Source organism: Sphingomonas sp. GW821-FHT09E03, from assembly GCF_059416225.1.
The window spans coordinates 1-115,343 of sequence record NZ_JBWKOS010000009.1; the positions used below are offsets into that span (position 1 = coordinate 1).

At 68.0% G+C, this 115,343-nt stretch carries 96 protein-coding genes and 2 tRNA genes (1 of these 98 running past the window's edge); 45 read left to right on the top strand and 53 right to left on the bottom strand.

Translation table 11 applies throughout. The features are described 5' to 3' along the window. Positions 1–33: 33 nt before the first annotated feature. The 3 genes from AC07M8_RS15715 to AC07M8_RS15725 form a co-directional block, all read right to left on the bottom strand. Entirely contained in the window at positions 34–426 is a 393-nt protein-coding gene (locus AC07M8_RS15715; RefSeq protein ID WP_495175263.1) for a hypothetical protein, read from the bottom strand. Between the two features lie 108 nt (positions 427–534). Next, a complete protein-coding gene (locus AC07M8_RS15720) occupies positions 535–1,152 on the bottom strand; it encodes an oxidoreductase (RefSeq protein WP_495175264.1) in 618 nt (205 codons plus the stop codon). Positions 1,153–1,186: 34 nt separating this feature from the next. After that, positions 1,187–1,840, bottom strand: a complete 654-nt coding sequence (locus tag AC07M8_RS15725) for a DsbA family oxidoreductase (RefSeq protein WP_495175265.1) — start codon at positions 1,838–1,840, stop codon at positions 1,187–1,189. A 155-nt stretch (positions 1,841–1,995) separates the two neighbouring features. Between AC07M8_RS15725 and AC07M8_RS15730 the strand changes: the two genes are divergently transcribed. Continuing rightward, positions 1,996–2,292 (top strand): DUF1330 domain-containing protein, encoded by a 297-nt coding sequence (locus tag AC07M8_RS15730; protein WP_495175266.1) that lies wholly within the window; start codon positions 1,996–1,998, stop codon positions 2,290–2,292. 15 nt (positions 2,293–2,307) lie between these two features. Here AC07M8_RS15730 and AC07M8_RS15735 read toward each other — a convergent pair whose 3' ends face one another. From AC07M8_RS15735 to AC07M8_RS15750, 4 genes are all read right to left on the bottom strand, one after another. Further along, positions 2,308–3,615 carry a chloride channel protein gene (locus AC07M8_RS15735; RefSeq protein ID WP_495175267.1) on the bottom strand — a complete coding sequence of 436 codons (1,308 nt, stop codon included), beginning with the start codon at positions 3,613–3,615 and terminating at the stop codon, positions 2,308–2,310. A gap of 144 nt (positions 3,616–3,759) precedes the next feature. Further along, positions 3,760–5,286 carry a DHA2 family efflux MFS transporter permease subunit gene (locus tag AC07M8_RS15740; protein ID WP_495175268.1) on the bottom strand — a complete coding sequence of 509 codons (1,527 nt, stop codon included), beginning with the start codon at positions 5,284–5,286 and terminating at the stop codon, positions 3,760–3,762. A 13-nt stretch (positions 5,287–5,299) separates the two neighbouring features. Continuing rightward, positions 5,300–6,415, bottom strand: coding sequence for an HlyD family secretion protein (locus AC07M8_RS15745; protein ID WP_495175360.1), 1,116 nt, complete (start codon positions 6,413–6,415; stop codon positions 5,300–5,302). Positions 6,416–6,446: 31 nt separating this feature from the next. Next, entirely contained in the window at positions 6,447–7,922 is a 1,476-nt protein-coding gene (locus AC07M8_RS15750) for an efflux transporter outer membrane subunit (RefSeq protein ID WP_495175269.1), read from the bottom strand. 88 nt (positions 7,923–8,010) lie between these two features. Between AC07M8_RS15750 and AC07M8_RS15755 the strand changes: the two genes are divergently transcribed. Next, positions 8,011–8,661: a TetR/AcrR family transcriptional regulator gene (locus AC07M8_RS15755; RefSeq protein WP_495175270.1), complete on the top strand. Its 651-nt coding sequence runs from the start codon at positions 8,011–8,013 to the stop codon at positions 8,659–8,661. A gap of 10 nt (positions 8,662–8,671) precedes the next feature. Here AC07M8_RS15755 and AC07M8_RS15760 read toward each other — a convergent pair whose 3' ends face one another. Further along, complete coding sequence (locus AC07M8_RS15760; RefSeq protein ID WP_495175271.1) at positions 8,672–9,349, bottom strand: arylesterase; 678 nt, start codon at positions 9,347–9,349, stop codon at positions 8,672–8,674. Between AC07M8_RS15760 and AC07M8_RS15765 the strand changes: the two genes are divergently transcribed. Together AC07M8_RS15765 and AC07M8_RS15770 are read left to right on the top strand one after the other, a co-directional pair. Next, complete coding sequence (locus AC07M8_RS15765) at positions 9,337–10,041, top strand: ABC transporter ATP-binding protein (protein WP_495175361.1); 705 nt, start codon at positions 9,337–9,339, stop codon at positions 10,039–10,041. The two genes, AC07M8_RS15760 and AC07M8_RS15765, sit on opposite strands and share 13 nt — an antisense overlap. Next, on the top strand, positions 10,038–12,536 hold the full coding sequence (locus AC07M8_RS15770) for an ABC transporter permease (protein WP_495175272.1): 2,499 nt from the start codon (positions 10,038–10,040) through the stop codon (positions 12,534–12,536). Before AC07M8_RS15765 ends, AC07M8_RS15770 begins: the two co-directional genes overlap by 4 nt. Before the next feature lie 34 nt (positions 12,537–12,570). Here AC07M8_RS15770 and AC07M8_RS15775 read toward each other — a convergent pair whose 3' ends face one another. The 6 genes from AC07M8_RS15775 to AC07M8_RS15800 form a co-directional block, all read right to left on the bottom strand. Then, positions 12,571–14,064 (bottom strand): S10 family peptidase, encoded by a 1,494-nt coding sequence (locus AC07M8_RS15775; protein ID WP_495175273.1) that lies wholly within the window; start codon positions 14,062–14,064, stop codon positions 12,571–12,573. A gap of 240 nt (positions 14,065–14,304) precedes the next feature. After that, positions 14,305–15,159 carry an HpcH/HpaI aldolase/citrate lyase family protein gene (locus AC07M8_RS15780; RefSeq protein WP_495175274.1) on the bottom strand — a complete coding sequence of 285 codons (855 nt, stop codon included), beginning with the start codon at positions 15,157–15,159 and terminating at the stop codon, positions 14,305–14,307. Next, positions 15,156–15,608 (bottom strand): MaoC family dehydratase, encoded by a 453-nt coding sequence (locus AC07M8_RS15785; RefSeq protein ID WP_495175275.1) that lies wholly within the window; start codon positions 15,606–15,608, stop codon positions 15,156–15,158. The genes AC07M8_RS15780 and AC07M8_RS15785 overlap by 4 nt, the downstream gene beginning before the upstream one ends. Then, positions 15,608–17,461 (bottom strand): acetyl/propionyl/methylcrotonyl-CoA carboxylase subunit alpha, encoded by a 1,854-nt coding sequence (locus AC07M8_RS15790; RefSeq protein WP_495175276.1) that lies wholly within the window; start codon positions 17,459–17,461, stop codon positions 15,608–15,610. The genes AC07M8_RS15785 and AC07M8_RS15790 overlap by 1 nt, the downstream gene beginning before the upstream one ends. Positions 17,462–17,465: 4 nt before the next feature. Beyond that, complete coding sequence (locus AC07M8_RS15795) at positions 17,466–19,061, bottom strand: carboxyl transferase domain-containing protein (RefSeq protein ID WP_495175362.1); 1,596 nt, start codon at positions 19,059–19,061, stop codon at positions 17,466–17,468. A gap of 10 nt (positions 19,062–19,071) precedes the next feature. Continuing rightward, positions 19,072–20,241 carry an isovaleryl-CoA dehydrogenase gene (locus AC07M8_RS15800; protein WP_495175277.1) on the bottom strand — a complete coding sequence of 390 codons (1,170 nt, stop codon included), beginning with the start codon at positions 20,239–20,241 and terminating at the stop codon, positions 19,072–19,074. A gap of 90 nt (positions 20,242–20,331) precedes the next feature. Between AC07M8_RS15800 and AC07M8_RS15805 the strand changes: the two genes are divergently transcribed. Further along, positions 20,332–21,207, top strand: a complete 876-nt coding sequence (locus AC07M8_RS15805) for a LysR family transcriptional regulator (protein ID WP_495175278.1) — start codon at positions 20,332–20,334, stop codon at positions 21,205–21,207. Here the strand turns inward: AC07M8_RS15805 and AC07M8_RS15810 are convergent. The 3 genes from AC07M8_RS15810 to AC07M8_RS15820 are packed head-to-tail and all read right to left on the bottom strand — an operon-like array spanning position 21,200 to position 25,252. Further along, a complete protein-coding gene (locus AC07M8_RS15810; protein ID WP_495175279.1) occupies positions 21,200–22,180 on the bottom strand; it encodes a hypothetical protein in 981 nt (326 codons plus the stop codon). The two genes, AC07M8_RS15805 and AC07M8_RS15810, sit on opposite strands and share 8 nt — an antisense overlap. Then, the gene (locus AC07M8_RS15815; RefSeq protein ID WP_495175280.1) at positions 22,177–23,685 is read right to left on the bottom strand and encodes an AarF/ABC1/UbiB kinase family protein; all 1,509 of its coding nucleotides are present in this window, start codon (positions 23,683–23,685) and stop codon (positions 22,177–22,179) included. Before AC07M8_RS15815 ends, AC07M8_RS15810 begins: the two co-directional genes overlap by 4 nt. Further along, positions 23,675–25,252 (bottom strand): ABC1 kinase family protein, encoded by a 1,578-nt coding sequence (locus AC07M8_RS15820; protein ID WP_495175281.1) that lies wholly within the window; start codon positions 25,250–25,252, stop codon positions 23,675–23,677. Before AC07M8_RS15820 ends, AC07M8_RS15815 begins: the two co-directional genes overlap by 11 nt. Positions 25,253–25,464: 212 nt before the next feature. On the opposite strand from AC07M8_RS15820, the gene AC07M8_RS15825 reads away from it, so the two are divergent. The 11 genes from AC07M8_RS15825 (at position 25,465) to AC07M8_RS15875 (ending at position 40,578) form a co-directional block, all read left to right on the top strand. Beyond that, on the top strand, positions 25,465–26,229 hold the full coding sequence (locus AC07M8_RS15825; protein WP_495175282.1) for a hypothetical protein: 765 nt from the start codon (positions 25,465–25,467) through the stop codon (positions 26,227–26,229). 129 nt (positions 26,230–26,358) lie between these two features. Next, complete coding sequence (locus AC07M8_RS15830; RefSeq protein ID WP_495175283.1) at positions 26,359–28,461, top strand: GMC family oxidoreductase N-terminal domain-containing protein; 2,103 nt, start codon at positions 26,359–26,361, stop codon at positions 28,459–28,461. Positions 28,462–28,539: 78 nt separating this feature from the next. Beyond that, positions 28,540–29,577: an NAD-dependent epimerase/dehydratase family protein gene (locus AC07M8_RS15835; protein ID WP_495175284.1), complete on the top strand. Its 1,038-nt coding sequence runs from the start codon at positions 28,540–28,542 to the stop codon at positions 29,575–29,577. Further along, positions 29,574–34,190 carry an aminotransferase class III-fold pyridoxal phosphate-dependent enzyme gene (locus tag AC07M8_RS15840; RefSeq protein ID WP_495175285.1) on the top strand — a complete coding sequence of 1,539 codons (4,617 nt, stop codon included), beginning with the start codon at positions 29,574–29,576 and terminating at the stop codon, positions 34,188–34,190. The genes AC07M8_RS15835 and AC07M8_RS15840 overlap by 4 nt, the downstream gene beginning before the upstream one ends. Continuing rightward, positions 34,174–35,424 carry an acyl-CoA dehydrogenase family protein gene (locus AC07M8_RS15845; protein WP_495175286.1) on the top strand — a complete coding sequence of 417 codons (1,251 nt, stop codon included), beginning with the start codon at positions 34,174–34,176 and terminating at the stop codon, positions 35,422–35,424. The genes AC07M8_RS15840 and AC07M8_RS15845 overlap by 17 nt, the downstream gene beginning before the upstream one ends. A 29-nt stretch (positions 35,425–35,453) precedes the next feature. Beyond that, positions 35,454–35,840 carry a hypothetical protein gene (locus tag AC07M8_RS15850; RefSeq protein ID WP_495175287.1) on the top strand — a complete coding sequence of 129 codons (387 nt, stop codon included), beginning with the start codon at positions 35,454–35,456 and terminating at the stop codon, positions 35,838–35,840. 1 nt (position 35,841) lies between these two features. Next, positions 35,842–37,185: an APC family permease gene (locus AC07M8_RS15855; protein WP_495175288.1), complete on the top strand. Its 1,344-nt coding sequence runs from the start codon at positions 35,842–35,844 to the stop codon at positions 37,183–37,185. Then, complete coding sequence (locus AC07M8_RS15860; protein ID WP_495175289.1) at positions 37,182–37,841, top strand: 4'-phosphopantetheinyl transferase family protein; 660 nt, start codon at positions 37,182–37,184, stop codon at positions 37,839–37,841. Before AC07M8_RS15855 ends, AC07M8_RS15860 begins: the two co-directional genes overlap by 4 nt. Beyond that, the gene (locus AC07M8_RS15865) at positions 37,838–38,551 is read left to right on the top strand and encodes a TylF/MycF/NovP-related O-methyltransferase (protein WP_495175290.1); all 714 of its coding nucleotides are present in this window, start codon (positions 37,838–37,840) and stop codon (positions 38,549–38,551) included. The genes AC07M8_RS15860 and AC07M8_RS15865 overlap by 4 nt, the downstream gene beginning before the upstream one ends. Continuing rightward, positions 38,548–39,561, top strand: coding sequence for an alpha/beta hydrolase (locus tag AC07M8_RS15870; protein ID WP_495175291.1), 1,014 nt, complete (start codon positions 38,548–38,550; stop codon positions 39,559–39,561). Before AC07M8_RS15865 ends, AC07M8_RS15870 begins: the two co-directional genes overlap by 4 nt. A gap of 42 nt (positions 39,562–39,603) precedes the next feature. Beyond that, positions 39,604–40,578 (top strand): hypothetical protein, encoded by a 975-nt coding sequence (locus tag AC07M8_RS15875; protein ID WP_495175292.1) that lies wholly within the window; start codon positions 39,604–39,606, stop codon positions 40,576–40,578. 11 nt (positions 40,579–40,589) lie between these two features. Here AC07M8_RS15875 and AC07M8_RS15880 read toward each other — a convergent pair whose 3' ends face one another. From AC07M8_RS15880 to AC07M8_RS15910, 7 genes are all read right to left on the bottom strand, one after another. Next, positions 40,590–41,570 carry an aldo/keto reductase gene (locus tag AC07M8_RS15880; RefSeq protein WP_495175293.1) on the bottom strand — a complete coding sequence of 327 codons (981 nt, stop codon included), beginning with the start codon at positions 41,568–41,570 and terminating at the stop codon, positions 40,590–40,592. A 109-nt stretch (positions 41,571–41,679) separates the two neighbouring features. Beyond that, on the bottom strand, positions 41,680–42,849 hold the full coding sequence (locus tag AC07M8_RS15885) for a DUF885 family protein (protein ID WP_495175294.1): 1,170 nt from the start codon (positions 42,847–42,849) through the stop codon (positions 41,680–41,682). Then, positions 42,846–46,664, bottom strand: a complete 3,819-nt coding sequence (locus AC07M8_RS15890; RefSeq protein WP_495175295.1) for a LamG-like jellyroll fold domain-containing protein — start codon at positions 46,662–46,664, stop codon at positions 42,846–42,848. Before AC07M8_RS15890 ends, AC07M8_RS15885 begins: the two co-directional genes overlap by 4 nt. Positions 46,665–46,752: 88 nt before the next feature. Next, positions 46,753–48,060 carry an MFS transporter gene (locus AC07M8_RS15895; RefSeq protein WP_495175296.1) on the bottom strand — a complete coding sequence of 436 codons (1,308 nt, stop codon included), beginning with the start codon at positions 48,058–48,060 and terminating at the stop codon, positions 46,753–46,755. A gap of 20 nt (positions 48,061–48,080) precedes the next feature. Continuing rightward, the gene (locus AC07M8_RS15900) at positions 48,081–48,875 is read right to left on the bottom strand and encodes a 2-keto-4-pentenoate hydratase (RefSeq protein ID WP_495175297.1); all 795 of its coding nucleotides are present in this window, start codon (positions 48,873–48,875) and stop codon (positions 48,081–48,083) included. A 51-nt stretch (positions 48,876–48,926) separates the two neighbouring features. Next, the gene (locus tag AC07M8_RS15905; protein WP_495175298.1) at positions 48,927–50,372 is read right to left on the bottom strand and encodes a mannitol dehydrogenase family protein; all 1,446 of its coding nucleotides are present in this window, start codon (positions 50,370–50,372) and stop codon (positions 48,927–48,929) included. Then, on the bottom strand, positions 50,369–51,838 hold the full coding sequence (locus AC07M8_RS15910) for a UxaA family hydrolase (protein ID WP_495175299.1): 1,470 nt from the start codon (positions 51,836–51,838) through the stop codon (positions 50,369–50,371). The genes AC07M8_RS15905 and AC07M8_RS15910 overlap by 4 nt, the downstream gene beginning before the upstream one ends. Before the next feature lie 117 nt (positions 51,839–51,955). Between AC07M8_RS15910 and AC07M8_RS15915 the strand changes: the two genes are divergently transcribed. The 6 genes from AC07M8_RS15915 to AC07M8_RS15940 all read left to right on the top strand — a co-directional run bounded on the left by AC07M8_RS15915 (position 51,956) and on the right by AC07M8_RS15940 (position 58,952). Further along, a complete protein-coding gene (locus AC07M8_RS15915; protein WP_495175300.1) occupies positions 51,956–52,981 on the top strand; it encodes a LacI family DNA-binding transcriptional regulator in 1,026 nt (341 codons plus the stop codon). A gap of 83 nt (positions 52,982–53,064) precedes the next feature. Continuing rightward, positions 53,065–54,507 carry a glucuronate isomerase gene (gene uxaC / locus AC07M8_RS15920; protein WP_495175301.1) on the top strand — a complete coding sequence of 481 codons (1,443 nt, stop codon included), beginning with the start codon at positions 53,065–53,067 and terminating at the stop codon, positions 54,505–54,507. Between the two features lie 23 nt (positions 54,508–54,530). Then, positions 54,531–55,373 (top strand): 5-dehydro-4-deoxy-D-glucuronate isomerase, encoded by an 843-nt coding sequence (gene kduI / locus AC07M8_RS15925; protein ID WP_495175302.1) that lies wholly within the window; start codon positions 54,531–54,533, stop codon positions 55,371–55,373. Between the two features lie 97 nt (positions 55,374–55,470). Continuing rightward, positions 55,471–56,241: a 2-dehydro-3-deoxy-D-gluconate 5-dehydrogenase KduD gene (gene kduD, locus AC07M8_RS15930; protein ID WP_495175303.1), complete on the top strand. Its 771-nt coding sequence runs from the start codon at positions 55,471–55,473 to the stop codon at positions 56,239–56,241. A 66-nt stretch (positions 56,242–56,307) separates the two neighbouring features. Continuing rightward, a complete protein-coding gene (locus AC07M8_RS15935) occupies positions 56,308–57,315 on the top strand; it encodes a sugar kinase (RefSeq protein ID WP_495175304.1) in 1,008 nt (335 codons plus the stop codon). Between the two features lie 47 nt (positions 57,316–57,362). Beyond that, entirely contained in the window at positions 57,363–58,952 is a 1,590-nt protein-coding gene (locus tag AC07M8_RS15940; RefSeq protein WP_495175305.1) for a carboxylesterase/lipase family protein, read from the top strand. A 5-nt stretch (positions 58,953–58,957) separates the two neighbouring features. Here the strand turns inward: AC07M8_RS15940 and AC07M8_RS15945 are convergent, their stop codons facing one another. Next, entirely contained in the window at positions 58,958–59,380 is a 423-nt protein-coding gene (locus tag AC07M8_RS15945; RefSeq protein ID WP_495175306.1) for a cupin domain-containing protein, read from the bottom strand. A 369-nt stretch (positions 59,381–59,749) separates the two neighbouring features. Here AC07M8_RS15945 and AC07M8_RS15950 point away from each other — a divergent pair, with 369 nt between their 5' ends. Both AC07M8_RS15950 and AC07M8_RS15955 read left to right on the top strand, forming a co-directional pair. Continuing rightward, a complete protein-coding gene (locus tag AC07M8_RS15950) occupies positions 59,750–62,659 on the top strand; it encodes a TonB-dependent receptor (protein ID WP_495175363.1) in 2,910 nt (969 codons plus the stop codon). Positions 62,660–62,734: 75 nt separating this feature from the next. Then, entirely contained in the window at positions 62,735–63,727 is a 993-nt protein-coding gene (locus AC07M8_RS15955; protein WP_495175307.1) for an alpha/beta hydrolase, read from the top strand. 16 nt (positions 63,728–63,743) lie between these two features. Here AC07M8_RS15955 and AC07M8_RS15960 read toward each other — a convergent pair whose 3' ends face one another. The 3 genes from AC07M8_RS15960 to AC07M8_RS15970 are packed head-to-tail and all read right to left on the bottom strand — an operon-like array spanning position 63,744 to position 69,514. Continuing rightward, on the bottom strand, positions 63,744–65,150 hold the full coding sequence (locus AC07M8_RS15960) for an efflux transporter outer membrane subunit (RefSeq protein ID WP_495175308.1): 1,407 nt from the start codon (positions 65,148–65,150) through the stop codon (positions 63,744–63,746). Beyond that, complete coding sequence (locus tag AC07M8_RS15965) at positions 65,137–66,318, bottom strand: efflux RND transporter periplasmic adaptor subunit (RefSeq protein WP_495175309.1); 1,182 nt, start codon at positions 66,316–66,318, stop codon at positions 65,137–65,139. Before AC07M8_RS15965 ends, AC07M8_RS15960 begins: the two co-directional genes overlap by 14 nt. Beyond that, positions 66,311–69,514, bottom strand: coding sequence for an efflux RND transporter permease subunit (locus AC07M8_RS15970; RefSeq protein WP_495175310.1), 3,204 nt, complete (start codon positions 69,512–69,514; stop codon positions 66,311–66,313). The genes AC07M8_RS15965 and AC07M8_RS15970 overlap by 8 nt, the downstream gene beginning before the upstream one ends. A 192-nt stretch (positions 69,515–69,706) precedes the next feature. Here AC07M8_RS15970 and AC07M8_RS15975 point away from each other — a divergent pair, with 192 nt between their 5' ends. Continuing rightward, positions 69,707–70,594, top strand: coding sequence for a LysR substrate-binding domain-containing protein (locus AC07M8_RS15975; RefSeq protein ID WP_495175311.1), 888 nt, complete (start codon positions 69,707–69,709; stop codon positions 70,592–70,594). Positions 70,595–70,645: 51 nt separating this feature from the next. Here the strand turns inward: AC07M8_RS15975 and paoC are convergent, their stop codons facing one another. The 4 genes from paoC to AC07M8_RS15995 form a co-directional block, all read right to left on the bottom strand. Further along, complete coding sequence (paoC, locus tag AC07M8_RS15980; protein WP_495175312.1) at positions 70,646–72,877, bottom strand: aldehyde oxidoreductase molybdenum-binding subunit PaoC; 2,232 nt, start codon at positions 72,875–72,877, stop codon at positions 70,646–70,648. After that, positions 72,874–73,824 carry an FAD binding domain-containing protein gene (locus tag AC07M8_RS15985; protein ID WP_495175313.1) on the bottom strand — a complete coding sequence of 317 codons (951 nt, stop codon included), beginning with the start codon at positions 73,822–73,824 and terminating at the stop codon, positions 72,874–72,876. Before AC07M8_RS15985 ends, paoC begins: the two co-directional genes overlap by 4 nt. After that, positions 73,821–74,456 (bottom strand): aldehyde dehydrogenase iron-sulfur subunit PaoA, encoded by a 636-nt coding sequence (gene paoA / locus AC07M8_RS15990; RefSeq protein ID WP_267395628.1) that lies wholly within the window; start codon positions 74,454–74,456, stop codon positions 73,821–73,823. The genes AC07M8_RS15985 and paoA overlap by 4 nt, the downstream gene beginning before the upstream one ends. 380 nt (positions 74,457–74,836) lie before the next feature. Next, complete coding sequence (locus tag AC07M8_RS15995) at positions 74,837–75,898, bottom strand: SDR family oxidoreductase (protein WP_495175314.1); 1,062 nt, start codon at positions 75,896–75,898, stop codon at positions 74,837–74,839. Positions 75,899–76,002: 104 nt separating this feature from the next. Here AC07M8_RS15995 and AC07M8_RS16000 point away from each other — a divergent pair, with 104 nt between their 5' ends. Continuing rightward, positions 76,003–76,404 carry a winged helix-turn-helix transcriptional regulator gene (locus AC07M8_RS16000; protein WP_495175315.1) on the top strand — a complete coding sequence of 134 codons (402 nt, stop codon included), beginning with the start codon at positions 76,003–76,005 and terminating at the stop codon, positions 76,402–76,404. Positions 76,405–76,413: 9 nt separating this feature from the next. On the opposite strand, the gene AC07M8_RS16005 is transcribed toward AC07M8_RS16000, so the two are convergent. After that, entirely contained in the window at positions 76,414–77,286 is an 873-nt protein-coding gene (locus AC07M8_RS16005; RefSeq protein ID WP_495175316.1) for a type 1 glutamine amidotransferase, read from the bottom strand. A 33-nt stretch (positions 77,287–77,319) separates the two neighbouring features. After that, positions 77,320–77,667 (bottom strand): hypothetical protein, encoded by a 348-nt coding sequence (locus tag AC07M8_RS16010; RefSeq protein ID WP_495175317.1) that lies wholly within the window; start codon positions 77,665–77,667, stop codon positions 77,320–77,322. Positions 77,668–77,899: 232 nt separating this feature from the next. On the opposite strand from AC07M8_RS16010, the gene AC07M8_RS16015 reads away from it, so the two are divergent. Beyond that, complete coding sequence (locus AC07M8_RS16015) at positions 77,900–78,415, top strand: Ros/MucR family transcriptional regulator (protein ID WP_495175318.1); 516 nt, start codon at positions 77,900–77,902, stop codon at positions 78,413–78,415. Positions 78,416–78,482: 67 nt separating this feature from the next. On the opposite strand, the gene AC07M8_RS16020 is transcribed toward AC07M8_RS16015, so the two are convergent. After that, on the bottom strand, positions 78,483–79,232 hold the full coding sequence (locus AC07M8_RS16020; protein WP_495175319.1) for a dienelactone hydrolase family protein: 750 nt from the start codon (positions 79,230–79,232) through the stop codon (positions 78,483–78,485). On the opposite strand from AC07M8_RS16020, the gene AC07M8_RS16025 reads away from it, so the two are divergent. After that, positions 79,221–79,349, top strand: a complete 129-nt coding sequence (locus AC07M8_RS16025) for a hypothetical protein (RefSeq protein ID WP_495175320.1) — start codon at positions 79,221–79,223, stop codon at positions 79,347–79,349. The two genes, AC07M8_RS16020 and AC07M8_RS16025, sit on opposite strands and share 12 nt — an antisense overlap. A 42-nt stretch (positions 79,350–79,391) precedes the next feature. On the opposite strand, the gene AC07M8_RS16030 is transcribed toward AC07M8_RS16025, so the two are convergent. The 3 genes from AC07M8_RS16030 to epsC are packed head-to-tail and all read right to left on the bottom strand — an operon-like array spanning position 79,392 to position 81,371. Continuing rightward, positions 79,392–79,634 carry a hypothetical protein gene (locus tag AC07M8_RS16030; protein ID WP_495175366.1) on the bottom strand — a complete coding sequence of 81 codons (243 nt, stop codon included), beginning with the start codon at positions 79,632–79,634 and terminating at the stop codon, positions 79,392–79,394. Further along, complete coding sequence (locus tag AC07M8_RS16035) at positions 79,537–80,397, bottom strand: gamma-glutamyl-gamma-aminobutyrate hydrolase family protein (protein ID WP_495175321.1); 861 nt, start codon at positions 80,395–80,397, stop codon at positions 79,537–79,539. The genes AC07M8_RS16030 and AC07M8_RS16035 overlap by 98 nt, the downstream gene beginning before the upstream one ends. Then, on the bottom strand, positions 80,397–81,371 hold the full coding sequence (gene epsC, locus AC07M8_RS16040) for a serine O-acetyltransferase EpsC (protein ID WP_495175322.1): 975 nt from the start codon (positions 81,369–81,371) through the stop codon (positions 80,397–80,399). The genes AC07M8_RS16035 and epsC overlap by 1 nt, the downstream gene beginning before the upstream one ends. Before the next feature lie 171 nt (positions 81,372–81,542). Between epsC and AC07M8_RS16045 the strand changes: the two genes are divergently transcribed. From AC07M8_RS16045 to AC07M8_RS16080, 8 genes are all read left to right on the top strand, one after another. After that, complete coding sequence (locus AC07M8_RS16045) at positions 81,543–82,124, top strand: alpha/beta hydrolase (protein WP_495175323.1); 582 nt, start codon at positions 81,543–81,545, stop codon at positions 82,122–82,124. Between the two features lie 76 nt (positions 82,125–82,200). Further along, the gene (locus tag AC07M8_RS16050) at positions 82,201–84,582 is read left to right on the top strand and encodes a PAS domain-containing hybrid sensor histidine kinase/response regulator family protein (RefSeq protein WP_495175324.1); all 2,382 of its coding nucleotides are present in this window, start codon (positions 82,201–82,203) and stop codon (positions 84,580–84,582) included. 153 nt (positions 84,583–84,735) lie between these two features. Continuing rightward, on the top strand, positions 84,736–87,591 hold the full coding sequence (locus AC07M8_RS16055) for a TonB-dependent receptor domain-containing protein (protein ID WP_495175325.1): 2,856 nt from the start codon (positions 84,736–84,738) through the stop codon (positions 87,589–87,591). A gap of 76 nt (positions 87,592–87,667) precedes the next feature. Next, on the top strand, positions 87,668–88,438 hold the full coding sequence (locus AC07M8_RS16060) for a ThuA domain-containing protein (protein WP_495175326.1): 771 nt from the start codon (positions 87,668–87,670) through the stop codon (positions 88,436–88,438). A 190-nt stretch (positions 88,439–88,628) separates the two neighbouring features. Then, complete coding sequence (locus AC07M8_RS16065) at positions 88,629–91,979, top strand: TonB-dependent receptor (RefSeq protein ID WP_495175327.1); 3,351 nt, start codon at positions 88,629–88,631, stop codon at positions 91,977–91,979. Positions 91,980–92,041: 62 nt separating this feature from the next. Continuing rightward, a complete protein-coding gene (locus AC07M8_RS16070) occupies positions 92,042–92,749 on the top strand; it encodes a SapC family protein (RefSeq protein WP_495175328.1) in 708 nt (235 codons plus the stop codon). Then, the gene (locus AC07M8_RS16075; RefSeq protein WP_495175329.1) at positions 92,733–93,776 is read left to right on the top strand and encodes a cupin-like domain-containing protein; all 1,044 of its coding nucleotides are present in this window, start codon (positions 92,733–92,735) and stop codon (positions 93,774–93,776) included. Before AC07M8_RS16070 ends, AC07M8_RS16075 begins: the two co-directional genes overlap by 17 nt. Continuing rightward, positions 93,773–95,260 carry a tryptophan halogenase family protein gene (locus tag AC07M8_RS16080; protein ID WP_495175330.1) on the top strand — a complete coding sequence of 496 codons (1,488 nt, stop codon included), beginning with the start codon at positions 93,773–93,775 and terminating at the stop codon, positions 95,258–95,260. The genes AC07M8_RS16075 and AC07M8_RS16080 overlap by 4 nt, the downstream gene beginning before the upstream one ends. On the opposite strand, the gene AC07M8_RS16085 is transcribed toward AC07M8_RS16080, so the two are convergent. After that, positions 95,257–95,616 (bottom strand): VOC family protein, encoded by a 360-nt coding sequence (locus AC07M8_RS16085; protein ID WP_495175331.1) that lies wholly within the window; start codon positions 95,614–95,616, stop codon positions 95,257–95,259. The genes AC07M8_RS16080 and AC07M8_RS16085 overlap by 4 nt on opposite strands. Positions 95,617–95,780: 164 nt before the next feature. Between AC07M8_RS16085 and AC07M8_RS16090 the strand changes: the two genes are divergently transcribed. Further along, positions 95,781–96,278, top strand: a complete 498-nt coding sequence (locus tag AC07M8_RS16090) for a GAF domain-containing protein (protein ID WP_495175332.1) — start codon at positions 95,781–95,783, stop codon at positions 96,276–96,278. Here AC07M8_RS16090 and AC07M8_RS16095 read toward each other — a convergent pair. After that, positions 96,240–96,680: a response regulator gene (locus AC07M8_RS16095; RefSeq protein WP_495175333.1), complete on the bottom strand. Its 441-nt coding sequence runs from the start codon at positions 96,678–96,680 to the stop codon at positions 96,240–96,242. The two genes, AC07M8_RS16090 and AC07M8_RS16095, sit on opposite strands and share 39 nt — an antisense overlap. Before the next feature lie 8 nt (positions 96,681–96,688). Beyond that, positions 96,689–97,057 (bottom strand): response regulator transcription factor, encoded by a 369-nt coding sequence (locus tag AC07M8_RS16100; RefSeq protein WP_495175334.1) that lies wholly within the window; start codon positions 97,055–97,057, stop codon positions 96,689–96,691. Positions 97,058–97,233: 176 nt separating this feature from the next. On the opposite strand from AC07M8_RS16100, the gene AC07M8_RS16105 reads away from it, so the two are divergent. Further along, positions 97,234–99,759 carry an ATP-binding protein gene (locus AC07M8_RS16105; RefSeq protein WP_495175335.1) on the top strand — a complete coding sequence of 842 codons (2,526 nt, stop codon included), beginning with the start codon at positions 97,234–97,236 and terminating at the stop codon, positions 99,757–99,759. 148 nt (positions 99,760–99,907) lie between these two features. Then, entirely contained in the window at positions 99,908–100,384 is a 477-nt protein-coding gene (locus AC07M8_RS16110) for a hypothetical protein (RefSeq protein ID WP_495175336.1), read from the top strand. A gap of 95 nt (positions 100,385–100,479) precedes the next feature. On the opposite strand, the gene AC07M8_RS16115 is transcribed toward AC07M8_RS16110, so the two are convergent. From AC07M8_RS16115 to AC07M8_RS16145, 7 genes are all read right to left on the bottom strand, one after another. Beyond that, positions 100,480–100,821, bottom strand: coding sequence for a DUF6481 family protein (locus AC07M8_RS16115; RefSeq protein ID WP_495175337.1), 342 nt, complete (start codon positions 100,819–100,821; stop codon positions 100,480–100,482). Positions 100,822–100,922: 101 nt separating this feature from the next. Further along, positions 100,923–100,998, bottom strand: a tRNA-Lys gene (locus tag AC07M8_RS16120). A gap of 94 nt (positions 100,999–101,092) precedes the next feature. Further along, positions 101,093–102,199, bottom strand: coding sequence for a rod shape-determining protein RodA (gene rodA, locus AC07M8_RS16125; RefSeq protein ID WP_495175338.1), 1,107 nt, complete (start codon positions 102,197–102,199; stop codon positions 101,093–101,095). A 10-nt stretch (positions 102,200–102,209) separates the two neighbouring features. Further along, a complete protein-coding gene (gene mrdA, locus AC07M8_RS16130) occupies positions 102,210–104,249 on the bottom strand; it encodes a penicillin-binding protein 2 (RefSeq protein WP_495175364.1) in 2,040 nt (679 codons plus the stop codon). Between the two features lie 29 nt (positions 104,250–104,278). Further along, entirely contained in the window at positions 104,279–104,812 is a 534-nt protein-coding gene (locus tag AC07M8_RS16135) for a rod shape-determining protein MreD (RefSeq protein WP_495175339.1), read from the bottom strand. Further along, entirely contained in the window at positions 104,809–105,708 is a 900-nt protein-coding gene (locus AC07M8_RS16140) for a rod shape-determining protein MreC (RefSeq protein WP_495175340.1), read from the bottom strand. Before AC07M8_RS16140 ends, AC07M8_RS16135 begins: the two co-directional genes overlap by 4 nt. Positions 105,709–105,729: 21 nt before the next feature. Beyond that, complete coding sequence (locus AC07M8_RS16145; RefSeq protein ID WP_267395519.1) at positions 105,730–106,770, bottom strand: rod shape-determining protein; 1,041 nt, start codon at positions 106,768–106,770, stop codon at positions 105,730–105,732. 133 nt (positions 106,771–106,903) lie between these two features. Here AC07M8_RS16145 and mutL point away from each other — a divergent pair, with 133 nt between their 5' ends. Both mutL and AC07M8_RS16155 read left to right on the top strand, forming a co-directional pair. Next, positions 106,904–108,706 (top strand): DNA mismatch repair endonuclease MutL, encoded by a 1,803-nt coding sequence (mutL, locus tag AC07M8_RS16150; RefSeq protein ID WP_495175341.1) that lies wholly within the window; start codon positions 106,904–106,906, stop codon positions 108,704–108,706. Between the two features lie 81 nt (positions 108,707–108,787). After that, positions 108,788–109,948: a CDP-glycerol glycerophosphotransferase family protein gene (locus AC07M8_RS16155; RefSeq protein WP_495175342.1), complete on the top strand. Its 1,161-nt coding sequence runs from the start codon at positions 108,788–108,790 to the stop codon at positions 109,946–109,948. 238 nt (positions 109,949–110,186) lie between these two features. On the opposite strand, the gene rplI is transcribed toward AC07M8_RS16155, so the two are convergent. The 5 genes from rplI to AC07M8_RS16180 form a co-directional block, all read right to left on the bottom strand. Then, positions 110,187–110,780 carry a 50S ribosomal protein L9 gene (rplI, locus tag AC07M8_RS16160; protein WP_267395516.1) on the bottom strand — a complete coding sequence of 198 codons (594 nt, stop codon included), beginning with the start codon at positions 110,778–110,780 and terminating at the stop codon, positions 110,187–110,189. 12 nt (positions 110,781–110,792) lie between these two features. After that, positions 110,793–111,017 carry a 30S ribosomal protein S18 gene (gene rpsR, locus AC07M8_RS16165; protein WP_007403456.1) on the bottom strand — a complete coding sequence of 75 codons (225 nt, stop codon included), beginning with the start codon at positions 111,015–111,017 and terminating at the stop codon, positions 110,793–110,795. Next, positions 111,017–111,448, bottom strand: a complete 432-nt coding sequence (rpsF, locus tag AC07M8_RS16170; RefSeq protein WP_267395515.1) for a 30S ribosomal protein S6 — start codon at positions 111,446–111,448, stop codon at positions 111,017–111,019. The genes rpsR and rpsF overlap by 1 nt, the downstream gene beginning before the upstream one ends. Positions 111,449–111,627: 179 nt before the next feature. Continuing rightward, on the bottom strand, positions 111,628–111,999 hold the full coding sequence (locus AC07M8_RS16175) for an RcnB family protein (RefSeq protein WP_495175343.1): 372 nt from the start codon (positions 111,997–111,999) through the stop codon (positions 111,628–111,630). Between the two features lie 155 nt (positions 112,000–112,154). Further along, a complete protein-coding gene (locus AC07M8_RS16180; RefSeq protein WP_495175344.1) occupies positions 112,155–112,643 on the bottom strand; it encodes a MarR family transcriptional regulator in 489 nt (162 codons plus the stop codon). Between the two features lie 59 nt (positions 112,644–112,702). On the opposite strand from AC07M8_RS16180, the gene AC07M8_RS16185 reads away from it, so the two are divergent. The 4 genes from AC07M8_RS16185 to AC07M8_RS16200 all read left to right on the top strand — a co-directional run. After that, positions 112,703–113,815, top strand: a complete 1,113-nt coding sequence (locus AC07M8_RS16185) for a branched-chain amino acid aminotransferase (protein WP_495175345.1) — start codon at positions 112,703–112,705, stop codon at positions 113,813–113,815. An 80-nt stretch (positions 113,816–113,895) separates the two neighbouring features. Beyond that, positions 113,896–113,970 (top strand) — tRNA-Gln (locus AC07M8_RS16190). 294 nt (positions 113,971–114,264) lie between these two features. Beyond that, complete coding sequence (locus tag AC07M8_RS16195) at positions 114,265–115,272, top strand: glycosyltransferase family 2 protein (protein WP_495175346.1); 1,008 nt, start codon at positions 114,265–114,267, stop codon at positions 115,270–115,272. A 2-nt stretch (positions 115,273–115,274) separates the two neighbouring features. Then, a protein-coding gene (locus tag AC07M8_RS16200; protein WP_495175347.1) for an oligosaccharide flippase family protein crosses the window boundary here: on the top strand, positions 115,275–115,343 show its 5' end (the start). 1,383 nt of this gene lie beyond the right edge of the window; 69 of the gene's 1,452 nt are visible here — the first part of the coding sequence; its start codon is at positions 115,275–115,277; the stop codon falls past the right edge of the window.

Sequence of the window (115,343 nt, forward strand, 5' to 3'; positions counted from 1 at the left end):
GCACAAGACCAGACTTGGGTGACACCAACTCTGCTACAGTGACCGCTGCCAATAAGGCGGGTCACCGAACGCCGCTCTCAGGCTGGCAACGAGGCGATAGTCGCTATAGCGATCTGCGCCGCCACCGTAGAGCGTGTCCTTGTCGATTTCGGCGAGTGGAGCGCCTTGCTTTAGACGCTCGACCAGATCGGGGTTGGCGATGAACGCCTGGCCGGAGGCGATCAGATCGGCGTCGCCTGCATTCGCTGCCTGCCTGGACACATCGAGCGTGTAGCCGTTGTTGGCCAAATAGGCCTGGGCAAAGCGCCGGCGGAGCGAGCCATAATCGAACGGCGGTATGTCGCGCGGCCCACCGGTCGCGCCTTCGATGACGTAACGATAGACGAGATCGAGAGCGCTGAGCCGATCGACGATATGGTCGAACAAGGGCTGGGATTGCTGTCCGCAATGCCGTTGGGGGCGTGACCGGCGAGATGCGGATGCCGGTGCGCGCGGCGCCGACTTCGTCGACCACCGCCTTCGTGACCTCGAGCATCAGCCTGGCGCGGTCCTCGGTCGACCCCTACAGCGGTCGTCGCGATGGTTGGCGCCATCCCTGGCGACCTGGTCGAGCAGATAGCCCTTGGCGCCATGAACCTCGACCCCGTCGAAGCCGGCACGGATCGCATTGGCCGCGCCACGGCGGAACGCCTCGCCGATGCAGGGGATCTCGTCGAGCGCGAGCGCCCGGGGCTGCGAACAATCGACGAAGCTGCTGCCGACATAGACCTTGCTGTCGGCGCGGATCGCCGAGGGTGCGACGGGTGCTCCACCGCCGGGCTGAAGGTCGGCACACGAGCCGCGGCCGACATGCCAGAGCTGGAGGAAGATCTTGCCGCCGGCGGCGTGAACCGCATCGGTGACGGTGCGCCAGCCCTCGACCTGCGCGTCGGTGTAGATACCCGGCGTGTCCTGATAGCCCTGGCCCTGCTGCGAGACTTGGGTCGCTTTGGCGATCAGCAAGCCGGCGGACGCGCGCTGGGCATAATAGTGAGCCGCGAACGGGCCCGGCACCATGCCGGCGGGGGCGCAGTTGCGGGTGAGGGGCGCCATCACGATGCGATGGGCGAGCGGGATGGTACCAAGCGTGAAGGAATCGAACAGGGTTGCCATGGGCATCATTCATCGAAGATGGTGAAGCAGGAGATCAGGCCGCCGCTGCAATTTTGCGCAGCGCGTTTTCAAAGGCTTCGGGGGGCTGGCCGCCTGAAATCAGGTAGCGATCGTTGATGACCGCCGCCGGCACCGCGCTGATCCCGCGCGACTGCCAGCGCTGCTCGGCTGCCCGCACGTCCTGCGCATAATCGTCTGATCCAAGGATCTGGTCGGCCCGCACCGGATCGAGCCCGACCTTGGCGGCCGCGGCAGCCAGCACTGCGTGATCGGACGGATCCTGACCCTCGGTGAAATAGGCGTCGAATAGCGCATGCTTGAGTGCCGCCTGCTTGCCCTCGCCATGTGCCCAATGCAGCAGCCGATGTGCGTCGAAGGTATTGTAGATGCGGCTGGCATCCGACATCTGCATGCTGAAGCCGAGCGCGGCGGCGCGGTCGCGGATCATTGCGCGGTTCGCAGCAGATTGCTCGGGCGTCGAGCCATATTTCTGCGCGATATGCTCGCCGATATTCTGGCCGTCCTTGCCCATCTGCGGGTTGAGCTCGAACGGCTGGAAGGTGATGTCAGCCGCCACCACATCGGCGGTGCGGACGAGCGCCTCCTCCAGCCCACGCAGGCCGATGATGCACCAGGGACAGGAAACGTCGGAAACGAAGTCGATCTTGATGGGCTTGAGCTTGGGCATGCGGCACCGTGCGGCTGAAAGGGAGCCCGAAATGAGGGAGACGAGCGGCTCAATGCATGGGGGCGGAACTCGTTGCCTGTCCTGGCATTGGGTCGGGGAACCCGCGTTCATCGGCGATCACGCCCGCTGGCGCTCGCCGCTACAGAGGAACCATCATGACCGCTTATGTCGTCTTTACCCGCGAACGGACCACCGACGCCGCCGAACTGAAGCTGTATGGCGAGCAGGCCCCCGCCGCGCGGGCCGGGCATGACATGACCCCGCTAGCGTTCTACGGCCCGCTGGAAATGCTCGAAGGCGCGCCGGTAGAGGGTTGCGTGATCCTCGCCTTCCCGAGCGTTGCCGAGGCGCACGGCTGGTATGACAGCCCGATCTACCAGGCGGCGCGGGAGCATCGGCTAAAGGGGGCCGACTATCGCGTGTTCATCGTCGACGGAGTCGACGCCGGCTGATGGCCGGGCCGTCGATCACGCCGTTGCGGTGGCCGGTGCCGCCTGCAAGAACGGCTTGGCGAGGCCGTGATACAGGCGCTCCTTGCACACCATCGCGCTGACCAGATCGGCGATCAGCGCAGTGGCGAACAAGGGAATGATCAGGCCCCGGCTGGCGGTGGTTTCGCTGATGATGATCACCGCGGTCAGCGGCGCACGGACGACGCCCACGAAATAGGCGATCATCCCGAGCAGCACCACGGCGCCTGCCGGATCGTCCGGAAAGGCGGCCGTCAGTAGATTGCCGACACCGGCGCCGACCGCGAGCGATGGCGCGAAGACGCCCCCTGGTGCGCCGCTGAGCGTCGCCATCAGAGCCGATACGAATTTGGCAGGGCCGAACCACAAGGGCTCGCCCTGACCCTCGACCAGGTGACGGGTCGCCGCATAGCCGGTGCCCCAGGTCGCGCCGTGGGTGACCACTCCCAGCACTGCCACGACTACCCCACACATGATTGCGATTGAGACAGGGCGACGTTTGGCGCGGATCAGCCAACCGCGGGTCGGCGCAGCGACGGCCAGCACGATCCGCGTGAACAGGCCGCCTGCCAGACCGCCGACGACCCCGGCCACGGGCGCGACGATGAGGACGGAGCCAAGCGCGAGCGTCTGCCGCATCGTGCCAAAATAAACATAGTCGCCGGCGATGCCGAGGCTGACCATGCCGGCGATCATCACCGCCACCATCACCAGCACCGCGACCTTCTGTTCGTAGGCCGAGGCGAGTTCCTCGATCGCGAAGGCGACCCCGGCAAGCGGCGTGTTGAACGCCGCGGCGACGCCGGCCGCGCCGCCGGCGATCAGCACACCGGCCGTCACCGGCACCCGCAGCAGCCGGTGGCAGGCGACCATGATCGCGGCGCTGAGCTGCACCGTTGGTCCTTCGCGCCCCACCGCACCGCCGGCACCGAGCATTGCCAGCGTCAGGCCGATCTTGGCGGCGCCGGTGCGCAGCGACACCAGCGGGCCCGTGCCTTTGCCGGCAGCATCCCGCGACGCCGCGATCACCTGGGGAATGCCGGAGCCACGCGCCTCAGGCGCCCAGCGCCGCGTGGCATAAGCCACCAGCCCGAACACGCTCGGCGTGATCAGTAACGGTGCGTAGGGCCAGGTCGCGATAAGGCGGGCAAAGGCTGCTTGCGCAACATCGCCGAGCCTAGCGAACGCGAGTGCCGCAAGCCCCAGCACGACCGCGCCAATGCCGGTCGCCAATCGTCGATTGACCACGGCAACGGCGCCATGGGCCTTCTGCCGCCGTCCTTCGAGCAGATGATGCAGCTGCATCAGATATCGCGGGAGGACGGCCATGGATCCTTTCGAGCGGCATCAGGGGACACGATCATCACACGCCGTACCGCCCGCAGCCGACGATGCCAATGTGTGCATCTCCTGCGACAACGGCCCTGGGGGGGGGCAACAGCGGCTGCCTCAGTGCGCGGCGCCGGCGCCCACCGGCCGGCGCGGGCGTGGCGACAACCAGATCACCATGGCGGCGATCGCGAAGATGATCGCCGACAACAGGAAGATGTGGTTGATCGCCACCGCGGCAGCCTCCTGCTCCACTGTCCGCTCGATCATCCCGCGCACCTGATCGAGCGAAAAGCCGCTAGCCTGAAGCTGCTGGCTGGTATCGCCTGCATTGAGGCTGCCGACGATCTCGCTGCGCGACGCGATCGTGCTGTTGGCAAATATGGTGGTGGAGACCGAGGTGCCGATCGCACCCGCCATCGTCCGCAGGAAGCTCATCACCCCGGCCGCCGAGGCGGTCTCGTGCGGCTCGACGGCGCCAAGCGCGATGGTCGTGAGCGGGATGAAGAAGAACGGCATCCCGAAGCCCTGCAGCATCTGCGGGACTGCCAGCGACCAGTAATCGGCGCCGCTGGTCCAATGGGTCCGCAGCAGCGAGATCAGCCCGAGCCAGAGTATGCCGAAGCAGACGAGTGCACGCGGGTCTACCTTGCCCGAAATCTTGGCAACGATCGGCGACATAATCACCGCCGCGACGCCGGAGAAGGCGGTGACGTAGCCGGCGTAGGTGGAGGTGTAGCCGAGGCTCGCCTGCAGCCATTGCGGAATCAGCACCGCAGAGGCGAAAAAGGTGGCAAAAGCGAAGGCGAGGCTCGCCACCGCGACGCTGAAGCCGCGATGACGGAATACCTTGAGATCGACGATCGGCCGCTCCTCGGTGAACTCCCAGGCGAGGAAGACGAGGAAGCCGACCCCCGCGATCACCGCCAGCGCGACGATCAGGCTGTCGCCGAACCAGTCGCGCTCGCGCCCGAGATCGAGCATGATCTGCAGCGCGCCGATCCACAGCACCATCAGCGCCAGCCCGATCTTGTCGACGCCCAGCCGCTCGGTGCGGGTCTCGGCCGGCGTCAGCAGCCGATAGGCGCCATAGGCGCAGAGCGCGGCAACGGGGATGTTGATGAAGAAGATCCAGTGCCACGACCAGCTGTCGCTGATCGTGCCGCCGAGGATCGGCCCGAGGATCGGCGCAACCACCGTGGTCATCGCCCACAGCCCCATCGCCTGGCCGTGCTGCTGCTTGGGGAAGACGCGCAGCAGCAGGGTCTGGCTGAGCGGCATCAGCGGCCCGCCGCACAGGCCCTGACCGATCCGGCAGGCGACGATCATCGGCAGGCTGCCCGAAAGGCCGCACAGGATCGAGAACAGGCCGAAGCCGATCATCCCGACGATGAAGGTCCTGACCGCACCGAACCGGCCGGCGAGCCAGCCGGTAAGCGGGACGCAGATCGCCTCCGCCACCGCATAGGAGGTGATGATCCACGTCCCCTGCGACGACGAGATGCCCATCGAGCCGGCGATATGCGCGACCGAGACGTTGGCGATGGTGGTATCAAGCACCACCATGAAGTTGGTCAGCGCCAGAACCATGCCGGCGAGCAGCAGGGTGGGCCCGGCGAGGGGCTTGAACGTATCGGTACCGGCCATCGCCGCTGTCCTCCTAGCGGGCCGAGGTATCGATCTCGGCCGTCATCGACAGGCCGACGCGCAGCGGGTGCGCAGCGAGTTCGCGAGGGTCGAGCGTGACGCGGACCGGCAGACGCTGGACCACCTTGATCCAGTTGCCGGTGGCATTCTGGGCCGGGATCAGCGCGAACGCCGAGCCGGTGCCGCCGGAGAAGCCGGCGACCCGGCCGTGATAATCGACGCTGCCGCCATAAAGGTCCGAGGTCAGCGTCACCGGCTGGCCGGGCTTTACCTTCTCGAGCTGGCCTTCCTTGAAGTTGGCGTCGACATAGACCTGGCCGACCGGGACGATGCGCATGATCGTGGCGCCGGGCGCGATGCGCTGGCCGATCTGGATCGTGCGGTTGGCGACCACGCCGTCGATCGGTGCGCGGATAACGGTACGATCGAGATCGAGCCGCGCCTGCCGCACCCTGGCTTCGGCCATCAGCACATCGGGGGCACTGGCGATGTTGGTGCCCTGGATCAGCGCCTGGTTCGCGGCGAGGTTGCCCGCCGCGGCGCCACGCTGCGAGCTTGCCTGGGCGACGGCGGCGCGCGCCTGCTCCAGGCTCGCCCGCGCCGCGGCCAGCGCGTTGGTCGCGGAGGTCAGTTCGTCGCCCGAGACCGCGCCATTGGGGGCGAGCTTCTGGCGACGGTTGAAATCGACCTCGGCCTTGGCGAAGCTCGCCTGGGCGGCGATCAGCTGCGCGCGGGCGCTGAGGATATCGGCGCCGCGCGCCTGCACCTGAGCCGACAGGGCATTGCTGGTCGCCGAGGTCTGGCCGAACATGCGCCGCGCTTTCGCAAGATCCGCCTCGGCGGTGGCCAGCGTGATCCGCGCGTCGCTGTCGTCGAGACGAACGAGGACGTCGCCCCTCCTTACCGCCTGGGTATCCGAAACGCGGACGTCGAGCGCCTGGCCAGCGACCATCGGCGTCACCTGCGCGGTATCCGCGCCGACATAGGCGTTGTCGGTCTCGACGTAATGGCTGCCGACCAGCGCATACCAGCCGCCATAGCCGACACCGGCGACCAGCACGGCGCCAGCGATCCCGGCGAGCAGCGTGCGGCGGCGGCCGTTGCGGGGCGGCGGCGCCTGGACGGACATGGCATCGGCCTGGGGAAATTGGGGATCGGCATCAGCCACGGCTGCTATCCTTGCTGGTCTGGTGGTCGGTCGGGAGGGGAGCGGCGGCGAACCCGCCGCCGAGCGCGCGGACGAGCGCGACATCGAGGGTAAAGGCACGCGCCTGAAGATCGGCGACGCTGCGCTGCGCCTGAAGCGCGCGGTCCTGCGCCGTCAGCACATCGAGGAAGCGCGACAGACCGCCTTCGTAGCGCTGGCGGGCGACGTCATAGGCGCCTTGCGCCTGGACCAGTGCCTCGCGCGCTTCGACCAGCTGGCTGGCAAGCGAACGTCGGCTGGTCACTGCATCGCCGACCTGGCGATAGGCGTCGGTGACGGTGCGATCGTAATTGGCGACGGCCTCGTCATAGATCGCGCGCGCGTTGCGGTAGCGGCCCTGCAGCTCGCCGCCTCGGAAGATCGGCAGGCTGACCGCCGGCCCGGCATCGCCATAGGTCGAGCCGGTCTTGATCAGATTGCCGAGGCCCAGCGCCTGCAGGCCAAAGGCGGCGCTGAGGTTGATCGCGGGATAGAAATCGGCGCGGGCGACCTTGATCCGGCTGGCCTCCGCTTCGACCCGGCTGCGCGCGGCGACCACATCGGGACGGCGCCCGACCAGATCGGTGGTGACGTCCTGTGGAATGCCACGCGACGGCACGATCGCCGCCGGCGCCTGGATCGAGAGCCCGCGGTCGGGACCCTTGCCGAGCAAGGAGGCAAGGCGGTTGCGGGTGAGGGCGATCTGTTCGTCGGTGGCGATCAGGTCGGCGCGCGCGGTCGGCACCGCGGCGCGCGCCTGCTTGAGTTCGGCCTGGGTGTCGAGGCCGGACGCGACCCGATCGACCGTCAGCGATTCGGTCTGCTGGCGAATGGCGAGCGCGCTTTGCTGCACCTCACGCTCGGCGAACAGCCGGGCGAGATCGGCATAGGCATCGGCGATGTTGGTCGACAGCATCAGCGAGGATTGCGCAAAATCCAGCTGTGCCGCCTCGGCCTCCGAGCGCGCCGCGGCATAAGCGGCGCGGTTGCGCCCCCACAGGTCGAGATCGAAGCCGAGGTTCGCCGCCAGCTGCCCGGTGCCGTTCCACCCCTTGGGGACGAAGGCTGCCGGGATGCCGTTGTTGTAGCTCTGCTTGGCGGCGCCGACGCTGCCGGTCGCGTCCAGCGTCGGCAGCCGCGTCGCATTGGCCTGCTCGGCATAGGCATCCGCCTGGCGCACGCGCGCCGCGGCGGCGGCGAGGTCCGAGGAGCCGGCAAGCGCCTCGGCGATCAGCGCGTCGAGCTGGGTGTCGCCATAGCCGGTCCACCAGTCCGCCGCGGGCCAGTTCGTCACCGTGGCAGCGCCAGCAAGCGTCTGGCGGGAATCGAACTGCGCCGGCGTGGCGATCTGCGGTGCCGCGCCCAATTTGGGCAGGGCGGCGCAGGCGGAGAGGAGTGCCAGCGGCAACAGCGCCGCAGCAGGCAAAGCAGCAAAGGGAGGCGAGGGCATGTCAAGAAACCGTACTAGTGGGTACGGTTGGCCAGATGAGGATCGGCGACATGCTTGTCAATGAGAAAGCGTACCCTATAGTACGATTATGTCTGCCGAGATCCCCGAACCCGCCTTGTCGCGGCGCGCTGCGCGTAAATTCGATCGCCGCCAGGCGATCATCGAGGCGGCGCGGCACTCGTTCCTCGAGCATGGCTATGCGGGGACGTCGATGTCGGCACTGGTGAAGACGCTGGGCGGCTCGAAGGGAACGCTGTGGAGCTATTTCCCATCCAAGGAAGAGCTGTTCGGCGCCGTCATCGAGCAGGTCAGTGCCGCCTTCCGTGCCGAGCTGGCGAACGTGCTGGCGACCCGCGGCGAGCTCGAGACGGTGCTGGCGGCCTTCTGCCGCACCTTCATGCGCAAGATCAGCGCACCCGAATCGCTGGAGACGTGGCGGCTGGTGGTCGCCGAGAGCGGCCGGTTTCCCGTGGTCGGCCAGATCTTCTACCAGCAAGCGGCGCGGCATACCCGCGAGGCGCTGACGCGTTTCCTCGAGCCGTACATCGCCGAGGGGCGGCTACGCCAGGCGCGGCCCGATCATATGGCGGAGCGGCTGATCGACCTGTGCGTCGGGCCGCAGACGCGCCGATTGTGGGGGGTCGAGGCGCATCTGGCATCATCGGCCGCGGAGGATGCCGACGAGATCGTCCAGCTGTTCCTGCGCGCCTATGCACCCGAGCCGAGCGCCGCCCGATAGCGCCTCGGCGTCAATCCTGTCGCTGGCGGAGCGCGGCGGTGACCGCCGGCAGCATCCGGCCGACGATGATGCTGACGCCGCGCCGGTTGGGATGAAGCCCGTCCGCCTGCAGCAGCGTGCGAGTGGCGGCGACCCCGTCAAGGAAGAAGGGGTAGAGCGGCATCCGGTGGGCGCGGGCGAGCGCGGGGTACAGGCCGTCAAACGCGCGGCCATAGTCGCTGCCGAGGTTGGGCGCGGCGCGCATGCCGGCGATCAGAACGGGAATGTGCCGGCGCTGCAGCTCGGTGAGCACCGCATCCAGGTTGGCGCGGGCCTGGGCCACCGGCAGGCCGCGCAGCATGTCGTTGGCGCCGAGCTCGACGATCACCAGATCGGGCGCGACGCCAAGCCCGCGCAACCCCCAGCGCAGCCGTGCCCGTGCCTGCGCGGCGGTGTCGCCGGCGACGCCGCCATTGCGCACCGTCGCGGCGATCCCGGCGCGGCGCAGCGCGGCCTGGAGCTGGCTCGGGAACCCGTCCGCGGGCGGCAGGCCATAGCCGGCCGACAGGCTGTCGCCGAATGCCCAGACCAGCGGCGCCCGCGGCGCGGCGAGGGCTGCGGGCGGGGCGACCAGCCCGGCGACGAGCAACGCGAGATGGACAAGCAGGCCATGCCCTCCGTATCGCTGGCGGCGTGATATCTTCTCCATCTCCCCGCGATAGCGCGCTGATCGTCGCGCGCAACGTCCGCCTGTCGCTGGGCCGCCCGCCCAGCCGGGTCGACATCCTCCATGGCATCGATCTCAGCGTCGCGGCGGGGGAGAGCGTGGCGCTGCTCGGCGCCTCGGGATCGGGCAAATCTTCGCTGATGGCGATCCTGGCCGGGCTCGAGCGGCCGACCGGCGGCGAGGTGACGGTGAGCGGGCTCGATTTCACTACGCTCGACGAGGACGGCCTGGCGATCGCGCGCCGCGGCCGGATCGGGATCGTGCTCCAGGCCTTCCACCTGCTGCCAACGATGACCGCGCTCGAGAATGTCGCGGTGCCGCTCGAGCTGGCAGGAGCAAGTGACGCGTTCGCGCGGGCGCAGGTGGAACTGGCGGCGGTCGGCCTCGCCGATCGCACCGGGCACTATCCGGCGCAATTGTCGGGCGGCGAGCAACAGCGGGTGGCGATCGCCCGCGCGCTGGTGGGCCAGCCCGGGCTGCTGTTCGCCGACGAGCCGACCGGCAACCTCGACACCGCCACCGGCGCGGCGATCATGGACATGCTGTTCGCCCGCCATGCCGCGAGCGGCGCGACCCTGTTCGTGATCACCCATGATGCCGCGCTCGCGGCGCGGTGCGCGCGGGTGATCGAGCTCGCCGATGGCCGTATCGTCGCCGATCGTCGCGGCGCATGAGCATCGCCTGGCGGCTGGCGCTGCGCGACCTCCGGCGCGGCGGGCGCGGGCTGCTGCTGCTCGCCTTGTGCCTGTTCCTGGGTACCGCGGCGCTCGCCGGGATCGGCAGTCTGTCGGCCAGCCTGCTTGCCGCATTGGATCAACAGGGGCGGCAGATGCTCGGCGGCGACCTCGAGCTCACCGTGTCGCAGCGCCGCGCCACCGTCGAGGAGGCGGCGGCGTTCGCCGGCGCCGGCCGGGTTGCGGAGACGGTGTCGCTGCGCGCGATGGCGAGCGTCCGCGGCGGCGCACCGGTCCTGCTCGACCTGCGCGGGGTCGACGCTGGCTGGCCGCTGGTCGGCGACGCGCGCCTCGCGGCAGGCGCGCTGGCGCCGCGACCGCGCGGCGACGGCATTGCGCTTGCCCCGGTGGCGGCGGCGCGGCTCGGCGTTCGCGTCGGCGACCGGATCAAGGTCGGCGCCGCCGAGCTCCGCCTGGTCGGGCTGATCGCGCAGGAGCCCGATCGGCTCGGTGCCGGTTTCGCGCTCGGCGCGCCGGCGCTGGTCGACATGGCCGGGCTCGACGCCACCCGGCTGCTGCAGCCCGGCAGCCTTTATGAAAGCCATTACCGTCTCGTCCTGCCCCGCGCCGATCCGGCCCGGGCGGAGGCGACCGGCGACCGGCTGGTGCGGCGCTTCGCCGGCGCCGGCTGGTCGGCCCGGACCAGCGCGCAGGCCGCGGGCGGGCTCAAGCGCGGCATCGCCCAGCTCGGCCAGTTCCTGCTGCTAGTCGGCCTGTCGGCACTGGCGATCGCCGGGGTCGGGGTGGGGAGCGGGGTCGCGGCCTATCTCGCCGGCAAGACGCGGATCATCGCCACGCTCAAGGTGCTCGGCGCGCGCTCGGGGACGATCGCGGCGATCTTCCTGTTCCAGCTCGGGCTGGTCGCCGCTGGGGCGATCCTCGCCGGGGTAGCGCTCGGCGCGCTGGTGCCCTGGATCGTCGCGGGCGTGGCGGGATCGGCGCTGCCGGTCGCGCCGCGGCTCGCGCTCTATCCGGTGCCGCTGGCGACCGCGGCGCTGCTCGGGCTGTTTGCCGGATTGCTGTTTGCGCTGCCGGCGCTGGCGCGCGCGCGCGCGGTGCCGGCGGCAACGTTGCTGCGCGATGCGCTCGCGACGCGGCGGCTGCCCGGCGCGGCGGTGCTCGGCGGCATGGCGGCGCTGCTCGCGGCGCTGATCGGGCTGGCCGTGCTCACCGCGACCGATCGGCTGCTTGCGCTGCAGTTCGTCGCCGCGGTGACGGTGCTGGTGGTGCTGCTGTGGCTGGTCGGGATGGCGCTGCGCTGGCTGCTCGCGCGGCTGCCGCGGCCGCGCGCGCCGCTGTTGCGGCTGGCGCTTGCCAACCTCCACCGCCCCGGCGCGCAGACCGACCGGCTGGTGGTCGCGCTCGGGCTCGGCTTCTCGCTGTTCGTCGCGCTGGCGGTGATCGACACCAGCCTGTCGGCCGAGCTCGCCGGCGCCGCGCCCGCCAAGGCGCCGCGCTTCTTCACGATCGATCTCCAGCCCGAGGATGCGGGTCGGTTCCGCGCCGCGGTGATGGAGGCCGCACCGGGCGCACGGATCGAGGCGGTGCCGTCGCTGCGCGGGTCGATCGTCGCGTTGAAGGGCCAGCGGGTCGCCGAGATGAAGACGCTGCCGGCGGGCGCCTGGGTGCTGCGTGGCGACCGCACGCTGACCTGGTCCGCCGGCGTGCCGCCGCGCACCACGGTGGTCGCCGGGCACTGGTGGCCGGCCGGTTATCGCGGGCCCCCGCTGGTGTCGCTCGAGGACCGCGCCGCCGAGGCGCTCGGGCTGCGGATCGGCGACAGCATTGTGGTCTCGGTGCTCGGCGTCGACGTGCCGGCGCGGATCGCGGCGCTGCGCCACATCGACTGGAGCGGGCTCGGGCTCAACTTCGCGATCGTGTTCTCACCGGGCTATATCGAGGAGGCGCCGCACAGCCTGCTCGCAAGCGTCTATGCGCCGCCGGGCCGCGATGCCGCGGTCGCGCGGCGGGTGGCGGACGCCTTGCCGTCGGTGACGATGATCCGCGTCGGCGACGTGATCGGCCAGATCGGCGCGGTGCTCGGCCAGGTCGCGGTGGCGATCCGCGCGGCGGCGGCGGTGACGATCGCGGCGGGGATCGTGGTGCTGATCGGCGCAGTCGCCGCCGCCGAGCGCACCCGGCGCTACGATGCGGTGATCCTCAAGCTGCTCGGCGGCACCGCGCGCCAGGTGCTGGCGGCGCAAGCGATCGAATATGCGCTGCTGTCGCTGGTGCTGGCGACGGTGGCGCTGCTGGTCGGCGGTGGCGGCGGCTGGTTCGTCGTCGTCCATGTGTTCGCGCTGCCCTGGGCACCGGACTGGTCGGTGGTCGCGCTGACGTTGCTGGCCGCGACCGCGATGACGCTCGGCATCGGCGTGATCGGCAGCCTGCCGGCGCTGCGTGCCAAGCCGGCGACGACGCTGCGCGAGCTGTGAACCGGCGCGGAGTCAGACTCCGCGCCGGCCCAGCCTATCGGTAGAGCCGCTCGGCATCCGCCTTGAACTGCGCGCCGCTGTCGCTGCGGCTGTAGAACATGTGGCCGCCGGCATAGACCCGCAGCTGGACGCGCTCGGCGACGCCGAACGCCGGCATCTGGTCGACGATCAGCCGCGAGGCCATGAACGGGCAGGACAGGTCGTCCCAGCCATGGACGATCAGCACCCGCATCTTGGGATCGTTGGCGATCGCCTTGCGCAGGTCGGTCACCGGCGTGTCGTCCGGCTTGCCGCGATCCCAGGCCTTGTTCACCGCATAGGACAAAGCATTGTAGCGCGCGTCGGTCTTCCAGCCGACCTCGCGGGTGACGAAATCGACCATCGCGCTGGTGGTGGGGGCGATCAGCGCGTCGAGGATCGGATCGTTCGACTGCTGCTGCGCCGACCAGGGGAAGGGATCGAAGGCGGTGACGTTCGAATCGTAGACGCTGCCGATGGTGTTGTCGGCACGATGGATCTCGCGCAGGTACGTGCCGCTGTCGACCCGGCCGCCGAGCCGGCGGACCAAGGCGGGGTCGAGGCCCGTAAGCTCGGTGACGCGGATGACGACGCGCCCGGTCGCCTCCGGATCCGAGCGGCCGCGCAGCAGATCGCGGGCGAAGTCGCCGCGAGTATAGGCCTCGACCTCGGCCATCGCGGTCGGGGTGAGGCGGCCCTGGCGCTCGAGGTTGGCGGCGGCCATCGATGGCAGGTCGATCATCCACGGCAGCGGCGACAACGCGGTCGCGCCGTCGCCCGAGGCGGGATCGAGATACGGCGAGACCATGATCAGGCCGTTGACGCCGACGCCGATCTGCGACTGGAGCTCATAGGCGATGCGCGGCGCGCGATAGCCGCCGTAGCTTTCGCCCATGACATATTTGGGGCTGCGCAGCCGGCCTTCCTTGACCAGCCAGTCATAGACCACCTTGGACAGATAATGGATGTCGGGATCGTTGGCGTAGAAGGCCTTCTTGGTCTCGGCCTCGTCGACCAGGCTGCGGCTGAAGCCGGTGCCGACCGGATCGATGAACACGAGATCGGTGAAATCGAGCCAGCTGTTGGCGTTGTCGCGCGCAATCGGGGCATCGGACGGCGCATTGCCCTGCGCGCCGAACTGGACGCGCTTGGGGCCGACCGCGCCGAGGTTTAGGTATACCGAGGCCGCGCCGGGGCCGCCGTTGAACGCGAACGTGACCGGACGGGCGGGATCGCGGCCCGGAACGGTATAGGCGGTGTAGACGACCTGGCCGATCTCCTTGCCCTTGTCGTCACGCACGGTGATGGTGCCGACGGTCGCCTTGTAGCTGATCGTGCGGCCCCCGATCTGCGCGGTCTGGGTGATCGTCTTGTCCGCCGGGAGCGGCGGCAGCTTCGGCGTATCCTCGCTCTTCTTTTCGACGGTGGTGGTGGTCTTATCGGCCTGGGCATGGGCGGCGCTGCCGACGGCGAGCAGCAGCGTGGCGGCGAGAAGGCGGGGAATCGTCAAGGAAGGCACCTCGTTGGATGTCGGTGTCGGCGGGCGTGCCCCGCTGGCGGGGCGATCATGAACGATCGTCGCTGCCTGCAACAGCCATTTCGCCGGCGTCGTGTTGCGGTTCCGTGGTGTCCGCCAACCGGGCGCGTGAGATTGAATTGATGCCGTCCCGTTCGCGCCGATCTTGTCGAAGGGCGGTGAGTCTCACGGTGCTTCGACAGGCTCAGCAAGAACGGGTGGATTAATTTGGCGCTAGATCGTCGCGCCCGCACGATCGAGCAGCGCGCACGCCTGTTTGAGGTGCGGCGCATCGACCATCCGGCCATCGACCTGCAGCGCACCGGCATGCGGCGCGGCGGCGAAGGCCGCGACGATACGGCGTGCGGCGGCGACCTGCTCGGCATTTGGCGTAAAGGCGGCATTGATGACCGCAACCTGGTCAGGATGGATGGCCATCATCCCGATGAAGCCATCGCGAGCGGCGCGGCGGGCATAACGATCGAGGCCGTCGCGGTCACGGAAGGCAGGATAGACCGTGTCGATCGCCGCGACCCCGGCGGCGTGGGCGGCAAACAGGGTCAGCGAGCGGGCCAGCTCGTAAGGCGCCGTAAAGCGGCCATCGGGCTCGCTGCTGGTCGCCGCGCCGATCGCGGCGGGCAGGTCCTCCGCCCCCCAGGTGAGGCCGGTCAACGGCACGCCGGCGGCGGCATAGCTGCCGAGCGCGAAGATCGCCGCGGGTGTTTCGGTGGCGATCGGCAGGATCGGGGCGTGGATTCGCGCCGCGGCAAGCCTGGCGGCGAGCGCCTGGACGCTGGCGGCACCCTCGGCCTTGGGCAGCACGACGGCGTCCGGCGCGAGGCCGGCGAGCGCCGCCAGATCGTCGGCGCAGGCCGGCGTATCGAGTGGGTTGATGCGGACGAACAGGCGGACGCCGCCGCGCGATGCGCCGCCCAGCCGCGTCGCCACCGCGGCACGGGCCGCGGGCTTGGCAGCGGTTGCCACCGCATCCTCCATATCAAGGATCAGCGCATCGGCGCCGCTCGCCGCCGCCTTGTCGAACCGGTCCGGCCGATCGCCAGGCACGAACAGCAGCGAGCGCAGCATCATGCCGCGGCGCGCCTGATCAGCGCGGTGCGCAGGCACTGGCAGACGATCTCGTCGCGCTGGTTGAGCATGCGATGGGCGAAGGTGACGATGCCGGCGTCGGGACGCGAGCGGCTGTCCTTGAGCGCGTGGACCTCGGTTTCGGCGCGCAGCGTGTCGCCGAGGAATACCGGCTTGGGCATGACAAGCTGATCATAGCCCAGATTGGCGACCAACGTGCCGAGCGTGGTGTCGCCGACCGACAGGCCGACCATCAGCGCGAAGGTGAAGGTGCCGTTGACGAGGATCTGCCCGAACTCACTGGCGCGCGCGGCCTCGGCATCGAGGTGCAGCGGCTGCGGGTTGTGGGTCATCGTCGAGAACAATAGATTGTCGGTCTCGGTAACGGTGCGGCGGATGTCGTGGACCAGCCGGTCGCCGACCTGCCAATCCTCGTAACAACGCCCGGCCATCACTCCGCCTCCCGTTCGATCCGCGCCAGCACCACGCCCTCGGCGACCTGCGCGCCTTCGCTGACGCCCAGCGTGGCAACGGTGCCGGCGAAGGGGGCGAGCAGCGCCTGTTCCATCTTCATCGCTTCCAATACCAGCATCCGTTCGCCCTTGGCGACCGTCTGGCCGGCGGAGACCAGCACCGCGATGACGCGGCCCGGCATCGGCGCGACGATCGCCCCATCGCCGTCGCCGCTGCCATCGAGATGACCGGCGCGGCGCGGCGCATAAGGCCATGCCTCGCCGTCGATGAACAGCACGCCATCGGCCAGAGTGGCGGCGGGTGGCGTCTCGCGCTCGACCAGATAGGGCTTGCCGGCGATCTCGACCGCGACCTGCAGGTCGGATGGCGCGTTGACCCGGAAGCCCGGCAGGCTGGTCCACGGATCGCCGGTGGCGGCCGGCACGATCGCCGCCGCGGCTGCCTGGCGGACGCGGTCGGATGGCTCGGTGGGGGGGATCAGGCGATCGGCGTGGCGCTCGATGAAGCCGGTATCCACCTCGCCGGCCGCAAACGCCGGGTCGGCGGCGGCGCGGGCGAGGAAGGCGGCGTTGGTGCGCACCGGCCACACTTCGGTGCCGCGTGCCGCGGCCGCCAGCTTCGCCGCCGCCTCGCCACGGCTGCGGCCATGGACGATCAGCTTGGCGACCATCGGATCGTAGAAGGGCGTGACCTCGCCGCCTTCCTCCACCCCGCTGTCGACGCGCACCCCGGCGGGGAAGCGCAGCCGTTCGAGCGGGCCGGTCGAGGGCAGGAAGCCGCTGGCGGGGTTCTCGGCGTAAAGCCGGGCCTCCATCGCCCAGCCGGTGATCGACAGCTGGTCCTGGCGCCGCGGCAACGGCTCGCCGACGGCGACGCGGAGCTGCCACTCGACCAGATCCTGGCCGGTGATCGCCTCCGTCACCGGATGCTCGACCTGCAGCCGCGTGTTCATCTCCATGAACCAGATGCGGTCGGCACGCAGGCCCTCGGAGGCGTCGGCGATAAACTCGATGGTCCCCGCGCCGACATAATCGACCGCCCGGGCGGCGCGCACCGCGGCGTCGCAGACCGCGGCGCGCGTCGCCGGGTCCATGCCGGGGGCCGGGGCCTCCTCGATCACCTTCTGGTGGCGTCGCTGGAGCGAGCAATCGCGCTCGAACAGATGGACGACCTCGCCATGGCGATCGCCGAACACCTGCACCTCGATATGGCGGGGCGACAGGATGTATTTCTCGAGGAGCACGCGCGCATCGCCAAACGACGCGGCGGCCTCGCGCTGGCAGCTTTCAAGCATCGCCGCGAAGTCGCCGGCGGCGTCCACCTTGCGCATGCCCTTGCCGCCGCCGCCGGCGACCGCCTTGATCAGCACGGGATAGCCGATCGCGTCCGCTTCGGCCTGGAGCCGCGCCGGCGACTGGTCGGCACCGAGATAGCCCGGTGTCACCGGCACGCCGGCCGCGATCATCCGCTGCTTGGCGGCATCCTTCAGCCCCATCGCGCGGATGCTTGCCGGCGAGGCGCCGACCCAGATCAGCCCGGCGGCGATCACCGCCTCGGCGAAATCGGCATTTTCCGAGAGGAAGCCATAGCCCGGGTGGATCGCCTCGGCGCCGGTGGAGCGTGCGGCCTCGAGCAGCCGGTCCTGCCGCAGATAGCTGTCAGCGGCGGCGGCGGTGCCGATGCACACGGCCTCGTCTGCCTCGCGGACGAAGGGCATTGCGGCATCGACATCGGAATGGACCGCGATCGTGCGGATGCCGAGCGCGCGCGCGGTGCGGATGATGCGGCGGGCGATCTCGCCGCGGTTGGCGATCAGCAGGCTCTCGATCATGCCGTCACATCCGGAACAGGCCGAACTGCGCGCGATCCGGGATCGGGGCGTTCAGCGTGGTGGAGAGGGCGAGGCCGAGCACGTCGCGGGTTTGCGCGGGATCGATGATGCCATCGTCCCACAGCCGTGCCGTGGCGTAATAGGGATTGCCCTCGTCCTCATAAGTCTGGCGTATCGGCGCCTTGAACGCCTCGATCTGGTCGGGCGTCCAGCTCTCGGCGTCGCGGTGGACGGTCGCGAGCACGCTCGCCGCCTGCTCGCCGCCCATCACCGAAATGCGGGCGTTGGGCCAGGTGAACAGGAAGCGCGGCGAATAGGCGCGGCCGCACATGCCGTAATTGCCGGCGCCGAAGCTGCCGCCGATCAGCACGGTGAGCTTGGGCACCGAGGCGGTGGCGACCGCGGTCACCAGCTTGGCGCCATGCTTGGCGATCCCCTCCGCCTCATATTTGCCGCCGACCATGAACCCCGAGATGTTCTGCAGGAACAGCAACGGCACCCGGCGCTGGCAGGCGAGCTCGATGAAATGCGCGCCCTTCAACGCGCTCTCGGAAAACAGCACGCCGTTGTTGGCGAGGATCGCGACCGGCATGCCCCAGATCCGCGCGAAGCCGCACACCAAAGTGGCGCCGTACAGCGGCTTGAACTCGTGCAGCTCGGAGCCATCGACGATCCGCGCGATCACCTCATGGACGTCATAGGGTGCGCGGACGTCCTGGGGGACGATGCCGTAGAGCTCCTGCGGATCGTGACGGGGCGGGCGCGGTGCGGTGATCTCGATGTCGATCGCCTTGGGTCGATTGAGCGTCGCGACGATGTCGCGGACGATCAGCAGCGCCTGCTCGTCATCCTCGGCGACATGATCGACCACGCCCGACTTGCGGGCATGGGTGTCGGCGCCACCGAGTTCCTCGGCCGAAATCACCTCGCCCGTCGCCGCTTTCACCAGCGGCGGCCCGGCGAGGAAGATCGTGCCCTGGCCGCGCACGATCACCGTCTCGTCCGACATCGCCGGCACATAGGCGCCGCCGGCGGTGCAGCTGCCCATCACGCAGGCGATCTGGGGGATGCCCTTGGCGGACATCTGCGCCTGGTTGAAGAAGATCCGGCCGAAATGCTCGCGATCGGGGAAGACCTCGGCCTGGTGCGGCAGGTTGGCGCCACCTGAATCGACCAGGTAGATGCACGGCAGGGCATTCTCCTGCGCGATCTCCTGCGCGCGCAGGTGCTTCTTGACCGTCATCGGGAAATAGGCGCCGCCCTTCACCGTGGGGTCGTTGGCGAGGATCATGCACTCGCGGCCCATCACGCGGCCGACGCCGGCGATCATCCCGGCGCCGGGCGCGCTGTCGCCGTACAGGCCGTTGGCCGCAAGCGCGCCGACCTCGAGGAACGGCGCGCCGGGATCGAGCAGGCGGGCGACGCGATCGCGCGGCAGCAGCTTGCCGCGGGCAACGTGGCGGGCGCGATGCTGTTCGGAGCCGCCCAATGCGCTCGCCGCGGTGGCGGTGCGGAGGGCCTCGACCAACGCCACATTGTGCGCGGCATTGGCCGCGAACTCGGCCGAGCCGGTGTCGATCATCGTGCCGAGCGTGGTCATCGCCGCGGCCTCACTGCGCCCGCGGCGCGTCATGGCCGATCAGCTCGCGGCCGATCAGCATCCGGCGCACCTCGTTGGTGCCCGCGCCGATGTCGAGCAGCTTGGCGTCGCGCCAGTAGCGTTCCACCGGCCAGTCCTTGGTGTAGCCGGCGCCGCCCAGCGCCTGGATCGCCTCGCCCGCAACCTTCACCGCATTCTCGGAAGCAAGCAGGATGCAGCCGGCGGCGTCGAACCGCGTGGTCTGCCCGGCGTCGCAGGCCCGGGCGACCGCATAGACATAGGCCCGCGACGAGTTGAGCGCGACGTGCATGTCGGCGATCTTGGCCTGCATCAGCTGGAACTCGCCGATCGGCCGGCCGAACTGGCGCCGCTCGCGCACATAGGGCAGCACCACGTCGAGGCAGGCCTGCATGATCCCGAGTTGGATCCCGGAGAGCACGACCCGCTCGTAATCGAGCCCCGACATCAGCACCTTGGCGCCGCCGTCGAGCGGCCCCATCACCTGGGCGTCGGCGACGAAGCAATCGTCGAACACCAGTTCCGCGGTCGGCGAGCCGCGCATGCCGAGCTTGTCGATCTTCTGGCCGATCGAAAAGCCAGCAAAGCCCTTCTCGATGATGAAGGCGGTGATGCCCTTGGAGCCCGCGTCGGGGCTGGTCTTGGCATAGACCACCAGCGTGTCCGCATAAGCGGCGTTGGTGATCCAGAATTTGGTGCCGTTGAGCTTCCAGCCGCCATCTACCTTGTCGGCGCGCAGCTTCATCGAGACGACGTCGGATCCGGCGCCAACCTCGGACATGGCGAGGCTGCCGACATGCTCGCCCGAGACGAGCTTGGGGAGGTAGGCGGCCTTTTGCGCAGGGCTGCCCCAGCGGCGGATCTGGTTGACGCAAAGGTTGGAATGCGCGCCATAGCTGAGCCCGACCGAGGCCGAAGCGCGGCTGATTTCCTCGCAAGCGATGACATGCTCGAGATAGCCGAGCCCGAGCCCGCCATATTCCTCCTCGACGGTGATGCCGTGCAGCCCGAGCGCGCCCATCGCCGGCCAGAGCTCGCGGGGGAAGGCGTCGTCGGCATCGATCCGCGCGGCGATCGGCGCGATGCGGTCTGCGGCGAAGCGCCGCGTCGTCTCGCGGATCGCGTCCGCCATCTCGCCCGCGGCGAAATCGAGTTCGCTCATCCAGCCTCTCCTTGTTGTTGCACCGGCCATAGCCGGCGCACCGGCGTGCGCAAAATTGAAACCGCGGGCGCCACATCATAGAAGCTGTCTATGATCGATCGTTATTTGCTCCGCTATTTTCTCGCCGTGGTCGACCATGGCAACTTCTCGCGCGCCGCGGCGGCATGCAACGTGTCGCAGCCGAGCTTGTCGGTGGGGATCGCCAAGCTCGAGACGACGCTTGGCCATCCATTGTTCCTGCGCACCAACCGGCGTGTCGAGCTGACCGACGCCGGCGCGCGCCTTGCCGGTCACGCCCGATCCATCGAAGCCGGGTTTGCGGCGGCGGAGCGCGATGTCGCCGGCGCCGCCGAGCGCCGCAGCCTGCGGCTCGGCGTGCTGTCGACGGTGCCGCGTCGCTGGATCGAGGCATGTCTCGAGGCATATCACGCTGCAGGGGCGCGAGAGCGCGTCGAGATCGTCGAGGGCAGGGACAGCGATCTGCGCGAACGGCTCGCGCGCGGCCGGCTCGACGCCGCGCTGATGATCCTGCGCGGTCAAGACGATCGCGATCTGCCGCTGCTCACCGAAGGCTATACGCTGGCGCTGCCCTCTACCCATCCACTGGCGGGAGAGGCGACGATCCGCGCCGAGGATCTGGTCAACGATCCGATGATCGTGCGCCGCCATTGCGAGCTGCTGTCGGAGACCAGCCGCTTCTTCACCGCGCGCGGCGTGCGCCCCTTCTTCCCGGCGCGCACCAGCAGCGACGATCGCGCGATGGGCTATGTCGCCGCGGGACTGGCGGTGACGGTGATGCCCGATTGCTTCCGCCACCCCGGCATGATCCGTTGGCCGCTCGACGGCTTCGGCTTCAGCCGCACGATCGGCCTTGCCTATGCTCGCCACGTCGACGCGGCTGCCTTGCGCGACCGCCCGGCGATCGCCGGGCTGATCGCTGCGGTCGAGGCGGACGGGCTCAGCTGAACAGCCCGCGCCGGTTGAACAAGGCGACCGTGGCATCGATGCCGATCGTGACGACCGTTTCAATGATCCGGTCGAGCAGCGGCGACTGGCCGACAATGCCCTGCTGCTGGAGCACGATCATGACCAGCTCACGCACGTAGGCCTGCTTTTCCGGGCCGCTGAGCCCGATCAACGCTTCCGCCTGGCGGGTGGCGATTCCGAGCAGCGCGGCGGCGCCGGTGACGAAGCGCGGATTGGCCTCGAGAAAGGCCCGCAGCGACACCAAGGCGGCGATCGCGGTGGCATCCGAAGCGACGGCGCGGTCTACAGCCGCGCTCGCGGCCGGGGAAAGCTGGTTGGCGGCGAGGATCAGCGACCAGGCGAGCCCGGCCAGCAGTTCCGATGCCCGCAGGAAGACGGTGCGGATCGCGAGCAGCAGCGGCGCCATGACACGCGACCACAGGCCGATTGGCGTGCGCGTCAATCCGGGCTGCCACAATTGCTGGGCGTTGATGTGCGCGACGGTGAAATCGATCAGCAGGTCGGCGCCGATCGAGAAGATCACCGGCTCAAGGAAGGACAACACCAGCGGGATGGTATAGCCGCCGCGCCGCACCGCGTAGAGCAGCGCCGCCTTGACCTGCTGGCGCTTGTAGGCGCCACGGCCGGTGCGGGTGCCGCCGCGTCGTTCGGCCTTGTCGGCAAGCAGATCGACCAGCGCCGCGATCGCAAGGATCCGGTCGCTGCCGCCACGGGCGAGCACGGCGACCGCATGGAGCGCCCCGCTCAGCCCCTTGGCCTCCGCCAGCGTGTCGTAGAGCGCGCGCGCCTCGGCGGCGTCGCGCTGCAGCCGCGCCCGCAGGGCGGGGGGCAGCGACCCGTCTTCGGACGAGCCGGCGCCGGCCAGCGCGAGCGAGGCGGCGCGGAACAGCGCGGCGGCCGTGCCGCTCGTCAGTCGCTCCGTGACCCGGATGGTGTCGCCCAGGCGCGTCATGTAGTCCGCCTCCACAATGCCAGAAACAGCCCGGCGGCCACCGCCGCGCCAGCCCAGAGCAGCCCGGTCAGGCCGGTGCGCAGCGGGCCGGAGGGCAGGCCGGCAGCGACGAGCAGCAGCAACGCGATGCCCGTCCAGCCTATAGCGACCGCCATCAACCGCGCCTGGGCGAGGCGCAGCTGTCGATCGACCGCGGCGCGATGCTGTTCGACCGGCAGCCGATAGGTGCCGCTCGCCGCATCGGCGACCAGGCGATCCAGCCGCCCCGGCAGCGTCTCGAGCGGCGCGACCACCGCGAGCACCCGCTGCGCGGCTTCAAGGCTGTCGGGCAGCGCGACCGCCTCCTCCAGTTCCCGCCGGAGCATGAAGCGGCGCGCGACATCGCCGATGTCGACCGTGGGATCGATCGTCGCTGCTGCCGTGGCCATTGCCGCTAGCCAGCGACCGAGCGCGAGCAGGTCTGCGCCAACGGCAAAGCCGCTCGCCCGCACCGCGGCCAGGCCGTCGTCAAGCAGACGCGCGGGACCCGCCCGAACATCATCGTCGTCGTCGAGCCGCTGGATGATCCCTTCGAGCCGCGTCGTCAGCGCTGCATGATCCGCAGCATCGCACGGCGTGAGCAGCGCTGCGAGCCGGGCCGCGACCAGCCCGGCGTCGCGGGCGATCGCCGCGCGCGCGACTCCGGTAATTGCCCTGCCGAGCTCCTTCGACAGCGCTTCGACGCCGCCGACGTCGATCCTGGCTATCCGATCACCGGCGAGAACGCCGAGATGATCGAGCCGCGGCTCGATCGGCACCGATCCGAACACCATGACCTGCTCGAGGGCGGCCTCAACCAGGCGCCGTGCGGTGGCGGCGGCATCGATGTCGTGCGCGTCGAGCGTCGCCTCGTTGCCGCCGGCCGCCAGCGCCACGACCTGCGGCAGCGGCAAGGCCGGAAGTCGGGCGATCCCGATGAGGTGCGGCGCCGCCCAGTCGTCGAGCGGTCGCGCGACGATCGTACCGGTGCGGGCCAGCGCCTGGCGGCGCCAGCGCGCGAGGCGGACATGCTGCGCGGGAGCGTCGAGTTCGGCGGCCAGCCAGCGGGTGAGGTCGTCGTGGAGCGAGCGGCGCGCGGCCTCGCGATCGGGGGTGGCGATCAGCGGCAGCGCCAGCCGGATCGCGGCGGCGAGGACAGCGGCATCGGGCGCGGCCGTTGGCAGCGTAACGCGGACCCGGACCTCGCGGTGCGCTTCGAAGCCACGGGTGGTCCAGGCGAGCGGGCTCGGTTCGATGACCGGCAGCCAGCTGCCGACCACCGCCGCGCGGGCCTTGCCGCCTTCGCGTGCCATGATCGAGACTGCCTCGGCGGGCGGTGCCAATCGGTTGGGCGGCAGCAGCGCCAGCGCGTCGGCGACGGGAGGCGCGAACAGGTCTCGGCGCAACGCCATCAGTTGCGCGGGACGGATCGCGCCGTCGCCCAGCCGCGCCAGCGCCGCCATGGCGTCGCCCGGGTCAGGCGGCACGCCGGTTTCCCGCAGCGCCGGTCGCGAGCGCGATCACGGCGAGCGTAGCGGCTACCGGCCACAGCATCGTCAGCGGCGCGAGCGCGGCAGCGTGCAGCGCGAGCGCGAGGCTCGCCGGGATCAGCGAGATCGTCCGTACGATCCTGGCATCCTCACGCCGGTCTGCGGATGAAATTGCGTCGGCGGTCCGGATCGGCTCGCGGCCGAACGTGGCGACGGCATCGAACGCTTCCGGCAGCAGCCATCGTGCATGGACGATCGCATCGGCGCCGGCGCGCACGGCGCGGGTGGTGAGCGGGGGCCGATGCGCGGCAAAGAAATGGCGAATGGCGGCGAGCAGGTTGAAATCGCCCGGCAGGCGATGAGCCGTGGAGTCGAGCATGCCCAACGCGCGCCAGAACAGCAGATGCTGGGTTCCCATCCGCACCCCATGCTCGCGCATCACCGCGAACATGATGCCCTGGTAGCGCGCAGTCAGTTGCAGCTCCACCGGGGTCGACGGATCGGTGGCGGCAGCATGCCAAGCGGCGAGCACCTTGACCGCGTCATGCCGGAACGCCGTGGGATCGGTGCGCGGCCCAAGGTGTACCAGGCGCCGGTAGCAGTCGAACGCGGCGTCAAAGCGACCCAGCGCGAGATGCTCGACATAGCCGGTCATCAAGGCGCGGTCGGCGGGGCCGAGTTCGCCAAAGATTCCAAAATCGATCAGGGCGATCCCGCCGTCGCGCCGGATCAGCACGTTGGCGGGGTGCGGGTCGCCATGAAAAAGGCCGGTGACGAACAATTGCCGCAGGAATGCGCGGGCCAGCGCGGCGACGATGGTGGCAGGGGCGACGCCCGGCGCGATCGCCGCAAACGCCCGGTCGTCGCCGGCCTCGGCGAGCGCCACCGCGCGCGCGAGCGGCACCGCCTCGATGAACTCCATCACCAATAGCCGCTGGGTGCTGAGCGGCCAGACGATGGCGGGGACGTGAACGCCGCTTTCAGGATCGGCCGCGATGCGCTCGGCCGTCCGGCCCTCGGCACGGAAATCGACCTCGCGGCGCGTGAAAGTGGCGATCTCGGCAACGAGCTCGGCGGCCCTGATCCTACCGAACAGCTCGAGGCCATCACCGATGCGCGCGAGCAGGTGCAACAGCGCGAAGTCGGCGGCGAGGCGCGCCTCCAGACCGGGACGCTGCACCTTCACCGCCACCATGTCACCCGTCCGGGTGCGCGCCCGATGAACCTGCGCGATCGAGGCGGCGCCGATCGGCGTCCAGTCGACATAGGCGAAGAAGCGCTCGATCGGCCCGGCGAGTTCGCGTTCGATGAGCCGACGCACCGTCGCGGGCGGCATCGGCGGCACGGCGTCGAACAGGCGGGCGAGTTCGGCGCACATTTCGGCGGAAAAGAGATCGCGCCGGATCGCGAGATACTGGCCGATCTTGACGGTGGTGACGCCGCCGCGTTCCAGCAGCCTGCGGATCGCACCGCGGGTGCGGGCGGGGGATCGCACCCGCGCGAGCAGCCCGATCAAGCATAGCGCCGCCAGCAGCAGCCCCATTCGCATCACCGTCAAGGACATGCGCGCCGCGCCCAAGATCTCCGCCTCCCGATCAGGCGACAGGCATAGCAGCAATTGCGCTGTAGCGACGGAGCCGAAGCATCCGATCTGGAGGTCGTCCTATCCGTTTCGGGCCAGACAACAGGATGACAAACAACGTCGAGGCTTTTGCTACGGATCATTATCATTCATCTTGGCGACGTCGATGATTCTCCAGACGAGAAGGACGGGACATGGTCGATAACACCGATTACGCCGGCACCGACGACACCGATCTGCGGGATCGCCAGGAGCGGGACCGGCTGCTTCGCCGGGCACGCGATAGCGATCGCCGCGAGCCGCGTCGGCGGATCCGCGACCGCGGCGGCAGGCTCAGCGACAACGTCCAATCGGCCGACCGCGTCGCCGATCGCGTTGCCAATGATGTCAATGCCCTGGTCCGCGCGTGGAGCGCGTCTAACGCCGAGGCGTTCAAAGGCATCGTCACCATCATCGGCAACATCGCGCTCGATCTGGTCGGCGATGCGCGGCCGCGGCGCTTCGGCGTTTATGATGACGATTACCGCGACGAGGACGACGATCGCGGTACGCGCGTGCGCAGCTATGCGGACGACGACGATGATGACGACGACGACTATCGCCGGACAGCCCGGCAGGGCCGGCGGCGCGACGCGGTGGGCGATGTCGGCGGCGACGTCGCCGACGTCACCCATTCCTTGTCCGACGCCTTTGCGGAGGCGGCGAGCGTCACCGCGCGCTCCAGCCGGCGGTTCCAGGATGAGTTCGATGCCGCGCTCGACGAGAGCGCCGAGCTCGACGACAGCGTCGGCCGCCGTGACACCAACCCGCGGCAGGCGAAGCGAGGTCGCGGTCGCCGAGATCGGCAGCCGGACAGGTCCCGCGACCAAGCCGATCAGCGCGACGCCGAGGACACGATCGGCGAAGCCGGTGCCAGGGTCGGCGCGGCGGTAGACGACCTGGCCGGGCGCCAACGATAGGCGCCACGCCGCCGCCCGTCCGCTCCAACACCACCAACGCAGCTACGCGCGGGCGAAGGACCCGCGCGAAGGGGGATCCTATGCTCACCACAGCGACGGGAGGCAGCGTGGCCGGGCGCGGCTCGGTCGATGGCTGAGTGGCTGATCGGCAAGCTGTTGTGGCTCTACTGGCGCGCCAATCGGCCGTTCCTGGTGCGGTTCGCGCCGGCGCTGATCGGCCCCAATCCCGGCAACCCCGACCTCGATCCCGATGGTCGCGCGGTGATCCGCGAGCTCGATCGGCTGCTCGGGTTGATGACCAATGCGGTGTTCATCCAGGCGGCGCTGAGCGTCCTCGCGCTTCCCTTGTGGGTGCCGCGGCGACTGCCTTACTCGCCTTTCTGGCGGACCTTGCTGTTCCTGCTGGTGCCGGTGTGGAGCCAGGTGGCGCGGATCGGCTTCTGCTTCAGCAGCCGCGCCCGGCGCACGAGGGTGGTGGACCGGATGTTCACGCGGCTCGGCGAGCAGGCCGCGGCGGAGGAGGATCTGCCGATCAAGAGCATCATCGTCGTCGGCGTGGTGAAGACGCTGATCACGGGAGCCTATCTCGACCTCGACGAAACCTGGCGCGGGCTGGACTATGAGCGCTACCAGCAACGCAGCTGGACCCAGCCGAGCGGCCCGGATCTCGCGCAGCCGGCACGATCGGCGGCGTCCACGCTGCTTGTGGAGCGCCGGGCTCGGCTTGCCGATGTCGCCGCCAAGCCGGCGGGGGTGGTCACCTACCTGGTGATCGGATCGGGCGCGGGCGGCTCGACCGCGGCCTATTTCATCCAGCAGGCGGACCCGTCGGCGCGGATCGTAATCGTCGAATCGGGTCCGCTGGTGGCCAATGACGAGCTGCCCGATCACCTGATGCAGGCGGCATCGACGATCTACATGAATGGCGGCTTCACCCTGTCTGCCGACCAATGCTCCACCTTCGTCCAGGCGCGCACCGTCGGCGGCGGCACGCTGGTCAACAATGCAGTGGCGTGGAAGCCCGAGGGTTTTTGGTGGAACGAGGTGGTGGTCAAGCGCTGGGAGCGGTTCGGCGTCTCGCTCGATTGGCCGCGCCTCCATCGCAGCTACGATGCGATGCTCGCGCTGATCCATGCCGCCCCGACCAGGCCGGTGGTGATGGCACCGATGGCCGAGACGCTGCGCGATGGGTTCGCGCGCACCGGACATCAGGCAGTGGACGTCACCATCAACACGCTCAACTGCATTGGCTGCGGGCGCTGCAACTCGGGCTGCCGCTATGCGGCCAAGCAATCGATGAACGAGACCACGCTGCCGGCGGTGGTGAAGGCGGGCGGGCTGCTGGTGCCCGACGCGCATGTACTCAAGCTCGAGCTCGACGGGCCGCCAGGCGCGCAGCGTTGCCGGGGTGCGCATGTCGTCGATGGCGACGGCACCCGGCGGTTGGTAGAAGCCGACAAGATCGTGCTCGCCGCCGGTGCGTTCGCCTCCACCAAGATCCTGCGCCGCAGCGGCTTTTCCGGCGCGCTGCCCGGGGTGCGCACCGTCGGCAAGCGCTTTTCGGGCAACATGGGCACGCCGGTGTTCGGCGAATTCCCGACCGACCAATATGGCGCCCGCGGCATCCAGGTGGGCTATGCGATCGAGATGCCGCGCGAGCGGATGGTGATCGAGACCGCCTTCGGGCCGCCGGCGACGATCGGCATGGAAGCGGCGCAATGGGGCAGCGCCTTCATGGGCCTGCTCAACAACTACAACCGGATCGCGGTGGCGGTGCCGGTGATCGGTGCCAATGCCTATGGCAGCATCAACGCCGATTGGTCGGCGAGCGGCTACACCATCTCCTACAAGCTCGACGACGACGACTGGTATCGGCTGACGCTGGGCATGAAAGCGGCGGGCAAGGCGATGTTCGCGGCGGGCGCCACCCGGGTCGGCTCGAGCCGGTTCGATGCAAGCTGGGCGACCTGCGCGGACGATCTGGACGCCTATTTCGGCGCGGTCGGCCCGCTGCAATATCTCAAGATCACCACCGCGCACCTGCAGGGCGGCAACGTCCTCCACGCCAGCCCGGCCCAAGGCGTGGTCGACATGGAGATGCGGGTCCACGGCATCGACCGGCTGTGGATTACCGATGCCAGCATCATCCCGTCGCCGATCACGGTGAACTTGCAGATGACGGTGATGGCGCTCGCTCATTACGCGGCGCCGGGCATCGTCGCGAGCCCATAGCGGACCAGTCAGCAGCCAGCAGCCAGCGAGAACGCCGACGCGGATCGGGCGCCGGGTAACAAGGATCGGGGACACGTCATGAAGATACTCGTCACCGGCAGTACGGGATTGATCGGCTCGCGCACCGTGCGCAAGCTGCTCGCGGCCGGCCATGAGGTGCGCTGCCTGATCCGTTCGGATCGTCGCCGCGCGCGGCTCGATGGCCTGCCGGTCGAGCAGGTGCGCGGCGAGCTTCGCGATCCCGCCAGCCTGGCGCGCGCCGCCGCCGGGTGCGAGGCGTGCGTCCATCTCGCCGGGGTGAGCGGCTGGGACCATATCGCCGATCCAGCGATCCACGACACCATCCATGCCGGCACCGTGCGGTTGCTCGATGCGGTGCAGGCGGCCGGGCTGCGCCGGTTCGTCTATGTGTCGTCGGCGGCGGCGATCGACGGCACGGTACGACCGGTGATGCTCGACGAGACCAGCCGGTTCACACTGGAGCGATCGGGGCTGGTCTACGCGCTCGCCAAACACGCTGCCGAGCAGGCGGTGATCGCCCGCAACGGCCAGGGCTTCGAGACGCTGATCGTCAACCCGGCCGAAACCTATGGCGCCGAGGACGACGACTGGATCACCGCGGGCAGCGTGCGCGACATCCTGCGCGGCTGGCCAGCGCTGGCGACGGTGGGCGGCACCTCAGTGGTCCATGTTGACGATGTCGCCGACGGCATCGCCCGCGCGATCGACCGCGGCCTGCCCGGCGAGCGCTACATCCTCGGCGGCGACAATCTTACCATCGCGCAGCTCGTGCGCTTGACCCTTGATGTCGCCGGGATCAGGCGACCCGTGGTAATCGTACCCTTCGCGGCGTTGCGTGCGGCGGTGGCGGTGTGCCGGCTGCTCCGAATCACGCCGCCCGTCGAACCCGGCGTGCTCGGCTATCTGCGCCGCTATTGGTTTGTCGATTCAGGCAAGGCGCGGGCGGCGCTTGGCTATCGACCGCGCGGCGCGCGCGACACGATGGCGCCGGTGGTGCGCTGGGTACGCGATCAGATGGCGATCACTGCCGCTTCCGTCCGTACCACTGCGCTGGCGCCACGCGTCGATCCTATCGTCAGCGGCATTGTCCGGTGAGGCCGGGTCCTGCCGCCGAGATCGCCGACGGCATGACGCTCGCCGACCTGCTCGGCGCCCGTGCCGCGCGCCCGGGCCGGGGCGGCTTCCGCTATCTGGCCGATCGTGGCGGCGACGATCGGCTGCTGGATCTTGTCACGCTTGACCGCCGCGCGCGTCATCTGGCGCTACACCTACTCGCCCATGCCGATCGTGGCGACCGGGTGTTGCTCTGCTATCCGCCGGGGCTCGACTTCATCATCGGCTTCTTCGCGGCGGCGATTGCCGGCCTGATCGGCGTGCCGGTCGCGTGCCCACGAACGTTGCCAATCCGGCCCGAGGAATTCGTCGGTGCAGCGGCGGCGATCGGCGACTGCACGCCCCGGCTAGCGTTGACCACCGCGGCGGTGCTCGCCGCGCTTCCTGCTAGCGCCCTCGACGCCGGCCCGCGCTGGATCGCGACCGACCTGATCGGCGAGGGTGCCACCGAGCCGCTACCGGCGCCCGCGCCCGATGATCTCGCCTATCTCCAATACACCTCGGGTTCGACCAGCGCCCCCAAGGGCGTGATGATCAGCCATCGAAACGTGATGGCGAACCTGGCGGCGAGCAAGGCGATGCTGCCGCCAGAGACGGACGCCGGCTCCGTCGGACTGAGCTGGCTGCCGCATTACCACGACATGGGGCTGGTCGGGGGGCTGCTCACGGGGATCTATGGCGACCTTCCCGTCGTCCTCATGTCGCCCTTCGCGTTCCTCGGCCGGCCGATCCGCTGGCTGCGCGCCATCACCAAGCATCGCGCGACCTGGAGCGGCGGCCCCAATTTCGCCTATGAACTCTGCTGCCGGCAGATCCGGCCTCAGGAGATCGCCGGGCTTGATCTCAGCCGCTGGGCGCTTGCGGTCAACGGTGCCGAGCCGGTGCGGCGATCCACCATCGACCGATTCTGCGATACCTTCGCGCCTGCCGGCTTCCGCCGCGAGGCGATGTCTCCCTTCTACGGGTTGGCGGAGCATGTGGTGTTCGCAAGCGGCGCTGTCCCCGCCGCGCCACCGACCTTGGTGCGCGGGCCTGCCGGCAACGGTGGCCGCGAGCCCGGCTGGTATGCCGGCTGTGGTGCGCCCGCTGCCGGTCATGCGATCGCGATCGTCGACCCGGACACACGGATGCGTGCCGCCGGATCGGCGGCGGGCGAAATATGGCTGTCGGGGCCGAGCGTAGCCCAAGGCTATTGGGGGCGGGCCGACGACAGCGCCCAGGTGTTCCGTGCGACGCTGGCGACCGACGGCGCCACGACCTGGCTGCGCACCGGCGACGCCGGGTTCATCGCCGACGGTGAACTGGTGGTGACCGGGCGGATCAAGGACATGGTGATCATCGCCGGCACCAATCACGCGCCGCAGGATATCGAAGCCATCGCGGAGGCCGCACATCCGGCGATCCGTACCGGCCATGTCGTTGCTTTCGCGGTCGACGACGTCACGGACCGGCTGGTGATCGCCGCGGAGATCTTCGGCGAGCGCGCGGGCGGCCGAACCGACGAGGTGATCGCCGCCATCAGGGCAGCGGTGGCCGGCGCTCAGGGCATCACCGTCGGTGCGGTGATGCTGCTGCGTGGGCGGTCGCTCCCCAAGACCTCGAGCGGCAAGATCAAGCGGGGTGCGGTGCGCGACGCCTGGATCGCGCAGCGCAGCGAGGGCGTCGTCGGCGAATGGCCGGTTCGGACGCCGCCGCCGATCGTCGCCGAGGTCATGGCGACACCAGACCCCGGCGAGCTGGTCGCCTGCGTCGTGCGCGAGATCCGGCTGCTGCTCGACGATCCCGATCTCGTCGTCGACCTGGAAGCGCCGGTGCATCGCCTGGGGCTCGGCTCGCTCGAATTGGCCGATCTCAAGGGCCGGATCGAGGAGGAGCTGGGCCTCGACGTCCCGCTCGTCCGATTGCTCCAGGGCTGCAGTATCGCCGACATGGTCGCCGACCTCGATGGGCCGGCGGTTCGCCGGCCGCGCGGCGGCGGTGATCGTCATCCTTGGGAGCGCTACGTCAATCCGGTGGTCGGCGGGCTGTTGCGCCGTTTTCGCCTCGACGAGCCGTTCGTGCGCGGCGAGGGGCATTGGCTGGTGCGTGCCGATGGCAGCAGGATATTGGATGGCATCGCGGGCTATGGCGCGCTGCCGTTCGGGCATAACCCGCCGGCGATCTGGGCAGCGCTGGACCGCGTGCGCGCCGACGCCGAGCCGAGCCTGATCCAGCCGGCGATGAACGATGCGGCGGGTGAACTGGCACAGGCGCTGCTCGCGGTCGCGCCGCCCGGTTTGCGCCACGTCACCTTCGTCAACAGCGGTGCCGAAGCGACCGAGGTTGCGCTGAAGCTGGCGCGGGCCGCCACCGGCCGCCGCGCGTTCCTGTCGACGGCCAACGGCTTCCACGGCAAGACGCTCGGCGCGCTGTCGGTAACCGGGAGGCCGGCGTTCCAGGCGCCGTTCGGCGCGCCGGTGCTCGACGTCGGCTATGTGGCCTATGGCGATATCGGGTCGTTGCGGGCGGCACTGATCGATCACCCGGATCGTTATGCCGGGCTGCTGGTCGAGCCGATCCAGGGCGAGGGCGGAATCGTCGAGCCGCCGGCCGGTTACCTTGCCGCAGCCGCCGAGCTGTGCCGCGCGCATGGCGTCAAGCTGATCGTCGACGAGGTGCAGACCGGGCTTGGCCGCACCGGTGCGCTGTTTGCCTGCACGGCCGACGGCGTCCGTCCGGACATCCTGCTGGTCGCCAAGGCGCTCGGCGGTGGATTGGTGCCGATCGGCGCGGTGCTGTGCACGGCAGACAGCTACACCGACGATTTCGCCCGCCATCACAGCTCCACCTTCGCAGGCAATACGCTGGCCTGCCGGGTCGGGCTGGCGTCGCTGGCGCTGCTTACCGCCGACCATGGGCAGTTGGTTGAAGACGTGGCGCTGCGCGGCGCGCGACTACGTGAGCAATTGGCGCTCGTCGTCGATCGCTATCCCGCCGTGCTGCGCGCGGTGCGCGGGCGTGGGCTGCTGCTCGGGATCCAATTGACTCGGGATCGTGCCGGGTTCGGGCACCATTCGCTGCTGGGCGTGCTTGCCGAGCAGCAGGCGCTCGCCCCTCTGGTCGCGAGCTACCTGCTCAACGTTGCGCAGCTTCGCGTCGCGCCGACGTTGCTCGGCAGCGACGTGCTCCGCATCGAGCCGCCGCTGACGCTCGCGGAGGCCGAGATCCCGCTGATCGTCGGCGCGATCGAGCAGGCGGCGCGCCATCTCGCGGACGATAACACCGCAGCGCTGGTCAATCATCTTGTTAGATCGCCGCGGACCGTGATCCCGTCGCCGCCGCCGCAGGCCGCGCCTGCGATCCGTCGCGCCGTGACCGCTGGTCCGCGCTGGGGATTCCTCGCGCATCCGATGACCGCCGCGAGCTACGCCGATCTGGACGCTTCGCTGGCCTGCTTCTCCGTGGGAGAGCTTGGCGAACTGGCAGAGCGGATCGGCGGCGCGGTCGATCCATTCGTCGCGGGCGAGGTCGAGATCGTCGGTGCCGGCGTCTCGGCACCGGGCCAGTTCGTCGTCGTGCCGTGGACGGCGGCGGCGCTGCACGGCCATCGCAACGCCGGGCTGCGCGCGATCCGCGCCGGGGCGGCGCTGGCGCGGGCGAACGGCGCGCAGGTGATCGGCCTCGGCGGCTATGTGTCGATCGCCAGCAACGGCGGCCTCGATCTCGCCGACGGCGGCGTGCCGCTGACCACCGGCAACAGCTATACCGCCATCGCCGCGGTCGAGGCCGTGGAGGCGGCCTGCGATCGGCTCGATCTGGCGGTGGGCGAGGCCGAGGCGGCGATCGTCGGCGGTGGCGGATCGGTCGGGCTTGGCCTTACCTATCTGATGGCGGAGCGCGCGGGGCGGCTGGTGCTGGTCGGGAATCCCGCCCATGCCGAGGCGAGCCTCCGCGGCCTGCGCCGATCGCTGGAGGCGGCGGTTGCCGCGATCATTGCCGAGCGCCACCAAGGTGGTGGCGAACTCGCCCGCCGGGCAATGGCGTTTCACGATCGGACCGGCAGCGACCCCTCGACGGTTGCGGCGTGGTTGATCGCGCAGGGCGATTGCGTGCTGTCGGTGAGCATGGCGCGCGCGCTCGCCGCCAGCCAATTGGTGCTCACCGCCACCTCCAGCCCCGACCTGCTGATCGATCCCGAAGCATTCCGGGCTGGCGCGATCGTCTGCGACGTGTCGCAGCCGCGTAATCTCGCCGGCAGCATCGCGGCCGAGCGAGGCGACGTGCTGGTGCTCGACGGCGGGCTGGTGGCCGTGCCGGGACGCGTCGACCTCGGCTGGCGCTTCGGTCTGCCGCCGGGCGTTGCCTTTGCCTGCATGTGCGAGCCGATGATCCTGGCGCTCGAGGCCCGGTTCGATGCCGCGCCGCGGGGGCTTGGGGTGCCGCTTGATTACCTTCGGGCGCTGCGCGGCTGGGGGCTGCGCCACGGCTTCCGTCTCGCCGAGCTGCGCAGCTTCGGCCGCGTGCTGGGCGATGGCGATTGGCGGCGGATGCGCGCCGCTGTCGCCCCCATCATCTCACCGACCAGCGACAGGGGACAGCATGCCGAACGCCCTTAATCTCGACGGAATTGCCCTGACCCGTGATCAGGGGCGCTGGCGGCGCGTCGCAGAGAAGCTCGCCGCCGAGGTGCTGCGCCCCAAGGCCGCCGAAACAGATCGCAGCGGGGTGTTTCCTGCGGCCAATATCGAGGCGCTGAAGCAATCGGGCCTGCTCGGGCTGCTGATCCCCACCTCGCTCGGCGGCGGCGGCGGCGATGTCGCTACAGCAATGCTGGTCACCGAGGCGCTCGCCAAGGGCTGCATCTCCACCGCGATGATCTACACCATGCACCAGTCGACGCTGATGCTGATGGTCGCGCTTGCGACGCCGGAACAGGCCGAGCGGTTCCTCGCGCCGATCGCGCGCGGCGAGTTGTTCGGTGCCTTTGCCATGAGCGAACCGGGATCGGGTAACCGGATCTGGCATATGGACAGTCACGCGGTCGCGGACGGCGACGCCTTCGTGATCGACTCGTTCAAGTCGTTCTGCACCTCGGCGGGCCATGCCGATTTCTACCTGGTGCCGACCCGCGGCAGCGCCGACGGCGGTGCTACCGATCTCAGCCTGTTCTGGATCGACGGCGACGAGCCGGGGATCGAGCCCAAGGGCGAGTGGGACGGCATGGGGCTGCGCGGCAACGGCAGCCGACCGCTGCATTTCAACAAATGCCGGGTGCCCGCGGAAAACCGCTTTGGCGACGAGACCGCCGGCTTCTCGTTCATGATGGCCTATTCGCTGCCGGTCTATCTGGTCGGACTCGCGACCTGCTATCTCGGTCTCGCCCAGGCAGCGTTCGATGCCGCGATCGCCCATGTGAAGGGGCGGGTGCATTCCGACACCAACCGCAGCCTTGCGACGGTGGAAACGGTCCAGCGCTACGTCGCCGAGATGAAATGCCGGATCGATGCGGTGCGCGCCGCGATCCTGCGCGTCGCCCAGATGTCCGACAATGCGACGGTGCTGTTCGACGAGTTCAACAACGCCGGGCTGCTCGACGAGATCATCCGCGACAATCCCGACGATCCCTATTTCGTCGAGCTCGCGCAGCTGAAGATCATCGCCAGCGAGATGGCGGTGCAGGTGTCGCACACCGCGCTGCAGATCTGCGGCGGCCAAGGCTACAAGCGCGGCCATGCGGTCGAGCGCTGCTATCGCGATGCCCGCGCCGGCTCGCTGATGGGGCCATCCGACGACACGCTCAAGGTGATCATGGGCAACCAGCTGCTCGGTACGCCGCAGCCATGGGCATGATCGCCGCGCCACCACCATCGGGAGGAAGTATGACGATCACGGCACAGACGATCATCGATCGCAGTCTTGCCTATTGGCTGTACGACTTCCAGGCTCGGTTCAACGACAACCCGCGTGTCGCCAAGCTGACCGCGGGTTGGGACCGGCGTCTGGTGGTCGAGCCTACCGACGGCGGGTCGACGCATACGCTCACCGTCGCCAATGCGCGGCTGATCGACGTCCGCGAGGGCGGTATCGAGCCAGGCGGCGACGAGCGGCTGGTGACGATGAGTGCCGACGAACGGACGCTGATCGAGATCTTCTCAGGCATGACCAATCCTTCCACCGCGCTGATCGACGGCCAGCTCGAGGTCTATTCCGATCCGCGCGACAAGGTGAAGCTCGAGGCGCTCGCCCTCGTGATCTGGGGTCTGTAGCATGACCGGCCGGCCAGCAAGGGTCAGCGAGTGGCTGTTCTATGTCGCCGTCGGCGCGGGGATGGCGATCAGCAACGCCGCGTTCGCGATGGTCTCGGGCCTGTTCGCGCTGGTGCCCGGCGGGCTTGCGTTGCTGGCGCTGGCGCTTGCCGCCGCGATCTGCGTGATCATCGCCCTGTCGATCGGCGAACTCGCGAGCATGTGGCCCTCGGCGCCCGCCGTGCTGACCTATTTCCGCGCCGCCTTCGGTCATCGCACCGCGCTGGTGCTGATCCACCTCTATCTCTTGTTCGTGGTGTTGGTCGCGGGGGTGGAAAGCTACAGCTTTGCGGTCGCGGTGCACGCCATGGTGCCGCAGGTGCCGACGGCGATGACGATCCTGCTGCTGTTGTCGGCGGTGGTGCTGGTCAATCTGCGCGGACTGGCGCTGTCTAGACGAGCGCAGATCGTCACCGCCTTTGCCGCCATGGCGCTGCTGTTCGGCTTTGGGGCGGCTGGCGTGGGGCAGGGGGAGACGGCGCTGCTGGCGGCGCCGTCCGGCACGGCGTGGAGCCGGTTCCCGGGGGCGGTGGCGCTGGCGGTGTTCATCTACACCGGATTCGAATGGGTCACGCCCGTTGGCCTGTCACGCGACGCCTATGCGCGGCGCGTGCCCGTGTCGATGCTCCTGGCGTTGGGCGCGCTGTTCGTGACGTATGGCCTATTCGTCGCCGGACTTGGCGCGACAATCCCTGCGCCGACGATCGCCGCGTCGGCGACGCCGCAGGTGCTGCTGTTCGCCACCCTTGGCGGGAACATCGGCCTGGTCTTTGCCTTGCTGCTCGCCTTCGGAGCGATCTTTTCCACCTTCAACGCGGGGATCCTCGGCGGCGCGCAGCTCCTCCAGGCGATGGCCCGCGAGCGGACCCTGCCACATTGGGTAGGTCGAACGGACCTCGCCACCGGCGCGCCGGTCGGCGCGGTGCTGCTGCTGGGCGGACTGGCAACGATCTCGTCGTTGGCGCTGGCCGCGTTCGATCTCTACCTGATCGTCGGGCTGATCGCCTCGGCGATCATCTGCCTGATCTACGCCTGCTATCTTGGCGCGGTGGAGCAGCTCCGGCGGGTACGGCCCGATTACCCGCGCCCCTTCCGTTCGGGTGTGCCGACCCCGCTGCGCCGCGCGGCCATGGTGCTGATGCCGCTGATCGGCATCGCCTCGCTCGTCTCGATGCCTGATCTGGCGCGACCCATAGCGATCGGGGTGAGCGGGGTCGCGTTGCTGGTGGCGGTGCTGACCGGCTATTCCGAGCGACTACGTGACGAACCACGCGGGCGCGGCGGTTCGCGACGAGAAACGGCATGATGGGGTTCGCGCTCCTTACCCGGCCTGCGCCGCTATGGCGCACGCGCCTGCTGCTCGGCGAGGACAGGCTGCTCGACGGCGAGGCAGCGGTTGATCACAGGCGCCCGACACCAGACGCCATCGAGCTCTGGTTGTTCGCGCTCGATGAACCCGGCTCCTCGACCACGGGCATGCCGCCCCGCCAGGAGGAGGCGCAGCGACGGCTGCGCGAGGTGCTGGGCAGCATGCTGAACTGCCCCGCACGTTCGGTCGAGCTGATCATCGGCGCGCGTGGCAAGCCCGCGCTGCGCGCGTCCGGCACCCCGCCATTGTTCTTCACCATGAGCCGATCTGACCGCTTCGTCCTGATCGCGGTGGGGGGAACGGAACTGGGCGTCGACATCGAGTGTGTCGCGCCACGGGTGCTGCATCGTGACGGGCTGGGTGACGACCGCGATCCGATCGAGCGGCTGCGGCGCTGGACGCGGCGGGAGGCGGTCGCCAAGGCGATCGGGATTGGGCTGACCGCGCGCTTTCGGCTGCCGCTTCGCCAGTCCACCGGGACGGTGCAATATGGCGGAACGCTGTGGACATGGCGCGACCTTGCGCTGCCGTCCGCCTGCCGGGCCGTTGCGGCGCTCGCCATCCGCCAAGCGGAGCCGCTACAATGTGGATGAAGCAGCCGATCGTCCAACGCATCGTTGGCCGCAATCGCCTGCTGCGGCGTTCCGCGATCGGGCTGCTCTCGGCGATCGAGACCGCGGCGATGCGCGGTCACAAGCGGGGTGAGGTGATGGCGTTGATCCGCGGCAGCCGCCGTGGGCGAGAGTCGCTGCTCACCGCCAACGAGCATTTCACGCTGTTCGGCATCGCCCGCGCGCAGGCGGCGCTCGCCGGCGAGATGGCGGAACTCGGCGTGTTCGAGGGCAGCTCGGCAACGATCATCGCCACCGCGGCGCCGCATCGTACGCTCCATCTGTTCGATACCTTTGCGGGGCTGCCGGAACCCGGCGCCGGCGAGCAGGCGGTGTTTCGCAGGGGGCAGTTCGGCACCAGCCTTCATCGGGTCCGCCAACGGCTGGCCGGCCATGACAATCTCGCCTTCCACGTCGGCACCTTCCCCGGTTCTGCCGCTAGGCTGGATCACCTTCGCTTCAGCTTCGTCCATCTCGATGTCGATCTGTACGACAGCACGCTGGCGGGGCTGACCTATTTCTATCCGCGGATGGTGCCCGGCGGGATCATCGTCAGCCATGATTTCTCGATCCTGCCCGGCGTGGAGCGCGCGTTTGCCGATTTCCTCGCCGATCGGACCGAGCGGGCAATCGAGCTGCCGAGCACTCAGGCGATGATCGTCTGCCGCGGCGGATTGGAGGAAGCGACATGACGCTGGTGCTGATCATCCTCGGCCTGGCGGTCGCCGCCCTGCTGGCATGGCTGGCGCTCAGCCAATGGTATATGGCGCAACGACGCGATTACGAGTGCGCGCTGACCGCCTATCTCGCCAAGATCTACGCCCGGTTCGGGATTGCCGCGGATCCGGCAGGGTTCGAGCGCGACTGGTTGGATGTCGGCGGGGGGATCTGCCTGGCGCTGTACATCCTGCGCGGCAAACCCGACGCGCCCGTCTACGTCTTCATGCCCGGAACCGCCGTCTACGCGCAGCTCTACGCGCAATTGCTCGTCGATCTTCACGGCCATGGCTATACGATCGTCGCCTACGATCCGCGCGGGCATGGCCGCAGCGGCGGCAGGCGCGGTCTGTTCACCATTCCGCAGATGATCGCCGACGGCCGCAAGGTGGCGGCCTACGCGCATCGACGCTTTGGCAAGAAGGTCGTCTTCTCCGGCAGCAGCCAGGGCGGCGTGGTCTCGATGTACGTCGCGGCGACCGGAGATCCTCATATCGCCACCGTGGTGTGCCACAACATCGCCTGGCTGGACGGCAACACCATCCGGCAGATCGCGATCCTCAAGCCGCCGTTGTTCCTGGTGCCCTTGCTGTGCTGGCTGTTCACCGCGATGCGCGCCTGGTCGCTGCCAGTGAACTGGTATCTGCCGTTCAACAAGCTCAAGCTGCCGGGTGGTGGCGGTGGTGCGCTGGCGCTGATGGCGAAGGATCCGCTCGCCACCCTGGCCTACAGCCTCGGTGCGATCTCGACGCTCGCCAAATGTCCGCCAGCCGATCCCTTCGCGCAAATCGCCATGCCGCTGATGCTGATCTCGTCGACCGGCGACGAGGTGTTTCCCCCGGCCTATGAGCAGCATTTGTTCGACAGGCTGACGTGCCCGAAGCATTTTCTGCTGCTCGGTGATCTGCCTCACCTGATGATCCTCAAGCCGCCCCCCGAGCTGATCGACGGCATTCTCGCCTGGGTCAAGGTCCATGCCCCTTGATCGAGCGAGCAACCCTTCCTCCGGCCACAACGGATGTCAGCCATGAGCCTTCGCTACTCCGCCATCGCCATCATCGCCGATATCGCGGTGTTGCTCGCGTTCGTATTGTCCAAGTCTTTGCTCGTCGGGCAATTCTGGTTTCACGGCATCGAGCATTGGCAGGTCCTGTTCCGGCCGTTTCCCGAATGGGGCAGCGGGCCGGCGCAATATGGCGCGCTGCTGCCCTCCAAATGGCTCGGCACCCGCTCGCTTGGCGCCGCGATCGGGATGTTCGCGGCGCTGATCACCGGCTTCAGCGTGCGCGCCTATCGTCTCGCCGCGCTGGTCGCCTGCGAAGCGGCGACGATTGAACTGCTCGATGCGCTGTGGCTGACAATCGGGGAGCAGCAGCGCTGGATCACCGCAGCGACGCACCAGGCGATCGTCACCGATCTGTGCTGGGTCGTGCTGCTGCTGGCGGCGGCCTGGCTGTTGTGGGGCAAGAACGAACCCGCACCGCTCTCGCGCCCCGCCAAGACCACGTTGCCCTTCTCGTCGCTGGCGCGGTTCCTCGACCGCTACTTCATCTATCTCTGCTACGCGGTGGCGCTGGTCTATGCGGGCATGAAACTGTTGTTCGCTTATTGGTGGTGGTTCGACAGTATCGGCTTCTGGCTCGCCGCATTCCGGCCGTTTCCCAACTGGGGGACGGGCGCCGATCTGTTCGGCGCGTTGTTGCCGGCGCGGATGATCGGCAACCGCAACCTGGCGTTCGGCCTCTTCATCCTGTTTGCGCTCTGGTATGCAGTGCGCCGCCACGATCACCGGCTGCTCGCCATCCTGCTGCTGCAGGGCGCGGTGATCGAGCTGTTCGACGGCTTCTGGCTTGCCAATGGCAAGTACAACATGCTGTGGGTAGGCCAGAATACCGATTTCTTCATGAACGGCGGCTTCATCTGGGTGGCCGACCTGATGCTGGCCGGAGTCTATATCCTCAGCCGCGACCGGCCCCATCAACCCGCCGAGCTGGTGATCTAGGCTGTCGTTGATCAGGAGAAGCCGACCACCGCGTGCGGCACGTACGGCGCTTCCAGTGTCGCGATCTCGTCGTCGCTGAGCACCAGATCGAGTGCGGCGATGGCATCGTCGAGGTGTCCGGGCTTTGATGCGCCGACGATCGGCGCGCTGATCTCGGGCTTGGCGAGCACCCAGGCGAGCGCAACCTGCGCCCGCGGAACGCCGCGACCCTCGGCGACCTTGGCGACCGCCTCGACCACCTGGCGGTCGGCATCGGCGGTATGCGCGTAGAGGGTCTGGCCGAACTGGTCGCTCTGCGATCGCTCGGTGGCTTCGTCCCACGACCGCGTTAGGCGGCCGCGCGCGAGCGGGCTCCACGGGATCACGCCGATCCCCTCGGCATCGCACAGCGGCAGCATCTCGCGCTCCTCCTCGCGGTAAAGCAAATTGACGTAATCCTGCATGGTCGCAAACCGCGTCCAGCCGTTAGCCTCGGCGACATGGAGCATGGTCGCGAACTGCCAAGCGAACATCGAGGACGCGCCGATGTAGCGGGCCTTGCCTGCCTTGACGACGTCATGGAGCGCTTCCAGCGTCTCCTCCATCGCCACCTCGGGGTCGAAGCGGTGGATCTGGTAGAGATCGACATAATCGGTGCCGAGCCGGCGCAGCGAATGGTCGATCTCCTGCAGGATCGCCTTGCGGCTGAGCCCGGCGCCATTGGGCCCGGGATGCATGCGGCCGTGGACCTTGGTCGCGATCACCACCTCGTCGCGCCGGGTGAACTCCTTGAGTGCGCGGCCGACGATCTCTTCCGACGTGCCGTCCGAATAGACGTTGGCGGTGTCGAAGAAGTTGATCCCGGCCTCGACCGCCTGGCGGATCAGCGGGCGGCTGCGCTCCTCGTCGAGCGTCCAGGGATGCGGTCCCCGCTCGGGCACGCCATAGGTCATGCAGCCGAGGCACAGGCGCGAGACGTCGAGGCCGGTGCGGCCGAGCTTCACATAGTCCATCGATCGTCTCCTGGTCCGGCGCGTGGCGGAGGGTTGTGCGTTCGCGATCCATTACTGCCGTTCGATGACATGGTTCCCGATCCGGAGATGCTCTGACCGGGTGACGGGTTCAGCCGTGCGGCAGCCCCTCAAGCCGCTTGCGGCCATGTGCGAGCACGGCGCGGTGATAGGCGCTGCGGGCATGGGGCGATGCCGGGGCGCGGTCGGCGATCCCTAGCCACGCCAGCGCCTCCGCCGCGCGCGACCCCGGCTCGCGCGCGATCCGGGAAAGCTCTGTGTCGAACGGCGCGAAATAGGCGGACTCGCCTTGCCAGTCGACCAACGCCGCATGAGCCTGGTCGATTGACCATCCGCGGCGATGGATGCGCAGGTCGACCAGCGCGCGGCCGACGCGGAACAGCAGCCAGTGACAATGGCCGAGCATCGTCTCGGCGGTAGTGAACAGGCCCCAGCTGGCCGCCAGCTGTTCGGCATAGATGCCCCAGCCTTCGACGAACGCCGCCGCATAAGTGAGGCGCAGCGGGTGTGGCGGTTCGAGCGCTTCGATGCCGAGCTGGATCATGTGCCCGGGCAGCAGTTCATGGGCGACGACGCTGTCGAGCGTCCAACTGGGTCGGCGGCGGACCTGCTTGAGATCGACGATATAGGCGCCGGGCCGAGCACGAGCCGGCACCTCGCGGTAGCCGCCCTTGCCGGCCGCGATCTCGGCCGCGCCGAGGCTGCGCACGGCGACGTCGAAGCAGAAGGCAGGTGCTTCGGGAAACGCCCGCAGCGACGCGGTGCGGGCACGCGCGAGCGTGGCGGTCATCTCGGCCAAGGCGGCAGTGCGACCGGCGTCGCTGTCCGGGTAGAGCCAGCGTCCGTCCTGCCAGAGCTGGCTGAAGCGGCTGCCGATGCTGCCGCTTGGCAAACCAAGTGGCGCGAACAGGCCTGTTGCCTTGGCCGAGAGCCGATCGAGTTCGCGCACGAGCCGGCGCTCGGCTCGGTCGGGGTCGACACCGGTGCCGAACGAGCGCTGCAGCCGCAACGTGTAATCGTCAGGCGCTCGCGCCAGCGCGGCATCGATCGCGAGCCCGGCGCTTGCGCTGGCGACGTCGAGCCGCAGCCCCGGCGGAAGCCGCGCCAGATCGAGCCGCTCAAGCATCTGCAACCCTGCGGCAGGCGGGGCGGCGGCGGCGGCGTCGAGCAGACTGCGCGCGTCGGCTGCGCCGGCCGCCTCCGCCGGCAGGCACAGCGCCGCGCCAAGGCCGGTCAGCAGCGCCCGGCGGTCCAGCGTCACGGCAGCGGCACCCGGTTGTTGAGCAGGGTAACTTCCGGGGCGGCAGCCGGAAGGGCGACCTGTACCGCCAGCTGCCGGCGGTCGGCGCCGGCGGGGATGGTGAGCCGTACGTTGGTCGTCTTCGCCAGCAGATCGAGCGGCGCGGCCAGCGATGGCAGCGGCGCGCTGGCGATCACCCTGGTGCCCTCCACCAACTGCACGATGCCACCGCCGGTGGGCTTGGCACCGAGGCTGTGGACGGTGACTGCGACGCGGCGGCCGGCCACCGTCACGTCGTCGCGTCCGACGCCGAGATCGGCACGCTGGTCGACCGGCGCGGTTGCCTGGACCAGCGCGAGATCGATCACGGTGGTGGTGTGCGGCGCAAAACTCACCGGCAGCCCGACGCTGCGCTCGAGCGACGCGGTGACAGGATTGCCCTGCGGCTGCAGCGTCTTGCCCTCGTCGATGCTGGTCGCGGTGGAGACCCGCCACTGCCCCGCGGTGACGTTCCAGGTCGAGAGGATCGCCGGCTGCGGACTATCGCCGACGTTGTAGGCGATCACGCGGATCTTGTCGGTCGTCGCGCCGGGAACCAGGATCGCGACCTGCTCGGCGCCGCCCGGCTCGGCGAACCGCCAGCTGACAGCGTTGGCGGGCCAATGCTGGTTGCGGCGCAGCGCGATCGCACCGAGCCGCTCGCGCTGGAGTATCTCGTTGGGCTGGTCGACGCGATCCGACCACCACTGGCCGTCGGTGTACATATATTCGTGCGCGGCCTTGTCGGCGATCGCGGCGCCATGGAGCTCGGCAAGCGGCGCCGTGTCGCCGCTGCCCGCCCAGGCGGCGTAGCGAGCGAAGGCGTCGTCATTGCCGCCCTTGCCAAGCGCCACGCGCCACTGTCGGCCTTCGGGCAGCAGATCGAACACATTGTCGTCGATCTCCGCCAGCGCGGCCGGTCCCGCCTTGGCGACCCGCGCCTCAAGCGGGCGCAGATATTTGCCGTCGCCGGTGAAATGCCAGGCGCTCCAGGCAACCTGGATCGGCGTGGTCGCGCCGCCACCATCGCCGGCCCGCTCGGCATCGGTCCGCCAGTTGATCTCATTGGGGAAGCTCCACGCGCCTTTGGCGTCCTGCTTGCCATGCGCCAACCAGCCGTCGACCACGCCGGTGACCAGCCGGCGCGCGATCGGATTGCCGTTGTAGAGGCCGACCAGCGTCGGGCCGTGAAGGACAGTGAAGGCATAAGGCTTTTGCCAGCTCCACGGATCGTCACGATAGATCTTGCGGCCGCCGTACCAGCTCGAGGCGAAGTGGAGATGGCCTGCCGGGTTGGGCAGGATGACGCGGGTAAGCGCCCGCGTGTTGTCCATCAGCCGCTCGACCGCGCGCGGTTCGCCCCAGTTGAGGTAGAGCCGCTCGGCGTTGACGTTGAGGCCTTCCTCATAGGCGTGAAGCTCGTCGGTGGTGACGTAGCCGAGCCCGTCGACGATCATCCCGTTCTTGTAGACCGCGTCGGACAGCGCCCGCAGCGAGGCGTTGATCTTGTCGGGTTCGACGCCCATCAACGCGAGACCCGGCCATTGCTGGGTGAGATCGACATCGTCGGAGATGCCGCCGCCGAAATCGCCGAACGTCACCTGGCGATGGTCGATCCACCAGTCGACGAACCGCCGCGTGAGCTTAAGATCCTCGAGCTGGCGGAACGCCCATAGTGGCACGCCGGGTGGCGGCGTCGGCTGGGGCACGGCCGGCAAATTCTCGGGCCGGTAGTTGATGTCGGCCCAATAGGCGCGACCCTGGACGTGATCGGGATCGACGCGGAGCAGATCGGTCGCGTCGGCGTACAGGCGCGCATAGAGCGCCGCCCGCTTTGAGGCGGTGTGCTCCTCGACGAGGAATCCCCAATTGTCGCGGACCTGGTTGAAGCGGTCGGCGACATGCTCCTTCGCGGCCTCTGCACGCGGCTTGAAGACGAGGCGGATGCGGGCGCCATCGAGGCTGCGGGCGTCGAAGTCGGGGGCTGCCGAGGCGACCGTCAGATACAGGCTATCCTGCGAGAGGATGCGGTCGCGCAGGTCGAGCCACAGCGTCCGCCCCTCGCCGAGGCGGACCGAGACCGAGATGTCGATCATGTCGCGGCCCGGCCAGATCGGATCCTTGACCCGGATGTTGAGCGGGATCAGCCCGCGGGCGTCGGGTTTCACCGTCAGCGCGGGCAGGTCGATGGCGATGCCATCGAGGCCGTCGTGAATGTTCTGCCAGCCATAATCCCAGGCACGGGCGACCGGTTGGTCCGGCGCGGCATCGCCGAAGCTTGCGGGGATCAGGACGTGGACGATCGGCGCGGCATGATCGGCGCGCGCCACCTTGCCGGTGGCGCCGGCTGCCGCCGCGCCGACCGCGGCCTTGAGCCCGGCCGATGGCAGCGCGACGACGGTGCTGCGCTCTTCGGGCGGGTGACGGCCGGCGATGAAGGCGTTGAGCGGGCCAAGTGCGGCCTGGCTCGGCGCGACACTGGCGCGCACGGTGTAATCGAGCTTGACGCTGCCCGCCGGCTCGGTACCGGCGGCGACATCATAGGCCCAGATCTCCTGGATCGGCTGTTCCTGCATGACGTTGGTGAAGCTCAGCGTCCCGCCGGTGCGCGCAGCGAACTGATCGACGCTGCGCACGACACCGCGGGGCCGGCTCGCGAGCGTGACCGGCCTGGTGCCATCGGACCAAGCCAGCGTGCCGTAGGCCGCGCCGCGGAGCTCGACGCGGTTGACGCGTTCGCCCGGCGGAATAGTCAGGTCGTAGCGCTTGCCGCCCTCGACATAGGTGTTCCAGTCGGGCAGCTCGAAATAGTCGTCGCGGCCCGGCAGCCGCGAGCGGTTGTAGACGCCCGGCCAGGTCGTCTCAGCGATGCCGTCGACGCCCTTCCACATCCATTCCTTGAGATCCTTGGCGTCGGCGAACTCGACCTTGCGGATGCGGGTGACGGGCGCATCGAGCAGCGGCGGGTCGGCGCGATCCCAGCCGTAGCGATGCAGCCAAGCGGCGCGGCGGCCAGCCTCTTCGGCAGGCAACTCGGCAGCAGGTACAGCGGCAGGCTCGCGCTTGTCGGCCAGCGCCGCCATGTCCGTGGGGGCGAGCAGGCGATCGTAGACGCGGATCTCGTCAAGGTCGGAGCCACGCATGAAATTGTAGCGGCTCTGCACCTGATGCGGCGAGAGCACGCGGCCGGCCATGCCGAACTGATCGAGCCCGCTGTCGAGGTCGGCCCGCTGGTCGCGACGGGCGACTTCGCGGCCATCCACGAACAGTTGCACGCCACGGGTCTCGTCCCAGCCGAAGGCGATGTGATGCCAGGCGCGGGGATCGGGCAAATCGGGCATCCGCCACGACACCCGCAGCCGCGACAGATTGGCGTCTGTGACAAAGGCATCGAAGCCGTGGCCGTTCCAGTCGATGCGCAGGAACGCCATGTCCCAGCTCGAATGATCGGCGAAACCGGCGCGAAAGATCACGAAGGGCGCCTCGCCGACCGGCTGGCGCGCGCGCCAGAAGAAGGCGAGGGTGCCGCGTTGGCTGAGCATGTTGCCTGGTGCCTTCCAGGCGACATAGCCGTCGTCCTCCCAGCGCGCCGCGCCGCCGATCGCGCCGTCCGGCACCACCGAAACGTTGCTGCGGAAATTGGGCACCGGATCGCCGCCCGCGACATCGGCTGTGAGGCTCTTGTCGGCGGAGGCGCGGAACAACAGACCGTCATGGGCGGCGGCGGGGTCCGCCTGGGCGGGGCCGGGCGCGGTGAGTGCGAGGGCGGTGGCGAGCGCGAGGAGTGAGTAGGTCAAGCAGGCTCTTCCTGAAGCTCCCCCGGCCTTCGGCGACGTCGCCGCGGCACAGGAAGGAGGACGACGGTTGGGGCGTGATGGTCGAGTGTCAGGCGGCATCCACCCGGGTCAGCCGCGGGCTGAGCAGGTGGATGATGATCACCGCGATCAGATAGGTGCTGCCCGCCACCGCAAAGATCGGCGCGTAGCTGCCTGTGGTCTCGAGAATGTAGCCGGTGAACTTGGCCATCATCATGCCGCCGATTGCGCCGACGGTGCCGCCGATGCCGATCACCGATCCCACTGCCGCGCGCGGGAACATGTCCGACGGCAAGGTGTAGAGGTTGGCCGAGAACGCCTGGTGCGCCGCGGTCGCGAGCCCGACCACGGCCACGGCAAGCCACAGGCTGCTGATATATTGCGCGGTGAAGATCGGCATCACCAAGATTGCGCAGACCAGCATGGTGATCTTGCGCGCGGCGTTGGCGGACAGCCCGCGCCGCATCAGCCGCGACGACGACCAGCCGCCCGCGACGCTGCCGAGATCAGAGATCACGTAGATCACCACCAGCGGCGGCCCGAAGCTCTTGAGATCGAGGTGGTAGGTCTTGGCAAGAAAATCGGGCGTCCAGAACAGGAACAGCCACCAGATGGGATCGATCAGGAACTTGCCGAGCGCATAGGCCCAGGTCTCGCGATAGCGGATCAGCCGGCCCCAGCTGATCGGCTCGACCGGATCGGCCGGGTCGCTCTCGATATGGGCAAGCTCGGCGGGGGACACCCGGTCGCTCTCGCGCGGGCGGCGGTAGACGGCGATCCAGGCAACCAGCCACAGCAGGCTGACCGCCCCGGTGACGATGAACGCCATCCGCCAGCCGAACGCGATGGTGAGGGCGGGCACGATCAGCGGCGTCACCACCGCGCCGATGTTGGCACCGGCGTTGAACACGCCGGTCGCGAGCGCGCGTTCTTTCGCGGGGAACCACTCGGTCACCGCTTTGATCCCGGCGGGGAAATTGCCGCTCTCGCCGATGCCGAGGATAAACCGCGCGACCGAGAACTGGAAGGCCGAGCCGACGAAGCCGCACAGCGTGTGGCCGAGCGTCCAGATCACGAAGGCGATGGTGTAGCCGATCCGCGCGCCGACCAGATCGACGATCCGCCCGAAGCTCAGATAGCCGATCGCATAGGCCGCCTGAAACCAGAAGATGACATCGGCGTAGGTCGTTTCCGACCAGCCGAGTTCGGCGGAGATGGTCGGCTTGAGCACGCCGATCATCTGCCGATCGACATAGTTGATCGCGGTCGCGGCAAACAGCAGGCTGCAGATCACCCAGCGATAGCGACCGATCCGTGGCGGGGGCGCGGCCGCCTGCGGCTGTGCGGCGAGGGCGTCCCTTAATTCCTGTGTGGCCATGTGTTCCTCTCCCTCGGCCTCTAGCGGGCCTTGATCGTGCACCTGACGGTGAGCCGGCCATCGAAGGTCGCTTCCACCGCGTCCCCGACGGCTACCTTATGGACCCCAGTGACCGCGCCGGTCGATATCCACTGCCCCACTGTCAAGGCGATGCCGCGCCCCGCCATATGCTCGAACAAATAGCGCGCGGCGCCGAACGGTCCGTCGAGCATCGCCGCCGCGGTGGCATTACCGACGCTCTCGCCATTGATGGTCAGCGTCACCGGCCATTGGTTGATGTCGCCCTCACGCCAGCCATTCGCCTCGGCGCCGACGATCAGACCGTTGTTGTTGCCGAAATCGGCGACGGTGACGCCCGGGCCGTGGCTGTTGATGCCGGGGAATGGCGAGCTCGCAATCTCGATGCCGACATGCACGGAGTCAATCAGCGCGCGCGCCTGGTCGAGCGTGAAGCTGGTCTGCGCAGGATCGGGCGCGGTGCCGATGCGGAGCAAGAACTCAGCCTCGGCTGCGCCGAAGCCCTCGGCGAAGATCGGCATGGCGACGACATTGTCGTCCGCCGAGACCACTTGGTCGGCGAAGATCGGACCGGTCAGCCGGTCGGCGCCGTCTTCGGGCGGGTTGATCCGGCCGACCTTCCAGCCGGCGACGGTGCCGCCAGCAATCGCCAGTGCCGCATCCTGGACCTGATAGCCATCGGCGAGGTTGGCGGGCATCGCGCCGGGGAAATCCGGTAGCGCGCTGCCGGTGCGCCGCGCCTCGACGAAGGCATGCGCGATACGCTCTGCCGACCTGCTGGATTCGCTGTGCTGCACCCGCCCCTCATCATCTTATGATCGTTGATTCCGGCGTATGGGAAACCGGTGTCATTGGCAAGCCGACAGCAGCCGAGCCCAGTCGGTAGCGAGCGCCATCGCCGCGGCCTGCTCGACTGCGGCGAGCAATGGTGCGTCATCGAGCAGGCTCGTCGGCAGCACGACGTTGCGCTCGGCCAGCCGCCGGATCACGGTCGCCGGCGTGCCGTCCGCCGCGGCGGTGTGGAGCACCGCTGCGGCGGGGTCGATCACCGGCTCGCCGGCGCGGACGCGGGTGATCACAAAGGCGAGCCAGCTGCCGAGCGCGGCGACGACATGGCGCGGCATCCGCCCGGCCCGTCGGTTTGCCGCCAGCGTGTCGCCGAGCCGATAGGGCAGTTTTTGCGAGCCATCCTGGCCGATCTGCTCGAGCCTGTGGAGGATTGCGGGATTGCGGAAGCGCTCGAGCACCGTCGCGCGATAGGCGTGGAGGTCGAGCCCGGCGACCGGGGACAGCATCGGAATAATGTCGCGGCTGATCATGTCGTCGACGAAGGCGACCAGCGGCGCGTCTGCCATCGCCGCAGCGACGCTGGCGTGGCCACGGAGCAGGCCAATATAGGCGAGCGACGAATGCGCGCCGTTGAGGATGCGCAGCTTGGCCTGTTCATAGCCGCTGACATTCGAAGTGAGGATCGCGCCGGCGCCCGCCAGATCGGGACCGAGCGGCACGCCGCAGTCCTCGATCACCCACTGGCTGAACGCCTCGCGCTGGACCGCGGCGCGGTCGTCCAGCCCCAGCGCGGCAGCGACATCGCCGTAGAACGGCTCGTCGGACGCCGGCGTGATCGAATCGACCATGGTCGAGGGCACCCGCACCTCGCCCGCGATCCATGCCGCAAGCTCAGGGTCGCGCATTCGGGCGAACGCCACCAGTGCCGCATGGAGCTTGGCGCCGTTGTCGGCAAGATTGTCGCACGGCAGCGGCACGAATGGTGCCACGCGGCCGGCGCGGCGCGCTGCGAGGCCGTCGACCAGCCAGCCGATCACGCTCGTCGGCGCGCCGGTGCCGGTAAGTTCCGCGGCGATGTCTTCGTGGTCGAGGTCGAGCGTGCCATCGGCCCGGAGGCAATAGCCCTTCTCGGTGACGGTGGTGGTGACCAGACGAACCGCTGGATCGGCCAGCAGCGTGGCGGTGCGCGCGGCATCATCCGGGCCGAGGAAGGCGCGATGCGCGTCGATCACCCGCCAGGATGGTTCGGCGTCGCGGATCGCCAGGGTATAGAGCCCGTCCTGCTCGGCGAGCGTTGCGACGGTGCCGCGGCTGCGCAGCGAGACGGCGGCGATACCCCAGCGCGGATCGTGATCCAGCGCCGTGTCGATATAGCTCGCCTGATGGGCTCGGTGGAACGCACCGGGGCCAAAATGGACTACGCCGACGCCGGGCGCGACGCGGCGGCGGGGAACATGGATGCCCGCCGGCACCTGGCCGAGCGTGCTGCGCGACAGGCGGCTCACAGCGTTACCCCGCGCTTCCAGATCGCGATCTCGCGTTCGCCGTTGCGCTCGGCCGCGGTGCTGGCGCCGGACGCCGTGGCGGCGACCAGCCCCAGCAGCCGCTCCTCGGCAGGCGCAAAGCCGCCGTCGAGCACCTGCCCGGCATCGAAGTCGATCCACCCGGGCTTGCGCTCGGCGAGCGCGGTGTTGGAGGCGATCTTGATCGTCGGCACCGGGAAGCCCATCGGCGTGCCGCGGCCGGTGGTGAACAGGATCGCGGTGGCGCCCGCCGCAGCGAGAGCGGTGCACGACACCGCGTCGTTGCCCGGCGCCTCGAGCAAGCTCAACCCGCTGGCCGCGACTCGCTCGCCATAGCCGAGAACCGCGGTAACGGTCGCGCGGCCGCCTTTCTGCACCGCACCCAGCGATTTCTCCTCGAGCGTGGTGATGCCGCCGGCGACGTTGCCCGGTGAGGGGTTCTCCGACACCGGTTCGCCATGGTCGACGAAATATTGCTTGAAGCCGTTCACCAGCGCGACGATCTCGCCGAACACCCGCTCGTCCGCGGCGCGATCCATCAGCAGCTGTTCGGCGCCGAACATCTCGGGGATTTCGGTGAGGATCACCTGGCCGCCGGCCGCATCGATTGCGTTGCTGATCCGGCCGACAAGCGGGTTGGCGGTGAGCCCGGACAGGCCGTCCGAGCCGCCGCATTTTACGCCGAGCACGAGCCGGTCGAGCCCCACCCGCTGGCGCGGCGTCGCCGCCTGCGCTGCGAGTTCGGCGACCTTGGCGATACCGTCCTCCACCTCATCGGCGCTGGCCTGGGCCGTCACCGTGCGGATCGCCGGATGGCGCCACGACGGAATCGCCGCCATCAAGGCATCGAGCTGATTTTCCTCACACCCCAGCCCGACCAGCAGCACGCCGCCGGCATTGGGATGGCAGGCGAGGCTCGCCAGGATGGAGCGGGTGCCGGCGAGATCCTGGCCGAGCTGCGAGCAACCGTGCGGGTGGTTGAAGGCGTGGACGCCATCCACCTGGTTGCCGAGCATCGCCGCGGCCCTGGTGGCGATCCGCTCGGCGGTGCGGCCGACGCAGCCGACGGTGGGCAGGATCCAGATCTCGTTGCGGGTGCCGACCCTGCCGTCGGCGCGGACGTAGCCGTCGAAACTCGGCAGCGCCGCCGGCGAAGGTAGCTCGTTGGCAGGTGCCGGGTGGTAGGCGTAGGCGCCGGCACCACCTAGCGCGGTCGCGAGATTGTGGCTGTGGACGTGCTCGCCCGCGGCGACGTCACGCGTGGCATGACCGATCGGGAAGCCGAACTTGATCACCGGCTCACCCGCCGCGATTGCGCGCAGGGCAACCTTCTGTCCGCGCGCGATCGGCTCGCGAAGGACGACCTCCTCCACCCGCTCGCCCGCCGTAGCATCCACCAGCAACGTGGCCACGGAATCGCCCGGGACGATCGTCAAGCCTGTACGCATCGCATCCTCTTCGTCCGGTGCCTCGCCAGCTATGCCGGTAACCGGTGTCAGCATAGCGGCTGGCGACGCCCATGTGCAAGGCTAGTGCTGCCGCTGCCATCCGGCTATGCCTGATCGATGCGCAAGACCGGACAGCCGACGATCAACGATGTGGCACGGATCGCCGGGGTCTCCAAGAAGACGGTAAGCCGGGTAATCAACCGCTCGCCGCTGCTCAACGACGACACCCGCAAGCGGGTGGAGGAGGTGATCGGCGGGCTCGGCTATGTACCCAACCCACAGGCGCGCGCGCTGGCGCTGCGGCGCAACTTCCTGATCGGGCTGGTCCACGACAATCCCAATGCACAAACGGTGATGAATGTTCAGCAGGGCATGCTCGAGGCGCTGCACGACACCGAGTTCGAGATGGTGGTGCGCCCGGTCGATCGCGGCTCGGCGACGATGCTGGAGGATCTGCGGCACTTTTTGGAGCGCCAGCGCTTGTTCGGCGTGTTGCTGATGCCGCCGATCAGCGAGAATGAGATGGTTGCCAAATTGTGCGAGGATGCCGGCTGTCGCTATGTGCGGATGGGCTCGGTGGTACTCGACGATGCCGAGCATATGGTCGCCTCCAACGATCGCGAGGCGGTGCGCAGCGCCACAGATTATCTGATCGCGCAGGGGCATCGGCGAATTGGTCTGGTCGGTGGCCCGCATGGCTTCCGTTCGGCGCGGGAACGGCGAGCGGGGTTCGAGGAGGCGCTGGCAGAAGCAGGCATCGCGCTCCCGCGGAGCATGGTCGCCGAGGGCAATTACACGTTCGAATCGGGGATGGTTGCCGCCGAACGGCTGCTCGACCTGACGCCGCGGCCGACTGCGATCTTCTCGTGCAACGACGAGATGGCGGCGGGCGTGATCCACGCCGCCTCGCAGCGCGGGCTGGCGGTGCCGCGCGACCTGTCGATCATCGGGTTCGATGACACGCCGATCGCCGCCCATGTCTGGCCGCCGCTGACCACGGTGCGCTGGCCGATCGCCTCGATGGCGCGCTCGGCGGCACTCAAGCTGATCGCCGACGAGGGCGAGGCGGAAGTCGAGGAACCGTCGCTGTTCCTGTCGACACTGATCCGCCGCGGTTCGGTGGCCGCGCCGCCGCACGAGTGACCAACACAGTGGTTGCGCGGCGTGCTGACACCGGTTACCAACGGCGCGGCGCTCAACAGAAGCGATGACGGAGGAGGATGGCGATGGCGGTGCGACTTGAACTCCATCCCGATCGCCTGTTCCCCGCCGATCCGATCACGCGCGACATCGCGCGCGCCCTCTATGCGCAAGTGGCGACGCTGCCGATCGTCAGCCCGCACGGCCACACCGATCCTGCCTGGTTCGCCGACAACCGGCCCTGGACCGACGCGACGACGCTGCTGCTCGCGCCCGACCATTATCTCTACCGGATGCTGTACAGCCAGGGCATCGAGCTCGACGCGCTGGCCATTCCCCGTCGCGACGGCACGCCGGCGACCGACCGTCGCGCCGCGTGGCGGCTGTTCGCCGGTCACTATCATCTGTTCCGCGGCACGCCGTCGCGGCTGTGGCTCGACCATGTCTTTGCCGACCTGTTCGGGCTCGACGTGACGCTCGATGCGACCACGGCGGATCATTATTTCGATGCGATCGCCGAGCATCTCGCCACCGATGCCTTCCGCCCGCGGGCGTTGTTCGATCGCTTCCGGATCGATTTCCTCGCCACCACCGAGGGCGCGCACGACGATCTTGCCGCGCATGCGGCAATCCAGCGCTCCGGCTGGCGCGGCCGGGTGGTGACCACCTACCGCCCCGACGGCGTGATCGATGTCGAGCATGAGACATTCGCGCCGGCGATGGCACTGTTCGCCACGTTGACCGGTGAGGACGTATACAGCTGGCGGGGCTATTTGGCCGCCCACCGCCGCCGACGCGCCGACTTTCGCGCCGCCGGCGCCACCGCGACCGATCATGGCCATCCTACCGCCGCCACCGCCAGTCTTTCGACCATGGAGGCCGAGGCGCTGTTCGCGCGGATCGTCGGCGGCCGTTGGTCGGCGGCGGATGCGGAACTGTTCCGCGCGCAGATGCTCACCGAAATGGCGGCGATGTCCGCCGACGACGGCATGGTGATGCAGATCCATCCTGGGGCCTATCGCAACCACAACGCCGGCCTGTTCGCGAGCCACGGCCGCGACAAGGGTGCCGACATCCCGACGCGCACCGATTATGTCGGTGCGCTCAAGCCGCTGCTCGACCGGTTTGGCACCGACACACGACTGTCGATCATCCTCTTCACGCTCGACGAGAGCGCCTATGCCCGCGAGCTGGCGCCGCTCGCCGGCCATTACCCGTGCCTCAAGCTCGGGCCGGCGTGGTGGTTTCACGACAGCCCGGAGGGCATGCGCCGCTTCCGCGAGATGACCACCGAAACAGCGGGCTTCTACAATACCGTCGGCTTCAACGACGATACCCGCGCCTTCCTGTCGATCCCGGCGCGGCATGATGTCGCGCGGCGCGTCGATTGCGGCTTTCTCGCGCGGCTGGTTGCCGAGCACCGGCTTGCCGACTGGGAGGCGGCCGAACTCGCGCACGAGCTGACCGACGGCTTGGTGCGCCGCGCCTATCGCATCGACGATCTTCCCTCGGCTGCCGCCGCAGCCTGATCCAGCCCCGAACGGAGCCTGCCATGTTCGACCGTACCTATTATGCCACTCACCCCGACATGATGGAGTGCGTGTCCAACGAGGAATTGCGCGATCGCTATCTGATCGGCGACCTATTCCGCAGCGGCGAGTGCGTGCTCAACTATACTCATGCCGATCGGTTCGTGATCGGCGGCGTAGCGGTGGCGAGCGGCGCGGTGAAGCTGCCTGACCAGACCGAGCCGGCAGCGGCGGCGGGCCATCCGTTTCTCGAGCGGCGCGAGCTCGCGGTGGTCAACGTCGGTCGGGTCGACGGCACCGTCACCGTTGATGGCGAGAGCTTCACGCTTGGCAACAAGGATTGCCTCTACGTCACCATGGGCGCGAAGGACGTCCAGTTCGCCGGCGACGGTGCGCGCTTCTATCTCGCCTCCTGCCCGGCGCACCAGGGGTTCGTCACCCGCAAGCTGTCGATCGCCGATGCCAATGCGCTCGATCGCGGCAGCCTGGAGGAATCCAACGAGCGGACGATTTACCAGCTCGTGATTCCCGGTGTGTGCGACAGCGCGCAGCTGGTGATGGGCCTGACGGTGCTGAAGCCCGGCAGCGTCTGGAACACCATGCCGCCGCACATCCACGAGCGGCGCAGCGAGATCTATTTCTACTTCGAGCTCGACGATCTCGACAAGGATCGGGTGATGCACTTCATGGGTGAGGGCGAGGCTACCCGTCACATCGTCCTGCAGAACGAGGAAGCGGTGATCAGCCCGCCCTGGTCGATCCACATGGGCGCCGGGACCAAGTCATACGCCTTCATCTGGGCGATGGCCGGTGAGAACCAGGATTATACCGACATGAAGGTGCTGGATATCTGCCAGCTGGCATGACGGCTTTGCCCTCCCGTCGCCGGGAGGGCGCGGGGGAGGGCCTGTCTCCGCGCGACGCTCAGTCGATCAGGCCTGCCCTGGGACAATGGGAACCATCATGATCTCTCCCTTCGATCTGACCGGCAAGGTTGCCGTGGTCACCGGCGCCAACACCGGCATCGGTCAGGCGATCGCGCTGGCACTGGCCGCGGCAGGCGCCGATATCGCTTGTGTCGGCCGTACCCGGGCCGACGACACGCTGGCGCAGGTTCAGGCACTCGGCCGCCAGGCAGCGATCATCACCGCCGATCTGTCGACGATCGAGCCGGTACAGCGGGTCGTCGACGAGACGGTGGCGGCGCTGGGTGGCCTCGACATTCTGGTCAACAACGCCGGCATCATCCGCCGTGCCGATGCGGTCGATTTCAGCGAAGCGGATTGGGACGCGGTGATCGACACCAATCTCAAGAGCGTCTTCTTCCTGTGCCAGGCTGCAGGGCGGCACATGATCGCGGCGCACCAGCAGCGACACGGTGGCGGCAAGATCATCAACATTGCCTCGATGCTGACCTTCCAGGGCGGCATCCGCGTGCCGAGCTACACCGCCGCAAAGTCGGGGATCGGTGGCCTCACCAAGCTGCTCGCCAACGAATGGGCGGGCAAGGGCATCAACGTCAACGCGATCGCCCCGGGCTACATCGCCACCAACAATACCACCGCTCTCCAGGCGGACGAGACGCGCAACCGCGCGATCCTCGACCGCATCCCGGCAGCGCGCTGGGGCGACCCGGCCGATCTCGGCGGCGCGGCGGTATTCCTCGCCAGCCGGGCGGCGGACTATGTGCAGGGGCACATCCTGGCAGTGGATGGCGGTTGGCTGGCACGCTAGGCGGTATCATCCCGAGCCGTCGCCTGGCGCGGCAGGTGTGACGGGTGACGAGGGGGAAGAAGCGCAATGGCCAAGTTCCTGGCATTTGGTGAGATCATGCTGCGGCTGTCGCCGCCGGGGCGCGAGCTGTTGCTGCAGACTCCCAAGCTCGACGTGTGGGTGGCAGGCGCCGAGGCGAACGTCGCGACCGCGCTGGCGAGGCTTGGCCACACGACCGGGATCGCCAGCCGGGTGCCGGACAACGACCTCGGCCGCGGGGCGATCACCACCTTGCGTGGCCACGGCGTCGACACCGGCGGGATCGGCCTCGGCGGCGAGCGGATGGGCCTATATCTGGTGACGTCTGGCGCCGGCATGCGCGCCACCGAGGTGATCTACGATCGCGCCGGCTCGTCCTTTGCCGAAGCGCCCACCGGGGCATGGGATTGGGATGCGTTGCTGGAGGGCGTCGATCGCCTGCATTTGTCGGGAATCACCCCGGCGCTGGGCCCGGTGCCGGCGGCGAGCGCGATTGCGGCGGCCGAGGCGGCCGTCGCCCGCGGCATCGCGGTGTCGTTCGACGGCAATTGGCGCGGTAAGCTGTGGGAGCGCTGGGACAGCGATCCGCGGGCCATTCTCACCCAGTTGGTGGCGCATGCCGACCTGATGTTCGGCAACCATCGCGATATCGCGCTGCTGCTCGGGCGCGAGTTCGATGAGAGCGGCGGCGAGCGGCGCCGGGCGGCCGCCGAGGCGGCGTTTGCCGCTTTCCCCCGGCTCCAGCTGATCGCGTCCACCGCGCGGCATGTCGAGCATGTCGATCTCCACCGTCTGTCGGCGCGGATCGATGCGCGCGACGGCCATGTCGAGACCGACGAGGTGGTGCTGGCAGGGATCGTCGACCGGATCGGCGGCGGCGACGCCTTTGCCGCCGGCGTGCTGCACGCGCTGCGCTCGGACGCCGACATCGGCGAGGCGGCACGCACCGGTCTCGCGCTGGCGGCGCTGAAACACTCGCTGCCGGGAGACGCCAGCCTGTTTCGCCAGGCCGATATCGACGCGTACCTTGCCGGAGGGCTCGACGTCCGGCGCTGATGACCATGGCCGAGGCGGAACACCGCCCGGCCGACGAGGAGAGAGGGATGAGCCTGAACACCGATCGCCGCAGCGTTCTCGTCGGCGGCGCCGCCGCGATGATGCCGTTGTTGCTGCCCGCCGCGGCGCGCGGGCAAGGCGGCGAGCCGATCGCGCATTGTAGCGCGGGCACCTTCATCGGCGCGCGTGACCGCGTCGGCGTCCTCAGCTTCAAGGGGATCCGCTATGGTCGTGCGCAGCGGTTCATGGCGCCGACCCGCGAGCCCGCCGCCACCACGCCGGTGCGCGCGCTCGCCTTCGGTCTGTCGAGCCCGCAGCGCGGTGCCGCCGGGCGCGACGACGAGGGGCTGCATTATGGCGAGGACTGCCTAGTCCTCAACGTGTGGAGCAGCGACCTCCACCCGGGCGCGAACAAGCCGGTGATGGTCTATATCCACGGTGGCGCCTATTCGTCGGGCAGCGCCAATCTGGCGCGGCAGGACGGTCGTCACCTTGCCGCGCGCGGCGACGTGGTGGTGGTCTCGGTCAATCATCGGCTTAACGCGCTCGGCTATCTGTACCTGGCGCGGCTCGATCCGCGCTTCGCCGACAGCGGCAACGCGGGGCAGCTCGACCTGATCCTGGCGTTGCAATGGATGCGCGACAATATCGCCGGCTTCGGCGGCGATCCCACCCGGGTGATGGTGTTTGGCCAATCCGGCGGCGGCGCCAAGATCGCGACGATGATGGGGATGCCGGCCGCCGCCGGCTTGTTCCACCGCGCGGCGACGATGAGCGGCCAGCAGGTGACGGCCTCGGGCCCGCTCAACGCTACCGCACGGGCACGCGCCTATCTCGGTAAGCTCGACGTCGCCGACAACGACCTGTCGCCGCTGACGACGATGCCGGTGGAGCGGTTGATGGCGGCGCTGGATGCGGTCGATCCGGTGATCGGCGGCGGCGTCTACATGGGGCCGGTGCTCGACATGAAATGGCTGGCCCGCCACCCGTTCTGGCCCGACGCCAATCCGCAGTCGCTCGGCATTCCGATGATGATGGGCAACACTGCCGGCGAGACCCGCGCCTTCATCGCGCCCGATTCGGCCAAGGTGCAGGGGATCGACTGGGGCAATCTCGCCGCCCGGTTGGCGCCCGAGCTGCGGATCGACATCCTGCCCGAATGGGTGGTGGACGAATATCGCCTGCGCTTTCCCGATTGGTCGCCGACCGACGTATTCTACGACGCCACCACCACCGGCCGCAGCTGGCGTGGGCAGGTGATCGAGGCGGAGGAGCGCGCGAGGGCGGGGGCGCCCGCCTATGTTTATCAGGTCGACTATCGCGCGCGGACCGAGCCGCGCCGGGGTGCGTTCCACTCGATCGACATCGGCCTGGTGTTCGGCACGCTCGACACCGCCGATGCGCTGACCGGCACCGGCGCCGAGGCGCAGGCGGCGAGCCGGGCGATGCAGGAGAGCTTCGTCGCCTTTGCACGCACCGGTGACCCCAACAATCCGGCGATCCCGCACTGGCCGCGCTACGAGCTGGCTGCACGCTCTACCATGGTGTTCGACGCGCACACGCGCGTCGAGGATGATCCGCGGGCCTGGCAACGTGCGCTGTTTGCGCGCGTACCCTACATCCAGCCGGGCACGTAGCGGCGCTAGCGCGGCGACGGCACCGGATAGGCGATGATCAGCGCCAGCGGCGCGGTGCCGGTCTGGCGGATGCCGACGGTGGCGCCGTTGTACAGATAGGCGGCCATGCCGGTGCGCAGCGCGCGGGCGTCTGCACCCGAGGTGACGATGCCCTCGCCGGCGAGCACGTAATAGACCTCGTCATGCGCGATGGGGTGTGCGCCGATGGCCGCGCCCGGGTGCAGCACGCGCTTGCGGAATTCCAGGGTGCGTGCCGGGACGGCATCGCTGATGCGATAGGCAGTGCTCATGCCGATCGCGCCGTGCGGCGGTGCTTCCTCTGCTCTTACCGTGGATTCGTCGACCACGATCATCGTCCGCGGCGCCGACGCGCCGGGCAGCGCCAGGATCATTGGCAGGGCCGCGGCGGACATCATGTTGAGCTTCATTTCGACTCTCCTCGGATCACCATATTGACAGCCGGCAGGGGCCGCGACATGTTGCTGACACCGGTTACCTACCGCAACGGGGTAAGCGGAGCGAGACCATGAGACATGGCCGCTGCGGGGAGGATAGCTGATCGCGCCGGTGGCGCAGCGGCGCAACATCATCACCCCGTCGACAACGTCCATGGCACCGTCGGGCCCACACAGCTCGGATACCGGTGTCATGCGGGCACAACAAGGGCCGCAAAGGCCATGTGTGGGGAGTGGATGACGATGGAATGCAACACCAAGGCGGCTCTGCGCCGGCGCGCGCGGCTCGGCGGGATCTCGGTCGGCGCGCTGACGCTGGCGATGCTGCTGCCCGCCGCGGCGATGGCGCAGGCGGCGCAGATCCCCGATACCACCACGCCGGGGACCCCGGCGCAGACCGATCCTGCCCCGGCGCAGACCGGTATCGCGCCGGCGGCCGCGCCTGACAGCGGCGCGTCGGTGACGCAGCGTGCCGGCGATGCCCAGGTCGACACGTCGACACAGATGGCCAGCCCCGAGCCTGACATCATCGTCACCGGCTTCCGCCGCTCGCTCGATGCGGCGCTCAACGTCAAGCGCGAGTCGGTCGCCTCGGTGGATGCGATCGTCGCCGAGGATATCGCCAAATTCCCCGATCAGAACCTGGCCGAATCGCTGCAGCGCATTCCCGGTATCTCGATCCAGCGTGACGCCGGCGAGGGCCGCGCGATCACGGTGCGCGGCCTCGGCGCGCAATTCACCCGGGTGCGGGTGAACGGGCTGGAGACGGTGGCGACATCCACCGACGGCGCTTCGTCGAACCGCGACCGTGCCTTCGATTTCAACGTGTTCGCCTCCGAGCTGTTCAACTCGATCGTGGTCCACAAGACCGCCGAAGCCTCGCTCGACGAAGGCTCGCTCGGGGCGGTGGTGGATCTCAACACCGGCAATCCGCTGGGCGGCAAGGAGGGCTTCACCTTTGTCGCCTCGGGGCAGGCGAGCTTCAACGACCTGTCGAAGAACTGGGGGCCGCGACTGGCCGGGCTGCTGTCGTGGAAGAACGCCGACGGCACCTTCGGGGTCGCCGTGTCGGCCGCCTATCAGTCGACCAACAATTTCGAGCTCGGCAACAACACCACCCGCTTCGCCCAGGCGCGGTTCGACTCGGTCAACGGCACGCGCTGCTTCACCACCCAGAATGCCGGCGGCGCCTATATTCCGGGCGCGGCCTGCGACCAGGCGGCGCTCGCCTTTCACCCGCGCATTCCCCGCTATGGCTCGGTCCGTCATGATCGTGACCGGCTGGGGATCACCGCCAGTATCCAATGGGCGCCGACCGATGCCACCAAGGTGTCGATCGACGGGCTTTATTCGAAGTTCAAGGAAACCCGCGAGGAGAAGTGGGGCGAGGTGCTGCTGCGCTCGAACGAGCGCTCGATCGACCTCGTCAACCCGACCTATGACGCCAACAACAATCTCGTCTCGGGCACGCTCAACGATGCCTGGGTCCGCACCGAACATTATCTGCGCCAGTCGAAGACCGAATTCTACCAGCTCGGCGGCAGCTGGGACCAGGACGTAACGGACAAGTTCCGCTTCACCCTGCTCGGCGGCTTCTCCAAGTCCGACGCGACCATTCCGATCGAGACCACCTTCGTGTTCGATGATCGCGACGCACAGGGCTACAGCTTCGACTACACCAACTCGCGCAGCCCGGTGCTGAGCTTCGGCACCAGCGTCACCGATCCGGCCACCTTCCAGCTAGCCGAGATCCGCGACCGGCCGTCCGAGACGGTGAACACCTTCCGCACCGGGCAGCTACGCACCGAGTGGGACGTCACCGACGGCTTCCAGATCAAGGCAGGCGGGCTCTATCGGCGGTTCGAGTTCGACACCCAGGGCTATACCCGCGACGCGGTGGTCTGCCCGACCGCGACGGCAGCGGCGCGCGACGCGGTACTCGGCCAGATCACCTGTACGCCGTCATCGGTGTTCGGCGCCAACGCGGTCTACGGCTTCCCGGCCGGCACGCTGGGCGAGACCTTCAACCTCGGCAACGCCGGCCAGCCTTCCGGCACCACCACCAGTTTCCTGATCCCCAATATCGATGCGTCGGCAGCCTACACCGGGCTGTACGGTCGCGCGTTGGCGCCCGATGCCGGCAACATCCGCAACGTCGTCGAGGAAGTCTCGGGCGGCTATGCCGAATTCGACGTCAAGGGTGACCTGCTCGGGCTGAAATATGCCGCCAATGCGGGCATGCGCTACGTTCATACCCACCAGACCTCGACCGGCCTCAACAATGGCGCGGCGGTGACGGTGGAGCGCAGCTACGACGACTGGCTGCCCGCGATGAACGTCGCCTTCTTTCCCACCAACGACGTGATCTTGCGCGCCGCCGTGGCCAAGGTGATCACCCGGCCGTCGCTGGGCAATCTCACGCCCGGTGGATCGGTCGACGGCTTCAATTATCGGATCAGCTTCGGCAACCCGCAGCTCGATCCGTTCCGCGCCACCTCCTACGATCTGTCGGCCGAGTGGTATTTCGCGCCACAGTCGATCCTGTCGGTCGCGGTGTTCAAGAAGGACGTCGAGAGCTTCCCGGTGTCGGTGACCACCACGGGCACCTACGCCTCCACCGGACTGCCGACGTCGATCATCCCGCCGAGCTCGCCGGCCGCCTCCAATCCCGAGGGCCAGCTGTGGACGATCAACTCGATCACCAATGGAACCGGCGCATCGCTGAAGGGGCTGGAGGTCGCCTTCCAGACCTCGTTCCGCTTCCTGCCGGGCTTCCTCAAGAACTTCGGCATCATCACCAACGCGACCTTCATTGATTCGACCGCGAGCTACAGCGTCAGTGGGCCGACCGTGGCCGCCTGCGTCCGCGCCACGCCAACCGCCGCCTGCACCTTCGGCCCCAACGTTCCCACGACGCGCACCGCGACGTTGTTCGGTCTGTCCAAGCGCGCCTACAACGGCACACTTTACTACGAGGACAGCAAGTTCAGCGCGCGCGGCTCGATCAGCTATCGCGGGCCGTACATCGACGCCAACAGCGGCACCGGCAATGTGTTCGAGGGCTACAACTCGACGATCAACGTCGATGCCTCGCTGCGCTACAAGCTGACGCCGTCGGTGGAGATCTCGCTGGAGGGCACCAACCTCACCGATGAATATCGCGATCGCTACACCGATTTCGATGCCAACCGGAATTACGAGAATAATCACTTCGGCCGCACCTTCCTGATGGGCGCGCGCTTCAAGATGTGATCCGGCCTGCCGGTTTCCTCTCCTCCCTGGGCGCGTTCCGTCGGAGCGCGCCCATCTTGTCGGAGCGACCCCGTGATGATCGATCGTCGCCATGCCATCCTCGGCAGCTTGGCCGCCGGCCTCTCTGTTGGAGTAACGGCGCAGACCAGGCCGCCGGCTACGGGGGGCCCGCGAACGCCGGGACTGGCCGATCCTAGCGAGACGATCGACCTGTGGCCTGCCGACGCGCCGGGCATGCCCGCGACGGCGCTGATCGAGACGGTGGACGAGCGCAGCAAAGATCCGCAGCTCACCGACCGCGCCGTCCACGGTATCAGCCGGCCGCGGCTGGTGGTGTTCCGCCCTGCCATTCCCAACGGGTCGGCGGTGCTGGTCACGCCGGGCGGCGGCTATCGCTGGGTGGTGATCGACAAGGAAGGCTATGAGATCGGCCGCTGGCTGGCCGCACGTGGCTGGACGGTGTTCGTGCTCTTCTATCGGTTGCCGGGCGACGGCTGGGCGGCCGGCCCTGATGTCGCGCTGGCGGATGCCCAGCGAGCGATGCGGCTGATCCGGTCGCGCGCATGCGATTACGGCGTGCTCCCGGAGCGGGTAGCGGCCATGGGCTTTTCGGCCGGCGGGCATGTCTGCGGCGATCTAGCCACGCGTTTTGCGGCGCCCACCTATGCACCGGTCGATGCGGCGGACAGGCTCAGCGCCCGGCCGGACATTGCGGCGCCAATCTATGCGGTGCAATCGATGAGCCTGCCGCTGGCACATTCCGGATCGCGCGAGTTGTTGATCGGCAAGGCTGCCCTGCCGGCACTGGAGCGGCGGCACAGCACCGCCGCCAACGTGTCATCGGCGACGCCGCCCTGCTTCCTGGTTCATGCCGAAGACGATCCAACCGTGCCGGTCGACAACACGCTGGAATTTCGCTCGGCGCTGAAGAGAGCCGGTGTCGCGGTCGAGACGCATCTGTTCACCCATGGCGGCCATGGCTTCGGCATCCGCCGCGCCGCGGGCAAGCCCGCCGAGGCGTGGCCGGCGCTGTACGCCGCCTGGGCGCAAAGCCAGGGGCTGGGATGACGGCGGATGGGGGCCGTTAGTACTGCCCGCCAAGCGCACGGATGGTATCGGTGGCGGTCTGCAGCTGCTGGCTGCGGACCGTGAGCAGCGCCCGTTCGGCATCCAGCGCCGCAGTCTGCGCGGTGACGACCTCGAGATAATCGGCGGCGCCATCGCGATAGCGGATCAGCGCGAGCTCGCGGGTGCGCTCGGCGGCGGCCGCGGCCACGCTCTGATCGCGCTCCTGGCTGGCCAGCAGGCGCTGGCTGGCCAGATCGTCCTCGACTTCGCGGAAGGCGGTGAGCACGGTCTGGCGGTAGGAAGCGGCAGCCTCGTCATATTCGGCGCGCGCGATGCGCACTCCGGCCCGGCGTCGTCCACCGTCGAAGATCGATACCGCGGCGGCGAGCGGGCCCAACGCCCAAAAGCCGTTGGATGCCGTCAGCAACGCTCCGCTGGCGGCCTCGAATCCACCCGAGCCACCCAGCGTGACGCTTGGAAACAGCGCGGCGCGGGCTACGCCGATCCGTGCATTGGCGGCAGCGACCCGGCGCTCTGCCGCGGCGATATCGGGGCGACGCTCGAGCAGGGTCGAGGGCAGGCCCGCGGGGATGGTGGGTGGCGCGAACTGCGAGTCGACCACGGCGATCGAGAAACCGGCAGGCGCCTCGCCGAGCAGCACGGCGATGGCATGTTCATCGCGTTGGCGATCGATCGCCACCGCCGACAGCTCGGCGCGCGCGCTCGACAGCTGGTTCTGCGAGCGGCTGACGTCGATCCCCGAGGCAATGCCGCCGGTGTGGCGGGTGTCGGTGAGGGTGAAGGCGCGGTTGTAGGCATCCACCGTCTGGCGAAGCAGGACGATGCGCGCGTCGAGCCCGCGCATGTCGAAATAGACGCTCGCCAGCTGCGCCTGCAGGCCGAGGCGGACTCCCGCGAGATCCGCGGCGCTGGCGGAGACATCGGCGCGGCTGGCGCGGATCGAGTTGCGCACCCGGCCGAACAGATCGATCTCGTACGACAGCGACGGCCCGACGGTGGCGACCGTGTAAGTGGACGCCGTTCCCGGCGACAGCGGCCGGCCGGCGGATACGCGGTCACGCGACACGTCGGCGCCAAGGCCGATCTGGGGTGAACGATCGGCACGTGCCTGGCGGAGCAGGCCCTGGGCCTGATCATAGCGCGCTATCGCCGCGGCGAGGTCGGCATTGCCGGCTTCGATCCGCTCCTCCATCGCGCTCAGCGTCGGATCGGCGAACGCCTGCCACCATTTGCCTGCGGGTGGCACGCTGGTGCCCGCCGTCTGCCAGCCCTTGGCCTCCTTATAGGCTTCGGGCGTCGGCACCGCGGGGCGGACATAATCGGGGGCGGTGGAGCAGGCTGCGGTCGTCGCCAGCCAGCCCAGGACGGCCGCACGCAGCAGCGGCGACTTAATGCGCGGCATCGGTCGTCGCCGCGGCGCGCGCGATCTGCACGGCATCGCCATCCGCCAAGGAATCCGGTGGATTGTCGACGACGCGATCGCTCGTCGCGATCCCAGCGCTGATCTCGACGGTTGCGCCACGATCTTGGGCAATCTTGATCGTCTTGAGGTGCGCCTTGCCGTCGCGACCGACGGTGGCAACCTGCGTGCCGCGCTCGCCGATGATCAGCGCGCTGGCCGGCAGCGACACGGCGCCGCTGCTACCGGCAACCGGGAAGCTCGCCTGCGCATAGGCGCCGGGCTTGAGCGCACGATCGCCGTTGGCAGCCTGCAGCTCGACGAGCACGGTGCCCGAATTCTGCTCGACCGCACCGGCGGTGCGGGTCAGCGTCGCGTCGAACGAGCGGCCGGCATATTCGGGCAGGGTGAGCGCGACGTGCATGCCGGGATGGATCTGCGCCGAATAGGATTGCGGCACGCGGACATAGGCGCGCATCCGGCCAACGTCCGAGACGGTGAACAGCGGCGTCGATGCGACGGTGCCGGCGGTGACGAGCGCGCCGATATCGGTCGAGCGGCTGGTAACGACGCCGCTGAACGGCGCGACCAGGCGGGTGAACCCTTGCGTATAGGTGAGCCGCGAAACGTTGGCGCGCGCGGCGTTGGTGACCGCCGTCTTGGCGGCGAGGTCGCCGACCTTCTCGTCGGTCTCCTGCTTCGACACCGCATCCTTGGCGAGCATGTTCCGCCAGCGCGTCGCGGTGGAAGCGGCGAGCTGCTGGTTTGCGCGCGCAGTCTCGAGATCGGCGCGGGCGCCGGCGAGCTGCTGCTCCACCTCGGGCGCGTCGAGCACCGCGAGTGTCTGCCCGGCGCGGACATTGTCGCCGATGTCGACGTACCATTTGCGCACATAGCCGCTGGTCCGCGCGAAGATCGGCGCGCTGTTGAGCGCCTGCAACGTTGCGGGAAGCGTCAGCGCGGCGGTGGAAGCCGCCGGTTTTGGCTGGATCACCGTCACCGTCGGTGTCGCCTGCGCCGCCGTCCAACCAGCCAGCTGGCGGTCAGAATGCGATCGCGTCGCGATTCCTGCGCCGACCACACCGACGGCAACCACCGCCGCGATGATGCCGACCGTCTTCATTGACCGGCCTGCGCTGTTGTCGGGAGAGACCTGGTGGCCCTCAGACATGAACTTCCTCCAGATGGGTGGCCTCGGGCGTGGTGCTTGCCGCGCCGTGGCGGCGATGCACGAGGCTGAAGATAACGGGCACGAACATCAGCGTGGCAAAGGTCGCAACCAGCAGACCGCCAATTACCGCGCGGCCGAGCGGGGCGTTCTGCTCGCCGCCTTCGCCCAAGCCCAATGCCATCGGCAGCATACCGATGATCATCGCCAGCGCGGTCATCAGCACTGGGCGGAATCGGGTCATACCGGCCTCCAGTGCGGCAAGGGTGGCGTCGCCCACCTCGGCGAGCCGCTCACGCGCGAAGCTGACGACGAGGATGGCGTTGGCGGTGGCGACGCCCATGCACATGATCGCGCCGGTGAGCGCCGGCACCGACAGCGTGGTGCCGGTGGTGAACAGCATCCAGATGATGCCGGCAAGCGCCCCGGGCAGCGCGGTGATGATCACGAACGGATCGAGCCAGCTCTGGAAGTTGACCACGATCAGCAGATAGATCAGCACGATCGCGCCGATCAGCCCGAAGCCGAGGCCGGAGAACGCGCCGTTCATCGTCGCATATTGCCCGCGCAGCGTGACGGTTGCGCCCTTCGGCGTCTCTGCCTTGAGATCGGCCAGCACCTTCTTGATGTCGCCCGCTACCGCGCCGAGATCGCGCCCGGCTGGCGTCGCGTAGATGTCCGTCACCGGTGCGATGTTGTAGTGCGAGACCACCGCTGCCGAGTTGGACCGGACGATGGTGCCAAGCCCGCCGAGCACCTGCGAGCGGCCGTCGGCGCCGGTAACGGGAATGCTCGACAAGTCGCTCATCGAGCCGACGCGATACTCGGGTGCCTGCGCGACCACGGGGTAGGACACGCCGTTGTCCGGGTTGAGGAAGAACACTGGCGCGGTTTGCGAGGTGCCGGCGAGCGAACTTGCCAGGCTGGTGGTGACGTCGCGCTCGGTGAGGCCATATTGACCAATGCGGCTGCGATCGACTGCAACGTTGAGCTGCGGATAGCGATCGCTCTGCTGGATGCGCGCGTCGGTAACGCCGGCGATCTTGGTCATCCGCCGCATAATCTTGTGGGCATAAGCGGCGTTGGCCGCGGCATCCTTGCCGGCGATCTGGATGTCGATCGGCGCGGGGGCGCCGAAATTGAGGATCTGGCTGGTGATATCGGCGGGCAGGAAGGAGAAAGTCGAGCCCGAGAAGTTGCGCGGCAGCTGCTCGCGCAACGTGCGGACGTAATCGGCGGTCGGCTTGTGCTCCTTGGCGAGCTGGATCAGGATGTCGCCATCCTGCGGGCCGACCGTGCCGGAGTTGTTGTAGGTGGTGTTGATCGAGCTCACCGGCAGGCCGATGTTGTCGACCACCGAGACCAGTTCGCTTGCCGGAATGATCTCGCGGATGCGGCGCTCGATGCGATCGAACTCGGCCGAGGTCTCCTCGATCCGGCTGCCGACCGGCGCGCGGACATGGAGCGCCATCTGCCCGGCGTCCACGGCGGGGAAGAAGTTCTGGCCAAGGAACGGCACCAGCCCGAACGACAGCAGCACGACGATCAGGAAGCCAATCACGAAGCCCTTCGGCGCGGCGAGTACTCGCTCGAGCATGCCACCGTAACTTGTCCTGATCCGCTCGAAGCGGCTCTCGAATCCGCGCTGAAAACGCACCAACGGGTTGCGCGAGGCGGGGTTGCCGGCGCTGTGCTGGTCGTGATCGTCGCCATGCCCGTGCGGCTTGAGCAGGTACATCGCCATCGTCGGCACCAACGTGCGCGACAGGATGAACGAGGCGATCATCGCGAACACCACCGCAAGCGCGAGCGGGACGAACAGGAAGCCGGCGACGCCGGGCAGGAAAAACATCGGCACGAACACGATACAGATGCACAGCAGCGACACGAACGCCGGGGTGACGATCTGCGCGGCGCCGTCGAGGATCGCCTGGTTGACCGGCTTGCCCTGTTCGAGATGCCAATTGATGTTCTCGATTGTCACCGTCGCGTCGTCGACGAGAATGCCGACCGCGAGGCTGAGGCCGCCGAGCGTCATGGTGTTGAGCGTGTTGCCGGTGATCGACAGGCCGATGATCGCGGCGAGGATCGCGAGCGGGATCGAGATCGCGATGATCACCGTCGAGCGCCACGAGCCGAGGAACAGCAGGATCATCAGGCTGGTCAGCGCCGCCGCGATCGCCCCTTCCTTGATCACGCCCTCGACCGCCGCCTTCACGAACAGCGACTGGTCCCCGATCGGCACGATCTTGAGCGCGGCGGGCAGCGTCTCCTGGATCTTGGGCAGCGCGTCCTTGATGCCCTGGACGATCGACAGGGTGGAGGTGGCGCCGTTCTTGAGCACCGTCATCGTCACCGAGCGCGCGCCGTCGACATGGACGACGTTGGTCTGCGGCGCCGAGCCGTCGCGAACGTGGGCGACGTCGCGCATGTAGATGGTGGCACCGCCGACCACCTTGATCGGGATGGCGTTGAGTTCTTCGACCGTGCCGGGTGCGTTGTTGAGGCGGACGGCATATTGGAAGCCGCCGATCTTGGCGAAGCCGGCGGGGTTGATCTGGTTCTGCGCCGCGATCGCATTGCCGACGTCCTGCGCGCTCAGCCCCTTGGACTGGAGCGCCTGCGGATCAAGATCGATCTGGATCTGGCGGGTGCGGCCGCCCGACGGCAGCGGAATGGCGGCGCCGGGTACGGTGACCAGGCCCGGGCGGATCTGGTTCTGCGCGAGATCCAGCATCTGGCCTTCGGACATACCCTTGCCGGACAAGGCGAGCTGCACGATCGGCACCGTCGAGGCGCTGTAGTTGAGCACCAGCGGCGGGGTGACGCCGGGGGGAAGCTGCTTGAGCACGGTCTGCGACACCGAGGCGACCTGCGCGGTCGCGGTACGGATGTCGGCGCCGGGCTGAAAATAGATCTTCACCACGCCGATACCCGGCAGCGACTGGCTCTCGATATGATCGATGTCGTTGACGGTGGTAGTCAGCACGCGCTCGAACGGCGTGATGATCCGGCCAGACATCTCGTCCGGCGACAGACCGCTATATTGCCAGGCGGTGGCGATCACCGGCACCCGGATGTCGGGGAAGATGTCCACCGGTGTGCGCATCGCCGCGAGCACGCCCACGACCGCGATCAGGATGGCCATGACGATGAACGTCAACGGCCGGGCCAAAGCTGTGCGTACGATCCCGATCATGGGGCGGTGTTTTCCGATCCCGAGGCCGACGGCGCGAACGGCCGGCGGTACCGAACAAGGTGGTGACAAGGGCTAATTGTTATCGCGGGCGATGCAATCCGGAAGGATGCCGCGGCGCAGCATCTCCGCCTTTGCGGCGCTCGTGTCTAATATCATTTCCAGCTTGATTGATATGTGCAACGTATCAATCGCATGGAGCTGAGGCATCTTCGTTACTTCGTCCAGGTTGCCGAGGACCTGCACTTCGCCAGGGCGGCGGCGCGGCTCGGCATATCGCAGCCGCCGTTGAGCCAGCAGATCCGGCTGCTCGAGGAGGAGCTGGAGGTGCAATTGTTCGAGCGCACCAGTCGCCGCGTCACGCTCACCGCGGCGGGAACGGCGTTTCTCGAGGCAGCGCGGGCGACATTGGCGCAGGCCGAGCGCGCGATCACCGTGGCGCGGCGGGCGGGGCGGGGCGAATTGGGCGACCTCCGGATCGGCTTCAACCCGTCGGCGCCGTTTATCGCGCGGGTGGCGACCGCAGTGAACGACTTCCGCCGGCGCTTTCCGGACGTGCGCCTGTCGCTGTCGGAGATGATCGGCTCGGCACAGATCGCCGCGATCGAGGATCGCTCGCTCGACATCGGCTTCATGCGCAGCGCGTCGCCTCCCGCGCTGCCGCCCGGCCTGTCGTCGACGCTGATCCTCGAAGAAAGGCTGGTGGTGGCGATGCGACCCGATCATCCGCTCGCCGCGCGCGACCTGTTGTGGCTGGCCGACCTCGCCGAACATCCGCTGGTGATCTATTCCAGCCAGCGCAGCGGCGGTTTTACCGAGGAAGTGTTCGCGCTGATGCGCAGGGCGGGTGCCGAGCCGGTAATCGCGCAGTCGGTGCACGAGGTGACGACGCTGCTGGGGCTCGCCGCGGCCGGCGTGGGCATGACGATCATCGCGGAGTCGCTGCGCGCGATCCAGTCCGCCGGATTGGTCTATGTGCCGCTGGCGGACGAGGGGGCCAGCACCTCGATGTGGCTGGTGCATCTGCGCGAGGGCGGCACGCTGCCGTGCGCGAACTTCCTCGGCATCATGCAGGGGGCCTAGCGCCGCCCGCGGCCGTCACCCCGGGGCAGCGCCCGGGATGACGGGGACGCGTCAGACCAGCTGCGGCAGCTTGGCGAGATGCTTGTCGAGCGTGATCGGATAATCGCGCACGCGCACGCCGGTGGCATTGTAGATCGCGTTGGCGATCGCCGCGGCGACACCGCACAGGCCAAGCTCGCCGACGCCCTTCGCCTTCATCGGCGAGGAGAGCGGATCGGTTTCGTCGAGGAAGATCACTTCCTGGTGCGGGATGTCGGCGTGGACCGGCACCTCGTAGCTGGCGAGATCGTGGTTGACGAAGAAGCCGAACCGCTTGTCGACCGCGAGTTCCTCCATCAGCGCGCCGCCGGCGCCCATGGTCATCGCCCCGATCACCTGGCTACGCGCCGACTTGGGGTTGAGGATGCGCCCGGCGGCACAGACCGCGAGCATCCGCCGGATCCGGGTTTCGCCGGTATAGGCGTTGACCGCGACCTCGACGAAATGGCCGGCGAAGGTCGATTGCTGGAACTGCTTGTCCAGATCGCCATATTCGATCTGATCCTCGGCGGAGAGGCCGGCGCTGCCCGCCGCCTCGGCGAGGCTGACGCTGCGATTGCCGCTCCTGACCTTGCCGTCGGCGAATTCGACCTCGGCCGAGTTGAAGCCGAGCTTCTGCGCCACCGCCTCGCGCAGCTTGACGCAGGCGGCATAGACGCCCGCGGTGGAGTTGTTGGCGCCCCATTGCCCGCCCGAACCCGCCGAGGCGGGGAAGGACGAGTCGCCGAGCAGCACCACGACCTTGTCCATGTCGACGCCCATCATTTCCGCCGCGGTCTGGGCGATGATGGTGTAGGTGCCGGTACCGATATCGGTCATGTCGGTGGCGACGGTGATCACGCCCTTGGCATCGAGCCCGACGCGCGCCGCCGACTTCATCAGCAGGTTGTTGCGGAAGCCGGAGGCGACCCCCATGCCGATCAGCCACTGGCCGTCGCGGACCTGGCCGGGCTTGGCGTTACGCTTCGACCAGCCGAACCGGTCCGCGCCCTGCTGGAGGCATTCGACCAGCTGGCGCTGCGAGAATTTGCGCGTCGGCTTCTCGGGATCGACCTGGGTATCATTGGCGATGCGGAAGGCGACGGGATCCATGCCGAGCTTCTCGGCCATTTCGTCCATCGCGATCTCGAGCGCCATCAGGCCGGGGGCCTCGCCGGGTGCGCGCATCGCATTGCCTTCGGGCAAATCGAGCACGGCGAGGCGCATCGCGGTGAGGCGATTGGCGCCGGCATAGAGCAGCTTGGTCTGCGACACCGCGGTTTCGGGACCACCGCCGGGCAGATCGCCCGAGCCGCTCTCATGCGCGATCGCGGTGAGCTTGCCGTCGCGCGTCGCGCCGAGGCGAATGCGCTGCTCGGTTGCCGGACGGTGGGTGGTGTTGTTGAACATCAGCGGCCGCTGCAGCGCGACCTTGACCGGCCGGCCGGCCGCCTTGGCACCGAGGGCCGCCATGATCGCGTCGGTGCGGACGAACAGCTTACCGCCGAATCCGCCGCCGATATAAGGCGAGATCAGGCGGACATCGTCCTTGGGCAGACCGAGGGTGAGCGCGACATCGCCCTTGCCCCAGGCGATCATCTGGTTCGACGTCCACAGCGTCAACTTGTCGCCGTCCCAGCGCGCGATCGAGGCATGTGGCTCCATCATCGCATGGCTCTGATCGGGCGTGGTGTAATGCGCATCGAGCGTGACCGGCGCCGCGGCGAACGCCTTATCGAAATCGCCGACGCGATCGACCGGCGGCGCGCTGCTGCCCTCGCCGCTGCTGTTGCCCTTGAGCGGCGCGCGCTTGAGCTCGGCGGCGAGATCAAAGCGGCCCTGGGTGCGGGCGTAATCGACCTGGACCAGCGATGCGGCGGCGCGGGCCTGTTCGAAGGTCTCGGCAACGACCACGGCGATCGCCTGGTGGTAATGCTCGATCTCGGGCCCGCCGAGCAGCTTGGCGGTGTTCATCTTGCCCTTGCCGAGCTTGGGCACCAGCGAGCCGGCATTGTCGGCGGTGACGATGGCAAGAACGCCCGGCGCCGCCCTGGCAGCTGACAGGTCGATCGCGTTGATCCGCCCCTTGGCGATCGCCGATCCGACGACGAAGCCATAGGCCGGGTTGGCAACGGCATCGTGGCGCTCATAGGCATAAGGCGCGGTGCCGGTGGTCTTGAACTTGCCGTCGATCCGGTCGTGCGGCTTGCCGACCACCTTGAGCTGGTCGATCGGATTGGTGCCCGCAGGCGTGGTGAACTTCATGCGGTCCTCGCTTCGGCGATGGCGGCAGCGAGCGTACGCTCGACCAGCGGCACCTTGAAGGCATTGTCGTGGGTGGGAGTGGCGCCGGCGAGCAGCCGGCTGGCCACGGCCTTGGACCCCTGCGGCATCGCTGCCTCGGCCGCCTCGACGCGCCACGGCTTGTGCGCGATCCCGCCGATCGCGGCGCGGCCGGTGCCGTCCTGCTGGATCACCGCGGCGACCGAGACCAGCGCAAAGGCGTAGGACGCGCGGTCACGCACCTTGTGGTAGATATGGGTGCCGCCGAGTGGCTGGGGCAGGGTGACGGCGGTGATCAGCTCGCCACGCGCGAGATTGGTGTCGATGTGCGGTGTATCGCCCGGCAGCCGATGGAAATCGGCGATCGGGATGACGCGGGTCTCGCCGGCGGCATTGACCGTCTCGACCTTTGCGTCGAGCAGCCGCAGTGCCACCGCCATGTCGCCTGGATAGGTGGCGATGCAGGCATTGCTGGTGCCGATCACCGCGAGCTGGCGCGAATAGCCGCCGATCGCCGCGCAGCCCGAGCCGGGCTTGCGCTTGTTGCACGCCTGGTTGGTGTCGTAGAAATACGGGCAACGGGTGCGCTGGAGCAGATTGCCCGCGGTCGTCGCCTTGTTGCGGAGCTGGCCGCTCGCCCCGGCGACGATCGCGCGGCTGAGCACACCATAGTCGCGGCGAACCCGAGCATCGGAAGCGAGATCGGTGTTGGAAACCAACGCGCCGATTCGCAGGCCACCGTCGGCCGCCTCGATCCGGTCTAGCTTGAGGTCCTGCACGTCGACCAGATGGGTCGGTGTCTCGATCTGCAGCTTCATCAGATCGAGCAGGTTGGTGCCGCCGGCGATGAACTTGGCCGTCGGCGAGCTGGCGACCGCGGCGGCGGCCTGGGCCGGCGTCTTGGCGCGCTCGTAGGTAAAGGGCTTCATGCTCGGGTCCCCGCAACGTCGGCCATCGCCTCGGCAATGTTGGAATAGGCGCCGCACCGGCAGATGTTGCCGCTCATCCGCTCACGCATCTCGATGTTGGTCGGCTGCGGGCGGGCGGAGAGATCGCCGGTGACGTGGCTCGGCACGCCGGCCTTGATCTCGTCTAGCACCGCCACCGCCGAGCAGATCTGCCCCGGGGTGCAATAGCCGCACTGATAGCCGTCATGCTTGATGAAGGCCGCCTGCATCGGGTGGAGATGATCGGGCGTGCCGAGGCCCTCGATGGTGGTGACCTTGTCACCCTGGTGCATCACCGCAAGGCTGAGGCAGGAATTGATCCGCTTGCCCTCGACGATCACCGTGCAGGCGCCGCACTGGCCGTGATCGCAGCCCTTCTTGGTGCCGGTCAGGTGGAGATGCTCGCGCAGCGCATCGAGCAGCGTGGTGCGGGTGTCGAGCTCGAGCGACTGGCGCTTGCCGTTCACCTCGAGCGACACGGTTGCCATGGCCGGGGGCGCCTTGGCAGCGGGGGTCTGCGCGTCCGCGACCGGCACGGCCGTGAGCGCTGCCGAGGCCGCAGTGCCGACCAATACGCCACGCCGTGACATGCCTGCCTCACCTGGGCTGTTCATGCTCGTGATCCTTTCGGGCGCATCGCTGCCGCCGCTTGCCGAATGTGATGATAAGCCTGTCGAACCGGTGAGTCGCAGGTCTTGTTCCTGACGGCGAGAGTAACAACGTTTTTCACGGCAGAATACAGGGCTCACATTGCATGATGCGATGACCGCTGCTCATGAATGGTGAATTGTTGCGCTTAGTGCGAGTGATTATCATCTAGCGGCATGGCCGCGATTACGGCGCTGACGCTCGCTATGTTCGGGTGAATACATCGGGCGCGGCGGGCAGGACGACGGTCTGTTCGCCTGCCAGGCCGGATTGTTGCTCGGACGGCAACCGGCGGGGCGCTGCTGCACCCCGCCGTAAGATCAGCGCCGTCAGATCAGCGCCGCCGTCAGGGAATGAGGCGGTCGGCGCGGAGTTGCGCGAACAGGTCGAAGAAGGCGTCGTCGGTCGGCTGATAGGCGGTGAAGCCCAGCCGGCGGCTCTTGCCCATGTCGGTCATCACCTCGATCGGGCGACCGAGGTCGGCGTCGGTGTGCCAGGGTGAGGCGAGGCGGGTGAGGTCAGGTTCGACCAGCCCCTCGCGGGTCGCAATCTCGCGCCACAGCGCGGCATCCCCGGCCATCTGCTGCTCGAGCGGCTGGACGGTCCCGTCGAACGGCGCCGCCTCGATCCCGAACCAGCCGGCGATCCGCGACCACATCCACTGCCAACGGAAGACGTCGCCGTTGACGATGTTGAACGCCTCGTTCGCCGCCACCGGGGTGGTCGCCGCCCACAGCAATTGCTCCGCGAGGATGCGCGCGCTGGTCATGTCGGTGAGCCCGCTCCACTGCGCCGGCGACCCGGGGAAGCGGAACGGCCGCCCGGTCTCGCGGCACAGCGTCGCATAGACGGCGAGCGTGGTGCCCATGTTCATCGCATTGCCGACCGCCTTGCCGATCACGGTGTGCGGGCGGTGGACGCTCCAGGTGAAGCCGTCGCGCGCCGCGGCGGCGAACACCTCGTCCTCCTGCGCGTAGTAGAAATTGGCGACGTCGAGCCGGCCCTGCTCCTCGCGGAAGGGGGTCTGCGGCAGCGTGCCCTTGCCGTAGGATTCGAACGGCCCGAGATAGTGCTTGAGGCCGGTGACCAGCGCGACATGACGCGACCCGGTCGCCGTCGGCAGGCCGTCTAGAAGGTTGCGGACCATCGCCGAGTTGATCCGGATATTCTCGGCCTCGCTGTCCTGCCGCGCCCAGGTGGTGATGAACACCGCATCGGGGTTGACGGAAGCAAGCGCGGCGGCGGTGCCGGCGGCGTCCTGCAGATCGGCGGCGACCGGTCGGATGCCGTCCTGCGCGCTCGGGCGGCGGGCCAGGCCGTGGACGGTCCAGCCCTGTTTAACCAGCAGCGCCGCGGTCGCGCTGCCGACGATCCCGCTCGCGCCGACCACCAATGCGGTTCTTGCCATCATCATGCTCCGTTTATCCGTTGATGATCATGCAGCTAGTCACCCGGGCAGGCAGCTTCTAGACGGCACCATTTGGGGTCATAGGCACCAGGAGGTACCCAGTCATGCCGTTTGCCAACACCAGCGCCGACGATGACTGGCGCGAGGATTGCGCGCCGCGGCGCATCCTGGCGCTGTTCGCGACCAAATGGACGAGCATGATCCTGCACACGCTCCACGTCCGTCACGGCGGCGCGGCGCGGGCAGGGGTGCTGCTGCGCAGCCTGCCGGGCATTTCCAAGAAGATGCTGACCCAGACGCTGCGCGAGATGGAAGCAAGCGGGCTGATCAGCCGCCATGTCCAGGGTACCATCCCGCCGGCGGTCGATTATCGCCTCACCACGCTCGGCAACCGGTTCGTGGAGCCGGTGGAGCTGCTCTACGCCTGGGGCCGCGACAATGCCGATGCGCTCGACGAACTGCGCCACCGCCCCAGCTCCCGGCGGACCGCCATCGAGCCGGCCTAGCCCGACCGACTACGCCGCGACAGGACGGTCGGCGGTCTTGTCGGGATCGAGCAGCGGCAGATGGGCGATGAAGTTGCGGATCTCGGTGCGGCGCCGGCCTTCATCGGCGAGTTCGTCGTCGATGCCGAGCAGCCATCGCGCCGAGCGGTGCGCGGGATCGCGGTGGAGCTGGTCGAGGCGATCGGCGTGGACGTCCACATCGCTGGTCGTGGTGGCCAGACCCGCGTCAACCAGCGACTTGGCCTGGCGGCGGAGGGCGACCGCCATCTCGCCCAGTGCCAGCTCGGGATGATATTGGACGCCCCAGAACACGCCGCGATCGTGGCGGATCTCGACCGCCTGGATGTGGACGGCGGCGTTGCCCGCCAGGATCAGGCTGCCGGACGGCAGCGTCTCGACCTCGTCGCCATGGATTGCCGGCGCGTCCCAGCTCGGCGGTCGGCCGGCGAGCAGCGGATGATCGCGACCCGCCGCGGTGGCCGTGATCCGGCGGGCGATGCCGGCCTCCATCCGCCGCGGCATCTGCCGCACCGTACCGCCCGCGGCAGCCGCCGCCACCTGCAGCCCGGCACAGGAGCCGAACGACGGCGTGCCTGCGGCATAGACGGTGCGCATGAAATGGAGCTGGCGGCGGACCGCGGGACTCTCGTCGTAGACGTGGAGCGGCGAGCCGGACAGGAACACCGCGTCGAACGCGCGCACCGCCGCGGTGGTGAGCACCGGTGCGTCGGCATCGGCCGGGGAGATGATGGTAATCTCCACTCCCGGCTGCAGCTGGCGCAGCGTCGCGGCGTAGGTCTCGCCGGCGCTCTTGCCGGCACTCTCGCGCCGCGCCGCGCGCTCGTCGGGGGTTTCGCTGTCAGCGATCAGAAATTGAAGCAAGGTTAGGGGATCCCGACCGGCGAAGGAAAAGGCTCAGGGTGTGGCGGTCAGCCCCGCGTCGCCGCCGTCGCGCGCGGCGAGATCGTCGCGGGAAACATAGACCGTGGTCCACTCGGGCTGGCCGTTGGCGTTGAGGGTGATATCCGGCAGGCCGATCAGGTCGCTACCGGTCTCGATCCAGCCGGCGCCCAGGCAATGGCCACAGATCTCGCGCTGGCAGCGAAAGCTCACCAGGTCGATCTCGGTATTCCACTGGCCGTGACCCTTGCACACCGGGCACATCGCATCGAGCGTGCCGTTTCGCGGCAAGACCGGCACGATGTCGAACGCATGAGGGCTGTCGGGACCGTCGCAATACACGATGTTGCTGGCGTGCGGCATGGGGTGCTTTCGTCGAGAGCGGGGTCAACGTACGCGGGGCCGATCAGGTCCCGATCAATGCAGCGCGCGGATTGATCACGGCGCGGACACGGCTTGCCCGCACTTGATCGATGTAAACCTTTGCGAATCAATTGGAACGGATCCATCAGCATAACGTTCGTGCCGACTATTCAGGCGCGATCGGCTGTTCTAAGGTCTGATCGTATACGAGGCGCCCAGCTAAGGAAATCGCGTGACCGAAACATTCAACGCCGTCGAACTCGCCGCCGAACTGACCGCCGCCTGGCTGGCGAACCCCAATACCCGCACGTCGGCGGACGATGTTCCCTCGTTCCTGTTGTCGATGCATGCCGCCGTTACCAAGCTCGCGGCCGGCCCGGACGCGGAAGCCGATACCGAGGTGGCGCCGAGCTTCGAGCCGGCAGTATCGGCGCGCAAGTCTCTTGCTTCGCCCGATCACATCATCTCGATGATCGATGGCAAGAAGTACAAGACGCTGCGCCGTCATCTTTCCACCAACGGCCTCACCCCCGAGGAATATCGCCAGCGTTACAATCTACGTGCTGATTATCCGATGGTTGCCGCGACCTATTCGGAAGCGCGCCGGGCAATGGCCAAGACGATCGGGCTCGGCCGCAAGGCCGGCACCAAGATCGAGCGGACCGCCGACAAGGCGGTGAAGACCGCGCGCAAGAGCGGCAAGGCGGCGATCGACGCGGCCAAGAAGACGCTCGGCGCCGAGGATTGATGCAACCGCGGGGGGTGCCGGACGGTTCCGGCATCCCTGCGCCAAGGCCGCCCGAGACGATGCCCGTTCAGGGCATGGTGCGCAGGGTCCTGCGGAACAGGTCGATCATCCAGCCGGTCGCCTGGACGAACAGCGCAGGATCGTAGCGCGGGCCTTCGTCGCGCAGGAACGCATGGGCGGCGTTCACCTCATGCCATTCATAGCGCGCACCGACCTCTTCGAGCCGCTCGCGGATCGCCTGTCTTCCGGCGAACGGAACATGGGGATCCTGGCGGCCCCAGACGAACAGTGTGTCGGCGGCGAGCTCGCCCATCCGCGCCAGGCTGTCGTCCTGCTTGCCCGCGCCAAGCGTGGCTGAGTGGATGTCGGTCGGGTAGAAACAGGCCGCTGCCGTCACGCGCGGGTCGAGCGCGGCTCGATAGGCAAGATGGCCCCCGAGGCAGACGCCGGCGGTGGCAAGGCTGCCGCTGCACGCGGGGTGCTCTGCGAGGAAGCCCAGCACCGCGGCGGCGTCGGCATCGAAGGCGGCGACCGGCTTGGTGAACTTCAGCTCGTTGCCGCGATCGGTGCCAGGCTGGTCGTAGCGCAGCACCACGCCGGGCTCTTCATATTCGTGGTAGACCTCGGGCACCGCCACGCAAAAGCCGTGGCCGGCGATGAACGCCGCGAGCCGCCGAATCGGCGCGGTGACCTGGTAGATCTCGGAGAACAGCAGCACCCCCGGGTAGCGTCCCTCGATCGCAGGGCGGAACAGGTGGGTGCGCATCACGCCAGCGGGCGTGGCGAGGTCCTCGAAGGCGTCGGCATGGATGATCATGCGGCCTTCTATGTCGGCGAAGGCGGCCCGGTGGCAAGATGCACCGCGGGTGCCGCTGCGGCCCACGCAAAGGGACGGCCCGACACCAGCAATGTCGAGCCGCCAGTCTACGCCTAGGGAGCTTACCTGGCGTGTTCGGGTGAGATCGATGCGTCGGCGTCAGCCGCCGTTGCCGGGCGCTGCGGTGACGGTGTCGTCGGTGCTGGCGTTGTCGAGCGGCGCGATCTCGTTGCCGAGCGCGGGTGACTCGAGCGTCGCCGAATTGTCGAGGGCAGCGTCGCTCTCGTCGTTGAGCGTCACCGTGTCAGTGGCCGCGGCGTTGGTCGCCTCGTCGTGTTTGGCGCAGGCCGACAGGCTCAGGGTGGCGGCGGCGAGCGTCGCGAGCAGGATCGATGTCTTCATTAAGTCCTCCGTGGTGAAAGCTTGCGGTGCCGTCGCGCAGGCCGGCACCGATCAGGGAAAAGAACGCCTGGCTGGCGGGGGCGAAGGCTGCATCCCATTCGGGGTGCCATTGCACCGCCAGCACATCGGCCCCGCACGGGCGCGCCGACACCGCCTCGACCAGCCCGTCGTGCGAGGCCAGCGCCTCGACGGTCAGGCCGCCGCCGAGCCGATCGATGCCCTGCTGGTGGACGGAGTTGACGCGCAGGCGGCGGACCCCGGTGGCATCGGCGAGCCGACCGCTTGCGGCGAGCTCCACCTCATGGCCATGACCAAACAGCGAGTCATAATCGCCGCCCCAGTGGCCGCGGTGGTGATGGGCCGCATCCGCCGCCGGTGCCAGCGTGCCGCCGAACAGCACGTTGATCTCCTGCAAGCCGCGGCAGATGCCGAACACCGGCTTGCCCGCCTCGATCATCGCGCCGGCGAGCGCGAGCGCGACCTCGTCGCGATCCTCGTCCTGCAGCTGCCCCGCGGGTAGCGGCGCGCCATCGTAGCGATGCGGCGCGACATGCGATCGCGAGCCGGTCAGCAACAGGCCGTCGAGCACCGTCACCAGCGTCGCGACATCGGTGGTGTCGGGGAGCGCGGGCACCAGCAGCACCGCGGCATCCGCCCAGCGCGCCAGCGGCGCCACGAAGCGGCTGGCGACCGCCTGGACCGGGCGCTCCGCCACTTCGTTGCAGCACAGGACGCCGATCACCGGCCGCGCGCGCGTCGCCATCAGGCCGCGGCCGCGACGAGCGAGTCGCGCAACTCTTCGCCCACCGTCGGCGCCAGCAGCACCGCTTCGGGCTGGACCACCACGCCTCCGCGCGGCACGTCGCTGAGCAGCCAGACATTGCCGCCGATGGTGGCGCCGGCCCCGATCGTCACCCGGCCGAGGATTGTCGCACCGGCATAGATGACGACATCGTCCTCGACGATCGGGTGGCGCGCGTAGCGATCGCGCGGGCCGGGATGGGCGGCGCCGAGCGGGCTGCGCGCGCCGAGCGTGACGTGCTGGTAGAGCCGGACCCGGTCGCCGACGATCGCGGTCTCGCCGATCACCACGCCGGTGCCGTGATCGATGAAGAAATGGCTGCCGATGGTCGCGCCGGGATGAATATCGATGCCGGTGCGCTCATTGGCGAGTTCGGAAATCATCCGCGCGACGATCGGGGCGCCGAGGCCGTGCAGCGAATGGGCAATGCGATGATGCACGCTGGCGATCGCGCCCGGATAGGAGACCAGGATCTCGTCGAGGCTGCCGGCGGCGGGATCACCCAGGAAGGCGGCCTCGACATCGCCATCGATCTGGCGGCGGATGGCGCCGAGCCCCTGGGCGAAGATGCGGACGATGGTCCCGGCCTGGCCGGGATCGAAGGCGCGGCCGGCCGCCTCTTCCTCCCAATAGCCGAGCTCGGCGGCGATCTCGCGCTCCAGCTCGCCGGTGGCGGCGAGCAGCTTGGCGACGACATAGGCTTCCTCGTCCGCATCGCTGCCGCGGAACCGGCCGAGACGGCGGGGATACATGGCGGCAGCGAGCGTTTCGACAACGCGTTCCAGTGCCTCGCGGGCGGGGAAGCTCCTGGCGGTGCGGCCGCCCGGCTGACGTTCGCGCCAAGCCTGGCGTGCGGCGCGCAGCCCCTCCGCAGCGTCGGCGATCAGCGATGAGCGGCCGGGCCCGGTAAAGAGGCTGTTGTCGTTGTGGATCATCTCCACCTCCTGGCGGCGATGATGAAAGTCCTCCGCACCGATGGGAATTAAGAAAACTTCCGCGGCGGCGAAGATTGTCTGTCAGGCGCGTGCCGCTGCGCTTGACCACTATGCGGTGACGTCGCGCGGTTTGGCCGTTGAGGTCGGCGGCGGACGGACGAGGAGACCAGGATGCCGCTCGCAGCCAATCCCGATCCTTTCGCGATCGTGACCATCAGCGGCGCCGGCGCGCCGACGCCGCCGTGGCAGGCGCTGTTCGGCTGGCCTGGCGCCAGCGAGGTAATGATCGCCGCCGACATCCGCAGCAGCGCCGAGCGCCGCGCCTGGGCCGCCCGGCTCGATCAGGTGGTGCACCGGGCGGATCGGTCGATCCTGCTGGTGGTCGATGGCATCGGCTGCGCGGCCGCGGCCTGGTGGGCGCGGTTGTCGCCGGCTCATGATGTCGCGCGGATCGGCGGCGCGATCTTCTTTCCCGGGGCGGCGGCGGCGACGGATCCGGCAAAGCTGTTTGCCTCGCCGGGAAGCCGTCTGCCGTTCCCGTCGCTGGTGATCCGCCCCGGGGACAAGGCCGCGGCGGTCGACCGCGCGATCGCGTCATGGGGCAGCCGGATCGTATCGTGCCGTCGCCAACGGAACCGGGCAGCAAGCCTGGGTTCGTGGCAGCAGGCGCAGCGCCTGTTCCTGCGGCTGACCGGCCATGTCGTCGATCACGATCTCGCGCGCGCCGGAGTGTTGCCGTTCGCCCGATCCTGAGGGGCCTCCCGCTGATCGCAAACACGCGTTAAAGCCCGTCGCAATCACAGGTATAGATGACGGAGCGGGCTGCACTATGGGGATCGAGCGAGACCAGGATCGCGCCTTCCTCCATGGTGGGGGCGAACTGGGCGGGCTGATCGCGCGCTTTGACTGGAGCAGCACCAGCCTGGGGCCGATCGACGGCTGGGCGGCGGCGATGAAGACCGCGCTTGCCTTCGTGCTCCGCTCGCCGGTGCCGATCGTCACGCTGTGGGGCGAGCGCGGCGTGATGATCTACAATGACGCTTATCGTGGCTTCGCCGGGGGGCGCCACCCGGCGCTGCTCGGCACCAACGTGCTTGAAGGCTGGCATGAGGTCGCCGACTTCAACGCCAACGTCATGCAGAAGGTGTTCCGCGAGGGCGGGACGCTGAGCTACAAGGACCAGGAACTCACCCTGATCCGCGACGGCACGCCGCGACTGCTGTGGACCGACCTCGAATATTCGCCGGCGTTTGACGAGCATGGCACGCCGATCGGGGTGGTCGCGATCGTGATCGAGACCACCGAGAAGGTGCTCGCCAGCCGCCACCTGCAGGATGACCGCAACCGGTTGTGGGCGATGTCGCAGGACCTGCTGCTGGTGTGCACGTTCGAAGGCGCGATCACCGCGGTGAACCCGTCGGCGACGCGGATGCTGGGCTGGTCGGAAGACGAGATGGTCGGGCGCCTGCTCGCCGATTTCCTCCACCCCGACGATCTCGCCAGCACCGCGGCCGAGGTCGACAAGCTCAGCTACGGGGTCACCACGCTGGCGTTCGAGAACCGCTACCGCACCAAGACCGGCGACTATCGGCTGCTCGCCTGGACCGCCGGGCCTGACGCCGAGCGAATCCACGCGGTGGGGCGCGACATCACCGACGAGCGACGGCTGGCCGGCGATCGCGAGCGGATCTGGTCGCTGTCGCCGGTGCTGAAGGTGGTGACTGACCGGCGTGGCACCATCGTCGACGTCAATCCGTCGTGGAGCGTGACGCTCGGCTGGAGCCGCGAGGAGACGGTGGGGCGCCGCAGCGCCGACTTCATCGTTGACGACGACGGCGCCTTCGCCACCAGGGTGCGGCTGCTGCAGGCAGGCGAGTCGCTGCCGGACTATCGCACCACCCTGCGGACCAAGACCGGCGAGACGCGCGTAGTCTCCTGGTCCACCGTGCCCGAGAACGGCAGCTTTTACGGCTTCGGCCGCGACGTCACCGCCGAGGTGGCGACCGCCGCCGCGCTGGCGGAGGCCGAGGCGGCGCTGCGCCAGTCGCAGAAGATGGAGGCGGTCGGCCAGCTGACCGGCGGCATCGCGCACGATTTCAACAATTTGCTGCAGGGGATCACCGGCAGCCTAGAGATCGTCCAGCGCCGCATCGTCCAGGGGCGGACGACCGAGCTCGAACGGTTCATCACCGGCGCCTCGACCGCGGCGCAGCGCGCGGCGGCGCTGACCCATCGCCTGCTCGCCTTCTCGCGACGCCAGCCGCTCGACCCGCGACCGGTGCGCGCGAACACGCTGCTCACCTCGATGGAGGATCTGATGCGCCGCACGATCGGCGAGCGGATCGTGCTCGAACTGGTGCTCGCGGGCGGGCTGTGGGTCACCCGCTGCGACCCCAACCAGCTGGAAAGCGCGGTGCTCAACCTGGTGATCAACGCGCGCGACGCGATGCCTGACGGCGGCAAGCTGATCATCGAGACCTGCAACGCCCATCTCGACGGCGCCTATGCGGCGCATCAGCGCGGGGTGGAGCCAGGGCAATATGTGTGCATCTGCGTCACCGACACCGGCACCGGCATGTCCGCCGACACCATCGCCAAGGCGTTCGAGCCGTTCTTCACCACCAAGCCGATCGGGCAGGGGACGGGGCTCGGCCTGTCGATGATCTATGGCTTTGCGCAGCAGTCCGAGGGCTATGCCAAGATTTACAGCGAGGTCGACGAGGGCACGACCTTCAAGCTCTACCTGCCACGCCATCATGGTGCCGCCGCCGACGACGAGACGCTGCCGCAGGTGAGCGCCGCCCATCAGGCGCAGGATGGCGAAGTGGTGTTGGTGGTGGAGGACGAGACCGTGGTCCGCGGGCTGATCGTCGATGTGCTCGAGGAATTGGGCTATACCGCGCTCGAGGCGGTGGATGGCCTCAAAGGGCTGGAGGTGCTCCAGTCGCGCCGGCGGATCGATCTGCTGATCACCGACATCGGGCTGCCCGGGCTCAACGGCCGCCAGGTAGCGGACGCGGCGCGGCAGCTGCGCCCCGGGCTCAAGGTGTTGTTCATGACCGGCTATGCCGAGAATGCCGCCCTCGCGGCCGGTTTCCTCGAGCACGGCATGGAGATGGTGACCAAGCCGTTCGCGATGGAGGCGCTGGCGACCCGCATCCGCCGCATGATCACCGGCAGCGACGGCGCCGCGGGCGCGCCCGGCCGGTAACGGCCACCGATTCGCGCTATGGCAGGAAAACCACAGCGCACTGCCAATGTTGCGGCCCGGTAGCAATTGGTCTTGAACCGTTACGGATGTGGCGCATCCTGCAGTCACGGCGGTCAGCGATGAACGTTGTCGCCCATGACGGGGGTAATGATCATGCGCGGATCCACACGCTCCATACTCATCGGCGTCGCCTCCTCAGCACTCGCCATCGCCCTCGCGGCGCCCGCCACAGCGCAGATCACCGACACCGCCACAACCCCGGCCGCCGCGACCGGCGCGGCAGACATCGTCGTGACCGGATCGCGCATCCGTCGCGATCCGGCCGACCAGCCGTCGCCGGTAATCACCGTCGACGAAGCCGCCATCGCGCAGACCGGGCTCACCTCGGTCGCCGACGTGCTCCAGCGGCTGCCGAGCGCGGCCGGGGGGCTCAACACCAAGGTCAACAACGCCGGCAACATCGGCGGTCCGCCGGACGGCACCGGGGTCAGCTCTGGTTCGGCCGAGATCGATCTGCGGTATCTCGGCGCCAAGCGAACGCTGGTGCTCGTCGACGGGCTTCGCTACGTCAATGGTTCCGCGGCGGGCGGCATCCCCGCCTCGGTGGATCTCAACTCGATCCCGATCAACATGATCAGCCGCGTCGAAGTGCTGCAATCAGGGGCGTCACCGCTCTACGGTTCCGATGCCGTCGCCGGCGTGGTCAACATCATCACCAAGCAGAGCCAAGACGGGCTCAAGGCCTCGGGGCAGTTCGGCACCTATCGGCAGGGGGATGGCGAGACCTACAATTTGACGCTCGATTATGGTGTCCAGTTGCCGACCACCGGCACCTCAGTGGTGTTTGGTGGCTATTATACCAAGCAGCAGCCGGTCCGCACGGCGGATCGGTCGATCTCACAATTTCCCACCCCGGGGGCTGACAGCTGCGCCGCGGGCGGCTGCTCGAGTGCGACGCCGAACGGCCGCTACGACGTGCTCGGCCAGAGCCTGACGCTGATCGGCCCGGTGATCGGACGCAATGCCGTCTACCCTACCGATTTCAAGCCTTACAGCTCGACCGCGGACTCGTTCAACTTCGCGCCCTACAACTATTTGCTGACGCCGTCGGAGCGCTATGGCGGCTGGCTGTCGTTCGAGCAGGACCTCGGTTATGACGTGAACCTGCGGGTCAAGACGGTCTACAACCGCCGCAATTCGACCACGCTGGCAGCGTTCCTGCCGCTGTTCGTCGGGCCGGACGCGGGCAACGGCAATCTGCTCGACACGATCTCCGTGGACGCGACCAATCCTTACAACCCGTTCGGCGCCACCCTGTCATCCGGCGTCGACGGCACGCCCGCCAATTATTCCACCATCCGTCGCCGCTTCGTCGAGGCCGGACAGCGCACCTTTTCGCAGCAGGTGGATACCTTCTCGGTAACCGGCACGCTCGACGGTTCGTTCAACGTCGGCAGCCACAAATGGTATTGGGACGTCAACGGCGTCTACGGCCTCAACGATGCACACCAATTGTTCACCGGCAACGTCAATGCCGCCAATCTGGCCCGCGCGCTCGGCCCGGTGGCGCAATGCACCGGTGGCTGCGTGCCGTTCAACATCTTCGGCGGCGCCGGCTCGGTAACGCAGCCGATGCTCGATTATGTGACCTTCGACGAGCGCGACAAGAGCCAGCAGGAGCTGTGGGATTTCCAAGCCAATCTGTCGGGTGATCTGTTCGATCTGCCGGGCGGCGCGGTCGGCTTCGCGCTCGGTTATGAGCATCGCAACCAGCGCGCGAGCTACGATCCCGATCCGCTGATCGTCGCCGGGCTCGGCGCCGACGTGCCGACCAGCCCGGCGCGTGGGGCATTCAATGTCGACGAATTCTACGGCGAGCTGCGCGTGCCGCTGATCACCGACAAGCCGTTCTTCAACCGGCTCGAGCTCGGCGGCGCGGTCCGCCATTCCAACTATTCGACGTTCGGCAGCAACACCACGTTCACAGGTACCGGGCTGTGGAAGCCCGTGGCCGACCTGCTGCTGCGCGGCGGCTACGCGGAGAGCCTGCGCGCGCCGAGCATCGGCGAACTCTACGCCGGCCTGTCGCGCTTCGATGCCACCATCGATGATCCCTGCACCAGCGCGGCGGGCGGGTCGTTCACCAGTAACGCGACGGTGCGCGCCAACTGCATCGCCAACGGCGTGCCGGCGAGCGGCAGCTATGGCGAGCCGACCGGCGGGCAGCTTGGCGTGTTCTCGCAAGGCTCCACCAGCCTGCGGCCGGAAACGTCGCGGACCTGGACCGCAGGCGCGGTGTACAGCCCTGCCTGGGCGCGCCGTGGCTTCGCCAGCGCGCTGAGCCTTGAGGTCAATTTCTACGACATCGACCTGCAGAATGCGATCGACTCGGTACCCGCCAATTACACGCTGAGCCGTTGTGCGTTCGACGGCGATCCGGCGAGCTGCGCCGCGGTCCAGCGCACCGCGAGCGGCACCATTGCCGGCATCAGCGGCCGGCTGCTCAATCTCAATGGGATCAAGACGCAAGGGATCGACACCAGCTTCGTGTTTCGCTCGGTGCCGGTGGGGCCCGGGACGGTGGGGCTCAACGTCAACGCCGCCTTCCTGTTCAAATATGACGTCGTCACCCCGGATGTGACCGGTGCCACCGTGATCCACCGCAAGGGTACCGAGCGGGGCAGCCCCGACCAGGCCTATCCCTCGTTCAAGCTCAACGGCACGCTCGACTATTCGACGCCGGCGGCCGGGGCCTCGTTCACCGGGCGCTATATCAGCGGCGTCCGCGAGAGTGATGGCAACCGGCTGGGCAGCACCTTCTATGGCGACGTCCAGGTCTATGTCTCGCCCGGCTGGCTGGACCATCGGGTGCGGCTCACCGCCGGCGTCAACAACGTCTTCGACAAGGATCCGCCCGCCTGCTTCACCTGCGACAGCGCCAATTTCGATCCCACCACCTATGATGTGCCCGGCCAGTTCGGCTATCTACGCTTGTCCTACGGGCTGTGACCTTCAGCGCCGCGCGTTTCGACGCCCGGCTGCCGGCCACGGACCGCCCCAAGGCCGCAACAGGAGACAGTCGGACGTGAAACCCCTTGCCCTGGCGACGATCGCGACCCTGGCGCTGGTGCAGCCGTCGCGCGGTGCTGCCGACGACCACCAGTTCAAGTTGCTCGTGCTCGCGATCCCCAACAAATATCATTACGAATACATTCCCGTCGCGCGCGACAGCCTGGAACACCTCGCCAAGCTCCACGCCTTCGAGCTGACCTGGACCAACAAGACCGAGGCATTCGACGGCGACCTGCGCCAATATGCCGCGGTAATGTTTCTCAACACGCCGGGCGAGGAGCTGAACCCGGCGCAGCGCGCGAAGTTCGAAGCCTATATGCGCGGCGGCGGCAATGCCATCGTGGTCCATCGTGCCGCGATCACCCCGCCGGGCAACTGGCCGTGGTACGAGAAGCTCGTCGGCCGCTCGTTCGTGATCCATCCGATGCTGCAGACCGGGGTGGTGACGGTGGCGGACAAGGGCTTTCCGGCGACCTTCGGCTTGCCCAGCCGCTGGATCTGGAGCGACGAATTCTACGTCACCAGCAATCCCTATCGGGTGACGATCAATCCCGTGCTCAACGTCGACGAGACCAGCTACGACCCCACCAAGATCTGGCCGGGCCAGGTCGCCAAGCCGATGGGGCGCGATCATCCCGTGGCCTGGTACCATCGCTACGAGCACGGCCGCGTCTTCGTCACCACGCTCGGCCACAATGTCGAGATGTACCGTGACGAACATTATCTCGATCATCTGCTCGGTGGCATCTACTGGACCGCGACAGGTCTGGGACAGGAACGCTGACTAAAAGCGTCGCGTTTGCTTGTGGTGAACTCTGCCAATGCCGCGAGCGATGCAGGAATGTAACAGGAAGAAACAAACCGTAACTAAGCCGATTGACTTCGTAAGATGCCAATCTACCCTCCACACCAAGCGGGATCACACCGCAGGGACAGGATCCGGGCGCTGGCGCATCGGATGAGTAGGAGGGATGATGAGGGGATTTCACCTGTCGTCGGTGCTTGTGCGCACCACATCTGCCGCCGCGCTTGCGGCGGGGCTGGTCGCGCCGGGCGTGGCGATCGCGCAAAGCGCACCGCAGGCGAGCACGGAGAGCACGGCGCCGGTCGATCCGCAGCAGGGAACCCCGCAGGCCGATACTGCGCCGGGACCGGTTCAGGCCGAGGCCGGCTCAGTTGCCAGTAATGCTCAACCCGACACGCGCCCGGACATCGTCGTTACCGGCGTGCGCGCCTCGCTGGAGCGATCGATCGCGATCAAGCGCGATTCGTTCGGCGTGGTGGATGCGATTGCCGCCGAAGATATCGGCAAGTTCGCCAACACCAACCTCGCTGAATCGCTGCAGCGCATCACCGGCGTGTCGATTGACCGCGTCAACGGCGAGGGCTCGACCGTTACCGTGCGCGGCTTCGGCGGCCAGTATAATCTCGTCACGCTCAACGGCCGTCAGCTCGCGACCTCGAACATCGTCGCGGTCGGTGGCGATCAGGGTGGTGACGGCGCGGGCGGGTTCGGCCGTTCGTTCGATTTCGCCAACCTCGCCTCGGAAGGCGTCAAGACGCTGGAGGTCTACAAGACCGGCCGCGCCGCCGTGCCCTCGGGCGGCATCGGCGCGTCGATCAACATCGTCGGCCTGCGCCCGCTCGATCGCAACGAAAGCGGCTTCACCGGCTCGGTCGGCGCCAAGGGCGTGTACGACAATAGCGTCGATCAATGTATCGACTGCGGCAGCAAGGTAACCCCCGAGGTATCCGGCGTCGCCAGCTGGAGCGATCCCGACCAGCGCTTCGGCGTGTCGCTGTTCGGCAGCTATCAGAAGCGCAACTTCAGCGTGCCGAGCGTCGCCAACGACGACTGGAATATCCGCACGCTGACCGACTTCCTCAATCCCGGCAATGGTTTCATCCGCAACACCCCGGGAGCGACGGACAACACCAAGCTCAACAACGTGCCGACCGACGGCAACACTCTGGTCGCGGTGCCGAACGATCACCGCTACCATTTCTCCGAGTCCGATCGCGAGCGGATCAACGGCCAGGCGGTGCTGCAGTTCAAGCCGACCGACACGTTGACGCTGACCGCGGACGCGCTGTTCGCGCAGCAGCGTTCGTCCGAGCGTCGCTCCACCCAGTCCAACTGGTTCAACCGTCCGTTCGACGAGGTGACGTTCGACGATGCCAGCGACGGCATCGCCACCACCAGCTACCTCCACGAGACGATCAACGGCGCCAAGGATGCCGCGTTCGAGCAGGCCTATCGCGCGCAGAAGAACCGGCTGTACGATTTCGGTGGCAACGCCAAATGGCAGGTCACCGACAATTTCACGCTGGCGCTGGATGGCCATATTGGCAAGGCGGAAAGCCTGCCCGACAATCCCAACGGCCAGACCTCGACCACCGTCGCGTTCAATGCTCCCGTGGTGGCGGCGCATTCGGTGACGTGGAGCGAGAGCGGCTTCCCGTCGCAAACGCTGACCGTGAATGACGGCGTCGCCAGCACGACGCCGAGTTCGACCGCCAATCCTGGCGGGTTGCCGTTCATCAAGGGCAACAACAACGGCGTGCTCGATAACGGCGATCTGTCGAGCGCGATCCAGCGCCAGTTCGCCTCCACCCAGACCCAGCGGGTGAAGGAGCTGCGACTCGATGCCGGGTGGGACTGGGGCGAGGGGAACCGCCTCGATTTCGGTGGCGACTATCGCACCACCACCACGCGCCAGACGCAGGTCAACACCCGCCAGGTGCTCGGCGACTGGGGCAACTCACTGCCGCCGGACATCGAGCGTGTCGCCCCGGGGCAGGTGTTCCAATTCTGCGCGGTGTGCAAGTTCACGCACAACGATCCCAATCCCGATGCCAACAGCCGGATCGCGTTCCGCACCGAAGACGCGACCAAGCTCTACAACACGCTGTACAATTACTACAGCACCCTGCCGCTCGACCCCAATCAGACGGCGTTTCCCGGCAGGTCGATTGACGGCGTCGACCATCGCAACAACCTCGATGCGAACACCGACAATCGCGTCAAGGAAGACATTTGGGCGATCTACGGCCAGGCGACGTGGAAGGGCGATATCTTCGGCAAGCGCGCGAGTATGGTCGCGGGGATGCGTTTCGAGAGCACGCGGGTGCGGGCGCAGTCGCTGCAGCAGATCCCGACCGCGCTGGTCTGGCAGGCGGACAACGATTTCAACGTCCAATATTCACCGGACCGCCAGCCCGTCACCGATCGCGGCAGCTACAGCAACCTGTTGCCGTCAATGGATTTCCAAATTGAGCTGGTGGACAATCTGATCAGCCGCTTCTCGTTCAGCCGCACCATCTCGCGCGCGCCTTATGGCAGCCTGTTCGCCTCGACCAGTGTCGGTACGCCGCCGCGGCCGACCGCGATCGGCGGCATCGCCGGTGGCAATGCCAACAACACCGATCTCGACCCGCTGTCGTCGAACAATTTCGATCTGTCGCTGGAATGGTATCCGAACAAGGACACCTTCTTCTCGGTCGGTGTGTTCGACAAGCAGGTGAAGAACTTCATCGGCAACACGCTGGTCAACCGCAACCTGTTCGGTTTGCGCGATCCGACCTCCGGGCAGGCCGGCACGCGGTCGGGAACGGCGCGGCAGAATCTGACCACGCTCGGTGCCGATATCACCGACGTCAATCTGTTCACCTACACCGCGCTGATCCAGCAGAACAACGGCAATGTCGCTGCGGCCGACGCCCAGTTCCGCGCGCAATACAATGCCGCGACGCGCCAGCTGAACCAAGGCTTCGTCGACCAGACATTGGCGGCGATCGACGTGCTGGCGGATGCCAACGATCCGCTGGTCAACTTCTCGGTCAATACGCCGATCAACAATCGAAATGCCGAGATCTACGGGGTCGAGATCGCGGGCCAATATTTCCTCGGCCAGACGGGTATCGGCGTCGCCGGGAGCTACACGCTGGTGCGCGGCAATGTCGGCATCGACGTCGCGGCGCCGACCGACGTCGATCAGTTCGCGCTGGTCGGGCTATCCGATACCGCCAATGCGACGCTGATCTACGACAAGCACGGTATTTCGGCACGGCTCTCCTACAATTGGCGCGCCAAGTTCCTCAGCCAACTCAACCGTGATACCTACCACAACCCGGTGTTCACCGCGCCATACAGCCAGGTCGACGTCAACATCAGCTACGACATCACGCCCAACATCGGCATCAGTTTCGAAGGCATCAACCTGTTCGAAGAGGGTGTGCGGACCTATGGTCGTGACAAGATCAACACCTGGTTCGAGACCGAGGGCTCGGCGCGTTACCTGATCGGGGCGCGCTATCGCTTCTGATCCTTGGACGAGACGGCAAGGCCGGTGCAACCACCGGCCTTGTTGCGCTAAACGCTGATGCCATGACCAGACCGATGCTGCTCAACAACGTCGACCACCAGCATCTGCGGGTGGCCACCGGCTATGGCGCGCGTTTCGGCGACGCGGTGAACCAGGCGGTGGTGTTCCCCAGCGAGTTCGAGGCGCTGCAACGCGAATATGCCATCCTGTTGCGGCGCAACGACGAGGGTGCATTTCGTGTCACCGTGCTGCTCGGCGTGGAACGCGACGAAAATCTGTTCCTCGCGGGCGAGCGCTGGGATGCGCGCTACGTGCCGGCGCTTCATGCGCGGGGCCCCTTCTCGATCGGCATGGCGGCACCCGACGCCGAGCCGATGGTCCACATCGATCTGGAACACCCGCGGGTCGGCGAGAGCGGCGAACCGATCTTCCGCGAGCATGGCGGCAACGCGCCGCTGCTGGACCACGCGGCGGCGGTGCTGCGTACCATCTACGCCGGCGCGCAAGCGGGTGAGGCGCTGATCGCCGCCTGGCTGTCGCTCGACCTGATCGTGCCGGTCGCGCTCGAGCTCACGCTCGACGACACGCGGCGCGTCACCGTGCCGGACTGTTTCACCATCGACGCCGCCCGACTGGCCTCGCTCGACGGCGCAGCGCTCGGCCGGCTTCATCGCGACGATCATCTCCGCCCTGCCTTTTGGGTGGCATCGTCACTCGGCAACATTCGCCATCTGCTCGATCGCAAGCTGCGCCATGACGCCGCTAGCTGAGCCGTTCGGCCAACAGGTGCGCGTGCTCGATCATGTGCCGGGCGAGGCGCCCGATCTGCAGGCGCTGATTGCGACCGGCACGCCGGTAATCCTGCGCGGCCTCGCGCGCGGATGGCCGCTGGTACAGGCCGGGCTGTCGTCGCCCGGCGACGCGGCGGCAATGCTGCGCGGGTTCGACGCCGGGCATGAGGTGGTCGGCTATGTCGGCGACCCCGCGATCCGCGGCCGCTTCCACTATGACGCCGCGGTCACCGGGATGAACTTCACCGCCGAGCGCATGCGGCTCGACCGGTTCCTGGCGCGCGTGCTGGACTCGGCCGACCAGCCGGAGACGCCGGCGTTGTATCTCGGCTCAACCGACATCGACACCTATCTTCCGGGTCTGCGCGAGACCAACGACATCGTGGCCGCGGATGGCTTCTTCACGCGCCACCCGCCGCTCGCGAGCATCTGGATCGGCAACCGCACGATTGCCTCGACCCATTATGACATGTCGAACAACATGGCGGTATGCGTTGCGGGCCGACGGCGCTTCACGCTGTTTCCGCCCGGGCAGATCGACAACCTCTATCCCGGTCCGATCGCCCCGACCCCGGGTGGCCAGGTGGTGAGCATGGTCGATCTCGCGGCACCGGACCTCGCGCGTTACCCGCGGTTTGCGACCGCGATGGCCGCGAGCCGGGTTGCCGATCTGGAGCCAGGCGACGTGCTCGTCTACCCAGCCTTGTGGTGGCACCATGTCGAGGCGCTCGATGCCTTCAACATTCTCGTCAATTACTGGTGGAACGAGGCGCCGGCGTTCCTCGACACGCCGATGGACGCGCTGCTGCATGCGGTGCTGAGCCTGCGCGACCGCTCCGCCGACGAGAAGGAAGGATGGCGGGCGATGTTCGACTATTATATCTTTGGCGAGTCTGAACGAGCTGCGGCGCATTTGCCGGCCGCCGCGCAGGGACCGCTGGCGCGGCTCGACGAACGCGGTGCCAGACAGCTGCGCGCCTATCTGCTCCAGCGGCTCAACCGATGAGCGACGCTCCTCCAAGAAAGCGGGTCGTCATCGCCGGCGGCGGCACCGCAGGGTGGCTCGCCGCCGCGGCGCTGGTGGCGCAACTGGGCGAGCTGATCGAGGTTACGCTGGTAGAATCCGAGGAGATCGGCATCGTCGGTGTCGGCGAATCGACCATCCCGACCACGCGCGCCTTCCACGGACTGCTCGGCGTGGACGAAGCCGCGTTCATGCGGGCGACGCATGCCACCTTCAAGCTCGGCATCTCGTTTGAGGACTGGGATCGGATCGGCGAGCGCTATTTCCATCCGTTCGGGTCGGTTGGCCGATCGGTGGTGATGGCCGATTTCCAGCATTTCTGGCTCGAGGCGCGCGACCGTGGGATCGCATCGACCTACACCGACTATTCCTTGGAAGCATCGGCGGCTGCCGCGGGGCGGTTCGCACTCGGTGGCGAACCGGCGCTGGCCTATGCCTATCATCTTGATGCGACCACCTATGCCTGCTTCCTGCGATCCCGCGCGGAGCCTGCCGGCGTCACCCGGATTGAAGGGCGGATCGAGCGGGTGGAGCTGGCCGAGGGAGGCGGCGACATCACGGCGCTGCTGCTGGCGTCGGGCGAGCGCGTTGCCGGCGACCTATTCATCGATTGCACGGGTTTTCGCGCGCTGCTGATCGGCGCGGCACTCGACACCGGCTTCGCGGACTGGCGCGAGTGGCTTGCGACCGACAGCGCGCTGGCGGTGCAGACCGAGGCGAGCGGACCGCCTGTTCCCTACACGCGCGCGATCGCCCATGGCGCCGGATGGCGCTGGCGCATTCCGCTGCAACATAGGGTAGGCAACGGGCTGGTGTTCGCCAGCGACTTCATGAGCGAGGACGAGGCCCGCACGACGCTGCTCGGGGCGCTGGATGGCGCGCCGTTGTTCGAGCCGAGGCTGATCCGCTACCGTACCGGCATGCGCGAGCGCATGTGGAACCGCAACTGCATCGCCCTCGGTCTGGCGGCCGGGTTCATCGAGCCGCTCGAGTCGACCAGCATCCACCTGGTGATGTCGGCGGTGACCCGCCTGATCCAGGCTTTTCCCTTCGTCGGCGACAGCGACGCGCTACGCGACCGCTACAACGCCCAGGCGCGGGAGGAATGGGAGCACGTCCGCGACTTCATCATCCTCCATTATGCGTTGACCCACCGCGACGACACGCCGTTCTGGCGGCGCTGCGCGAGCCTTGCGCTCCCCGAGACGCTGACCAGCCGGATCGCACTGTTTCGCGAGAGTGCGGCCGCCTATCAGGCACAGGACGAGCTCTTCCGCGTCGACTCCTGGGCATCGGTGATGCTGGGCCAGGGGATGGTACCCATGGCGCATCACCGGATCGCCAGCCTGTTGCCGGCCGACGCGATGCGCACGGCCTTTACCGATCTTCGCCAAGGGATCGTGCGCACCGTCGCCGCCATGCCGCCGCATGCGCAGGCGGTGGAGGCTTATGTCAACCGGGCTTAGCCGGCCTGATCGGGCTGCCACAGCTCGAGCGGATTACCTTCAGGATCGTGCAGGCGGGCGAACCGACCAACGCCCGGCATGTCCCATGCCGGATCGGTCATGACCGTAATTCCTGCCGCGGCAAGACCGGCACAGAGCGCATCGAGATCGTCGACCCTGAGGTTAAGCATCCAAGGGCGGTCGGCCGTGAAATAGTCGGTGTCGCGGGCAAAGGGCGCAAACACGCTCGGCCCCGCCATGGTATCCCACGCGCCATACGGCGACGAGCCGACGCCGAGATGCTCGGCATACCAGGCCCGCAACCCGTCCGGATCCCCAGCGCGAAAGAAGAAGCCACCGATCCCCGTCACACCCATGCTTGCCTCCCGTCATGCGGTTATTTGGAGCACATCGATCATATCATCAACGGCACGGCGACGCATCTTGCGACATCGCGAAGGTGGACGATTTTCCCCTGCAGCCTTTACCGATTGGTCAAGATCTTCGGCTAGCGACGGCGTTCAGGCGAAAGGCAACGACCGTGACTTTCTATGCGTTGGCCCCTCGGCTGTCCCACGAACGCGACGTGATGGCGCAGCGCGTCAGTGCGAATTTGACCGAGCAACACGCGCGCGATGTCGGCGTTCACGTCAGCGACGCTGCGGCATTGTTCGGCACGACCACTGGACTTGCGACGGTAATCACGGCGCGACGCATGCGGGTGGTCGCCGGGATCGGGTTCGATCATGACGAGATTGACCGCGACATCTCCTTTTGCAGCCATGTCGTCGCCCAGCCACAAGGGCTCACCTGCGTGCTCGACGCCGCGGCTGACCGGCGGTTCGCCGGCAATCCGCTGGTGGTGGGTCTTCCCCATATCCGCTTCTATGTGGGAGCGCCGCTGGTAAGCCCCTGCGGCACCGCCCTCGGCGCCTTGTGTGCGATCGACGCCACGCCGCGTTCTGCCATCACCGCGGGACAGGAAACGACCCTGCTCGAGCTAGCCGAGCGGATCACCCGTCGGCTGCTCGACGACTGACGCAGGGGCCGCAGCGGGCGCAGGACGGTGGAAGCTGTTCTCGCGCAGCACCGTCTCGACCCGCAGGATCAGATCCGCCGCATCGAACGGCTTTACCAGGTAATCATTTGCGCCCGCGCCCATCGCCGCGTCCCAATGCTGCTCATCGCCCTTGGCGGTAAGCATGATGATCGGGGTGAGGTAGAGCTGAGGCAACGCGCGCAGCGCCTTGAGGATCTCAAGACCCTGCATGCCCGGCAGCGCCTGATCGAGGATCACCAGATCGGGCTTCTTGAACGCGATCGTCTCGAAGCCCAGCGTACCGTGGCTTACCACGCCGATCAGATGCCCAGCGTTGGTAAGCACCTGCTGGACGAGCTTGCCGACCAGATCGTCGTCCTCGACATAGATGATACGTGCCATGGCCCGGCTCAGCCTTTCGCCAGCAACTGCTCGACCCGGAACACCAGCTCATCGGGGTCGAACGGCTTCTTCATGTAATCGTCGGCACCGGCGAAGCGGGCGAGTTCCTCGTCGCGCTGACCCTGGCGGCCGGTCAGCATCAACACCGGCAGGCGCGCGAAATCGGGCATCCGCCGCAGCTCCTGGACAAGCAGGACGCCGGACAGGCCCGGCATGTTGCAATCGAGCACCACGGCATCGGGCTTGCGCGCCTTGATCACCTTGAGGGCCTCTTCGCCATCCGCCAGCAAGCCGGCGCCATGGCCGGCGGCGATCAGCGCGTCGCGGGCGATCTCCCCCACGATCTCGTCGTCATCGGCGATAATGATCCGGGCCATCCTACCTCTCTGTACGCATCGATAACCATTCGGGAGCCCAAGAGGCTCTGAATAACAACGCGGAATGCCACGTAAATGACGCATCGCCGCGCGACTTTTCGGCTCCTGGATGCCGTAATTAGCTCAACAACCTGTTAACCAGTCGCCCATATTGCGGAGATCGCAGGAGACCGGCGATGTATGCGAAGTGGATCCGATCGCAGGCGGTGATGATCATCGCCTTCATGCTGTTAAGCGCATGCGCCGGATCCGGCCTGTGGCTTGCCGCGCGCAAGCAGACCGCAGACGCCTGGGTGCGTCATACCTTCGAGGTCAGGGAGCATCTGGCGCAGGTCCGGATCACCTTGCTGCGTGCCGAAGTGTATCGCCGCAGCTATCTTTTGACCGGCGACCCCGACGCGCGTGCGACGCTTGAGGAGAGCCGACACGCGCTGATACCGGCCCTCGTGGCGCTTCGCATGGTGACGGCCGACAATCCCGGCCAGCAGGCGCGTATCGCGACGCTGTCGCGGCTGGTGGCAGCGCGGCTCAAGGATGCGGTCGCGACCGTGCGATTGTACGATGCCGGGCGAGCCGATGACGCCGTCGCCGACCTGCGCACCGCCGCCAGCAGCAGATCGACGGCGGATACCATCGCCGTGATCAAGCAGATCGACGCCGAGGAACTGCGGCTGCTCGCGATCCGGCTGAGGCGTGCCGAGGGCCTGCAACGTCCGATCCTGGGGGTGCTGATCGGCTGCGGCCTGTTCGTGCTTCTGCTCGGGCTGTTGGTGTGGCGCGATCGCCAGGAGCGGATGCTGGCGCTGAGCCAGGCCAATCGACGCCTGGAGGCGGACATTCTCCGCCGTGAGGTCGCGGAACGGGAACTCGCCCTGCTTGCGGAAAATGCCACCGATGCCGTGCTGCGGATCGATCTGGACGGCCGGTGCACCTATGCTTCGCCATCGGTGCGCGAGGTGCTTGGCATTGACGCCGAGACGATGGTGGGGGGGACGATCGCCGAATGGGTGCACGAAGCGGATCGCGACGAGATGATGACCTTCCACGACCTGTTCGTCTCGGGCGAGATCGAGCGCGGCGTGATCACCTACCGCAGCCACCGCGCCGATGAACCCGACCATGACCTGTGGATCGAGGCGCATTCGGGGCTGGTGCGCGATGCGGAGACCGGGGCGCCGCAGGAACTGATCGCGTCGCTCCGCGATGTCACCGAGCGCAAGCGGCTCGAACTCGAGCTGGACTCCGCCCGGGTTCATGCGGAGGCCGCGGCGCGCGCCAAATCCAGCTTCCTCGCCAACATGAGCCATGAAATCCGGACGCCGATGAACGGCGTGCTCGGCTTTGCCGATCTGCTGCTCAACAGCGACATCGGCGCTGAGCAGCGCCACCACGCCCAACTAATCGTCGATTCGGGTCGGGCGATGATGCGGCTGCTCAACGACATCCTCGATCTGTCAAAGATCGAGGCGGGGCAGATGCAGGTCTCGCCCGAAGCGATCGATCTGCGGCACGCGCTGCGCAACTGCGCCAAGCTGATCCAGCCGGCCGCCTCGCAGAAAGAGCTGCCGCTGGTGGTCCGCATCGACGAGGCGCTGCCGGTCTGCGTCCTCCTCGATGGCCTGCGACTGCGCCAGATCACGCTCAATCTACTCGGCAATGCCGTAAAGTTCACCCAGACGGGTAGCATCTGCCTCAGCGCCGCGGTCGTCGCCGATGGGGCGGGGCAAGCATTCGAGGTCAAAGTGGAGGATACCGGCATCGGCATCCCCGCGCATCGCCAGGCGGCGGTGTTCGAGCAATTCACGCAGGCGGAGCAGTCCACCGCGAGCCGGTTCGGCGGCACCGGGCTCGGCCTCGCGATCAGCCGCCAGCTGGCGACGCTGATGGGCGGCAGCCTGGAGCTCGCCAGCCGCGAAGGGGTCGGTACTACCTTCACGCTGCGGCTGCCGCTGATCGCGGCCACGTCTCACGCGACGACGTCCGGGATCAAGGACACCGAGACGGTATCGGCACGATCGCTGCGCGTGCTGGTCGCCGAGGACCACGACGTCAATCAGGCGCTGATGACGGCGATGCTGGGCCGACTGGGTCATGAAGCGGTGATTGCGGCCAACGGTCTGCAGGCGCTGCAGGCGGCGGTGATGGCCGACCAGTCCGGAGCGGGGTTCGACCTGGTGCTGATGGACATGCAGATGCCGGTCATGGACGGCCTGGAGGCGGCACGGAAGATCCGTGCGGCAGGGATCGCTGCCGCACGGTTGCCGATCCTGGCGCTGACCGCCAACGCCTATGCCGACGACGTCGCGGCGTGCCTCGCCGCAGGCATGCAGGCTCATCTCACCAAGCCCGTGCAGCTCGCCGACCTTGCCGCCGCGATCCAGGCCTGGACGGCGGCGGCACGCGGCACGGTGGTTGCAGCGCCGGCCTTCTCGATCAGCCCGGCGCTGCAGGCGAAGTTCGACGCGCGCAAGGCCGAGCTGGCGACGTTCGCGCGGACGTTGACCGCCTCGGAACAGCTCGGCGAAGACGCCGTCGCGCAGCTCGGCAGCCTGCTACACAAGCTCGCCGGGTCGGCGGCGATGTTCAACGAGCGTGATCTCGGCGCACGGGCGTCGGCGCTGGAAACTCAGCTCGAACAAGCGGCCGGCGATGATCGCGGTGCGATCATTCGGGCGGTAGTGGCGGCGCTGGAGGCGGCCTGAACACCGTCAGCTCGGCCCGGCGCAGCTGTTAACCACATGTATTGGCTCGGCAAAGTGCCCGGCGTGGAACAATCGCGCGCGCTGCCGATTACCGATGGATGTCCAACAGAAACGCGCAGCCCATTTTATCGACCCTGGCCGGCTGATCGTGAAGCATCGATCCACCGACACTCCCGCTGCACTGGCGCGGCAGTTGGATCAGCACCAGCGGCGGTTGCTGGCGATCCTGGCTTGGGCCAAGCCGATGCTGGCGAAAACGCAACCATCCGATGCCTTCGTTGCGGCGCTCGCCGACAAGCGGATGGAGATGTCGCGGCTCGCGATGGACTATGCGTTGTTCAAGCATCGCGACATCTTCGCCGTGGCGATCGCTGCCGGCGGTGAGCGCGGCCGGGCCGGTCTGCGGCTCAAGTCCGCGTGCATCGCTGCAGGCGAAGAGTATCGCGAGTTCGTGGGGGCGGCGCGCCACCTTGATCTTCATGCCCGGTGGGACTGGTATCGCGTCGGCGCTGCGGCAATGGCTGAAACGATGAAGGGCCACCTCGCCGAGGAGCGCGCCGCCATCCGTGATCTGCTGGGGTTTTCGGCGCGACCGGTCGCCCGCGCTGCGATCGCCTGCAGCTAGGCGGCAACCCGGATCGGCGCGCCGGAGCCGCCCGTTATAGCGACCTGCATGATGTGCGGATCACTGGCGGGCAGCGAACCCGCCCGAGATTGAGATCAGCGCGCGCGGGCCTTGCGGGCGGCGTAACGTGCGTCGCGGGCGGCCTTGAGCTCGGCGGCGGTAGGCAACGTCACCGGCTTGGGCTTGGCTGCCTCCTTGGCAGCCTCCGCGGCGGCCTTGGCTTCAGCCTTGGCAGCCTTCTCAGCTTCGATCGCAGCGGCCTTGGCAGCGCGGCGTTCGGCCTCGGCCGCCTCACGGGCGGCGCGGGCGGCCTGGCGCTCGGCCACGACGGCCGGATCGGGCGCAGGCTTGTTGCGCAGCAGCTCGAGCGCGCGCTGCTTGGCGTCGCGTGCTGCGGCGGCGCGCTGGTTAAAATCGGGTGCCTTGAATGCTGCCATGGGTAAAATCCGTTTGCCGAGCCTGTCACCCCGCAACGGGGAATAGCAGAGGACGCTTAATGCACAACGGCCCCACATTGCTGCGGAGCCGTTGGAGAAACTGGTGGACGCACTTGGGCTCGAACCAAGGACCCGCTGATTAAGAGTCAGCTGCTCTACCAACTGAGCTATGCGTCCATCGCCGGGGCTGTCTGGCTGGCGGTTGGAAGCGCCGGCCCCGTCGGGAGGCGCGCCACTAGCATCGCTTTCCCATCGTGCAAACCCTTTTTCGCTACCAGCGCGCGATTTTCCGGTTCTGCCGGTCGATCGACATCAGGATGCCGAGGCACAGCATCACTGTCAGCTGCGCCGAGCTGCCGAAGCTGACCAGCGGCAGGGGGATGCCGACCACCGGCGCCAGGCCCATCACCATCATCAGGTTGATCGCGACGTAGAAGAAGATCGTCGTCGAGAGCCCCGCGGCAGTCAGCCGGGCGAAGCGCGTGCTGGCTGCCTGCCCGACGTTGATGCCCCAGCGGATCACCAGCATGAAGGCAAGGATCAGCAGGCAGCCGCCGACCAAGCCCCATTCCTCCGCCATCGTCGCGAACACGAAATCGGTATGGCCTTCGGGCAGATAATCGAGGTGGCTCTGCGTGCCCTGTAGGAAGCCCTTGCCCCAGATTCCCCCTGAGCCAATCGCGATCTTCGACTGGCTGATGTGGTAGCCGGTGCCGAGCGGATCGCTCTCGGGATCGAGGAAGATCAGGATGCGGTTGCGTTGATAATCGTGGAGCACGTAGTTGATCGCGAGCGGGATCGCCACTGCTGCGGCCGCCGCGCCGCCGACGAACAGGCGTAGGGGGATGCCGGCAAGGAACATCACGGTCGCACCACCGACGCAGATCATCAGCGCGGTGCCGAGATCGGGCTGCTTCATGATCAGCGCCGCGGGGACGCCGATCATCGCCGCCGCCGGCCAGATCGCGCTGAACCGCCGAGTCTCGTTGGGCGGGAGGATGTCATAGAAGCGGGCGCAGGCGAGCACGATCACCGGCTTCATGAACTCGGATGGCTGCAGCTTGATGCCGACATCGAGCCACCGCTGGCTGCCGCCGCGCACTGCGCCGACCAATTCGACCAGCACTAGGGCCACCACGATCACCGCATAGGTCGGCAGCGCCGCATTCTTCCAGATCCGCTCGGGCACGTAGGAAACGACGATGGCGCCACCGAGCAGCACGAAGAAGCGCAGCCCTTGCGACAATGCCCAGGGGTGGAGGCTGCCCCCTGCCGCTGAATAGAGCACCACCTGGCCGAAGGTGCCGATCGCGACGACGAGCAACAGGACCCGCCAGGGCAGTCGCGCCAGCGGCTCGGGAATGATGCGGCTGCTCATGCGGTCATGCTCATGGGTCGCGGTCCGTGGTGCCGTCCTCGGCGACGGTGTTGCCCGGCGACGACAGCGCGGCCTGGCTGGCATTGGCAAGGTCGGTGGCGTTTTCGACCGCGGGGGCGTCGCTGGGCACCACCGCGTCGGTCTTGGTCGCATTGGCGGCAGGCGGGGGCGCCTGCGCGGCGCGATACGCCGCCGCGTCTGCAGCCATGCGCATCTGGATGTCGCCGCCCCAGGTCGGCTCCGCTTCGGCGAGGCTCTTCACCGCACGATCGCGGTCGAACAGATAGGTCATGATGTCGCGGGCGACGGCAGGCGCGTCGAGATTGCGGACCGTGTGGCCGTTGTGTTCGAGCACCATGCCGATCGCATAGCGCGGGTTATCCGCGGGCGCGAACCCCATGAACGCTGCGTGGTCGCGCAGCTTGAAGGGCAGCTGGCCGTTCTTGAGCACGCCCGAACGGCGCTCGGCCATCGTAATGCGACGCACCTGGGCGGTGCCGGTCTTGCCGGCAAGCGCGATCCCGGGGGTAAACATCCGTGCCGCGGCGCCGGTGCCGCCGCCGTTGACCACGCCCCACATCGCCTCGTGAATCAGCGCGAGGTTCTCGGACGGGAAGGGTAGGGCCGCCGCGTTGCGATCGATCCGGGCAGCAAGCAGGCTTGGCGTGAGGTGACGCCCCGATGCGATCCGCGACGCCATCACCGCAAGCTGCATCGGATTGACGAGCACATAGCCCTGACCAATTGAGGCGTTGAGCGAATCGGCCACCGTCCAGTTCGCCTTATACTTCTTGAGCTTCCAGGCGCCGTCCGGCACCGTGCCGAACCGCTGGGTGGAAAAAGGCAGATCGAACTTCTGCCCGAGCCCCATCATCCGTGCGACCGGCGCGACATTGTCATAGCCCATCCGCCGGACCATCTCGTAGAAATAGATGTCGCAGCTCTGCATGATGGCGTTCTTGAGATCGAGCGGGCCGTGGCCGCTCTTCTTGTGGCAGTGGAACACGCCGGTACCTACCCTGAGCGCGCCCGAGCAACTGACCCGCGCATGGGGATCCACGCCATGCGCCATCAGCGCCAGCCCGTTCATCGGCTTGACGGTGGAACCGGGCGGATACAGCCCCTGCGTCACCTTGTTCATCAGCGGCACGTGGTCGTTATCGCTGAGCATCTGCCATTCGAGGTGGCTGATCCCGTCCGAGAAGCTGTTGGGATCATAGGCAGGCATCGATACCATCGCGAGGATCTCGCCGGTGCGGCAGTCGATCACCACCGCCGAGCCCGAGTTGGTGCCGAGCCGCCGCGCCGCATATTCCTGAAGGCCGATGTCGATCGTCAGCCGCTCGGTCTTGCCCGGCACGTCCGGCTTGGTGGCGAGTTCCGCCACCAGCTTGCCGCGCGCCGTGACCTCCACCCGCTTGGCGCCTGGCTTGCCGCGCAGATCGGCCTCCAGCATCTTCTCCAGCCCGTCCTTGCCGAGCTTGAAGCCCGGGGTGACGAGCAGCGGATCACGGGTCTTGCGGTATTGCTCAGCGTTGGCGGCGCCGACATAGCCGGTGAGGTGCGCGACGGCGGCACCGGCGGGATAGTTGCGCGCAAATCCGCGGGTAGGCGCCACGCCCGGCAACTCCGGTTGGCGCAGGCTGATCGCGGCGAACCGCTCCCAGTCGATGTTTTCCGCGACCTGAACGGGCTGGAAACCTGGCGCATTCTTGAGATCGAGCTTGATCCGGTCGATCTCCTCGGCCGGCAGCGCGAGCAGTCGCGCCAGCAACGCCAGCACGCGGTCTGCATCTTCAAGCCGATCGGGGATGATGTCGACGCGAAAGTCGGTGCGGTTGTTGGCGATCGGCAGGCCGTGGCGGTCGACGATCCAGCCACGCCGTGGCGGCACCATGGTCATGTTGACCCGGTTGCTCTCGGCAAGAATGTTGTACTTCTCGTTCTGGGCGATCGCCAGCCAGCCCATCCGCGCGGCGAGCAGCGCGCCGACACCGGCCTGCGCGGTGCCAAGCAGCCAAGCGCGCCGCGAGTAGCTATAGGCCTGCATCGCTTCGGTCACGATGCGTGGGGTTCGTCTCACGCGGGCGCGCCTCGCTTGCGATCGATCCAGGCGACCAGGCGGGAGGTGAGGGGGAAGAGCATCACCGTGATCATGATCTGAGCCATTAGCACAGGGTCCACCCGCGCGCCGAACGGAAGTGCGATCCAGCGGCCGACTTCAAGGCACAGGGCAATGCAGCCGGCCGCAATCAGCCAATCCTGCCAGAAGTCGCGGAAGACCAGCCGCTGCTCGATCAGTTCGATGATGATGAAGCAGAGCGACCAGAGCAGCATCGCGCTGCCGAGCGGCTGGCCGCTGACCAGATCGTCGAACAGCCCGAGTGGCGCCGCCGCCCAGGGACGTAGCGCAAAGCGCGCGAGCAGCCGCCAGGTGAGCAGCATCAGCAAGCCGACCGGCGGCAGCAGCGGCAGGCTGGCGACGATCGGCAGGCAGGTGACGAGTGATCCTCCGAGCACCGTCGCCCAGGGCAGCGCACGGGCGCGGCCTGGCGGCAGGGCCTGCTCGAACGGCCGGTAATCGATGGTATTGACCAGCGGCGGCCGGCTCATGGGGCGGACGCCGGCACGGGCGAAGACGCGGTCGGCCGCGGCGCCGGCGCCGGCAGCGGCATGAACGGGCGTTCGACAGTGGCGAAGTCGAGCGAATCGGGCGAGGCGTAGGGGATCGCGACCGCGCTGTCGGAGCCAGCCGTGCCAACCTGCGCCACCGCGACGCCCGGCGGATAGAGGCCGCCGGTGCCCGAGGTCACGAACAGGTCGCCCGGCGCGAAGCGGACATTGGTGGCATTGACCGAGCGGATGTCTACCCGGCCATCGCCGCGCCCCGCGGCGATCGCGGGAAGACCGTCACGCGTGCGGCGCACCGGCACCAGGCTCTCGGGATCGCTGATCAGCAGCACCCGCGCCGCCAGCGGCCCGGCTTCGAGGATCCGGCCGACGAGACCGTCGGGCCCGCGCACCGGCATGCCGCTGGTCACCCCCTGCAGGCGTCCGGCGTTGAGGATCGCGAAGCGGCGGCCGCTCGACGCGGTGGAACTGACCAGCCGCGCGGTGACCAGCGCCTCGGGGGTACGATCGCGGACCCGCAGCAGCGCGCGGAGCCGGCGGTTGTCATAAGCGATGGTGCGGGCCTTGAGCAGCAGCGTGCGGTGGCGGGCGACCTCGGCGCGCAGATCGGCATTCTCGCCGTGGACGCGGAAATACGTGCCGATCTCCTGCGGCACGCTGGCGGCGGCACTCGCCACGCTGTCGAGCACGCTCGACACCGGTGCGGTGACGCTCGCCACCATCATTCGCGCGCTGGCGAACAGCGGCGGGTTGACGGTCGAGGCGACCAGCAGCACGGCCCCCACCACCGCCCCCGCGACCGCGAGGACGTAGCCGAGAAACGCCGAATATTGCCGCCGCCGCGAAAAGCCGGTGCGACGATCACGGGCAGGCGCCATCCGCCGCTCCTTCCCGTTCCGTTACCCGTTCTGCAGCACGCCCCGAAACATCGGATCCTCGAGCGCCCGCCCGGTGCCGAGGGCGACGCAGGTCAACGGATCCTCCGCCACGGTGACGGGCAGGCCGGTCTCGTCACGCAGAACCTCGTCGAGCCCCTCGAGCAGCGCACCGCCGCCGGTGAGGACGATGCCTTGGTCGACGATGTCGGCGGCGAGCTCGGGCGCGGTATTCTCCAGCGCCACCCGCACACCCTCGACGATCGTTGCGACCGGCTCGGACAGCGCCTCGGCGATCTGGCCCTGGTTGATCTGGATTTCCTTGGGCACCCCGTTGACGAGGTCGCGGCCCTTGATGTGGATGGTCTTGCCGATGCCGTCGGCGGGCGGCCGGGCGATGCCGACCTCCTTCTTGATCCGCTCGGCCGTGGCCTCGCCGATCAGCAGATTGTGGTTGCGGCGCACGTAGCTGACGATCGCCTCATCCATCTTGTCGCCGCCGACGCGCACCGACGTGGTATAGGCAAGGCCCCGCAGCGAGAGCACTGCGACCTCGGTGGTGCCGCCGCCGATATCGACCACCATCGAGCCGATCGGCTCGGTGACGGGCATGTCGGCGCCGATCGCCGCGGCCATTGGCTCCTCGATCAGGAACACCTGGCTGGCGCCGGCATTGGATGCGGCATCGCGGATCGCGCGGCGTTCGACCTTGGTGGAGCCCGACGGCACGCAGATCACGATTTCGGGCCAGCGCGCGAAGCGGCGTGGGCCGTGGACCTTCTGGATGAAGTGCTTGATCATCTGCTCGGCAACATCGATGTCGGCGATCACGCCGTCGCGCAACGGCCGGATCGCCTCGATCGTGCCGGGGGTCTTGCCCATCATCAGCTTGGCATCGTCGCCGACGGCCTTGACCCGCTTGACGCCGTTGATCGTTTCCACTGCCACCACTGACGGCTCGTTGAGGACGATTCCCCTGCCGCGGACGTAGACCACGGTGTTCGCCGTGCCGAGATCGATCGCCATGTCGTGCGACATGAATTTGAAGAAGCGGGGGAAAGCCATCGGGCGCAGGGTTCCGTGTTGGGGCTCGGGTTCGTGCTCGGTCCCGGCAGCCGTCGCAAGCCGTGGCGGCTACGGTGTCCATCACGTATTTGCGGGGTCGCGGGAGGCCGTCGCTTGGGATAGAGCTTGCTCCGTGTCAATACGCCGCCTCCCCGAACATCTGGTCAACCGCATCGCTGCCGGTGAAGTGGTGGAAAGGCCCGCCAGCGCGTTGAAGGAGCTGGTCGAGAACGCGATCGACGCCGGTGCCACGCGCATCGCGGTGGTGCTCGCCGAGGGTGGGCTGGCGCGGATCGAGGTCGCCGACGACGGCTGCGGGATGGCGCCCCACGAGATGGCGCTGGCGCTGGAGCGTCATGCCACTTCCAAGCTTCCCGACGAGGCGATCGAGGCGGTGACGACGCTCGGCTTTCGCGGCGAGGCGCTGCCCTCGATCGCCAGCGTCGCACGGCTGACGATCGAGAGCCGGACCCGCGGCGCCGAGGGCTGGGCGCGGACGGTGGACAATGGCGAGCTGGTGCGCGAGGGGCCGGCGGCATTGCCGCCAGGCACCCGGCTGGTGGTCGAGCAGTTGTTCGCCCGAGTGCCGGCGCGGCGCAAGTTCCTGCGCTCGGCGCGCGCCGAATATGCCGCCTGTCTCGATGTCGTCCGCCGGCTGGCGATGGCACGGCCCGACCTCGCTTTCACCGTCGAGCACGATGGGCGCCGCGCCCTTGCCGCGACACAGGCCGACGACCGCCCGGCGCGCGTCGCCGCGCTCACCGATCGCGCGCTCGCCGACAATGCGGTGACGATCGATCTCGAGCGCGAGGGTCTGGTGCTCGGCGGGGTTGCGAGCATCCCCACCTACAACCGCGGCGTCGCCGATCACCAATATCTGTTCGTCAACGGTCGACCGGTGCGCGACCGGCTGCTGATGGGCGCGATCCGCGGCGCTTATGCCGAGATGCTGCCGCGCGACCGCCATGCGGTGGTCGCGCTGTTCCTTGATGTCCCGAGCGACCAGGTCGACGTCAACGTCCATCCGGCCAAGACCGAGGTGCGATTCCGCGATCCGACCATGGTCCGCGGCCTGATCGTCAGCGGCCTGCGCCGCGCGCTTGATGCGGCGGGCCATCGCAGCGTCCAGCGCGTCGGCGACGCGGCATTGGCGATGTGGCAGCCGGAGACCGTCGGCGCGCCGCCGGTGAGCGGACCGGCGCCGTTCGGTGGCTGGGCAAGCGAGGGCGGGGCGGGACGGCTGGCGCTGGCCGACCGGCACTATGGCGCGGTCGCCGATCACCGGCCGACCTTCTTCGCGCCGCCGCCGCAGGCCCGCGCCGAGCCTGCCTGGGCACCCCCGCCCGAGCCCATCGCTCATCCGCTCGGCGTGGCCCGCGGCCAGGTCGCCAAGACCTACATCGTCGCCGAGGCGGAAGACGGCCTGGTGCTGGTCGATCAGCATGCCGCGCACGAGCGCCTTGTGCTGGAACGGATGCGCGCGAGTCTCGCTGGCGGCCAGGTCGCCGCGCAGGCGTTGCTGCTTCCCGAAGTGGTCGAGCTCGACGAGCCCGCTTGCGATCGGCTCGAGGCGCGGGCTGCCGAGCTTGCCGAGTTCGGCCTCTATCTGGAACGGTTCGGGCCGCGCGCGATGCTCGTGCGCTCGACACCGGCGCTGCTCGGCCAGGCCGATCCCACCGGCCTGGTCACCGATCTTGCCGACGAACTCGCCGCATTCGACGAGGCGCTGTCGTTAAAGGAACGGCTGGACGCGGTGGCCGGCACCATGGCCTGCCACGGCTCGGTGCGTGCCGGTCGCATCCTCTCGGTCGCCGAGATGAACGCGCTGCTGCGCGAGATGGAAGTGACGCCGCATTCGGGCCAGTGCAACCACGGCCGGCCGACCTGGGTGAAGCTTGCGCATGGCGACATCGAAAAGCTGTTCGGGCGGAAGTGAGGCTTTAGCGGGCTGCATCGATTGCCCGGGTGCGCGGTCCGCGCCTCTTCCGATCATCGTTCGGGAAACTATATCGCCGCGATGAATCTCGCCTTTCTCTTCATTGCCGAAGCTTACCAGGTGTATCATGGCGCCGCCATCGCGCTCGATCTGATGCGCCGCCCGGGCGTCACCGTCACCTTCTACTATAACGACGAGAACGTGCCGCATCACCTCGAGCGGATTCGCCGCGCCTATGGCGCGCCGCCGGTGACCTATGTGCGGCTGACGCGTACCCCAATCACGAAGGCCGTGCAGCGGCTGCGGGTGTTCGGTTTGGCGAAGGAGGCGGTGTTGCGGGCCAACGAGGCTGCGCTCGACCAGCACGACGCAGTGATCTCGCTTGAGGATACGGCGGAGATCCTGTTCGGTGATCGGCCGCGCTCGGCGCGTCCGGCGCGGGTGCTGATCGTTCACGGCGCGGGCGATCGTCACGTCCCGTCGATGCCGCGACGCGCCAGGTTCGACCTGATCATCGTTCAGGGCGAGAAGATGAAGCGACGCTTCCTCGACATGGGCGTCGCCCGCCCAGGGCACATCACGGCGCCGGGCTATCCGAAGCTCGATACCAGCCGCCGCCTCGCCGCCGTCGGCACGCCATTGTTCGCCAACGAACGGCCGATCGTGCTCTATAACCCGCACAAGGTGCGCGGGCTGCAGTCTTGGGGCCGCTTCATCGAACCGATGCTGAGCGCCTTCGCGGCGCAGGACGACTATAATCTGATCGTCGCGCCGCACGTGAAGATGTTCCGCCGGCGCTCCGAACGACGGCGGGACCAGTGGCGGGCGCGCAGCACGCCGACGATCCTGATCGATCCGGAGTCCGATCGATCGGTCGACAATAGCTACACCACTGCCGCGGCGATCTATATCGGCGACGTCAGCAGCCAGGTGTACGAATTCCTCGCCACCCCGCGGCCCTGCGTGTTCCTCAACGCGCATCGGGTGGACTGGCGCCGCGATCCGCATTTTCGGTTCTGGGAACTGGGCGACGTGGTCGAGGATCCCGACGAACTGATGCAGGCGGTGCGCGACGCGCCGGCGCGGCACCATCTGTACATTGAGCGGCAACGCGAGTTGACGGCGCGATCGCTCGGCGACACCTCGCCCGGCGCGGCGCATCGGGCGGCAACAGACATCCTGACATTTCTCAGCCATTCGTCGATCGAGCAGCCGGAGCGCTCGCCGCGTGAAACAGCCTGAGCGGAGCCGTTCATCTCCCTGAAACCTTTTGCGGCGTGGGGCATTTCAGCACCAAATCCTCTGAGGTATGGTCGCCATGAAGCAGCTCGTTCCGGTCATTCTCGCGCTGATCCCGCTTGCTGCGGTTGTCGGCGCCTGCGTGACCTGCCCGTGATCGGCTAGTCGCCGTCCAGCCAACAAAAAGGGCCGCCCGGATCATCTCCGGGCGGCCCTTTTAGTTGGCGAAGCGGCAAGGGCGTCAGCCCTGCGCCGGCTCCTCGTTGGCCTGGACCTCGGCGGTCGCACCGGGCTCGGCGTTGGGATCGTAATCCTCGACGAAGCCGGCTTCGTCACGCTCGAACATCGAGGCCATGACGTCGACGCCCGACGCCTGCATCTCGGCCTCTTCGGGCGAGCGGGCGACGTTGACCTTGACGGTCACCTGAACCTCGGGGTGAAGCGCCACGCGGACTTCATACAGGCCGATCGACTTGATCGGCTTGTCGAGGACCACCTGGCTCTTGGTCACCTTGTGGCCATCGGCGACCAGCGCCTCGACCAGATCGCGCACAGCGACCGAGCCGTACAGCTGGCCGGTGTTCGATGCCTGGCGGATCAGGACGACGGTGGCGTCCTTGAAGCTGCCGGCATCCTTCTCGGCGTCGACGCGACGGGTCGCATTGTCGGCCTCGATCCGCGCGCGGTTCGATTCGAAAACCTTGCGGTTGGCGTCGTTGGAACGAAGCGCCTTCTTGTTCGGGAGCAGGAAGTTGCGGGCGTAGCCGTCCTTGACCTTCACCACGTCGCCGATGGCGCCGAGTTTCTCGACGCGCTCAAGCAGAATGACGTCCATGTATCGGACTCCTTACTTAACGACGTAGGGCAGCAGGCCCAGATGACGCGCACGCTTGATCGCCTGGGCGAGCTCGCGCTGCTTCTTGGCGCTCACCGAGGTGATGCGCGACGGGACGATCTTGCCACGCTCGGACACGAAGCCCTGAAGCAGCCGGACGTCCTTATAGTCGATCCGGGGCGCATCCTTGGCGCTGAACGGGCACGACTTGCGGCGGCGGAAAAACGGGCGAGCCATTATGCGGCCTCCTCTTCACGGTCACGACGGGGGCCACGATCGGGGCGGTCACCACGCGGTGCGCCATCACGGCCACCTTCACGGTCGCCACGACGCTCGCGATCACGCTCCTGCTTGCGCATCATCACCGTCGGGCCCTCTTCCAGCTCATCGACCTTGACGGTCATGTAGCGGATGATGTCCTCGTTGATCTGGGTCTGGCGCTCCAGCTCGGCGATCACGGCACCGGGTGCCTCGATCTCGAGCATGACATAATGCGCCTTGCGGTTCTTGGCGATGCGATACGCCAGGCTGCGCAGGCCCCAGGTCTCGGTCTTGACGACGCGACCTTCATTGTCCTGCACGATCTTGGTGGCGGCTTCCGCCAGCGCGTCCACTTGCGCCTGTGCCAGATCCTGGCGCGCAAGGAACACGTGCTCGTAAAGAGCCATGCTGCTTCCTTTGTTGACCGATCGCTGACGGACGCCCCATGCGCCACGCCCCTCCGGCTGTCGTCTTCATCTGAATTGCGGCTTGAATGCAAAACAGCACAGGGGCGGAAAGCTGTCGCTTCCGCCCCGGCTGAGGGTCACATACCGATTTTGCCGGTAAACGCAAGGTGGTGCGGAGGTCAGCGCAGCGCGCCGCTCAGCACTGCCCCGATCAGACCGCTGGTCACCGCGACCAGCACCGCGTCATTGCCCGACTGGACCCACTGATAGCCGCGCGGCGGGGCGTAGAGGTGCCGCCCGCGATACTGGCGGTAATCAATCTGGCGATAGTTGCTGGCGTAACGGCGGTCGAACCGTTCGCCCTGGCGCCAGTTGCCGCGATGCTGCGGCTGGCGGCTGACGGTGCGCTGGGTGACAACCGTACGGCCGCGGCCATCGTCGCGGGCCAGCGTCGTCTGTCGCTGCTGCAGCGGCGCCGCTTCCGCAACGGAGACGGCGAGCGGGGTCGCCACCATGGTCACGGCTAGCGCGCTCAGGATCAGCTTTCTCATCGTGTTGCTCCTTCAGGTCTCGGCGCCATCATCGGCGTCGACACCTATCTAGGAGTTGGTTGTCGCAGGCCTGTCCCTAAGGCGGTGACAAATGGTCACCAATTGTCGCATCGGCGAGACCTTCGTTCAGCTTTCTGCCGATCGTCGCCTTTCATTCACGAGCGCAGGCCCAGCACGCGTGCGCGGTCGTGTTCGGGGATCATGCCTTCCAGCACCGCCCAATAGCCGGACACCGCTTCCTGGCCGGCACTGGCGTAGGCGGCCGACATCTTGACCCGCACCGCTTCGAACAGGTCGGATTCCATCGTCGCGCCCGCGGCGGTGAGCCGCAGCAGCCGCTGGCGACGGTCGCGCTCGCCCGGACGGGTCTCGACCAGATCGCGTTCGGTCAGCTCGTTGAGCACCCGGCCGAGCGATTGTTTGGTGATCGCGAGCAGCGACAGCAGCTCGCTTACCGTCAGGTCGGGTTTTCGCGCGATGAAGTAGAGCGCGCGGTGGTGGGCGCGGCCCAGTCCCTGCGCCGCCAAGCCCTCGTCAACCGATCGGGTGAGGTGGCTGTGGCCGAAATAAAGCAGCTCCATGCCGCGCCGAAGTTCGGGTTCGCGGAGAAACTGGGCGGAAGCGGAAGGTGCTGTGGCAGCCATGTTGACCGGTTTAGCCATCGGTCCTACGCGACGGCAAGCCCCGTTGCCGAGAGATATCAATGTCCACTGCCCCGATCGTCGCTGCCGATACGTCGTCGTTCCGCTTCGAGCCTTGCACGACGCCGGTGACCGCCAACGAGCGCAGCGCACGGCTGGTGGATCCCGGGTTCGGCCGAGTCTTCACCGATCACATGGCGGTGATCCGCTACAGCGACGGCAGTGGCTGGCATGATGCCAAGGTCACGGCGCGCGCGCCGATCACGGTCGATCCCTCCACCGCGGTGCTCCATTACGCGCAGGAGATCTTCGAAGGGTTGAAAGCCTATCGCCTTGACGATGGCGGCACCGCGCTGTTCCGCGCCGATGCCAATGCTCGCCGCTTCCAGAGCTCGGCCCGCCGACTGGCAATGCCCGAACTTCCCGAGGAACTGTTCCTCGAATCCTGCCGCTTGCTGGTCGAGACCGAGCGGAACTGGATCCCCGAGATCGACGGCGGCGCGCTGTACCTGCGACCGTTCATGTTCGCGAGCGAGGCGTTCCTCGGCGTGAAACCCTCGTCCGACTATCTATACATGGTGATCGCCTCGTCGGTCGGCGCCTATTGGAAGGGTGGCGCGAGAGCGGTGTCGATCTGGGTCAGCCAGGATTATACTCGTGCCGCGCCGGGGGGCACCGGCGCTGCAAAATGTGGCGGCAATTATGCCGCCAGCCTGCTCGCCCAGTCCGAGGCGATCCGCGAGGGCTGCGACCAAGTGGTGTTCCTCGACGCGGTCGAGCGGCGCTGGGTGGAGGAACTCGGCGGCATGAACGTGTTCTTCGTGTTCGACGATGGATCGCTGCTCACGCCGCCGCTGACCGGGACAATCCTGCCCGGCATCACCCGCGATTCGATCATCCGCATCGCCCGCGACCAAGGAATGACGGTGCGAGAGGAGCTCTACTCGATCGAGCAATGGCGTGCCGACGCGGCGAGCGGCCAGCTGGTCGAGGCGTTCGCCTGCGGCACCGCCGCGGTGGTGACGCCGATCGGCGAGGTTGCCAGCCCCGAAGGCCGGTTCGCGATTGGCGGCGGCGGCACCGGGCAGGTCACCCAGCGCATGCTCGACGCCCTCACCGCCATTCAGCGCGGCCGCGCGCCGGACCCGCACGGCTGGCTGCAGCGGCTCGGCTGACGGATGGGCAGGGTGGCCGAAAAGCTTTGCCGGCGGGGCTTTTCACACCCGCAGACACGGCTATAAGGCCGCCTCCCTGGTGGGGCGTCGCCAAGTGGTAAGGCAGCGGCTTTTGGTGCCGCCATCCGCAGGTTCGAATCCTGCCGCCCCAGCCAATTTCGTCATCATAGCGTAAAGCGCCAGCTGACGGCCAACCGGCTGTTGCTCGCATTGCCTTTGGTGCATTCCTGCATCGCCTGCCCTGACCTTGCTGCGGCCTTGTATTGCGCCCGCCTGGCGACGATCCGATCCTGCCTCAAGGCGGCTGTAAAGCAGCGGCTAAGACCTTCCCCAGTATTCACCGCGGGGTAGGCAAATAGAGGCCCTTAAAGTCCCCGGCATAATAGCCGCTTGTTAGTCAAACTCCTGCCGATTGCACGATCGGACAGGTGGGGCGGGGGCGCGGGACGATGCGGCTGTCGGTGGTGATGAGCATCTATAATGATGCGCCGTTCGTCGATCGCGCCGTAACCAGTATCCTCAAGCAGACGTTCCGCAACTTCGAGTTCATCGTCATCAATGACGGTTCGACCGATGGATCAACCGAGATATTGCGTCGTCTGGCCGCGACTGATCGGCGGATCAAGTTGATCGAACAGGATAATCGCGGTCTGGTTGCCAGTCTTAACCGGGGGTTCGCCTTGGCGAAGGGTGACCTGGTCGCGCGGATGGATGGCGATGATGAATCGTTGCCGCAGCGGTTCGAGCGGCAGCTTGCCTTTTGGGATGCGCATCGCGACCATGGCGTCATCGGCGCTCAGACGGTCAATGTAGACGTGCACGGCAACATCATCCGCGTGACCAACCGCTATCCGCGATCGTTCGAGCAGTTCCTCACCGCGATGGAGTCGCAGCCGCTGATCAATCATCCCAGCGCGATGATCAGCAAGGCGGCGTTCGAGCGGGTCGGGGGCTATCGCGCGCTTTATCGCCATTGCGAGGATTACGACCTGTGGCTGCGCCTCTCGGAGGTCACCAAGTTGTGCAGCGTCGACGACATCCTGCACCGCTATCGCATCAACCACGATCAAATCACCGTCCGCCACCTGCTCCAGGTCGCGATCGGCGCGGCGATTGCCTGGGAAGCGTATCTGGCCCGCCGGCAGGGCCGCCCTGATCCGACCGCGACCCTTGAGGCGCTGCCCGATGTCGACCAGCTCGACGAGCTCGACGCGATCTTTGCGGCGCCCGACGTTGCGCGCCGGGTGCGCGCGAAGGTTGCGCCCAAGCTGCTTTATTCGGTGCCCGCGCTTGCTTCGGGCGGCGCGAAGCTGTTGTCCCGCTATGTTGCCGATGGGGGCGATCGCCAGCCGGTGCCGCGCGCGATCGCGCGCCTGCTGCGCTACGGCCAGTTCCGGGGAGCGGGGCAGCTCGCTGCGAGCCTGTCGCGCGCCTATCTGTCATCGGCAGCGGGCTGATCGTGGGGGTACGCCAGGCCGCCTTGTGGTCGGTGACCGGGCAGTGGCTGGTGTTCGTGCTCAACTTTGCA

What these genes read in the sequence shown, in the direction of transcription:
- paoC (WP_495175312.1), bottom strand. Translation starts at nt 72,877, where the DNA reads ATGAAGTTCACCACGCCTGCGGGCACCAATCCGATCGACCAGCTCAAG.
- AC07M8_RS16155 (WP_495175342.1), top strand. Translation starts at nt 108,788, where the DNA reads ATGAATCTCGCCTTTCTCTTCATTGCCGAAGCTTACCAGGTGTATCAT.
- epsC (WP_495175322.1), bottom strand. Translation starts at nt 81,371, where the DNA reads ATGATCCACAACGACAACAGCCTCTTTACCGGGCCCGGCCGCTCATCG.
- AC07M8_RS16095 (WP_495175333.1), bottom strand. Translation starts at nt 96,680, where the DNA reads ATGGCACGTATCATCTATGTCGAGGACGACGATCTGGTCGGCAAGCTC.
- AC07M8_RS15795 (WP_495175362.1), bottom strand. Translation starts at nt 19,061, where the DNA reads ATGACCACGCTCGGCACGATGATCGACACCGGCTCGGCCGAGTTCGCG.
- AC07M8_RS16045 (WP_495175323.1), top strand. Translation starts at nt 81,543, where the DNA reads ATGCCGCTCGCAGCCAATCCCGATCCTTTCGCGATCGTGACCATCAGC.
- AC07M8_RS16035 (WP_495175321.1), bottom strand. Translation starts at nt 80,397, where the DNA reads ATGGCGACGCGCGCGCGGCCGGTGATCGGCGTCCTGTGCTGCAACGAA.
- AC07M8_RS15850 (WP_495175287.1), top strand. Translation starts at nt 35,454, where the DNA reads ATGACGATCACGGCACAGACGATCATCGATCGCAGTCTTGCCTATTGG.
- AC07M8_RS15880 (WP_495175293.1), bottom strand. Translation starts at nt 41,570, where the DNA reads ATGGACTATGTGAAGCTCGGCCGCACCGGCCTCGACGTCTCGCGCCTG.
- rpsF (WP_267395515.1), bottom strand. Translation starts at nt 111,448, where the DNA reads ATGGCTCTTTACGAGCACGTGTTCCTTGCGCGCCAGGATCTGGCACAG.
- AC07M8_RS16050 (WP_495175324.1), top strand. Translation starts at nt 82,201, where the DNA reads ATGGGGATCGAGCGAGACCAGGATCGCGCCTTCCTCCATGGTGGGGGC.
- AC07M8_RS16030 (WP_495175366.1), bottom strand. Translation starts at nt 79,634, where the DNA reads ATGAAGACATCGATCCTGCTCGCGACGCTCGCCGCCGCCACCCTGAGC.
- AC07M8_RS15820 (WP_495175281.1), bottom strand. Translation starts at nt 25,252, where the DNA reads ATGTCCTTGACGGTGATGCGAATGGGGCTGCTGCTGGCGGCGCTATGC.
- AC07M8_RS15975 (WP_495175311.1), top strand. Translation starts at nt 69,707, where the DNA reads ATGGAGCTGAGGCATCTTCGTTACTTCGTCCAGGTTGCCGAGGACCTG.
- kduI (WP_495175302.1), top strand. Translation starts at nt 54,531, where the DNA reads ATGTTCGACCGTACCTATTATGCCACTCACCCCGACATGATGGAGTGC.
- AC07M8_RS16185 (WP_495175345.1), top strand. Translation starts at nt 112,703, where the DNA reads ATGTCCACTGCCCCGATCGTCGCTGCCGATACGTCGTCGTTCCGCTTC.
- AC07M8_RS15790 (WP_495175276.1), bottom strand. Translation starts at nt 17,461, where the DNA reads ATGATCGAGAGCCTGCTGATCGCCAACCGCGGCGAGATCGCCCGCCGC.
- AC07M8_RS15810 (WP_495175279.1), bottom strand. Translation starts at nt 22,180, where the DNA reads ATGACGCGCCTGGGCGACACCATCCGGGTCACGGAGCGACTGACGAGC.
- AC07M8_RS15830 (WP_495175283.1), top strand. Translation starts at nt 26,359, where the DNA reads ATGGCTGAGTGGCTGATCGGCAAGCTGTTGTGGCTCTACTGGCGCGCC.
- AC07M8_RS15910 (WP_495175299.1), bottom strand. Translation starts at nt 51,838, where the DNA reads ATGCGTACAGGCTTGACGATCGTCCCGGGCGATTCCGTGGCCACGTTG.
- AC07M8_RS16105 (WP_495175335.1), top strand. Translation starts at nt 97,234, where the DNA reads ATGTATGCGAAGTGGATCCGATCGCAGGCGGTGATGATCATCGCCTTC.
- AC07M8_RS15770 (WP_495175272.1), top strand. Translation starts at nt 10,038, where the DNA reads ATGAGCATCGCCTGGCGGCTGGCGCTGCGCGACCTCCGGCGCGGCGGG.
- AC07M8_RS16135 (WP_495175339.1), bottom strand. Translation starts at nt 104,812, where the DNA reads ATGAGCCGGCCGCCGCTGGTCAATACCATCGATTACCGGCCGTTCGAG.
- AC07M8_RS16070 (WP_495175328.1), top strand. Translation starts at nt 92,042, where the DNA reads ATGACCAGACCGATGCTGCTCAACAACGTCGACCACCAGCATCTGCGG.
- AC07M8_RS16175 (WP_495175343.1), bottom strand. Translation starts at nt 111,999, where the DNA reads ATGAGAAAGCTGATCCTGAGCGCGCTAGCCGTGACCATGGTGGCGACC.
- AC07M8_RS16140 (WP_495175340.1), bottom strand. Translation starts at nt 105,708, where the DNA reads ATGGCGCCTGCCCGTGATCGTCGCACCGGCTTTTCGCGGCGGCGGCAA.
- rodA (WP_495175338.1), bottom strand. Translation starts at nt 102,199, where the DNA reads ATGAGCAGCCGCATCATTCCCGAGCCGCTGGCGCGACTGCCCTGGCGG.
- AC07M8_RS15860 (WP_495175289.1), top strand. Translation starts at nt 37,182, where the DNA reads ATGATGGGGTTCGCGCTCCTTACCCGGCCTGCGCCGCTATGGCGCACG.
- AC07M8_RS15835 (WP_495175284.1), top strand. Translation starts at nt 28,540, where the DNA reads ATGAAGATACTCGTCACCGGCAGTACGGGATTGATCGGCTCGCGCACC.
- AC07M8_RS16025 (WP_495175320.1), top strand. Translation starts at nt 79,221, where the DNA reads ATGGATGATCATGCGGCCTTCTATGTCGGCGAAGGCGGCCCGGTGGCA.
- mrdA (WP_495175364.1), bottom strand. Translation starts at nt 104,249, where the DNA reads ATGCAGGCCTATAGCTACTCGCGGCGCGCTTGGCTGCTTGGCACCGCG.
- AC07M8_RS15785 (WP_495175275.1), bottom strand. Translation starts at nt 15,608, where the DNA reads ATGGCCGGGCGTTGTTACGAGGATTGGCAGGTCGGCGACCGGCTGGTC.
- rplI (WP_267395516.1), bottom strand. Translation starts at nt 110,780, where the DNA reads ATGGACGTCATTCTGCTTGAGCGCGTCGAGAAACTCGGCGCCATCGGC.
- AC07M8_RS16075 (WP_495175329.1), top strand. Translation starts at nt 92,733, where the DNA reads ATGACGCCGCTAGCTGAGCCGTTCGGCCAACAGGTGCGCGTGCTCGAT.
- AC07M8_RS16080 (WP_495175330.1), top strand. Translation starts at nt 93,773, where the DNA reads ATGAGCGACGCTCCTCCAAGAAAGCGGGTCGTCATCGCCGGCGGCGGC.
- AC07M8_RS15720 (WP_495175264.1), bottom strand. Translation starts at nt 1,152, where the DNA reads ATGGCAACCCTGTTCGATTCCTTCACGCTTGGTACCATCCCGCTCGCC.
- AC07M8_RS16195 (WP_495175346.1), top strand. Translation starts at nt 114,265, where the DNA reads ATGCGGCTGTCGGTGGTGATGAGCATCTATAATGATGCGCCGTTCGTC.
- AC07M8_RS16065 (WP_495175327.1), top strand. Translation starts at nt 88,629, where the DNA reads ATGAGGGGATTTCACCTGTCGTCGGTGCTTGTGCGCACCACATCTGCC.
- AC07M8_RS15725 (WP_495175265.1), bottom strand. Translation starts at nt 1,840, where the DNA reads ATGCCCAAGCTCAAGCCCATCAAGATCGACTTCGTTTCCGACGTTTCC.
- AC07M8_RS15735 (WP_495175267.1), bottom strand. Translation starts at nt 3,615, where the DNA reads ATGCAGCTGCATCATCTGCTCGAAGGACGGCGGCAGAAGGCCCATGGC.
- AC07M8_RS15935 (WP_495175304.1), top strand. Translation starts at nt 56,308, where the DNA reads ATGGCCAAGTTCCTGGCATTTGGTGAGATCATGCTGCGGCTGTCGCCG.
- AC07M8_RS15960 (WP_495175308.1), bottom strand. Translation starts at nt 65,150, where the DNA reads ATGCCGCGCATTAAGTCGCCGCTGCTGCGTGCGGCCGTCCTGGGCTGG.
- AC07M8_RS15865 (WP_495175290.1), top strand. Translation starts at nt 37,838, where the DNA reads ATGAAGCAGCCGATCGTCCAACGCATCGTTGGCCGCAATCGCCTGCTG.
- AC07M8_RS15730 (WP_495175266.1), top strand. Translation starts at nt 1,996, where the DNA reads ATGACCGCTTATGTCGTCTTTACCCGCGAACGGACCACCGACGCCGCC.
- AC07M8_RS15940 (WP_495175305.1), top strand. Translation starts at nt 57,363, where the DNA reads ATGAGCCTGAACACCGATCGCCGCAGCGTTCTCGTCGGCGGCGCCGCC.
- AC07M8_RS15870 (WP_495175291.1), top strand. Translation starts at nt 38,548, where the DNA reads ATGACGCTGGTGCTGATCATCCTCGGCCTGGCGGTCGCCGCCCTGCTG.
- AC07M8_RS16020 (WP_495175319.1), bottom strand. Translation starts at nt 79,232, where the DNA reads ATGATCATCCATGCCGACGCCTTCGAGGACCTCGCCACGCCCGCTGGC.
- AC07M8_RS15825 (WP_495175282.1), top strand. Translation starts at nt 25,465, where the DNA reads ATGGTCGATAACACCGATTACGCCGGCACCGACGACACCGATCTGCGG.
- AC07M8_RS15845 (WP_495175286.1), top strand. Translation starts at nt 34,174, where the DNA reads ATGCCGAACGCCCTTAATCTCGACGGAATTGCCCTGACCCGTGATCAG.
- AC07M8_RS15945 (WP_495175306.1), bottom strand. Translation starts at nt 59,380, where the DNA reads ATGAAGCTCAACATGATGTCCGCCGCGGCCCTGCCAATGATCCTGGCG.
- AC07M8_RS16010 (WP_495175317.1), bottom strand. Translation starts at nt 77,667, where the DNA reads ATGCCGCACGCCAGCAACATCGTGTATTGCGACGGTCCCGACAGCCCT.
- AC07M8_RS15855 (WP_495175288.1), top strand. Translation starts at nt 35,842, where the DNA reads ATGACCGGCCGGCCAGCAAGGGTCAGCGAGTGGCTGTTCTATGTCGCC.
- rpsR (WP_007403456.1), bottom strand. Translation starts at nt 111,017, where the DNA reads ATGGCTCGCCCGTTTTTCCGCCGCCGCAAGTCGTGCCCGTTCAGCGCC.
- kduD (WP_495175303.1), top strand. Translation starts at nt 55,471, where the DNA reads ATGATCTCTCCCTTCGATCTGACCGGCAAGGTTGCCGTGGTCACCGGC.
- uxaC (WP_495175301.1), top strand. Translation starts at nt 53,065, where the DNA reads ATGGCGGTGCGACTTGAACTCCATCCCGATCGCCTGTTCCCCGCCGAT.
- AC07M8_RS15750 (WP_495175269.1), bottom strand. Translation starts at nt 7,922, where the DNA reads ATGCCCTCGCCTCCCTTTGCTGCTTTGCCTGCTGCGGCGCTGTTGCCG.
- AC07M8_RS15755 (WP_495175270.1), top strand. Translation starts at nt 8,011, where the DNA reads ATGTCTGCCGAGATCCCCGAACCCGCCTTGTCGCGGCGCGCTGCGCGT.
- AC07M8_RS15805 (WP_495175278.1), top strand. Translation starts at nt 20,332, where the DNA reads ATGATCGATCGTTATTTGCTCCGCTATTTTCTCGCCGTGGTCGACCAT.
- AC07M8_RS15745 (WP_495175360.1), bottom strand. Translation starts at nt 6,415, where the DNA reads ATGTCCGTCCAGGCGCCGCCGCCCCGCAACGGCCGCCGCCGCACGCTG.
- AC07M8_RS15965 (WP_495175309.1), bottom strand. Translation starts at nt 66,318, where the DNA reads ATGTCTGAGGGCCACCAGGTCTCTCCCGACAACAGCGCAGGCCGGTCA.
- AC07M8_RS15760 (WP_495175271.1), bottom strand. Translation starts at nt 9,349, where the DNA reads ATGGAGAAGATATCACGCCGCCAGCGATACGGAGGGCATGGCCTGCTT.
- AC07M8_RS16115 (WP_495175337.1), bottom strand. Translation starts at nt 100,821, where the DNA reads ATGGCAGCATTCAAGGCACCCGATTTTAACCAGCGCGCCGCCGCAGCA.
- AC07M8_RS16100 (WP_495175334.1), bottom strand. Translation starts at nt 97,057, where the DNA reads ATGGCCCGGATCATTATCGCCGATGACGACGAGATCGTGGGGGAGATC.
- AC07M8_RS16055 (WP_495175325.1), top strand. Translation starts at nt 84,736, where the DNA reads ATGCGCGGATCCACACGCTCCATACTCATCGGCGTCGCCTCCTCAGCA.
- AC07M8_RS15875 (WP_495175292.1), top strand. Translation starts at nt 39,604, where the DNA reads ATGAGCCTTCGCTACTCCGCCATCGCCATCATCGCCGATATCGCGGTG.
- AC07M8_RS15915 (WP_495175300.1), top strand. Translation starts at nt 51,956, where the DNA reads ATGCGCAAGACCGGACAGCCGACGATCAACGATGTGGCACGGATCGCC.
- AC07M8_RS15800 (WP_495175277.1), bottom strand. Translation starts at nt 20,241, where the DNA reads ATGAGCGAACTCGATTTCGCCGCGGGCGAGATGGCGGACGCGATCCGC.
- AC07M8_RS15895 (WP_495175296.1), bottom strand. Translation starts at nt 48,060, where the DNA reads ATGGCCACACAGGAATTAAGGGACGCCCTCGCCGCACAGCCGCAGGCG.
- AC07M8_RS15995 (WP_495175314.1), bottom strand. Translation starts at nt 75,898, where the DNA reads ATGGCAAGAACCGCATTGGTGGTCGGCGCGAGCGGGATCGTCGGCAGC.
- AC07M8_RS16180 (WP_495175344.1), bottom strand. Translation starts at nt 112,643, where the DNA reads ATGGCTGCCACAGCACCTTCCGCTTCCGCCCAGTTTCTCCGCGAACCC.
- AC07M8_RS15970 (WP_495175310.1), bottom strand. Translation starts at nt 69,514, where the DNA reads ATGATCGGGATCGTACGCACAGCTTTGGCCCGGCCGTTGACGTTCATC.
- AC07M8_RS16145 (WP_267395519.1), bottom strand. Translation starts at nt 106,770, where the DNA reads ATGGCTTTCCCCCGCTTCTTCAAATTCATGTCGCACGACATGGCGATC.
- AC07M8_RS15740 (WP_495175268.1), bottom strand. Translation starts at nt 5,286, where the DNA reads ATGGCCGGTACCGATACGTTCAAGCCCCTCGCCGGGCCCACCCTGCTG.
- AC07M8_RS15950 (WP_495175363.1), top strand. Translation starts at nt 59,750, where the DNA reads ATGGCGCAGGCGGCGCAGATCCCCGATACCACCACGCCGGGGACCCCG.
- paoA (WP_267395628.1), bottom strand. Translation starts at nt 74,456, where the DNA reads ATGAACAGCCCAGGTGAGGCAGGCATGTCACGGCGTGGCGTATTGGTC.
- AC07M8_RS15780 (WP_495175274.1), bottom strand. Translation starts at nt 15,159, where the DNA reads ATGATGCTGCGCTCGCTGCTGTTCGTGCCTGGCGATCGGCCGGACCGG.
- AC07M8_RS16085 (WP_495175331.1), bottom strand. Translation starts at nt 95,616, where the DNA reads ATGGGTGTGACGGGGATCGGTGGCTTCTTCTTTCGCGCTGGGGATCCG.
- AC07M8_RS15955 (WP_495175307.1), top strand. Translation starts at nt 62,735, where the DNA reads ATGATCGATCGTCGCCATGCCATCCTCGGCAGCTTGGCCGCCGGCCTC.
- AC07M8_RS15985 (WP_495175313.1), bottom strand. Translation starts at nt 73,824, where the DNA reads ATGAAGCCCTTTACCTACGAGCGCGCCAAGACGCCGGCCCAGGCCGCC.
- AC07M8_RS16000 (WP_495175315.1), top strand. Translation starts at nt 76,003, where the DNA reads ATGCCGTTTGCCAACACCAGCGCCGACGATGACTGGCGCGAGGATTGC.